This window comes from Streptomyces sp. NPDC006691, assembly GCF_042869955.1.
GTDB lineage: Bacteria > Actinomycetota > Actinomycetes > Streptomycetales > Streptomycetaceae > Streptomyces.
The window spans coordinates 1-112,247 of sequence record NZ_JBIAGW010000020.1 but is presented as its reverse complement, the minus strand read 5'-3'; the positions used below and the strand labels follow the sequence as shown (position 1 = coordinate 112,247).

The 112,247-nt window shown below is 72.0% G+C and carries 109 protein-coding genes (1 of these 109 running past the window's edge); 75 read left to right on the top strand and 34 right to left on the bottom strand.

Features of this window, described 5'->3' with window-relative positions; all coding sequences use genetic code 11:
• From ACFYNP_RS31970 to ACFYNP_RS31960, 3 genes are all read left to right on the top strand, one after another.
• Positions 1-263, top strand: partial view of an SAV_6107 family HEPN domain-containing protein gene (locus ACFYNP_RS31970; RefSeq protein WP_388415094.1) — the 3' portion only. Its footprint begins 301 nt before the window's first position; only the last 263 of its 564 coding nucleotides appear in the window; its start codon lies off the left edge, out of view; the stop codon is at positions 261-263.
• 141 nt (positions 264-404) lie between these two features.
• Positions 405-1,163 (top strand): methyltransferase, encoded by a 759-nt coding sequence (locus ACFYNP_RS31965; protein ID WP_345255397.1) that lies wholly within the window; start codon positions 405-407, stop codon positions 1,161-1,163.
• Positions 1,164-1,439: 276 nt separating this feature from the next.
• A complete protein-coding gene (locus ACFYNP_RS31960) occupies positions 1,440-1,826 on the top strand; it encodes a DUF3040 domain-containing protein (protein ID WP_100574598.1) in 387 nt (128 codons plus the stop codon).
• A gap of 412 nt (positions 1,827-2,238) precedes the next feature.
• Here ACFYNP_RS31960 and ACFYNP_RS31955 read toward each other — a convergent pair whose 3' ends face one another.
• The 4 genes from ACFYNP_RS31955 to ACFYNP_RS31940 form a co-directional block, all read right to left on the bottom strand.
• A complete protein-coding gene (locus ACFYNP_RS31955) occupies positions 2,239-4,674 on the bottom strand; it encodes a DUF3488 and DUF4129 domain-containing transglutaminase family protein (protein WP_388790417.1) in 2,436 nt (811 codons plus the stop codon).
• The gene (locus tag ACFYNP_RS31950; protein WP_388790415.1) at positions 4,671-6,041 is read right to left on the bottom strand and encodes a DUF58 domain-containing protein; all 1,371 of its coding nucleotides are present in this window, start codon (positions 6,039-6,041) and stop codon (positions 4,671-4,673) included. Before ACFYNP_RS31950 ends, ACFYNP_RS31955 begins: the two co-directional genes overlap by 4 nt.
• Positions 6,041-7,051: a MoxR family ATPase gene (locus tag ACFYNP_RS31945; RefSeq protein ID WP_100574596.1), complete on the bottom strand. Its 1,011-nt coding sequence runs from the start codon at positions 7,049-7,051 to the stop codon at positions 6,041-6,043. Before ACFYNP_RS31945 ends, ACFYNP_RS31950 begins: the two co-directional genes overlap by 1 nt.
• A 201-nt stretch (positions 7,052-7,252) precedes the next feature.
• Complete coding sequence (locus ACFYNP_RS31940; protein ID WP_388415103.1) at positions 7,253-7,819, bottom strand: beta-class carbonic anhydrase; 567 nt, start codon at positions 7,817-7,819, stop codon at positions 7,253-7,255.
• 419 nt (positions 7,820-8,238) lie between these two features.
• Between ACFYNP_RS31940 and rsmH the strand changes: the two genes are divergently transcribed.
• From rsmH to ACFYNP_RS31860, 16 genes are all read left to right on the top strand, one after another.
• Complete coding sequence (rsmH, locus tag ACFYNP_RS31935; protein WP_388790412.1) at positions 8,239-9,189, top strand: 16S rRNA (cytosine(1402)-N(4))-methyltransferase RsmH; 951 nt, start codon at positions 8,239-8,241, stop codon at positions 9,187-9,189.
• Positions 9,186-9,701, top strand: coding sequence for a hypothetical protein (locus ACFYNP_RS31930; protein WP_388415109.1), 516 nt, complete (start codon positions 9,186-9,188; stop codon positions 9,699-9,701). Before rsmH ends, ACFYNP_RS31930 begins: the two co-directional genes overlap by 4 nt.
• A 4-nt stretch (positions 9,702-9,705) precedes the next feature.
• Positions 9,706-11,625 (top strand): peptidoglycan D,D-transpeptidase FtsI family protein, encoded by a 1,920-nt coding sequence (locus ACFYNP_RS31925; protein ID WP_388415112.1) that lies wholly within the window; start codon positions 9,706-9,708, stop codon positions 11,623-11,625.
• 14 nt (positions 11,626-11,639) lie between these two features.
• Positions 11,640-13,307, top strand: a complete 1,668-nt coding sequence (locus ACFYNP_RS31920; protein WP_388415115.1) for a UDP-N-acetylmuramoyl-L-alanyl-D-glutamate--2,6-diaminopimelate ligase — start codon at positions 11,640-11,642, stop codon at positions 13,305-13,307.
• Between the two features lie 4 nt (positions 13,308-13,311).
• Positions 13,312-14,733 carry a UDP-N-acetylmuramoyl-tripeptide--D-alanyl-D-alanine ligase gene (murF, locus tag ACFYNP_RS31915; RefSeq protein WP_388790409.1) on the top strand — a complete coding sequence of 474 codons (1,422 nt, stop codon included), beginning with the start codon at positions 13,312-13,314 and terminating at the stop codon, positions 14,731-14,733.
• A complete protein-coding gene (gene mraY / locus ACFYNP_RS31910; RefSeq protein ID WP_100574590.1) occupies positions 14,730-15,800 on the top strand; it encodes a phospho-N-acetylmuramoyl-pentapeptide-transferase in 1,071 nt (356 codons plus the stop codon). The genes murF and mraY overlap by 4 nt, the downstream gene beginning before the upstream one ends.
• Positions 15,782-17,221 (top strand): UDP-N-acetylmuramoyl-L-alanine--D-glutamate ligase, encoded by a 1,440-nt coding sequence (murD, locus tag ACFYNP_RS31905; RefSeq protein WP_388790406.1) that lies wholly within the window; start codon positions 15,782-15,784, stop codon positions 17,219-17,221. Before mraY ends, murD begins: the two co-directional genes overlap by 19 nt.
• Before the next feature lie 59 nt (positions 17,222-17,280).
• On the top strand, positions 17,281-18,663 hold the full coding sequence (gene ftsW / locus ACFYNP_RS31900; protein ID WP_388415125.1) for a putative lipid II flippase FtsW: 1,383 nt from the start codon (positions 17,281-17,283) through the stop codon (positions 18,661-18,663).
• 6 nt (positions 18,664-18,669) lie between these two features.
• Positions 18,670-19,755 (top strand): undecaprenyldiphospho-muramoylpentapeptide beta-N-acetylglucosaminyltransferase, encoded by a 1,086-nt coding sequence (gene murG / locus ACFYNP_RS31895; RefSeq protein ID WP_100574587.1) that lies wholly within the window; start codon positions 18,670-18,672, stop codon positions 19,753-19,755.
• A 23-nt stretch (positions 19,756-19,778) separates the two neighbouring features.
• Complete coding sequence (locus ACFYNP_RS31890; RefSeq protein WP_388415129.1) at positions 19,779-20,585, top strand: cell division protein FtsQ/DivIB; 807 nt, start codon at positions 19,779-19,781, stop codon at positions 20,583-20,585.
• A 277-nt stretch (positions 20,586-20,862) separates the two neighbouring features.
• Positions 20,863-22,074 (top strand): cell division protein FtsZ, encoded by a 1,212-nt coding sequence (gene ftsZ, locus ACFYNP_RS31885; protein WP_382600411.1) that lies wholly within the window; start codon positions 20,863-20,865, stop codon positions 22,072-22,074.
• Positions 22,075-22,123: 49 nt separating this feature from the next.
• The gene (gene pgeF, locus ACFYNP_RS31880; protein ID WP_388415579.1) at positions 22,124-22,831 is read left to right on the top strand and encodes a peptidoglycan editing factor PgeF; all 708 of its coding nucleotides are present in this window, start codon (positions 22,124-22,126) and stop codon (positions 22,829-22,831) included.
• A gap of 6 nt (positions 22,832-22,837) precedes the next feature.
• Positions 22,838-23,557, top strand: coding sequence for a YggS family pyridoxal phosphate-dependent enzyme (locus ACFYNP_RS31875; RefSeq protein ID WP_388790403.1), 720 nt, complete (start codon positions 22,838-22,840; stop codon positions 23,555-23,557).
• 140 nt (positions 23,558-23,697) lie between these two features.
• Positions 23,698-24,315, top strand: coding sequence for a cell division protein SepF (locus tag ACFYNP_RS31870; RefSeq protein ID WP_161254125.1), 618 nt, complete (start codon positions 23,698-23,700; stop codon positions 24,313-24,315).
• Positions 24,316-24,387: 72 nt separating this feature from the next.
• Positions 24,388-24,672: a YggT family protein gene (locus tag ACFYNP_RS31865; RefSeq protein ID WP_114035728.1), complete on the top strand. Its 285-nt coding sequence runs from the start codon at positions 24,388-24,390 to the stop codon at positions 24,670-24,672.
• 49 nt (positions 24,673-24,721) lie between these two features.
• Positions 24,722-25,897, top strand: a complete 1,176-nt coding sequence (locus ACFYNP_RS31860; protein WP_388790399.1) for a DivIVA domain-containing protein — start codon at positions 24,722-24,724, stop codon at positions 25,895-25,897.
• Between the two features lie 356 nt (positions 25,898-26,253).
• Here the strand turns inward: ACFYNP_RS31860 and ileS are convergent, their stop codons facing one another.
• Positions 26,254-29,427 carry an isoleucine--tRNA ligase gene (gene ileS / locus ACFYNP_RS31855; RefSeq protein ID WP_388790396.1) on the bottom strand — a complete coding sequence of 1,058 codons (3,174 nt, stop codon included), beginning with the start codon at positions 29,425-29,427 and terminating at the stop codon, positions 26,254-26,256.
• Positions 29,428-29,992: 565 nt separating this feature from the next.
• Here ileS and ACFYNP_RS31850 point away from each other — a divergent pair.
• The 5 genes from ACFYNP_RS31850 (at position 29,993) to ACFYNP_RS31830 (ending at position 34,976) form a co-directional block, all read left to right on the top strand.
• Positions 29,993-31,096, top strand: a complete 1,104-nt coding sequence (locus ACFYNP_RS31850; protein WP_388790393.1) for a TraR/DksA family transcriptional regulator — start codon at positions 29,993-29,995, stop codon at positions 31,094-31,096.
• A 62-nt stretch (positions 31,097-31,158) separates the two neighbouring features.
• Positions 31,159-31,725 (top strand): signal peptidase II, encoded by a 567-nt coding sequence (lspA, locus tag ACFYNP_RS31845; RefSeq protein WP_100574578.1) that lies wholly within the window; start codon positions 31,159-31,161, stop codon positions 31,723-31,725.
• Positions 31,726-31,852: 127 nt separating this feature from the next.
• Positions 31,853-32,794 carry an RluA family pseudouridine synthase gene (locus tag ACFYNP_RS31840; RefSeq protein WP_100574577.1) on the top strand — a complete coding sequence of 314 codons (942 nt, stop codon included), beginning with the start codon at positions 31,853-31,855 and terminating at the stop codon, positions 32,792-32,794.
• The gene (locus tag ACFYNP_RS31835; RefSeq protein ID WP_388790391.1) at positions 32,791-33,339 is read left to right on the top strand and encodes a GNAT family N-acetyltransferase; all 549 of its coding nucleotides are present in this window, start codon (positions 32,791-32,793) and stop codon (positions 33,337-33,339) included. The genes ACFYNP_RS31840 and ACFYNP_RS31835 overlap by 4 nt, the downstream gene beginning before the upstream one ends.
• Positions 33,340-33,389: 50 nt before the next feature.
• Positions 33,390-34,976, top strand: a complete 1,587-nt coding sequence (locus tag ACFYNP_RS31830; protein WP_388415149.1) for a Na+/H+ antiporter — start codon at positions 33,390-33,392, stop codon at positions 34,974-34,976.
• 99 nt (positions 34,977-35,075) lie between these two features.
• Here ACFYNP_RS31830 and ACFYNP_RS31825 read toward each other — a convergent pair whose 3' ends face one another.
• Complete coding sequence (locus ACFYNP_RS31825; protein ID WP_388415152.1) at positions 35,076-36,173, bottom strand: mechanosensitive ion channel family protein; 1,098 nt, start codon at positions 36,171-36,173, stop codon at positions 35,076-35,078.
• 30 nt (positions 36,174-36,203) lie between these two features.
• Here ACFYNP_RS31825 and ACFYNP_RS31820 point away from each other — a divergent pair, with 30 nt between their 5' ends.
• Both ACFYNP_RS31820 and ACFYNP_RS31815 read left to right on the top strand, forming a co-directional pair.
• On the top strand, positions 36,204-36,779 hold the full coding sequence (locus ACFYNP_RS31820) for a dienelactone hydrolase family protein (protein WP_388790388.1): 576 nt from the start codon (positions 36,204-36,206) through the stop codon (positions 36,777-36,779).
• 256 nt (positions 36,780-37,035) lie between these two features.
• Positions 37,036-37,230 (top strand): hypothetical protein, encoded by a 195-nt coding sequence (locus ACFYNP_RS31815; protein WP_388790385.1) that lies wholly within the window; start codon positions 37,036-37,038, stop codon positions 37,228-37,230.
• Between the two features lie 213 nt (positions 37,231-37,443).
• Here ACFYNP_RS31815 and ACFYNP_RS31810 read toward each other — a convergent pair whose 3' ends face one another.
• From ACFYNP_RS31810 to ACFYNP_RS31800, 3 genes are all read right to left on the bottom strand, one after another.
• A complete protein-coding gene (locus ACFYNP_RS31810) occupies positions 37,444-38,253 on the bottom strand; it encodes a thioredoxin domain-containing protein (RefSeq protein WP_388790382.1) in 810 nt (269 codons plus the stop codon).
• Between the two features lie 57 nt (positions 38,254-38,310).
• Positions 38,311-38,985 carry a hypothetical protein gene (locus tag ACFYNP_RS31805; protein ID WP_388790380.1) on the bottom strand — a complete coding sequence of 225 codons (675 nt, stop codon included), beginning with the start codon at positions 38,983-38,985 and terminating at the stop codon, positions 38,311-38,313.
• Between the two features lie 113 nt (positions 38,986-39,098).
• On the bottom strand, positions 39,099-40,427 hold the full coding sequence (locus ACFYNP_RS31800; RefSeq protein WP_388415164.1) for a DUF2252 domain-containing protein: 1,329 nt from the start codon (positions 40,425-40,427) through the stop codon (positions 39,099-39,101).
• 224 nt (positions 40,428-40,651) lie between these two features.
• Between ACFYNP_RS31800 and dnaE the strand changes: the two genes are divergently transcribed.
• A complete protein-coding gene (gene dnaE, locus ACFYNP_RS31795) occupies positions 40,652-44,197 on the top strand; it encodes a DNA polymerase III subunit alpha (protein WP_388415167.1) in 3,546 nt (1,181 codons plus the stop codon).
• Positions 44,198-44,277: 80 nt separating this feature from the next.
• On the opposite strand, the gene ACFYNP_RS31790 is transcribed toward dnaE, so the two are convergent.
• Entirely contained in the window at positions 44,278-44,457 is a 180-nt protein-coding gene (locus ACFYNP_RS31790) for a hypothetical protein (protein ID WP_100574554.1), read from the bottom strand.
• Between the two features lie 265 nt (positions 44,458-44,722).
• Here ACFYNP_RS31790 and ACFYNP_RS31785 point away from each other — a divergent pair, with 265 nt between their 5' ends.
• From ACFYNP_RS31785 to ACFYNP_RS31770, 4 genes are all read left to right on the top strand, one after another.
• Positions 44,723-45,973, top strand: coding sequence for an NYN domain-containing protein (locus ACFYNP_RS31785; protein ID WP_100574553.1), 1,251 nt, complete (start codon positions 44,723-44,725; stop codon positions 45,971-45,973).
• Between the two features lie 84 nt (positions 45,974-46,057).
• On the top strand, positions 46,058-47,065 hold the full coding sequence (locus ACFYNP_RS31780; protein ID WP_388790377.1) for an ABC transporter ATP-binding protein: 1,008 nt from the start codon (positions 46,058-46,060) through the stop codon (positions 47,063-47,065).
• Between the two features lie 32 nt (positions 47,066-47,097).
• Positions 47,098-47,907 carry an ABC transporter permease gene (locus ACFYNP_RS31775; RefSeq protein WP_388790477.1) on the top strand — a complete coding sequence of 270 codons (810 nt, stop codon included), beginning with the start codon at positions 47,098-47,100 and terminating at the stop codon, positions 47,905-47,907.
• A 34-nt stretch (positions 47,908-47,941) separates the two neighbouring features.
• Positions 47,942-48,595, top strand: a complete 654-nt coding sequence (locus ACFYNP_RS31770) for a hypothetical protein (RefSeq protein WP_388415175.1) — start codon at positions 47,942-47,944, stop codon at positions 48,593-48,595.
• Positions 48,596-48,776: 181 nt separating this feature from the next.
• Here ACFYNP_RS31770 and ybaK read toward each other — a convergent pair whose 3' ends face one another.
• The 4 genes from ybaK to ACFYNP_RS31750 all read right to left on the bottom strand — a co-directional run bounded on the left by ybaK (position 48,777) and on the right by ACFYNP_RS31750 (position 53,014).
• Positions 48,777-49,301 carry a Cys-tRNA(Pro) deacylase gene (gene ybaK / locus ACFYNP_RS31765; RefSeq protein WP_388415177.1) on the bottom strand — a complete coding sequence of 175 codons (525 nt, stop codon included), beginning with the start codon at positions 49,299-49,301 and terminating at the stop codon, positions 48,777-48,779.
• 17 nt (positions 49,302-49,318) lie between these two features.
• Positions 49,319-50,092, bottom strand: coding sequence for an LON peptidase substrate-binding domain-containing protein (locus ACFYNP_RS31760; protein ID WP_388790374.1), 774 nt, complete (start codon positions 50,090-50,092; stop codon positions 49,319-49,321).
• Between the two features lie 5 nt (positions 50,093-50,097).
• Positions 50,098-51,123: a hypothetical protein gene (locus ACFYNP_RS31755; RefSeq protein ID WP_388415182.1), complete on the bottom strand. Its 1,026-nt coding sequence runs from the start codon at positions 51,121-51,123 to the stop codon at positions 50,098-50,100.
• Between the two features lie 286 nt (positions 51,124-51,409).
• The gene (locus tag ACFYNP_RS31750; protein WP_388415185.1) at positions 51,410-53,014 is read right to left on the bottom strand and encodes an oxidoreductase; all 1,605 of its coding nucleotides are present in this window, start codon (positions 53,012-53,014) and stop codon (positions 51,410-51,412) included.
• Between the two features lie 146 nt (positions 53,015-53,160).
• On the opposite strand from ACFYNP_RS31750, the gene hisD reads away from it, so the two are divergent.
• The 9 genes from hisD to ACFYNP_RS31705 are packed head-to-tail and all read left to right on the top strand — an operon-like array spanning position 53,161 to position 59,349.
• Positions 53,161-54,492 (top strand): histidinol dehydrogenase, encoded by a 1,332-nt coding sequence (gene hisD, locus ACFYNP_RS31745; RefSeq protein WP_388790372.1) that lies wholly within the window; start codon positions 53,161-53,163, stop codon positions 54,490-54,492.
• Positions 54,489-55,667, top strand: a complete 1,179-nt coding sequence (locus ACFYNP_RS31740) for a histidinol-phosphate transaminase (RefSeq protein WP_388790369.1) — start codon at positions 54,489-54,491, stop codon at positions 55,665-55,667. Before hisD ends, ACFYNP_RS31740 begins: the two co-directional genes overlap by 4 nt.
• Positions 55,664-56,257 (top strand): imidazoleglycerol-phosphate dehydratase HisB, encoded by a 594-nt coding sequence (gene hisB, locus ACFYNP_RS31735; protein WP_388790367.1) that lies wholly within the window; start codon positions 55,664-55,666, stop codon positions 56,255-56,257. Before ACFYNP_RS31740 ends, hisB begins: the two co-directional genes overlap by 4 nt.
• A 3-nt stretch (positions 56,258-56,260) precedes the next feature.
• Positions 56,261-56,425, top strand: a complete 165-nt coding sequence (locus ACFYNP_RS31730) for a hypothetical protein (RefSeq protein WP_167153854.1) — start codon at positions 56,261-56,263, stop codon at positions 56,423-56,425.
• Positions 56,422-57,066: an imidazole glycerol phosphate synthase subunit HisH gene (hisH, locus tag ACFYNP_RS31725; protein WP_388415196.1), complete on the top strand. Its 645-nt coding sequence runs from the start codon at positions 56,422-56,424 to the stop codon at positions 57,064-57,066. The genes ACFYNP_RS31730 and hisH overlap by 4 nt, the downstream gene beginning before the upstream one ends.
• A complete protein-coding gene (priA, locus tag ACFYNP_RS31720) occupies positions 57,066-57,794 on the top strand; it encodes a bifunctional 1-(5-phosphoribosyl)-5-((5-phosphoribosylamino)methylideneamino)imidazole-4-carboxamide isomerase/phosphoribosylanthranilate isomerase PriA (RefSeq protein ID WP_388415199.1) in 729 nt (242 codons plus the stop codon). Before hisH ends, priA begins: the two co-directional genes overlap by 1 nt.
• Entirely contained in the window at positions 57,791-58,195 is a 405-nt protein-coding gene (locus tag ACFYNP_RS31715) for a RidA family protein (protein ID WP_388415202.1), read from the top strand. Before priA ends, ACFYNP_RS31715 begins: the two co-directional genes overlap by 4 nt.
• Positions 58,192-58,947 carry an imidazole glycerol phosphate synthase subunit HisF gene (gene hisF / locus ACFYNP_RS31710; protein ID WP_388415205.1) on the top strand — a complete coding sequence of 252 codons (756 nt, stop codon included), beginning with the start codon at positions 58,192-58,194 and terminating at the stop codon, positions 58,945-58,947. Before ACFYNP_RS31715 ends, hisF begins: the two co-directional genes overlap by 4 nt.
• Positions 58,948-59,001: 54 nt before the next feature.
• Positions 59,002-59,349 (top strand): hypothetical protein, encoded by a 348-nt coding sequence (locus tag ACFYNP_RS31705; protein ID WP_388790365.1) that lies wholly within the window; start codon positions 59,002-59,004, stop codon positions 59,347-59,349.
• Positions 59,350-59,422: 73 nt separating this feature from the next.
• Here ACFYNP_RS31705 and ACFYNP_RS31700 read toward each other — a convergent pair whose 3' ends face one another.
• A complete protein-coding gene (locus tag ACFYNP_RS31700) occupies positions 59,423-60,055 on the bottom strand; it encodes a TIGR03085 family metal-binding protein (RefSeq protein ID WP_100574535.1) in 633 nt (210 codons plus the stop codon).
• Positions 60,056-60,138: 83 nt separating this feature from the next.
• On the opposite strand from ACFYNP_RS31700, the gene hisI reads away from it, so the two are divergent.
• Entirely contained in the window at positions 60,139-60,489 is a 351-nt protein-coding gene (gene hisI / locus ACFYNP_RS31695) for a phosphoribosyl-AMP cyclohydrolase (protein WP_100574534.1), read from the top strand.
• Between the two features lie 2 nt (positions 60,490-60,491).
• Positions 60,492-61,976, top strand: coding sequence for an anthranilate synthase component I (locus tag ACFYNP_RS31690; protein ID WP_388415215.1), 1,485 nt, complete (start codon positions 60,492-60,494; stop codon positions 61,974-61,976).
• Here the strand turns inward: ACFYNP_RS31690 and ACFYNP_RS31685 are convergent.
• Complete coding sequence (locus tag ACFYNP_RS31685; protein WP_388415217.1) at positions 61,966-63,183, bottom strand: peptidase S8; 1,218 nt, start codon at positions 63,181-63,183, stop codon at positions 61,966-61,968. The two genes, ACFYNP_RS31690 and ACFYNP_RS31685, sit on opposite strands and share 11 nt — an antisense overlap.
• Before the next feature lie 351 nt (positions 63,184-63,534).
• On the opposite strand from ACFYNP_RS31685, the gene ACFYNP_RS31680 reads away from it, so the two are divergent.
• The 9 genes from ACFYNP_RS31680 (at position 63,535) to lgt (ending at position 70,669) form a co-directional block, all read left to right on the top strand.
• Positions 63,535-64,194, top strand: coding sequence for a TIGR02234 family membrane protein (locus tag ACFYNP_RS31680; RefSeq protein ID WP_388790474.1), 660 nt, complete (start codon positions 63,535-63,537; stop codon positions 64,192-64,194).
• Positions 64,195-64,360: 166 nt separating this feature from the next.
• On the top strand, positions 64,361-64,630 hold the full coding sequence (locus ACFYNP_RS31675; protein WP_100574530.1) for an HGxxPAAW family protein: 270 nt from the start codon (positions 64,361-64,363) through the stop codon (positions 64,628-64,630).
• Positions 64,631-64,702: 72 nt separating this feature from the next.
• Positions 64,703-65,311 carry a DUF2752 domain-containing protein gene (locus ACFYNP_RS31670; protein WP_388790362.1) on the top strand — a complete coding sequence of 203 codons (609 nt, stop codon included), beginning with the start codon at positions 64,703-64,705 and terminating at the stop codon, positions 65,309-65,311.
• Positions 65,312-65,476: 165 nt separating this feature from the next.
• Complete coding sequence (trpC, locus tag ACFYNP_RS31665) at positions 65,477-66,286, top strand: indole-3-glycerol phosphate synthase TrpC (RefSeq protein WP_388415226.1); 810 nt, start codon at positions 65,477-65,479, stop codon at positions 66,284-66,286.
• A gap of 3 nt (positions 66,287-66,289) precedes the next feature.
• The gene (gene trpM / locus ACFYNP_RS31660; RefSeq protein WP_384496735.1) at positions 66,290-66,445 is read left to right on the top strand and encodes a tryptophan biosynthesis modulator TrpM; all 156 of its coding nucleotides are present in this window, start codon (positions 66,290-66,292) and stop codon (positions 66,443-66,445) included.
• A 176-nt stretch (positions 66,446-66,621) separates the two neighbouring features.
• Positions 66,622-67,917 (top strand): tryptophan synthase subunit beta, encoded by a 1,296-nt coding sequence (gene trpB / locus ACFYNP_RS31655; RefSeq protein ID WP_388415230.1) that lies wholly within the window; start codon positions 66,622-66,624, stop codon positions 67,915-67,917.
• Positions 67,914-68,729 (top strand): tryptophan synthase subunit alpha, encoded by an 816-nt coding sequence (trpA, locus tag ACFYNP_RS31650; RefSeq protein ID WP_388790359.1) that lies wholly within the window; start codon positions 67,914-67,916, stop codon positions 68,727-68,729. Before trpB ends, trpA begins: the two co-directional genes overlap by 4 nt.
• An 84-nt stretch (positions 68,730-68,813) precedes the next feature.
• Positions 68,814-69,638, top strand: coding sequence for a DsbA family protein (locus ACFYNP_RS31645; protein ID WP_388415236.1), 825 nt, complete (start codon positions 68,814-68,816; stop codon positions 69,636-69,638).
• Positions 69,639-69,718: 80 nt separating this feature from the next.
• Positions 69,719-70,669 (top strand): prolipoprotein diacylglyceryl transferase, encoded by a 951-nt coding sequence (gene lgt / locus ACFYNP_RS31640; RefSeq protein ID WP_388790356.1) that lies wholly within the window; start codon positions 69,719-69,721, stop codon positions 70,667-70,669.
• A gap of 129 nt (positions 70,670-70,798) precedes the next feature.
• On the opposite strand, the gene rbsK is transcribed toward lgt, so the two are convergent.
• Positions 70,799-71,686, bottom strand: coding sequence for a ribokinase (rbsK, locus tag ACFYNP_RS31635; protein ID WP_388415242.1), 888 nt, complete (start codon positions 71,684-71,686; stop codon positions 70,799-70,801).
• A gap of 238 nt (positions 71,687-71,924) precedes the next feature.
• Here rbsK and ACFYNP_RS31630 point away from each other — a divergent pair, with 238 nt between their 5' ends.
• The 5 genes from ACFYNP_RS31630 to ACFYNP_RS31610 all read left to right on the top strand — a co-directional run bounded on the left by ACFYNP_RS31630 (position 71,925) and on the right by ACFYNP_RS31610 (position 80,630).
• Entirely contained in the window at positions 71,925-72,656 is a 732-nt protein-coding gene (locus ACFYNP_RS31630) for a VIT1/CCC1 transporter family protein (protein WP_100574523.1), read from the top strand.
• 411 nt (positions 72,657-73,067) lie between these two features.
• Positions 73,068-77,633 carry a glutamate synthase large subunit gene (gene gltB / locus ACFYNP_RS31625; protein WP_388790353.1) on the top strand — a complete coding sequence of 1,522 codons (4,566 nt, stop codon included), beginning with the start codon at positions 73,068-73,070 and terminating at the stop codon, positions 77,631-77,633.
• On the top strand, positions 77,626-79,086 hold the full coding sequence (locus ACFYNP_RS31620) for a glutamate synthase subunit beta (RefSeq protein WP_388415249.1): 1,461 nt from the start codon (positions 77,626-77,628) through the stop codon (positions 79,084-79,086). Before gltB ends, ACFYNP_RS31620 begins: the two co-directional genes overlap by 8 nt.
• A gap of 198 nt (positions 79,087-79,284) precedes the next feature.
• Positions 79,285-79,503 carry a hypothetical protein gene (locus ACFYNP_RS31615; protein ID WP_388790350.1) on the top strand — a complete coding sequence of 73 codons (219 nt, stop codon included), beginning with the start codon at positions 79,285-79,287 and terminating at the stop codon, positions 79,501-79,503.
• A 14-nt stretch (positions 79,504-79,517) separates the two neighbouring features.
• Positions 79,518-80,630: a hypothetical protein gene (locus ACFYNP_RS31610; RefSeq protein ID WP_388790348.1), complete on the top strand. Its 1,113-nt coding sequence runs from the start codon at positions 79,518-79,520 to the stop codon at positions 80,628-80,630.
• 15 nt (positions 80,631-80,645) lie between these two features.
• Here ACFYNP_RS31610 and ACFYNP_RS31605 read toward each other — a convergent pair whose 3' ends face one another.
• On the bottom strand, positions 80,646-81,071 hold the full coding sequence (locus ACFYNP_RS31605; protein WP_388790345.1) for a tautomerase family protein: 426 nt from the start codon (positions 81,069-81,071) through the stop codon (positions 80,646-80,648).
• A 164-nt stretch (positions 81,072-81,235) separates the two neighbouring features.
• On the opposite strand from ACFYNP_RS31605, the gene ACFYNP_RS31600 reads away from it, so the two are divergent.
• The 5 genes from ACFYNP_RS31600 (at position 81,236) to ACFYNP_RS31580 (ending at position 85,093) form a co-directional block, all read left to right on the top strand.
• Entirely contained in the window at positions 81,236-82,141 is a 906-nt protein-coding gene (locus tag ACFYNP_RS31600) for a LysR family transcriptional regulator (RefSeq protein ID WP_388790342.1), read from the top strand.
• A gap of 274 nt (positions 82,142-82,415) precedes the next feature.
• A complete protein-coding gene (locus tag ACFYNP_RS31595; protein WP_388415262.1) occupies positions 82,416-83,135 on the top strand; it encodes a vWA domain-containing protein in 720 nt (239 codons plus the stop codon).
• A complete protein-coding gene (locus ACFYNP_RS31590; RefSeq protein WP_388790340.1) occupies positions 83,132-83,668 on the top strand; it encodes a HutD family protein in 537 nt (178 codons plus the stop codon). The genes ACFYNP_RS31595 and ACFYNP_RS31590 overlap by 4 nt, the downstream gene beginning before the upstream one ends.
• A gap of 41 nt (positions 83,669-83,709) precedes the next feature.
• The gene (locus ACFYNP_RS31585; protein WP_388790337.1) at positions 83,710-84,249 is read left to right on the top strand and encodes a pyridoxamine 5'-phosphate oxidase family protein; all 540 of its coding nucleotides are present in this window, start codon (positions 83,710-83,712) and stop codon (positions 84,247-84,249) included.
• Between the two features lie 124 nt (positions 84,250-84,373).
• The gene (locus ACFYNP_RS31580) at positions 84,374-85,093 is read left to right on the top strand and encodes an SDR family oxidoreductase (protein WP_388790335.1); all 720 of its coding nucleotides are present in this window, start codon (positions 84,374-84,376) and stop codon (positions 85,091-85,093) included.
• An 8-nt stretch (positions 85,094-85,101) separates the two neighbouring features.
• Here ACFYNP_RS31580 and ACFYNP_RS31575 read toward each other — a convergent pair whose 3' ends face one another.
• Both ACFYNP_RS31575 and ACFYNP_RS31570 read right to left on the bottom strand, forming a co-directional pair.
• Entirely contained in the window at positions 85,102-86,082 is a 981-nt protein-coding gene (locus ACFYNP_RS31575; RefSeq protein WP_388790332.1) for an acyl-CoA dehydrogenase family protein, read from the bottom strand.
• A complete protein-coding gene (locus ACFYNP_RS31570) occupies positions 86,079-87,248 on the bottom strand; it encodes an acyl-CoA dehydrogenase family protein (protein ID WP_388790330.1) in 1,170 nt (389 codons plus the stop codon). The genes ACFYNP_RS31575 and ACFYNP_RS31570 overlap by 4 nt, the downstream gene beginning before the upstream one ends.
• Positions 87,249-87,302: 54 nt before the next feature.
• Here ACFYNP_RS31570 and ACFYNP_RS31565 point away from each other — a divergent pair, with 54 nt between their 5' ends.
• The 5 genes from ACFYNP_RS31565 (at position 87,303) to ACFYNP_RS31545 (ending at position 92,307) form a co-directional block, all read left to right on the top strand.
• Positions 87,303-88,133 (top strand): SDR family oxidoreductase, encoded by an 831-nt coding sequence (locus ACFYNP_RS31565; protein ID WP_388790327.1) that lies wholly within the window; start codon positions 87,303-87,305, stop codon positions 88,131-88,133.
• A gap of 21 nt (positions 88,134-88,154) precedes the next feature.
• Positions 88,155-88,769, top strand: coding sequence for a TetR/AcrR family transcriptional regulator (locus tag ACFYNP_RS31560; RefSeq protein ID WP_388415281.1), 615 nt, complete (start codon positions 88,155-88,157; stop codon positions 88,767-88,769).
• A gap of 109 nt (positions 88,770-88,878) precedes the next feature.
• Positions 88,879-90,036 carry an acetyl-CoA C-acetyltransferase gene (locus tag ACFYNP_RS31555; RefSeq protein WP_388790324.1) on the top strand — a complete coding sequence of 386 codons (1,158 nt, stop codon included), beginning with the start codon at positions 88,879-88,881 and terminating at the stop codon, positions 90,034-90,036.
• Positions 90,037-90,262: 226 nt separating this feature from the next.
• Positions 90,263-90,466: a cold-shock protein gene (locus ACFYNP_RS31550; RefSeq protein WP_030362889.1), complete on the top strand. Its 204-nt coding sequence runs from the start codon at positions 90,263-90,265 to the stop codon at positions 90,464-90,466.
• Positions 90,467-90,597: 131 nt separating this feature from the next.
• On the top strand, positions 90,598-92,307 hold the full coding sequence (locus ACFYNP_RS31545; RefSeq protein ID WP_388790472.1) for a DEAD/DEAH box helicase: 1,710 nt from the start codon (positions 90,598-90,600) through the stop codon (positions 92,305-92,307).
• Between the two features lie 74 nt (positions 92,308-92,381).
• Here the strand turns inward: ACFYNP_RS31545 and ACFYNP_RS31540 are convergent, their stop codons facing one another.
• Positions 92,382-92,591 carry a DUF397 domain-containing protein gene (locus ACFYNP_RS31540; protein ID WP_388415289.1) on the bottom strand — a complete coding sequence of 70 codons (210 nt, stop codon included), beginning with the start codon at positions 92,589-92,591 and terminating at the stop codon, positions 92,382-92,384.
• Positions 92,588-93,424, bottom strand: coding sequence for a Scr1 family TA system antitoxin-like transcriptional regulator (locus ACFYNP_RS31535; protein WP_388790321.1), 837 nt, complete (start codon positions 93,422-93,424; stop codon positions 92,588-92,590). Before ACFYNP_RS31535 ends, ACFYNP_RS31540 begins: the two co-directional genes overlap by 4 nt.
• A 392-nt stretch (positions 93,425-93,816) precedes the next feature.
• Between ACFYNP_RS31535 and ACFYNP_RS31530 the strand changes: the two genes are divergently transcribed.
• Both ACFYNP_RS31530 and ACFYNP_RS31525 read left to right on the top strand, forming a co-directional pair.
• Positions 93,817-94,134, top strand: coding sequence for a hypothetical protein (locus tag ACFYNP_RS31530; RefSeq protein ID WP_388790318.1), 318 nt, complete (start codon positions 93,817-93,819; stop codon positions 94,132-94,134).
• Positions 94,131-94,391, top strand: a complete 261-nt coding sequence (locus tag ACFYNP_RS31525) for a hypothetical protein (protein ID WP_388415300.1) — start codon at positions 94,131-94,133, stop codon at positions 94,389-94,391. The genes ACFYNP_RS31530 and ACFYNP_RS31525 overlap by 4 nt, the downstream gene beginning before the upstream one ends.
• Here ACFYNP_RS31525 and ACFYNP_RS31520 read toward each other — a convergent pair.
• Genes ACFYNP_RS31520 through ACFYNP_RS31500 form a run of 5 tightly spaced genes read right to left on the bottom strand, consistent with a single transcriptional unit; the run spans position 94,388 to position 98,888 of the window.
• Positions 94,388-95,314 (bottom strand): tyrosine-protein phosphatase, encoded by a 927-nt coding sequence (locus ACFYNP_RS31520; RefSeq protein ID WP_388790316.1) that lies wholly within the window; start codon positions 95,312-95,314, stop codon positions 94,388-94,390. The two genes, ACFYNP_RS31525 and ACFYNP_RS31520, sit on opposite strands and share 4 nt — an antisense overlap.
• A gap of 34 nt (positions 95,315-95,348) precedes the next feature.
• Positions 95,349-96,425 (bottom strand): NAD(P)H-dependent flavin oxidoreductase, encoded by a 1,077-nt coding sequence (locus ACFYNP_RS31515; protein ID WP_388790313.1) that lies wholly within the window; start codon positions 96,423-96,425, stop codon positions 95,349-95,351.
• Positions 96,422-97,168 carry a CoA-transferase subunit beta gene (locus tag ACFYNP_RS31510; protein ID WP_388415309.1) on the bottom strand — a complete coding sequence of 249 codons (747 nt, stop codon included), beginning with the start codon at positions 97,166-97,168 and terminating at the stop codon, positions 96,422-96,424. The genes ACFYNP_RS31515 and ACFYNP_RS31510 overlap by 4 nt, the downstream gene beginning before the upstream one ends.
• Positions 97,165-98,031, bottom strand: coding sequence for a CoA transferase subunit A (locus ACFYNP_RS31505; RefSeq protein ID WP_388790311.1), 867 nt, complete (start codon positions 98,029-98,031; stop codon positions 97,165-97,167). Before ACFYNP_RS31505 ends, ACFYNP_RS31510 begins: the two co-directional genes overlap by 4 nt.
• Positions 98,028-98,888 (bottom strand): enoyl-CoA hydratase family protein, encoded by an 861-nt coding sequence (locus ACFYNP_RS31500; protein WP_388790308.1) that lies wholly within the window; start codon positions 98,886-98,888, stop codon positions 98,028-98,030. Before ACFYNP_RS31500 ends, ACFYNP_RS31505 begins: the two co-directional genes overlap by 4 nt.
• Before the next feature lie 56 nt (positions 98,889-98,944).
• Between ACFYNP_RS31500 and ACFYNP_RS31495 the strand changes: the two genes are divergently transcribed.
• The 5 genes from ACFYNP_RS31495 (at position 98,945) to ACFYNP_RS31475 (ending at position 103,034) form a co-directional block, all read left to right on the top strand.
• Positions 98,945-99,718 carry an SDR family oxidoreductase gene (locus ACFYNP_RS31495; protein WP_388415315.1) on the top strand — a complete coding sequence of 258 codons (774 nt, stop codon included), beginning with the start codon at positions 98,945-98,947 and terminating at the stop codon, positions 99,716-99,718.
• A 12-nt stretch (positions 99,719-99,730) separates the two neighbouring features.
• Positions 99,731-100,645, top strand: coding sequence for an SDR family oxidoreductase (locus tag ACFYNP_RS31490; RefSeq protein ID WP_388790306.1), 915 nt, complete (start codon positions 99,731-99,733; stop codon positions 100,643-100,645).
• Between the two features lie 174 nt (positions 100,646-100,819).
• The gene (locus ACFYNP_RS31485; protein WP_388790303.1) at positions 100,820-101,245 is read left to right on the top strand and encodes a ribonuclease domain-containing protein; all 426 of its coding nucleotides are present in this window, start codon (positions 100,820-100,822) and stop codon (positions 101,243-101,245) included.
• 158 nt (positions 101,246-101,403) lie between these two features.
• Positions 101,404-102,474: a TauD/TfdA family dioxygenase gene (locus ACFYNP_RS31480; protein ID WP_388790299.1), complete on the top strand. Its 1,071-nt coding sequence runs from the start codon at positions 101,404-101,406 to the stop codon at positions 102,472-102,474.
• Positions 102,471-103,034: a phosphonate degradation HD-domain oxygenase gene (locus ACFYNP_RS31475; protein WP_388415327.1), complete on the top strand. Its 564-nt coding sequence runs from the start codon at positions 102,471-102,473 to the stop codon at positions 103,032-103,034. The genes ACFYNP_RS31480 and ACFYNP_RS31475 overlap by 4 nt, the downstream gene beginning before the upstream one ends.
• 92 nt (positions 103,035-103,126) lie before the next feature.
• On the opposite strand, the gene ACFYNP_RS31470 is transcribed toward ACFYNP_RS31475, so the two are convergent.
• From ACFYNP_RS31470 to ACFYNP_RS31440, 7 genes are all read right to left on the bottom strand, one after another.
• A complete protein-coding gene (locus tag ACFYNP_RS31470; protein ID WP_388790296.1) occupies positions 103,127-103,879 on the bottom strand; it encodes a GntR family transcriptional regulator in 753 nt (250 codons plus the stop codon).
• 10 nt (positions 103,880-103,889) lie between these two features.
• A complete protein-coding gene (locus ACFYNP_RS31465) occupies positions 103,890-104,537 on the bottom strand; it encodes an HAD family hydrolase (RefSeq protein ID WP_388415331.1) in 648 nt (215 codons plus the stop codon).
• Entirely contained in the window at positions 104,534-105,583 is a 1,050-nt protein-coding gene (locus tag ACFYNP_RS31460; protein WP_388790293.1) for an ABC transporter ATP-binding protein, read from the bottom strand. Before ACFYNP_RS31460 ends, ACFYNP_RS31465 begins: the two co-directional genes overlap by 4 nt.
• Positions 105,583-106,458 carry an ABC transporter permease gene (locus ACFYNP_RS31455; RefSeq protein ID WP_388790290.1) on the bottom strand — a complete coding sequence of 292 codons (876 nt, stop codon included), beginning with the start codon at positions 106,456-106,458 and terminating at the stop codon, positions 105,583-105,585. Before ACFYNP_RS31455 ends, ACFYNP_RS31460 begins: the two co-directional genes overlap by 1 nt.
• On the bottom strand, positions 106,446-107,342 hold the full coding sequence (locus ACFYNP_RS31450; RefSeq protein WP_388790287.1) for an ABC transporter permease: 897 nt from the start codon (positions 107,340-107,342) through the stop codon (positions 106,446-106,448). Before ACFYNP_RS31450 ends, ACFYNP_RS31455 begins: the two co-directional genes overlap by 13 nt.
• A 10-nt stretch (positions 107,343-107,352) precedes the next feature.
• Positions 107,353-108,573, bottom strand: coding sequence for an ABC transporter substrate-binding protein (locus tag ACFYNP_RS31445; RefSeq protein WP_388790285.1), 1,221 nt, complete (start codon positions 108,571-108,573; stop codon positions 107,353-107,355).
• A 437-nt stretch (positions 108,574-109,010) separates the two neighbouring features.
• Positions 109,011-109,886, bottom strand: coding sequence for a hypothetical protein (locus ACFYNP_RS31440; protein WP_388790469.1), 876 nt, complete (start codon positions 109,884-109,886; stop codon positions 109,011-109,013).
• A 177-nt stretch (positions 109,887-110,063) separates the two neighbouring features.
• Here ACFYNP_RS31440 and ACFYNP_RS31435 point away from each other — a divergent pair, with 177 nt between their 5' ends.
• Together ACFYNP_RS31435 and ACFYNP_RS31430 are read left to right on the top strand one after the other, a co-directional pair.
• Entirely contained in the window at positions 110,064-110,717 is a 654-nt protein-coding gene (locus ACFYNP_RS31435) for a response regulator (protein ID WP_388415347.1), read from the top strand.
• Between the two features lie 66 nt (positions 110,718-110,783).
• Entirely contained in the window at positions 110,784-111,932 is a 1,149-nt protein-coding gene (locus ACFYNP_RS31430; protein ID WP_388790282.1) for a sensor histidine kinase, read from the top strand.
• Positions 111,933-112,247: the final 315 nt, after the last annotated feature.

Below are 112,247 nucleotides of genomic sequence, written 5' to 3'. Positions count from 1 at the left end.
GCAGCGCCTGGGAGGTGCTGCCGGAGATAGCGCCCGAACTGACGGAGTGGAGCGCCCTGTTCGCCTCGGGGGCGGACCGGCGGGCCCGCGCCGAAGCCGGCATCCAGGGCGCCGCCTCCACCCGGGACGCGGACGACCTGCTCCGCGACGCGGCGATGTTCCTGCGCCTGGTCGAGCGACTGCTCGTCCTCCAGCCCGTACTGCCCCAGCCCAGGCCGCGCGAGCCGGAGGCGGAGCGGGGCGAGGAGCGGGGGGTGGGCTGACCGGGACGGCGGGGCCCGGACACCGCCGGGCACGGCGCCCCGCGGCTGATCCGGCGCGGGCCGGGGAGGCAATAGGGTGGACGGGTCTTCACCCTTCCCACGCCGCGTCCGCGGCGGCACCGCGCCAAGGAGTCAACTGCCGTGTCGGACCCCATGCGCCCCCGCGCCTCCCTTCGTACCGCCGTGGTCTGGGAGGTTCTCAAGGAAGCGCTCGACCGCCGGGTCAAGGTGACCGGACGCGAGGCCCTGGACGTCCTGGACACCGGCGGCGGTTCCGGCAACTTCGCGGTCCCGCTCGCCGCGCTCGGCCACCGGGTCACCGTGGTCGACCCCAGCCCCAACGCGCTGTTCGCGCTGGAGCGCAGGGCCGCCGAGGCCGGGGCGGCCGAGCGGGTGCAGGGCGTCCAGGGCGATGTGCTCGGCCTCTTCGACGTGGTCGAGCGCGGCGGCTACGACGCGGTGCTGTGCCACGGAGTCCTGGAGTACGTCGAGGACCCGGCGGAAGGCGTACGCAACGCGGTGGACGCGCTGCGGCCCGAAGGCGCGCTCAGCCTGCTCGCGGCGGGCCTCGGCGGCGCGGTGCTCTCCCGTGCGCTCGCCGGGCACTTCACCGAGGCCCGGCACGCGCTCTCCGACCCGGCGGGGCGCTGGGGCGACGGCGACCCGGTGCCGCACCGGTTCACCGCCGAGCAGCTCATCGAGCTCGTCGGCGCCGCCGGTGCCACCGCCGGCGCGGTGCACGGCGTCCGGGTCTTCGCCGACCTGGTGCCCGGTGTCCTGGTGGACACCGAGCCGGGCGCCCTGGACGCGCTCCTGAAGCTGGAGGCCGCGGCGGCCGAGCTGCCCGCCTTCCACGCCGTCGCCACCCAGCTGCACGTACTGGGCGAGAAGCGCGGCTGACTCCGCTCCGACGGCCCCCGGCGGGCTGATCAGCGACGCTGTGCCGCATGGAGTACGCCACAGGCCCCCCGATCGGCGGCTTCGCCCCGTATGATCGGGGGACACCGTCCGGCATGACGGATCGGCTCTTGGGGAATTGAATCTCCACAGCCGAGCCGCCGTGGCGGCCCGGCTGGCGATTTGGCGTAGAGGGCGGGTTTCACGGGGGCGATTCCCTGCCTATCCTGAAGGGGCCGCATCCGGTCGCCCCCCGCGACCGACGAGTAGGAGGACTCCGTGCCGCTCTCGGAGCACGAGCAGCGCATGCTCGAGCAGATGGAGCGAGCGCTGTACGCCGAAGATCCCAAGTTCGCGACAGCGCTTGAGGGAAGCGGGCTGCGTACGTACACCCGGCGACGGGTCTACCAGGCGGTCGCCGGCTTCCTGGTGGGTATCGCGCTCCTCATGGCAGGAATGGTCGCGCAGCAGATCTGGATCAGTGTGGTGGGGTTCCTCGTCATGCTCGGATGTGCGGTGCTCGCGGTCACCGGGTGGCGCAAGGCGCCGCGTCCCGGTGAGGTGCGTTCCGGTGGTTCCGCCGCGCCGCGGCAGGCTCGTCAGCGGCGCTCGATGATGGACCGGATCGAGCAGCGGTGGCAGCGGCGCCGCGATGAGGGGCGCTAGCCCCGCCCTTTTCTGACCTGAACCCCAGGGGCGGTCACCTTCTTGAGGTGGCCGCCCCTGGGGCATTCCCGCTGGGGCTTCGCCCCGGTCCCCTTGGGCTTCGCCCGATCCGCCTGGGCTTCGCCCCGGTCCCCTTGGGCTTCGCCCCGGTCCCAGTCTTGTCTGCGGCCCGGTGGGGGCTGGTCGCGCAGTTCCCCGCGCCCCTGTAGGTGGCCCGGAGCCGGATGTTCGCGCCTGTTGTGGCGGGGCCGCGTGAGTGTCGCAGCCCCGTGCCCCTGTAGGTGGCCCGGAGCCGGAGGTTCGTGCACGTTGTGGCGAGGCCTCGGTGGTGGGCCGCGCGGGCATCTTCAGCCCGTCCGGCGTTTGAGGACGAGCGCCGTTCAGGCGCGAACGGGGGGGCGGCCCCCAGGGGTCAGGTGCCAGGTGCTGACTCCGGTGGGGGGACCTCGCGGCGGCGAGGCCGCAGGCGCTCCGCCAGGATGCGCGTGCGGGTCGTCACCGCCTCCCTCAGCAGGGTCCAGCGCAGCGACACCGCCCAGATCACCCGGACAGCTGAGCGGGGCACGAAAATCGCCCGCCAGGCCTGGCGGCGGCCCGCCGCGGCGTGCAGGCCGGCCGTCACGCGGGCCACATCGTCCACCAGACCGGGGGTCGGCCGGGGTTCGGGGGCGTACAGGACCTGCTCCACCGCGCTCGCCGCGCGGTGGACGGACTCGGCCGCCGGGCCGTCGAGGCGGCCCAGCGCGACCACTCGTGCCGCCGCCTTGCGGGGCGTCTGCGACTCGTCGGGCGCAATGCCGTGGTCCCAGGCGGTGTCGGTGATCTCCCGCCAGGCGGCGAGCGTACGGGCCACCGCGTCCGCCGGGGTGCGTCCGCCGGAGCCGAGCCGCCGGGCCCGGACCCGCCTGCGCCACAGCAGCGGAAGCAGCGGCAGCACGAGCAGCGCCGCCACCCCCAGGACCGTACCGATCAGGGCCGGGGCCGAGGGACCGCGGTCCGTCGGCCCCGCGACACCCGCCGCGGCCGAGGGCCCGCAGTCGCCCAGACGCCGGTCGGCGGGCGGGCAGGAGTCGCTCGCGGAGGGCGCGGCCGACGGCTCGGCCGAGGCGCGCTTCGACGGTTCGGCCGGGCTGCTCGGGCTGCCCACCGGAGTCTGCTGCCGGGTGTAGTCGGGGGCCGAACCCCGCGTCGGCGTCGGCTCGAAGCGGGTCCAGCCCACGCCCTCGAAGTACAGCTCGGGCCAGGCGTGCGCGTCGCGCAGGCCCACCGACATCGTGCCGTCCGGCCGAGGGGTGCCGGGGGTGAAGCCCACCGCGACCCGGGCGGGGATGCCCAGGGTGCGGGCCATCGCGGCCATCGAGAAGGAGAAGTGGACGCAGAAGCCCTCCTTCTCCTTGAGGAAGTTGGCGATCGCCTCGGTGCCGCTGCCCGACTGGACGTGGGTGTTGTAGCTGAAGCCGCCGCTGATGGAGAACCAGTCCTGGAGCTTGACGGCCTTCTCGTAGCTGTTCGCGGCGCCGCCGGTGACCTGCCGAGCGGTGGCGCTCACCACGGAGGGGAGCGAGTCGGGGACGCGCGTGTACTCCTTCAGGAGCGCCGCCGGCGGGGCCGGCGCGTCCGCCAACTGGGCCGCCGTCGGCCGCACCAGGAGGCTGGAGACGGTGTACTGCGCGCCCCGGGTCGTCTGCTTGCGGTCGCCGACCAGGGTCCGTCCGACCGGCTCGAACCGCCAGTCGCCCTTGATGTTCACCCGGGTCGCGGGGAACGGCATCGGCAGCCAGCTCTGCGCGTACCAGCCGGCCGCCGAGACGCTGGTCTGGACATCGCTGGTGGCGACCGCCGGGCTGAGCCCGTCGGGCCGGGGCAGGGGATCGGGCACGTCCTTGATGTGCCGCTCCGAGGACTTCCAGGACGCCCCGTCGAACTCGTCGAGCGCGACGATCCGCAGATACATCTCCTTGGTGTCCTGGGTGTTGGTGTTGTACCGCATCACCTCGCGGTCCTCGGGCTGGTTCAGGCTGTTCTGGAGCGACACCAGGGGGTTGACCGCCGAGATGGTCCCGCCCGTGCCGTCGCCGCCCCCGCCGGTACCGGCGGTGCCGAGCAGCCCGCTGTCCAGGGCCGGCAGCATCGCCGGGATCACCAGCGCGATGCCGAGCGCCAGCGCCCCGATCCGCCGTCCGGTCCGCACCGGCGCGAGCGGCGCCGAGTGCTCGAACACGCCCTGCTGGGCCCGCCCGGGCGCCCGCGCCGAGCCGCCGAAGACCCGCCCCCACTGCGAGAGCCGGTCGCGGCCCTCGGCGAGCAGAAGGAGCAGATAGCCGGCCGCGGCGAGCACGAACCACAGCCAGCTCGCGCCCCCCGAGGAGAGCCCCGCGGCCACCGAGTACAGCGCGAGCAGCGGCAGTCCCGCCGGGGCCGCGCTGCGGAACGTCACCGCGAGCGCGTCCACCGCGAGGCCGATGACGAGCACCCCGCCGACCATCATCAGGCGGATGCCCGAGGTCGCGGGTGCCGGTATCGCGTACTGCCCCACGTCCGTCGCGCCCTGCTGGAGCAGCGAGTTGAGCTGAACGAACGCGTCGGGCCCCGGCAGCACCCCGCCGAGCGCCTGGTGGCGCGCGAAGACCAGGGTCAGCAGCAGAAGGGCCACCACGGCCTGGGCGAGCACGGTCAACGGCCGGGCCAGCGGCACCCGCCGGGCCAGCGCGCCGACCCCGGTCAGGATCGCGAGCAGGAAGGCGGCCTGGAGGAGCCAGCTCGCCGGGGCGACCAGCGGCAGCATCGAGCACGCCGCCATCACCGTGGCCAGATAGGCGCACAGCGCCAGCCGTCCGCGCCCGCTCATGACCATCCCCCTGCCGTGCCGGCCGCGCCACCGGACGCCGCCCCCGCGTTCGTACGTTCCCGGCCCGCCTGGCGCCACAGGTCGGGCAGCGCGTCACCGGGCCGCACCGCGAGTGCCGTCCAGCCCGCCTCGCGCAGCAGCCGCAGCCGCTCCTCGACCGGGCCGCGTTCGGGGCCGCCCCGCGTCCACAGCACGCTGTCGAGCACGAAGGCCACCGCGGCCCCGCTGCGCCGCCGCATCTTCGCCGCGACCGCGGCCTGTTCCTCGTCGAGGTCGCCGAAGAACCCGATGAGCAGCCCCTCGTTGCCGCCGCGCAGCACGTCGTGGGCGCGCGAGAGGCCGCCGCCGTCGGAGTGGTCGACGACCGCGAGGGTGTCCATCATCAGGCCCGCCGAGTCCGAGGAGTCCTGGGTGGAGCCGGCGAACCCGCCCGCGCCCTCGCCGGGCACCGAGCTGCCGGTGTCGGTCAACAGGCGTACGGAGAAGCCCCGTTCCAGCATGTGCGTCAGGGCGGAGGCAGCCCCCGACACCGCCCACTCGAAGGCCGAGTCGGGGCCCGCGCCCGCGTACGCGAGGTCCCGGGTGTCGAGCAGGACCGTGCACCTGGCCCGCTGCGGCTGCTCCTCGCGGCGCACCATCAGCTCGCCGTAGCGCGCGGTGGAGCGCCAGTGCACCCGGCGCAGGTCGTCGCCGTGCCGGTAGCCGCGCGGGATGACGTCGTCCTCGCCGGCGAGGGCGAGCGAGCGGTGCCGCCCGTCGCCGTATCCGGCGGCCTCGCCGGAGAGCCGTACCGGCGGCAGCGGCTCGGTCCTCGGGATCACGGTCAGGGTGTCGTACGCGCTGAAGGCCCGGGTCAGCTCGCACATCCCGAACGGATCGGTGAGGCGCAGCTGGAGCGGGCCGAGCGGATAGCGCCCGCGCAGATCGGAGCGGACCCGGTAGGACACCTCGCGCCTGCCGCCCGCCTCGACCCGGTCCAGGACGAAGCGGGGGCGCGGGCCGAGCACGTACGGCACCCGGTCCTGGAGCATGAGCAGGCCGGTGTGCAGCCGCGAGACGTTGTCGATCCGCAGGTGGACCCGGGCCTCGGAGCCGGCCGGGACCCGGCCTGGATCGAGGCGGCGGCTGCCGGCGACGCGGTAGCGGGTGCGGTAGAGCACCACCGTGCAGACCAGGGGCAGCACGGCGAGGAGCAGCCCGACCCGCAGGAGGTCCTCCTGGCCGAGGACGAAGGCGCAGATCGCCGCTGCGACGCCGGCCGCGAGGAAGGACCGGCCGCGGGTGGTCAGGCCGGCCAGGGCGGCCCAGAGGCCGCCCCGGCCCTGCTCGTCGGCGGATTCGGCGGGGAGACCCCCGGCCGCCGCCATCACAGCCGCCGGGCGCCGGGCGGCTGCTGGCCGTACAGCGGGTTCCCGGCCTGCGGAACGGGGGTGCGCTGGAGGATCTCCAGGACGACCTGCTCGGCGGTGCGCCGGTTGAGCTGGGCCTGTGCGGTGGGCAGCAGCCGGTGGGCGAGGACGGCGACGGCCAGGGCCTGCACGTCGTCGGGCAGCGCGTAGTCCCGGCCGCTGAGGGCGGCGGACGCCTTCGCCGCGCGCAGCAGATGGAGCGTGGCACGCGGCGAGGCGCCGAGTCTGAGGTCGGGGTGGTTGCGCGTGGCGCCGACCAGCTGCACCGCGTAGCGCCGTACCGCGTCGGCGACGTGCACCCCGCGGACCGCGTCGATCAGCTTGACGATGTCGTGGGCGTGCGCCACCGGCTGGAGGTCGTCGAGCGGGGAGACCGCGCCGTGCACGTCGAGCATCTGGAGCTCGGCCTCCGGCGTCGGGTAGCCCATCGACACCCGGGCCATGAAGCGGTCGCGCTGGGCTTCGGGCAGCGGGTAGGTGCCCTCCATCTCCACCGGGTTCTGGGTGGCGACGACCATGAAGGGGCTGGGCAGTTCGTAGGTCTGCCCGTCGATGGTGACCTGCCGCTCCTCCATGGACTCCAGGAGCGCGGACTGGGTCTTGGGCGAAGCGCGGTTGATCTCGTCGCCGATCACGATCTGGGCGAAGATCGCGCCGGGCTTGAACTCGAAGTCCCGCCGCTGCTGGTCGTAGATCGACACCCCGGTGATGTCCGAGGGCAGCAGGTCCGGCGTGAACTGGATGCGCCGCACCGAGCAGTCGATGGACCTGGCCAGGGTCTTGGCCAGCATGGTCTTGCCCACGCCCGGCACGTCCTCGATCAGGAGGTGCCCTTCGGCGAGCAGTACGGTCAGCGAAAGCCGTACGACCTCGGGCTTGCCCTCGATCACGCTTTCCACCGACCCGCGGACTCGCTCCGCTGTGGCGGTCAGATCGCTGAGGCTCGCTCGATCGTCATAGGTCGTCACCCGGCCCTCCTCGGCCCTTTCATCCGGGCCGATGCACTGCCAGCGGCCCGGCCCACCCCGGAATACGGACAGCGCGGCCGAACGGTTCGACCCGGTGTCACATCCGCATTCTTGTTGCCGTTGCCAGGTCGTGTCACTCGCCTGTGGACAACTGAGGGGGATTCATTGTGAGTTGTCCCCCTATTTCCGTTCCCGTCGTGGTCAGCCGGCCGGATCGATCTCCCGCAGCAGACCCGTCGTGACGTCGAAGACGAAGCCGCGGACGTCCTCGGTGTGCGGCAGGAACGGCGAGGTCCGCACCCGCTGCATCGACTGCCGTACGTCCTGGTCGGCGTCCCGGAACGCCTCGACGGCCCAGGCCGGGCGCTGGCCCACCTCGTCCTCCAGGGTGTGCCGGAAGTCCTCGGTGAGCGTCTCCATGCCGCAGCCCGTGTGGTGCACCAGCATGACGCTGGTGGTGCCGAGCGCGCGCTGGCTGATGGTGAGCGAGCGGATCACGTCGTCGGTGACCACCCCGCCCGCGTTGCGGATGGTGTGGCAGTCGCCGAGTTCGAGGCCGAGCGCCGCGTGCAGGTCGAGCCGGGCGTCCATGCAGGCCACCACGGCCACGTGCAGCACCGGACGGGCGTCCATGCCGGGATCGCGGAAGGCGTCGGCGTACCGGCGGTTCGCCTCCACCAGGCGGTCGGTCACCGTGCCGCCGCTCCTCACGGTCAGGTGCGGACGGGAGGCGGGGGGCTCTGCGGGTATGTGCGCAGGAGTCGACATGTATACGACGGTAGCCGCCGCTGATCGTCCGGTCGCGTCGTGCGGGTGGAAAAAGACCGTCAACTCGGGCGCCTGTGAGCTAACCCACAGGCCTGAGCGGGGCTCACCCGAACGGGTGAAAAAAGTGCCCGGCGGCGCGCTGGAGGGTTGATTGACCCGAAGGGCGAGTGGACTAAAGTGGCGCGAAGCGGGAGGCGTGACCCATGGTCTCCCCCTTGACGGAACCCCAGCTTCCGGGAAGCGCGACCTCCCGGACCTACGTTTACCCGCGTGCGCGGCGCACGTACGGCTCGGCCTCCTCCCGCCCTCCGGTCGGCTGACGCCCCTTCCCCGGCGCCAGCCGTTCGCCCCCCACCCCAGGGGGAGCGGGGACCGGGTACGTATGCGTGGCGGTGCGCCGGATCCTTGAGAGGGCGGCTTTGAGCCAGCGACACGTCCCGGTGATGCTCCAGCGATGCTTGGACATGCTGGCCCCGGCCCTGACCGAGCCCGGAGCGGTCGTCGTCGACTGCACCCTCGGCCTCGGCGGCCACAGCGAGGCCCTGCTCACCCGGTTCCCCGAGGTGCGCCTGATCGCCCTCGACCGCGACAAGGAGGCGCTGCGCCTGTCCGGCGAGCGCCTCGCCCCCTTCGGGGAGCGCGCCACCCTGGTGCACGCCGTCTACGACGAGCTCCCCGACGTGCTCGCCCGGCTCGGCACCCCGCGCGTCCAGGGCGTCCTGTTCGACCTCGGCGTCTCCTCCATGCAGCTCGACGAGGCCGACCGCGGCTTCGCCTACGCCCAGGACGCGCCCCTGGACATGCGCATGGACCAGTCGACCGGGATGAGCGCCGCCGAGGTGCTCAACACCTACCCGCCCGGCGAACTCGTCCGGATCCTGCGGGCGTACGGCGAGGAGAAGCAGGCCAAGCGGATCGTCTCGGCGATCGTGCGCGAGCGCGAGAAGGAGCCCTTCACCAACAGCGCCCGCCTCGTCGAACTGATCCGCGACTCGCTGCCGCAGGCCGCCAAGCGCACCGGCGGCAACCCCTCCAAGCGCACCTTCCAGGCCCTGCGCATCGAGGTCAACGGCGAACTCGCCAGCGTGGAGCGGGCGATCCCCGCGGCCGTCGAGGCCATCGCGGTCGGCGGCCGGGTCGCGGTGCTCTCCTACCAGTCCCTGGAGGACCGCATCGTCAAGCAGGTGTTCGCGGCCGGCGCCGCCAACACCGCGCCGCCCGGGCTCCCCGTGGTGCCCGAGCGCTACCAGCCGCGGCTCAAGCTCCTCACCCGCGGTGCCGAACTCCCCACGGAGGAGGAGGTCGCCGAGAACCGGCGCGCGGCCCCCGCCCGGCTCCGAGGGGCCCAGCGGATCAGGGAGGACGTGTGAGCAAACCGGCCAGGCAGCTGCGCGGCACGGCCGCGCGGCTCGGCAGGCTGATGCCTTCGCAGGGGGCCAACAGTGCCGCCCGCACCCCGTTCGTGCTCCTCGTCGTGGCCCTCCTCGGCGGCGGGCTCATCGCGCTCCTGGTGCTCAACTCGGCGCTCAACGCGGGCTCGTTCAAGCTCAGCGAGTACCGCAGGCAGACCACCGAACTCACCGACGAGCAGCAGGCACTGCAACGCGACGTGGACGATCTGTCCGCGCCCGACGCGCTGTCCCGCCGGGCCGGCGACCTCGGCATGGTCCCCGGCGGCAACCCCGTCTTCCTCGGCCCCGACGGCACCGTCAAGGGCGTCCCCGCCACGGCCGGCGACCCTTCGCCCGCCGAGGCCGCCGAGCCCTCGCCGCTGCCCGCGGCGCAGAGCCAGGCTCCCGCGCCGCACCCCAGGCAGCACCACACCGCGGCCCCCAAGCAGCCCCGCCCGCCCGCGAAGACCTCCCCGAACCCCGGCAGGTGACGCAGTGAGCCCCAAGGAACCCCCGCGCCGCCGGGTGCCCCCGCCCGCGCGCTCCCGGCCGCCGGCCCGCCGCCCCGCGGCCGCCAAGAAGCTCAAGCTCGGCAGCCACCGGCCCCGGCTGCGCCTGGTCAGCCTCGGACTCACCCTGGTCATGCTGGCCTTCGTCGTACGGCTGCTCCAGGTGCAGGCGGTCGACGCCAGCGCGTACGCCGCCAAGGCCGACAAGAACCGGTACGCCAGCTACGCGCTGCCCGCCGAGCGCGGCCGGATCACCGACCGGGCCGGCATCGCGCTCGCCACCAGCGTCGACGCGTACGACATCACCGCCGACCCGACGCTGTTCACCCCCGAGTCCACCAGGATCCCCGACGCCGCGGAGCAGGCGGCCGCGCTGCTCGCGCCGCTCATCGGCAAGGACCAGGCGGAGCTCACCAAGAAGCTCAAGACGCCCAAGACCCGGTACGTGGTGCTCGCGCGCCGGCAGACCCCGCAGGTGTGGAACCAGATCAAGGACCTCAAGAAGGTCCTCGGCGAGAAGGCGTCCGCCGACCGCGCCAAGGGCGGCCCCGGCGCCAATGTGCTGGCCGGCGTCCTCAACGAGTCCAGCACCAAGCGGGTGTACCCCAACGGGGACCTCGCCGCCGGGATACTGGGCTACGTCAACGCCGAGGGCAAGGGCGGCGGCGGCCTGGAGTCCTCCCTGAACAAGGAGTTGGCCGGCACCGACGGCAAGATCTCCTACGCCCAGTCCGGCGGCCGCCGGGTGCCCACGGCCGGCACCCACGAGACCCCGGCCGTACCGGGCTCCGACGTCGAGCTGACCATCGACCGGGACATCCAGTGGATGGCCCAGAAGGCGATCTCCGACCAGGTCGCCGAGTCCCACGCCGACCGCGGGTACGTCATAGTGCAGCGGTCCGACACCGGCGAGGTCCTGGCCATGGCGAACGCGCCGGGCTTCGACCCCAACAACATCGCCCAGGCCAACTCCGCCGCCATGGGCAACGCGGCGCTCCAGGACGCCTTCGAACCCGGCTCCACCGCCAAGGTCATGTCCATGGCCGCGGTGTTGGAGGAGGGGGTCGCCACGCCCGACACCCATGTGGTGGTGCCCAACCGGCTCCAGCGCGGCGACCGGCTCTTCAAGGACGACGTCGACCACGCGACCTGGAACCTGACGCTCAACGGCGTGCTCGCCAAGTCCAGCAACATCGGCACCATCCTCGCCGTCGAACAGCTCGGCAAGACCGACGCCCAGGCCGACAACGTCCTGTACTCCTACCTGCGCAAGTTCGGCATCGGCAAGCCCAGCGGGCTCGACTTCCCCGGTGAGACGCCGGGCATCCTCGCGCCCGCGAACAAGTGGTCCACCTCGCAGCAGTACACGGTCCGGTTCGGCCAGGGCCTCTCGCTCAACGCCATGCAGGCCGCCTCGGTGTACTCGACGATCGCCAACGGCGGCGTCCGCATCCAGCCGACGCTGGTACGCGGCACCAAGGGCCCGGACGGGCGCTTCACCCCGGCGCCCGCGCCCCAGCAGACCCGCGTGGTCAGCGAGAAGACCGCCAAGACGCTGGCCCAGATGCTCGAATCGGTCGTCGGCGACGCCGAGGGCACCGGAACCAAGGCCGCCATCCCCGGCTACCGCGTCGCGGGCAAGACCGGCACCGCCAACCGGGTCGACCCCAAGACCGGCACCTACAAGGGCTACACCGCCTCCTTCGCCGGGTTCGCCCCCGCGGACAACCCCAAGATCACCGTCTACTGCGCCATCCAGAACCCGACGAAGGGCAGCTATTTCGGCGGCCAGATCTGCGGACCCATCTACAAGCAGGTCATGGAGTTCGCCCTCAAGACCCTCCAGATCCCGCCGAGCGGAGCCCAGCCGCCCAACCTGCCCGTCACCTTCGGCGGCAACGACTGAATCCGGAAGCCTCAGTGACAACCATCACCCAGGGTCCTGGGAACCAGGACGGGACCCAGGACGACGTGCCCCCCTCTTTTGGCGACCCGGCCGGTACGCCCGGTACGCTCACCGCCGTGCCACACGCTGATCAGTACCGAACCGCCCAGCAGGACGCCCCCGTGAAACAGCCGGGAGCGCCCCGACCGGAACAGGCCCGTCCGACCCCGCTCGGCGAACTGGCCGCGCGACTGGGGACGAACAGCCCCGGACCGGGAGAGGTCACCGGCATCACGCACGACTCCCGGGCGGTGCGCCCAGGAGACCTGTACGCCGCGCTGCCGGGCGCCAACACCCACGGCGCCGACTTCGCCGCCCAGGCCGCGAGCCTCGGCGCGGTCGCCGTCCTCACCGACCCGGCGGGCCGCGAACGCGCCGCCGCGACCGGCCTGCCGGTCTTGGTCGCCGGGGACCCGCGGGGCCGGATGGGCGAGCTCGCCGCCGAGATCTACGGCCACCCCGGCCGCGATCTGCTCCAGCTCGGCATCACCGGAACCTCCGGCAAGACCACGACCGCCTACCTGGTCGAGGGCGGCCTGCGCGGCGCCGGACACGCGACCGGCCTGATCGGCACGGTCGAGATGCGCATCGGTGACGAGCGCATCAAGTCCGAGCGCACCACCCCCGAAGCCACCGACCTCCAGGCCCTGTTCGCGGTCATGCGCGAGCGCGGGGTCGACTCGGTCGCCATGGAGGTCTCCAGCCACGCCCTGGTGCTCGGCCGCGTCGACGGCTGCGTCTTCGACGTCGCCGTCTTCAACAACCTCAGCCCGGAGCACATGGAGTTCCACTCCGGCATGGAGGACTACTTCCAGGCCAAGGCGCAGCTGTTCACGCCGCAGCGGGCCAAGCGCGGCGTGGTGAACTTCGACGACGAGTACGGCCGGCGCCTGGTGAAGGAGGCCGGCATCGAGATCACCACCTTCTCGGCCGAGGGCCACCCCGAGGCCGACTGGCGGGCCGAGGACGTCCAGGTGCGCCAGGACAGCAGCACCTTCACCGTGGTCGCCCCGGGCGGCGAGCGGATCTCCGCCACCGCCCCGCTGCCCGGCCCCTTCAACGTGGCGAACACCCTTGCCGCCATCGTCACGCTCGCCGTCGCGGGCATCGACCCGCAGACCGCAGCCGACGGAGTGGCCGCCGTACCCGGCGTGCCCGGCCGCCTGGAGCGGGTGGACGCCGGCCAGCCCTATCTGGCGGTCGTCGACTACGCCCACAAGACGGACGCCGTCGAGTCGGTGCTGCGCTCGCTGCGCAAGGTCACCGAGGGCAGGCTGCACATCGTGCTCGGCTGCGGCGGCGACCGCGACAAGACCAAGCGGGGCCCGATGGGCGCCGCGGCGGCCCGGCTCGCCGACACCGCCGTACTGACCTCCGACAACCCCCGTTCCGAGGACCCGCTCGGGATCCTCGCCGCGATGCTGGCGGGCGCCGCCGAGGTGCCGGCCCACGAGCGCGGTCAGGTCCAGGTCTTCGAGGACCGTGCCGCCGCCATCGCGTCGGCCGTCGCCCTCGCGGAGCCCGGCGACACCGTGCTCGTCGCGGGCAAGGGTCATGAACAGGGCCAGGACATCCACGGAGTGGTCCGTCCCTTCGACGACCGCCTGGTCCTCCGCGCCGCCATCCAGAAAAGTCAGGGATGAAGTAGTGATCGCCCTCTCCCTCGCCGAGATCGCCGAAATCGTCGGCGGGCAGCCGCACGACATACCGGATCCGTCCGTCCAGGTCAGCGGCCCCGTCGTCATCGACTCCCGCCAGGTGGCGGCCGGTTCGCTCTTCGCGGCCTTCGCCGGTGAGAACGTCGACGGCCACGACTACGCGCAACGCGCCTTCGAGGCGGGCGCGGTGGCGGTCCTGGCGGCCCGCCCGGTCGGCGTGCCCGCGATCGTCGTGGACGACGTGCAGGCCGCCCTCGGGGCGCTCGCCCGTGACGTCGTGCGCCGGCTCGGCACCGAAGTCGTCGCCCTGACCGGCTCGTCCGGCAAGACGTCCACCAAGGACCTGATCGCGCAGGTGCTCCAGCGCCACGCGCCGACGGTGTTCACGCCGGGCTCCCTCAACAACGAGATCGGCCTGCCGCTGACCGCACTCACCGCGACCGCGGAGACCAGACACCTGGTCCTGGAGATGGGCGCGCGCGGCGTCGGCCACATCCGCTACCTCACCGGCCTGACCCCGCCCACCATCGGTCTCGTCCTGAACGTCGGGTCCGCCCACATCGGCGAGTTCGGCGGCAAGGAGCAGATCGCCCTGGCCAAGGGCGAGTTGGTGGAGGCGCTGCCCGAGTCGGGCTGCGCCGTGCTGAACGCGGACGACCCGCTGGTACGGGCCATGGCGTCCCGCACCAAGGCGCCCGTGCTGCTCTTCGGAGAAGCCGCGGACGCGGACGTACGGGCCGAGAACGTCCGGCTCACAGACGCCGGACAGCCCTCCTTCAGCCTTCACACACCCTCCGGGTGCGGCGATGTGACCTTGCGCCTGTACGGTGAGCACCACGTGTCGAACGCGCTCGCCGCGGCCGCCGTCGCCCATGAGCTGGGCATGTCCGCAGACGAGATCGCCCGCGCGCTCTCGGAGGCGGGCTCCCTCTCCCGCTGGCGTATGGAGGTCACCGAGCGTCCGGACGGTGTGACCGTCGTCAACGACGCCTACAACGCGAACCCCGAATCCATGCGAGCCGCTCTCCGCGCGCTCGCGGCAATGGGCGAGGCCTCACGGGCACGGGGGGGACGTACGTGGGCGGTGCTCGGTCCGATGGCCGAGCTCGGCGACGATGCGCTGGCCGAGCACGACGCGGTCGGACGGCTCGCCGTCCGGCTCAACGTCAGCAAGCTCGTGGCAGTCGGGGGCCGGGAGGCGTCCTGGCTGCAACTGGGCGCATATAACGAGGGTTCGTGGGGTGAGGAGTCGGTGCACGTGTCCGACGCACAGGCGGCCGTCGACCTGCTGCGCAGTGAACTGCGGCCGGGAGACGTCGTGCTGGTGAAGGCGTCCAGGTCGATCGGCCTGGAGCGGGTGGCACTGGCGCTGCTCGAAGGCGCTGCCGAGGGTGAGGTCGCCGCCCGATGAGGCAGATCCTCTTCGCGGGAGCCATCGGTCTCTTCCTGACCCTGGTCGGCACCCCGCTGCTCATCAAGCTGCTCGCCCGCAAGGGCTACGGCCAGTTCATCCGTGACGACGGCCCGCGCGGCCACGCCGGGAAGAAGGGCACACCCACCATGGGTGGCATCGCCTTCATCCTGGCCACGCTGATCGCGTACGCGCTGACCAAGGTGATCACCAGCGAGGACCCGACCTTCTCGGGCCTGCTGGTGCTCTTCCTGACGGCCGGCATGGGCATGGTCGGCTTCCTCGACGACTACATCAAGATCGTCAAGCAGCGTTCGCTCGGCCTGCGGGCCAAGGCGAAGATGGCCGGACAGCTGATCGTCGGCATCGCCTTCGCGGTGCTCGCCCTCCAGTTCGCCGACGCCCGCGGCAACACCCCGGCCTCCACCAAGCTGTCGTTCATCAACGACTTCGGCTGGTCCGTCGGCCCGGTCATCTTCGTGGTGTGGGCGCTGTTCATGATCCTCGCCATGTCGAACGGCGTGAACCTGACGGACGGTCTGGACGGCCTGGCCACCGGCGCGTCGGTGATGGTCTTCGGCGCGTACACCTTCATCGGCCTGTGGCAGTTCCAGGAGTCCTGCGCCAACGCGCAGACCCTGACCAACCCCAACGCCTGTTTCGAGGTGCGCGATCCGCTCGACCTCGCGGTCGTCGCCTCCGCCCTGATGGGCTCCTGCTTCGGCTTCCTGTGGTGGAACACCTCGCCCGCCAAGATCTTCATGGGCGACACCGGCTCGCTCGCCCTCGGCGGCGCGCTCGCGGGCCTGGCGATCTGCTCCCGCACGGAGTTCCTGATCGCCCTGCTCGGCGGCCTGTTCGTACTGATCACGATGTCCGTGGTCATCCAGGTCGGCTCGTTCAAGATGACCGGCAAGCGGGTCTTCCGGATGGCGCCGCTCCAGCACCACTTCGAACTCAAGGGGTGGTCCGAAGTCCTTGTCGTGGTCCGCTTCTGGATCATCCAGGGCATGTGCGTGATCGTGGGACTCGGACTCTTCTACGCGGGATGGGCAGCCGACAAGTGAGCACCACCTGGCAGGGCAAGCGCGTGACGGTGGCCGGTCTCGGCGTCTCCGGCATGCCGGTGGCCCGGGTCCTGAACGGACTCGGCGCCGTCGTCACGGCCGTCAGCGAGGGCGCCGACGAGCGCTCGCGCGCCCAGGCCGCGGAGCTGGAGGCGCAGGGCGTCACCGTGCGCCTCGGCGACGGCGCCACCCTGCCGGAGGGCACCGAGCTCGTCGTCACCACGCCCGGCTGGCGGCCCGACAAGCCGCTGTTCGCGGCCGCCGCCGAGGCGGGCGTGCCGGTGTGGGGAGACGTCGAGCTGGCCTGGCGCCTGCGCGACCTGGACGGCCGCACGCCGGCTCCCTGGCTCGCGGTCACCGGCACCAACGGCAAGACCACCACCACCCGGATGCTCGCCTCGATCCTTCAGGCGGCGGGCCTGCGCACCGCCGCCGTCGGCAACATCGGCGTCTCGCTGCTCGACGTCGTCCTCGGCGAGACGGAGTACGACGTCCTGGCCGTCGAGCTCTCCAGCTACCAGCTGCACTGGGCGCCCTCGCTGCGCGCCCACTCGGCCGCCGTGCTCAACCTGGCGCCGGACCACCTCGACTGGCACGGCACCATGGAGGCGTACGCAGCCGACAAGGGCCGCGTCTACGAGGGCAACCACATCGCCTGCGTCTACAACGCGCAGGACAAGGCCACCGAGGACCTGGTGCGCGAGGCCGACGTGGAGGAGGGCTGCCGGGCGATCGGCTTCACCCTCGCCACCCCGGGCCCCTCCCAGCTCGGCGTGGTCGACGGCATCCTCGTCGACCGGGCCTTCGTACAGAACCGGCAGAAGAACGCCCAAGAGCTCGCCGAGGTCGCCGACGTCGACCCGCCGGCCCCGCACAACATCGCCAACGCGCTCGCCGCCGCGGCCCTCGCGCGCGCCTTCGGCGTCGAACCCAAGGCGGTCCGCGACGGACTGCGCGCCTTCCGGCCCGACGCCCACCGCATCGAGCACGTCGCCGACGTCGCCGAGGTCGCCTACGTCGACGACTCCAAGGCCACCAACACCCATGCCACCGAGGCCTCCTTGGCGGCGTACGACCCGATCGTCTGGATCGCCGGGGGACTGGCCAAGGGTGCCTCCTTCGACGAGCTCGTCCAGCGCTCGGCCAAGCGGCTGCGCGGCGTCGTCCTCATCGGTGCCGAGCGCCACCTCATCGCCGAAGCCCTGGCGCGACACGCCCCCGAGGTCCCGGTGGTGGACCTCGACCGGACCGACACTGGGGCGATGTCGGCGGCGGTCCGCGAGGCGGCGGGGCTCGCCCGGCCGGGGGACACCGTCCTGTTGGCCCCGGCCTGCGCCTCGATGGACATGTTCGCGAACTACAACAAGCGCGGCGAGGCCTTCGCGGAAGCGGTCCGCGAACTCGCCGCAGGGCGCGCCTAGCCGGACCACCCGTTCCACGGACCGGCCGGCGCCGGGCACGACTGGAGGGGACAGCACACATGGCGGCCGATGTTCTTGGCGGCTCCGGGGACGGCCCGCGCGGGGTGCCCGCACTCGCCGGTCTCCTCCTGCGCAGCCGCACCGCCGGAGCCGTGCGCGGCCCGGCCGTCCGCGGTGGCGGCACCGGATCGCCCCGGCGGCCCGGTCCGCGCGGCCCCCGGCGCCTGCTGGAGCAGGCCAGGAGGGCCTGGGACCGGCCGCTGACGGCGTACTACCTGATCCTCGGCAGCGCCCTGCTCATCACCGTGCTCGGCCTCGTGATGGTCTACTCCGCCTCGATGATCAAGGCGCTCGAACTGTCGCTGCCGGGCTCGTACTTCTTCCGCAAGCAGTTCCTCGCGGCCCTCATCGGCGGCGGCCTGATGGTCGCCGCCGCCCGGATGCCCGCCAAGCTCCACCGGGCGCTCGCCTACCCGATACTGGCCGGCACGGTCTTCCTGCTGATCCTGGTGCAGGTCCCCGGGATAGGGAAATCCGTCAACGGCAACCAGAACTGGATCTATCTCGGCGGCCCCTTCCAGCTCCAGCCCAGCGAGTTCGCCAAGCTGGCGCTGCTCCTGTGGGGCGCCGACCTGCTCGCGCGCAAGCAGGACAAACGGCTCCTGAGCGAGTGGAAGCACATGCTGGTGCCGCTCGTGCCGGTCGCCTTCGTGCTGCTCGGGCTGATCATGCTCGGCGGCGACATGGGCACGACGATCATCCTGACCGCCATCCTGTTCGGCCTGCTCTGGCTGGCCGGCGCCCCGACCCGGCTCTTCGCGGGAGTGCTCGCGGTCGCGGGCACGCTCGCCGCGCTCTTCATCAAGATCAGCCCGCACCGGATGGGCCGGCTCAACTGCATCGGCGCCACCGACCCGGGTCCGCAGGACCAGTGCTGGCAGGCCGTGCACGGAATCTACGCGCTCGCCTCGGGCGGCTGGTTCGGATCCGGCCTGGGTGCGAGTGTGGAGAAATGGGGTCAACTCCCGGAGCCCCACACCGACTTCATCTTCGCCGTGACCGGCGAGGAACTGGGTCTGGCGGGGACGCTGTCGGTCGTCGCCCTCTTCGCGGCTCTAGGCTATGCGGGTATCCGCGTGGCCGGACGCACGGAGGACCCCTTCGTGAGGTACGCCGCGGGAGGTGTGACCACCTGGATCGTGGCGCAGGCCGTGATCAACATCGGTGCGGTGCTCGGCCTGCTGCCGATCGCCGGAGTCCCGCTCCCGCTGTTCTCCTACGGAGGGTCCGCGCTGCTGCCGACCATGTTCGCCGTGGGGCTCCTGATCGCGTTCGCGCGGGACGACCCCGCTGCGCGGGCGGCCCTTGCCATGCGGCAGCCTCGGGTGAGTTGGAAGTCGATGAGACGGCGCGTCAAGAAGCGTCCGTCCGGAGAGCGGTGAATTTCGGTGCATGTCGTACTCGCCGGTGGGGGGACCGCCGGCCACATCGAGCCCGCGCTCGCCCTCGCGGATGCCCTGCGCAGGCAGGACCCCACCGTGGGGATCACGGCACTCGGCACGGAGAAGGGTCTGGAGACCCGGCTCGTGCCCGAGCGCGGCTATGAGCTCGCGCTCATCCCGGCCGTCCCGCTGCCCCGCAGGCCCACCCCCGAACTGATCACCGTCCCCGGGCGGCTGCGCGGCACCATCAAGGCCGCCGAGCAGATCCTGGAGCGCACCAAGGCCGACTGCGTCGTCGGCTTCGGCGGCTATGTGGCGCTGCCCGGCTATCTGGCCGCCAAGCGGCTCGGGGTGCCGATCGTGGTCCACGAGGCCAACGCCCGGCCCGGCCTGGCCAACAAGATCGGCTCGCGGTACGCGGCCGGCGTGGCCGTCGCGACCCCGGACAGCAAGCTGCGCAACTCCCGCTACATCGGCATCCCGCTGCGCTACTCGATCGCGACCCTCGACCGGGCCCGGGTCCGCCCCGAGGCGCGCGCCGCGTTCGGGCTCGACCCCGGCCTGCCGACGCTGCTCGTCTCCGGCGGCTCGCAGGGCGCCCGCCGCCTGAACGAGGTGATCCAGCAGGTCGCCCCGGTGCTCCAGCGCTCCGGCATCCAGATCCTGCACGCCGTCGGCCCGAAGAACGAATTGCCGCGTGTCGACAACATGCCCGGGATGCCGCCGTACGTCCCGGTACCGTACGTGGACCGGATGGATCTCGCGTACGCCGCGGCCGACATGATGCTCTGCCGCGCGGGCGCGATGACCGTCGCCGAACTCTCCGCCGTCGGGCTGCCCGCCGCCTACGTACCGCTGCCGATCGGCAACGGCGAACAGCGGCTGAACGCCCAGCCGGTGGTCAAGGCCGGCGGCGGCCTCCTCGTCGACGACGCCGAACTCACCCCGGAATGGGTGCAGGGCAACGTCCTCCCGGTACTCGCCGACCCGCACCGGCTGTACGAGATGTCGCGCTCCGCAGCCGAGTTCGGCCGGCGCGACGCCGACCAACTCCTCGTACAGATGGTGTACGAGGCCATCGCAGGACGCTGATCAACTGACGGAAGGCAGGGACCGTGGCCGGACAGGCGACCGCCCAGCGCGGTGGCAGAGGGACCGACAAGTCCGCGAAGTCCGGCCGGTCCGGCCCCCGTCCCGCCCGCGGGCGCCGCTTCCGGCTGCCCCGCCGGCGCGGGCTCCTCGTGCTCGCCGTCGCCGCCGTGCTGCTCGGGTCGGGCGTCATCTGGCTGTTGTACGGCTCGACCTGGCTGCGCGTGGAGCACGTGAAGACCACGGGGACACAGGTTCTGACGCCCGGTGAGGTCGAAGCGGTCGCCGCCGTGCCGATCGGATCGCCGCTGATTTCCGTCGACACGGACGCGATGGGCGAGCGATTGCGACAGAAGCTGCCGCGCATCGACTCGGTCGAAGTCGTTCGTTCGTGGCCGCACGGGATCGGTCTGAAAGTGACCGAACGCAAGCCCGCCCTGGTCATGAAGAACGGTGCGAAGTTCGACGAAGTGGACGCGAAGGGTGTGCGTTTCGCCACGGTCGCACAGCCCCTGAAGGGCATCCCCCAGCTGGAATTGACGGTCTCGCAGTCCCCGAGTCTGCGTCGCTTCGGCGCCGACCGGCTGGTCCTCGAAGCGGTGCGCATCACGGGCGAACTCCCGCCCGCCGTGGCCAAGGAGACGCGGTCGGTCAAGATTTCCTCGTACGACTCCGTGACCCTTGAGCTGACCGGCGGCCGCAGCGTTCGATGGGGAAGCGACGAGGAAGGTGAGCTGAAGGGACGTACCCTCAGTGCACTGATGAAAGCGCGGCCGAAGTCGGTCCGCTTCGATGTGAGTGCCCCCACCGCCCCTGCGGTGTCGGGCAGTTGACGGACATACGCCCTGGCCAGCACCCTGGTTGGTCAGCGACACGGGTGATCACATAGGGTGAAAAGAAAAACGGGAGGTTCGGCGTGTTCGTTGAACGCGCGCCACTTGTCGACTTAGTGTCCTGTTCGGAAGAGTCCAGCGAACAGACACACTGGTAACCCTAAACTTCAACGTTAGGGTTCGGGTCGGCGATACGGACCGTCCCAATCGGCATTCGTCGTCACCTTGCGGCAACCGCGAAGTGACGACCCGTAACTCGAGGCGAGAGGCCTTCGACGTGGCAGCACCGCAGAACTACCTCGCAGTCATCAAGGTCATCGGTGTCGGCGGCGGTGGTGTCAATGCCATCAACCGAATGATCGAGGTCGGTCTCAAGGGCGTCGAGTTCATCGCGATCAACACTGACGCACAAGCACTGTTGATGAGCGACGCCGACGTCAAGCTCGACGTCGGCCGTGAACTCACCCGCGGCCTCGGGGCCGGAGCCAACCCGGCAGTCGGACGCAAGGCGGCAGAGGACCACCGTGAGGAGATCGAGGAGGTCCTCAAGGGGGCCGACATGGTCTTCGTCACCGCCGGCGAAGGCGGCGGCACCGGCACCGGTGGCGCCCCCGTCGTGGCCAACATCGCGCGTTCGCTCGGCGCCCTGACGATCGGCGTGGTCACCCGCCCGTTCACCTTCGAGGGCCGGCGCCGCGCCAACCAGGCGGAGGACGGCATCGCCGAGCTCCGCGAAGAGGTCGACACCCTCATCGTCATCCCCAACGACCGGCTGCTCTCCATCTCCGACCGCCAGGTCAGCGTCCTGGACGCGTTCAAGTCCGCGGACCAGGTGCTGCTCAGCGGTGTCCAGGGCATCACGGACCTGATCACCACGCCGGGCCTCATCAACCTCGACTTCGCCGACGTCAAGTCGGTCATGTCGGAAGCCGGTTCGGCCCTCATGGGCATCGGTTCGGCCCGCGGCGACGACCGCGCGGTGGCCGCCGCCGAGATGGCGATCTCCTCGCCGCTCCTTGAGGCGTCCATCGACGGCGCCCGCGGTGTGCTGCTCTCCATCTCCGGTGGCTCGGACCTCGGCCTGTTCGAGATCAACGAGGCCGCCCAGCTGGTCAGCGAGGCCGCCCACCCCGAGGCGAACATCATCTTCGGCGCGGTCATCGACGACGCCCTCGGCGACGAGGTGCGCGTCACCGTCATCGCCGCCGGATTCGACGGCGGCCAGCCGCCGGCCCGCCGGGACACCGTGCTCGGCAGCGCCTCCAACAAGCGCGACGAGCCCGCCCCTTCGCGCCCGTCCGAGGCATCCCGCCCGCTCGGCGGACTCGGCACCGTCGGCAGCCGCGAGGAGACCCCGGCCCCGGCGCCGGCTCCGGTCGAGCCCGCCCCGGTCAACGAGGCCCCCGCGGCTCCGCCGCACGTTCCGACGGCCCGTCCCTACCCGGACAGCCAGGCCGAGGAGCTGGACGTTCCGGACTTCCTCAAGTGAGCGAAGCGTTTCGAAGCGGCCTCTTGAAGTGATACGAGAGCAGGGCAATGTGAGCGGCGCGCACTTCGCCTTCACCGACCGGTGGGGTGGGGTGAGCGCCGTTCCGTACGAGGAGCTCAACCTCGGCGGTGCGGTCGGCGACGACCCCGCCTCGGTACGTGCCAACCGTGGGCTCGCCGCCGGGAAGCTCGGGCTCGACCCGGCCCGGGTGGTCTGGATGAACCAGGTGCACGGGCGCGATGTGGCCGTCGTCGACGGCCCCTTCGCGCCGGGCGACCCGGCCGCCGTGGACGCGGTGGTGACGGGCCGCCGGGGAACCGCGCTCGCCGTGCTCACCGCCGACTGCACCCCGGTACTGCTCGCCGATCCGGTGGCGGGGATCGCCGGCGCGGCCCACGCGGGCCGGCCCGGAATGGTGGCGGGCGTGGTGCCCGCCGCGGTCGGGGCGATGGTCTCGCTCGGCGCGGACCCGGCCCGGATCGTCGCCCGTACCGGGCCCGCCGTCTGCGGCCGCTGCTACGAAGTGCCCGAGGCCATGCGGGCCGAGGTCGCCGAGGCCGAGCCCGCCGCCTGGTCCGAGACCAGCTGGGGAACGCCCGCCGTGGACGTCACCGCGGGGGTGCGCGCACAGCTCGCCGCCCTCGGCGTCGGCGACATCGAGACCTCGCCGGTCTGCACGCTCGAATCGCTCGACCACTTCTCGTACCGCCGCGACCGCACCACTGGGCGGCTCGCCGGATATGTCTGGCTGGACTGACGACTCATGACGGATCGCAAGACCGAACTCGCCGAGAACCTGGCCCGGGTGGAGGAACGAATCGCCTCCGCCTGCGCCGCGGCCGGGCGCGCACGGGCGGACGTGACCCTCATCGTGGTCACCAAGACCTATCCCGCGAGCGACGTGCGGCTGCTCCACGGACTGGGCGTGCGCGAAGTCGCGGAGAACCGCGACCAGGATGCCGCCCCCAAGGCCGCCGCCTGCGCCGACCTCGATCTGACCTGGCACTTCGTGGGCCAGCTCCAGACGAACAAGGTGCGTTCGGTGGCCGGTTACGCCGACACCGTGCAGTCGGTCGACCGGGTCCGGCTCATCACCTCGCTCTCCACCGCGGCCGTCCGGGCCGAGCGTGAACTGGGCTGTCTGATCCAGGTCGCGCTCGACGCGGAGTCGGGCGAGCGGGGCGAGCGCGGAGGCGTTGCCCCGGACGGGATCGGGGAGTTGGCCGAGCTGATCGCCGGGGCGCCGGGGCTGCGGCTCGACGGTCTGATGACCGTGGCACCGCTGGCCGGTGAGTACGCCGGACGGCAACGGGCGGCTTTCGAGCGGCTGCTGGAATTCTCATCCCGCCTGCGCGCGGACCATCCGGCTGCGAACATGGTGTCAGCAGGGATGAGTGCGGACCTCGAAGAGGCCGTCGCGGCCGGAGCGACACATGTACGCGTCGGAACGGCGGTGCTCGGAGACCGACCCCGGCTCGGGTAACGTCGCGAAGCAAGTCGGACCACAGCAGAAAATATGGTCATTCCCACTCTTCGGTGGGCAGACCGCGTGGATCGTGGGCCCTTGGTGACGCTGCCAGTTGGCGACAGGAGCGATCCACCACAGAGCGGAGGAATCTGAGCATGGCCGGCGCGATGCGCAAGATGGCGGTCTACCTCGGCCTCGTGGAGGACGATGGGTACGACGGCCGGGGGTTCGACCCCGACGACGATTTCGAACCCGAGCCCGAACCGGAGCGCGACCGTCGGCGGCACCAGCCCCCGCACCAGTCCCCGCTCCAGGACGAACGGGACGAACCGGTACGAGTAACTCAGCCTCCAGCGCCGAGAGAACCGGTTCAGCTATCGGTAGAAAGCGGACGTCCGGCGCGAATTGCACCCGTGGCGTCCATCACACCTGAACGTCCGAGCCTGGAGAAGAACGCGCCGGTGATCATGCCCAAGGTTGTGTCCGAGCGGGAGCCGTACCGCATCACCACGCTGCACCCGCGGACCTACAACGAGGCCCGTACCATCGGGGAACACTTCCGCGAGGGCACTCCGGTGATCATGAATCTCACCGAGATGGACGACACCGACGCGAAGCGACTTGTCGACTTTGCCGCCGGTCTGGTCTTCGGTCTGCATGGCAGCATTGAACGGGTGACGCAGAAGGTGTTCCTGCTGTCTCCTGCTAACGTCGATGTCACGGCGGAGGACAAGGCCCGCATCGCAGAGGGCGGATTCTTCAACCAGAGCTGAGAACACGACACCGGGAACGAACCGGCCGACAACAGGCCGGAGCTTTGATGCAAGGGGAGAGGGAAGCGCGAGATGGGCGTCGCACTACAGGTGGTCTACATCGCGCTGATGTGCTTCCTCATCGTGCTGATCTTCCGGCTCGTCATGGACTACGTCTTCCAGTTCGCCCGTTCATGGCAACCCGGCAAGGCGATGGTGGTCGTTCTTGAGGCCACCTACACTGTCACCGATCCACCGCTCAAGCTTCTGCGGCGGTTCATTCCGCCGCTGCGTCTCGGGGGCGTGGCACTCGACCTGTCCTTCTTCGTTCTGATGATCATCGTCTACATCCTGATCAGCATCGTGGTCAGGTTGTGAACGATTCGGTCCTGCCGACTGCCGACGACTACGTAGAGGTGAAGAAGAGATGCCGCTGACCCCCGAGGACGTGCGGAACAAGCAGTTCACGACCGTCCGCCTCCGAGAAGGCTATGACGAGGACGAGGTCGATGCCTTCCTCGACGAGGTCGAGTCGGAGCTGACGCGACTGCTGCGCGAGAACGAGGATCTGCGCGCCAAGCTGGCCGCCGCGACCCGTGCCGCCGCGCAGAACCAGCAGCAGCAGGGCATGCGCAAGCAGGAGCCGCAGGACGGCCGAGGCCCGGGCGCGCCCGTACCCGCGGCCATATCCGGTCCGCCGCAGGTTCAGCAGCAGCAGCCGCAGATGGGCCCGCCCCAGCTGCCCAGCGGCGCTCCGCAGCTGCCCGCGGGACCCGGCGGCCACGGCCCCCAGGGCCAGCACGGCCAGGGTCCGATGGGTCAGGGCCCCATGGGTCAGGGTCCGATGGGCCAGCAGAACCACCCCCAGAACCAGCTGGGTCAGGGCCCCATGGGTCAGAACCAGCTCGGCCAGGGCCCCATGGGCCAGCCGATGGGCGGCCCCATGGGCGGTCACGGTCCGCAGATGGGACAGCCGGCCCAGGCGCCCGGTGGCGACAGCGCCGCCCGTGTGCTCTCCCTCGCGCAGCAGACCGCCGACCAGGCGATCGCGGAGGCCCGTTCCGAGGCCAACAAGATCGTCGGCGAGGCCCGGTCCCGCGCCGAGGGCCTGGAGCGCGACGCCCGTGCCAAGGCCGACGCCCTGGAGCGGGACGCGCAGGAGAAGCACCGCGTCGCGATGGGCTCCCTGGAGTCCGCCCGCGCCACCCTGGAGCGCAAGGTCGAGGACCTGCGGGGCTTCGAGCGCGAGTACCGTACGCGTCTGAAGTCCTACCTGGAGTCGCAGCTGCGCCAGCTGGAGACCCAGGCCGACGACTCGCTCGCGCCGCCGCGCACCCCGGCGACCGCGTCGCTGCCGCCGGCTCCGCAGATGAGCGGTTCCATGGCGTCGGCCGGTGCCGGCGCGATGGGGCACCCGATGGGTGGCCAGCCGTCCATGGGCGGGCAGCCGTCCATGCCGAGCGCGCCGTCCTACGGTGGCCAGCAGCAGATGTCGCCGGCCATGACCCAGCCGATGGCGCCGGTGCGGCCGCAGGGGCCCTCGCCCATGCAGCAGGCGCCTTCGCCGATGCGCGGGTTCCTGATCGACGAGGACGACAACTGACGGGCTCTACGCGCGTGCCCCGCGCGTAGCCGTCGGCAGGCTGCAAGGGCCGGTACCGGGTTTCCCCCGGTACCGGCCCTTCGCCGTACCCGGGCGGGTGGTCGCCTGCGACGGGCGGCGTCCCCACCCCGCCCCTTCCCGAGCCCTCCGGGGGTGTGGGTGGCTGACGGTTGACTGCTGGGGCTCCGTGCCCGACCCCGTTCGCGCCTTGAGGGCGGTCGTCCTCGAACTCCCCAAGGCCTTGAGGGCCAGGTGACCCCCATGACGGGCTGAAGCGCCCCAGCACCGGTACGGCCGAACCACGACGGCCCGCCCCCAGAACCGCGGGGGCGGGCCGTTCGGGCCGTTCGGTGGGGTTACACCTTGCGGAGGCGGAACGTCAGGGACAGGGGCTCGTCCGTGAACGGGGCGCCGTAGGAGTCGTCCGCGGAGCCCGACGCGTAATCCGTGGCCAGGACCTCGTCCGCGATCAGGGCGGCGTGGGCCGACAGGGCCGAGGAGACCTCCGGGTCGGCGGACTCCCAGCGGACCGCGATCCGGTCCGCCACATCGAGCCCGCTGTTCTTGCGCGCCTCCTGGATCAGCCGGATCGCGTCCCGGGCCAGGCCCGCGAGCCGCAGCTCCGGGGTGATCTCCAGGTCGAGGGCGACCGTCGCACCGGAGTCGGAGGCCACCGACCAGCCCTCGCGCGGGGTCTCGGTGATGATGACCTCGTCGGGGGCCAGCGACACGGGCTCGCCATGGACCTCGACCGACGCCGAGCCGGTGTCGCGCAGCGACGCCGAAAGGGCCGCCGCGTCCGCCGCGGCCACGGCCTTCGCCACGTCCTGGACGCCCTTGCCGAACCGCTTGCCGAGCGCCCGGAAGTTGGCCTTCGCCGTGGTGTCGACCAGCGAGCCGCCCACCTCGGAGAGCGAGGCGAGCGACGACACGTTCAGCTCCTCCGTGATCTGCGCGTGCAGCTCGGGGGAGAGCGCCTCGAAGCCCGCCACCGCGACCAGCGCCCGGGACAGCGGCTGACGCGTCTTGACGCCCGACTCGGCACGGGTCGCCCGGCCCAGCTCCACCAGACGGCGGACCAGCGCCATCTGCTGCGAGAGCGCGGGGTCGATCGCGGAGGCGTCCGCGGCCGGCCAGGTGGAGAGGTGCACCGACTCCGGGGCGTCCGGGGTCACCGGCACGACCATGTCCTGCCAGACCCGCTCGGCGATGAACGGCGTCAGCGGCGCCATCAGGCGCGTGATCGTCTCGACCACGTCGTGCAGCGTGCGCAGGGCCGCCTTGTCGCCCTGCCAGAAGCGGCGGCGCGAGCGGCGCACGTACCAGTTGGAGAGGTCGTCGACGAAGGAGGACAGGGCCTTTCCGGCCCGCTGGGTGTCGTAGGACTCCAGGGCCGAAGTCACCTGCCCCACCAGCGAGTTGAGCTCGCTGAGCAGCCAGCGGTCCAGGACCGTGCGGTCGGCCGGGGCCGGGTCGGCCGCGCTCGGCGCCCAGTCGGACGTACGGGCGTACAGGGCCTGGAAGGCGACGGTGTTCCAGTAGGTGAGCAGCGTCTTGCGCACCACCTCCTGGATGGTGCCGTGGCCGACCCGGCGGGCCGCCCACGGGGAGCCGCCGGCCGCCATGAACCAGCGCACCGCGTCGGCGCCGTGCTGGTCCATCAGCGGGATGGGGTCCAGGGTGTTGCCCAGGTGCTTGGACATCTTGCGGCCGTCCTCGGCGAGGATGTGGCCGAGGCAGACCACGTTCTCGTAACTGGACTTGTCGAAGACCAGGGTGCCGACCGCCATCAGCGTGTAGAACCAGCCGCGGGTCTGGTCGATGGCCTCGGAGATGAACTGGGCCGGGTAGCGGCTCTCGAACAGCTCCTTGCTCTGGTGCGGGTAGCCGTACTGCGCGAACGGCATCGAGCCCGAGTCGTACCAGGCGTCGATGACCTCGGGCACGCGCACCGCTTCGAGCGAGCAGCCCTCGGCGGTGCAGGTGAAGGTCACCTCGTCGATGTACGGCCGGTGCGGGTCGAGTGCGGACTGGTCGGTGCCGGTCAGCTCGGTCAGCTCGGCGCGCGAGCCGACGCAGGTCAGGTGGCCCTCCTCGCAGCGCCAGATGGGCAGCGGGGTGCCCCAGTAGCGGTTGCGGGACAGCGCCCAGTCGATGTTGTTCTTCAGCCAGTCGCCGAAGCGGCCCTCCTTGACCGACTCCGGGAACCAGTTGGTCTTCTCGTTCTCCCGCAGCATCGCGTCCTTGACGGCGGTGGTGCGGATGTACCAGGACGGCTGCGCGTAGTAGAGCAGCGCGGTGTGGCAGCGCCAGCAGTGCGGGTAGCTGTGCTCGTACGGGACGTGGCGGAAGAGGAGGCCGCGCTCCTTGAGGTCCTCCGTGAGCTTCTCGTCGGCCTTCTTGAAGAAGACGCCGCCGACCAGCGGGACGTCCTCCTCGAAGGTGCCGTCGGGGCGGACCGGGTTCACGACCGGAAGCCCGTACGCCTTGCAGACCAGGAGGTCGTCGGCGCCGAAGGCGGGGGACTGGTGGACCAGACCCGTACCGTCCTCGGTCGTGACGTACTCGGCGTTCACCACGTAGTGCGCGGGCACGGGGCTGAGTCCGTTGGTTCCCTCGCCCGCGCTCGGGAACTCGACCAGCTCGAAGGGGCGCTGATAGGTCCAGCGCTCCATCTCGGCGCCGGTGAACGACTGGCCGGTGGCCTCCCAGCCCTCGCCGAGGGCCTTCTCCAGGAGGGGCTCGGCGACGACGAGCTTCTCCTCGCCGTTCGTCGCCACGACGTAGGTGACCTCGGGGTGGGCCGCGACCGCCGTGTTGGACACTAGCGTCCAGGGGGTCGTCGTCCACACCAGGAGGGCCGCCTCGCCGGCGAGCGGGCCGCCGGTGAGCGGGAAGCGCACGAAGACCGAGGGGTCGACGACCGTCTCGTAGCCCTGCGCCAGCTCGTGGTCCGAGAGGCCGGTGCCGCAGCGCGGGCACCAGGGGGCGACGCGGTGGTCCTGGGTGAGCAGGCCCTTGTTGAAGATCTCCTTCAGGGACCACCACACGGACTCGACGTACTGCGGGTCCATCGTGCGGTAGGCGTCGTCCAGGTCGACCCAGTAGCCCATGCGGGTCGTGAGGTCGGCGAAGGCGTCGGTGTGCCGGGTCACGGACTCGCGGCACTTGGCGTTGAACTCGGCGATGCCGTACGCCTCGATGTCCTTCTTGCCGTTGAAGCCCAGCTCCTTCTCGACCGCGAGCTCGACGGGCAGGCCGTGGCAGTCCCAGCCGGCCTTGCGGGCCACGTGGTAGCCCTGCATCGTGCGGAAGCGGGGGAAGACGTCCTTGAAGACGCGGGCCTCGATGTGGTGGGCGCCCGGCATGCCGTTGGCGGTGGGCGGGCCCTCGTAGAAGACCCACTCCGGGCGGCCCTCGGACTGTTCGAGGCTCTTGGCGAAGACCTTGGACCGCTCCCAGAAGTCGAGCACGGCGTGCTCAAGGGCGGGCAGGTCTACCTGGGCGGGCACCTGGCGGTACTGCGACATCCGGTCATCCTCCGGCGGATCGTCGTGCGGTTCCGTCGGAGGGACGAGAGGCGGCCCTCGTGGGGCGCTTCCCGCGGTACCACCCTCCTTGGCGGTGTGCGGAACACCGCCCCCTCATTGGGGTCGCGAAGCCGGTTCTACGGACCCCGGTAACCCGGGGTCTTTCTTCCGGCGGCTCGGGGGTGATCTTCACCGCGCGCTCGCCTCCGGGCTCACACCGTCCCCGGATCGCTCTTGGCCGCGTACGCCGTTACTCGTCCCGTCCACGCCTCTCGCTGCGGCCAGTGTACGGGGCCCGGGGAAGCACGGCCGACCGGTTTACGGGGGGCCTGCGGCAGAGCGTGTCCATGACCCGAATGGCCATACGGGCCCCGGCGGGCTCCGGCGCCGCCCGTCCGGCGGATTCACCGGGGCGGGAGCTGGGCACAACCGATGCAGGTTCGCCGTGCCGCCGGTCCGGGGCGGGGCGAACCGGCGGCGTGCCCCGTTGCCGCGGGCCTGGGGTCGATTTATCGTCCCAGCACGATTCGCGAGCAAGATCACAATATGTGAAGGGGCCGCGGCCATGGTGGCGAAGAAGACCGCCGTAGAGACCACAACGGCGTCCGCGAGAGCCGACGCCACGAGTGCCGCCGCGGGTGCCGACACGGGCTCTGCGGACCAGGCGACGACCGGTACGAAGAGTGCCGCGGCCGGCGCCGCGGCCGGGAAGGCGGCCCCCGCCGAGCCCGCCGCGAAGACCGCGTCGGCCGAGGTGGGAGGAGCCGAAAAGGCATCGGCCGAGCATGCCGGGGCCGCCAAGAAGACCGCACGAGCCAAGAAGGCGGCTCCTGCCAAGAAGGCCACCGCGGCCAAGACGGCGGCCAAGACGGCGGCCAAGACGGCGGCCAAGACCGCGGCCAAGAAGGCCACCGCAGCCAAGACCGCAGCCAAGACCGCGACCAAGACCGTGGCCAAGACCGTGGCCAAGAAGGCTGTCGTGAAGAAGGCGGCCGCCGAGAAGACCGGGGCCGCGAAGGCAACCGGGACGGCGCGGACCGCGTCCGACAAGGCGACCGGCAAGGACAGGGCGACCGGCACGACGGCTTCGGCGGCATCCGCCGGGGCGCGCGCCAAGAAGGCCGCGACCGCGGCCCAGGGGGCGGCTGAGGCCGCGGAAGAGACGGGAGCCAACAAGGTGGTTGCGAAGAAGACCGCGGCAAGGACGACGGCGGCCGGGGCCGCCGCCGCGTCGGCGGTGCCGGCGGCCCGTGCCGTCGCCACGACCGCCCCGGGCGAGCTTCCGGTCCGTCCGGGCGAGGATCCCTGGACCCCGGAGGAGGTCGCCGAGGCCCGCAACGAGCTGTCCAGCGAGGTGCTGCGGCTGCGCAGCGAGATCGAGGCGTCGGAGGCGGCGCTGACCGGCCTGATGCGCGACTCCGGCGACGGCGCGGGTGACGACGACGCCGACACCGGCACCAAGAACATCACCCGCGAGCACGAGATGTCGCTGGCCGCCAACGCCCGCGAGACCCTGGAGCAGACCGAGCACGCCCTGGAGCGGCTCGACGCCGGGACGTACGGGTACTGCGAGATCTGCGGCAACCCGATCGGCAAAGCCCGGATGCAGGCGTTCCCGCGCGCCACCCTCTGCGTGGAGGACAAGCAGAAGCAGGAACGGCGGGGCTGAGTCCGCACAGGTGTGCCGTACTCTCGTGCTCAGTCAGGAACCTAGACGGTCGAGGGACTCACGTGGCAGAGGCGGAGAGCGTCATCGGTACGCCGGATGTGGAAGGGGCCGACGAGCAGGCGGCCCCTGCCGAGCAGCCGAAGGGCAAGCGGAAGATCGCCGTGCTGTTCACGGTGGCGGTCGTCGCCTACCTTCTCGACCTCGGCAGCAAGATGCTCGTGGTGGCCAGGCTGGAGCACCACGAGCCGATCGCGGTCATCGGTGACCTGCTCCAGTTGAACGCGATCCGCAACGCGGGCGCCGCCTTCGGGATCGGCGAGGCCTTCACGGTGATCTTCACGATCATCGCGGCGACCGTGATCGTGGTGATCGCGCGGCTCGCGCGCAAGCTCTACAGCCTGCCGTGGGCCATCGCGCTCGGCCTGCTGCTCGGTGGCGCGCTCGGCAACCTGACCGACCGGATCTTCCGCTCGCCCGGGATCTTCGAGGGCGCGGTCGTCGACTTCATCGCCCCCAAGGACTTCGCGGTCTTCAACCTCGCGGACTCGGCGATCGTCTGCGGCGGCATCCTGATCGTGATCCTGTCCTTCCGCGGCCTCGACCCGGACGGCAGCGTCCACAAGGACTGAGCGGGCACCGAGCCTGCCCACGGGTCCGGCCGCGAGCCTGCCCACGGGTCCGGCACCGAGGCCGGCCACGGGTCCGACCGCCGGACGCGCGGCGGGCGATGTCGGTGGGGCAAGGCATACTCGACGGGTGAGCACGATTCCCGAGATCCGCACCCTGCCCGTTCCCGACGGCCTCGAAGGCGAGCGCGTCGACGCCGCCATCTCCCGCATGTTCGGGTTTTCCCGTACCAAGGCGGCCGAGCTCGCCGCGGCGGGGAAGGTCCAGGTCGACGGCGCCGTGGTCGGCAAGTCCGAGCGGGTGCACGGCGGGGCCTGGCTGGAGGTCGAGATGCCGCAGGCGCCGGCCCCGGTGCAGATCGTGGCCGAGCCCGTCGACGGCATGGAGATCGTGCACGACGACGACGACATCGTCGTGATCATGAAGCCGGTGGGCGTCGCCGCCCACCCGAGCCCCGGCTGGACCGGTACCACCGTCATCGGCGGCCTCGCCGCGGCCGGCTACCGCATCTCCACCTCGGGCGCCGCCGAGCGCCAGGGCATCGTGCACCGCCTCGACGTCGGCACCTCGGGCCTGATGGTCGTCGCCAAGTCCGAGCGGGCCTACACCTCGCTCAAGCAGCAGTTCCGCGAGCGCGTCGTCGACAAGCGCTACCACGCCCTGGTCCAGGGCCACCCGGACCCGATGAGCGGCACCATCGACGCCCCGATCGGGCGCCACCCCAACCACGACTACAAGTGGGCCGTGACCGCCGAAGGCAAGCCGTCCGTCACGCACTACGACCTGATCGAGGCGTTCCGCGCCGCCTCGCTGCTCGACATCAAGCTGGAGACCGGGCGCACGCACCAGATCCGCGTCCACATGTCGGCCCACCGCCACCCCTGCGTCGGCGACATCACCTACGGCGCCGACCCCACCATCGCCAAGCGCCTGGGCCTGACCCGCCAGTGGCTGCACGCGGTGAAGCTCGGCTTCGAGCACCCCTCGGACGGCCAGTGGGTCGAGTTCGAGAGCACCTACCCGGCCGACCTCCAGCACGCCCTCGACGTCATCCGGGCCGAGAGCGAATGACGGGGTACCGGGTCCGGGTCGCCGAGGGCGAGGCCGACCTGGAGGCCTGCTTCGCCGTGCGCAAGCAGGTGTTCGTGGTCGAGCAGCGGGTGCCCGAGGAGATCGAGTACGACGCGTACGACGCCGGCGCCCTGCACGTGCTGGCCGTCGGCGCCGGGGGCCCGCTCGGCACCGGGCGGCTCCTGTACGGCCCCGCGGTGCTGGCCAGGACCGGCGGCGAGGACACCGGCTCGCTCGGCCGGCTCGCGGTCACCGCGGCGGCCCGGGGGCTCGGCGTCGGCGCGGCCCTGGTGCGCGCGATCGAGGACGCCGCCCGTGCGCGCGGCCTGAGCGCGGTCGACCTGCACGCGCAGACGCATGCGCTGGGTTTCTACCAGCGGCTCGGATACGAGGCGTACGGCCCGGAGTTCCCGGACGCCGGGATCCCGCACCGGGCGATGCGGCGGGCCCTGGACCGCAGTTCCGTAGCCGGGTACCCCGAAGGTTCGAACCGAACCCTTTTGCCCCCCAGTGGGCGGTTGGTGCGGGTTGCGTGGCACGCTTGAGGTCTTGATCCTCAAGGCCGTCCAGGCCCGCACCGCCCGGAGGGCATCCCGTGGACCAGCTCGCCCTGTTGCTCGTGCTCCTGCTCGGGGCGGTGGTGACGGTCCCGTTGGGGGAGCGGCTCGGGCTTCCCGCGCCGGTGCTCATGACGCTCGGCGGGATCGTGATGGCGCTGCTGCCGTTCGTGCCCAACGTGGACATCGAGCCGGAGCTCATCCTGCCGCTGGTGCTGCCCCCGCTGCTCTACGCCTCCGTGCAGCGCACCTCCTGGCGGCAGTTCACGGCCAATGTGCGGCCGATCTTCCTGCTCGCGGTCGCGCTCGTCTTCGTGACCACGGCCGCCGTCGCGGCCATCGCGAACTCGCTGGTGCCGGGCCTGCCGCTCGCCGCCGCCGTCGCGCTCGGCGCGCTCGTCGCCCCGCCCGACCCGGTCGCGGCCACCGCCGTGGCGGGCTCGCTCGGTCTGCCGCGCCGCCTGGTGTCGATCCTGGAGGGCGAGGGCCTGTTCAACGACGTCACCGCGATCGTGCTCTACCACGTGGCGATCGCCGCGGCCGTGAGCGGCACCTTCTCCTGGGCCGAGGCGGCAGGCCAGCTGGTGCTCTCGGCCGTGGTCGCCGTCGCGGTCGGCCTCGCGCTCGGCTGGGCCGCGAACAAGCTGATGAGCCTGCTCGGCGACCCCACCCTCCAGATCGGCCTCACCCTCCTCGTGCCGTTCGTGGGCTACGTCCTGGCCGAGGAGTTCCACGGCTCGGGCGTCCTCGCCGTACTGACCGTGGCGCTGTTCCTGGCCGAGCACACGATGGACGCCGACGACGTCCAGGGCCGCCTTGCGGGGGCCACGTTCTGGCAGATCGTCGACACCCTGGTCACCGGCGTCGCGTTCGGCCTCATCGGGCTCGAACTCCACAACGTCTTCGGCACCGCGACCGGCCGCGAAGCGCACATGTTCGGCTGGGCGGCGGCCGTGGTGGGCGTCGTCGTGGGCGTACGGCTGCTGTGGCTGCTCCCGGCGACGTGGCTCGCCAAGCGGCTGCACACCCTGCGCGACTACGACGAGGAGATCCCGACCACGTGGCGGGAGACCATCGTCATGTGGTGGGCCGGGATGCGCGGCGTGGCCTCCGTGGCCCTCGCCCTCGCCATCCCGCTCAAGACGGAGGACGGGGCGCCCTTCCCCGGCCGGGACGAGGTCATCTTCATCGCCTTCGCCGTGATCATGACCACCCTGGTCTTCCAGGGGCTCACGCTGCCCTGGCTGGTCAGGAAGCTGGGCGTACGGGCCGACACGGACGCCGAGCGCACCCTGGAGCGGGACCTCGCGATCCGGGCCGCCAAGGCCGCCAAGCGGCGCCTGAAGGAGATCGAGGACGTCGAGGAGCTGCCCGAGGAGGTCATGGAGCAGCTGCACCGCCGGGCCTACGACGTGGGCGCGCGGATCAGCCCCGACATGGTCGACGAGGAGCGCCGGGAGTCCTACGCGAAGCGGGTGGAGCGGATCAGGGCCGTGCAGCGCATCCAGCGGGAGATGATGTCGGCCGCCCGGCACGAGGTGCTCTCGGCGCGCAGCGAGCCCGGGGCCGATCCCGAGATCGTCGACCGGGTGCTGCGCCAGCTGGACGTCCGCAGCCTGCGCTGACCTCGCACCCCTGGCCTCGCGCCCCCCGATCCTGCGCGCCCCGCCCGGCACACCCCGGCCCCGCACACCCCGGCCCCGCGCACCCCGGCCCCGCGCGGCTCAGCGGCGCCCGTCCTCGATGCGGCGCTCGTCCTCAAGTGCCGTACCCGTACCGGGAGCCGGCGGCTGGATCGCATCGGTGACGATCCTCGGCAGGGCGTAGGGATGCTCCGCGTACAGCCAGGCCACCAGCTGTTCGCGGACCGTCACCCGGACCGTCCAGATGTCGTCCGCGTCCTTGGCCGTGACGACCGCCCGCACCTGGATCGTGGACGGGGTCGTGTCGGTGACCGCGAGCGAGAAGTCGCGGCCGTCCCAGGCCGGGCACTCCTTGAGGATCATGGCGAGCCGTTCGCGCATCAGCGGGAGCGGCGCCGAGTGGTCCAGGTGGAAGAAGACCGTGCCGGTCATCTGGGCGCCGCCGCGCGACCAGTTCTGGAACGGCTTGCTGGTGAAGTACGACACCGGCATGGTCAGGCGGCGCTCGTCCCAGGTGCGGACCGCGAGAAAGGTGAGCGTGATCTCCTCGACGACGCCCCACTCGCCGTCCACCACCACCGTGTCACCGATCCGGACCATGTCGCCGAAGGCGATCTGGAGCCCGGCGAACAGGTTCCCGAGGGTGGACTGGGCCGCCACACCGGCGACGACGCCCACGATGCCCGCCGAGGCCAGCAGGGAGGCGCCGGCCGCCCGCATGGCCGGGAAGGTGAGCAGCATCGCGGCGACCGCCACCACGATGACGATCGCGCTCACCACCCGCTGGATGAGCGTGACCTGGGTGCGGACCCGGCGCACCCGGGCGGGATCGCGCGTCGAGGTGGCGTAGCGGGTGTACGAGGACTCCACGACGGCCGTGGCGATCCGCACCACCAGCCAGGAGCTCGCGCCGATCAGGACCAGGGTCAGGATCTGGGCCAGGCCCGCCTGGTGCTCCTGGACCGGCTTCCACTTGATGCTGTTGAACGAGCCGCGCAGTATCGCGGTGAGCAGGACGAGGTTCAGCGGAACGCGGCACCGGCGCAGCAGTCCCCACAGTGGCGTCTCGCGATGACGCGAGTCCTCCCTGAGCAGCAGTCGGTCGGCCAGCCACCCCACAACCAGTGTGAGCACGACCGAGCCGCCGATGACGATCAACGGACGCAGTACGTTCTCCATGCCCTCGACCGTAACTGGCACGATGGCCCCATGAACATCATGCTTTTCCATTCGGTCTACGGTCTGCGCCCCGCCGTACAGGAGGCGGCCGAGCGGCTGCGGGCCGCAGGACACCAGGTGCACGTCCCCGACCTGTACGAGGGCCGCACCGCGGAGACCGTCGAGGAGGGCAGCGACATCAAGGACGAGATCGGCGCCGACGAACTCCTGAAACGAGCCGTCCTGGCCGCCGCCCCGTACTCGGAGAGCGGTCTCGTCTACGCCGGGTTCTCGCTCGGCGGCTCCATCGCGCAGAACCTCGCGCTCGGCGACAGCAGGGCCCGCGGCCTGCTGCTGCTCCACGGCACCTCGGACATGGCGGAGCACGCCTCCGTGGACGAGCTCCCGGTCCAGCTGCACATCGCCGACCCGGACCCGTTCGAGACGGGGGACTGGCTCAACTCCTGGTACCTGCGGATGCAGCGGTCCGGCGCGGACGTGGAGATCTACCGCTACCCGGGCGCCGGCCACCTCTACACCGACCCGGGCCTGCCGGACTACGACGAGGCGGCGGCGGAACTGACCTGGCGCACCGCCCTCGGCTTCCTCGAAGGGCTCGACGCCTAGGAGCGGGCCTGCGCCCAGGCGTCCCGGGCCGTCAGGCGTACGCCCGCCCGGGAGCACCCTCCGGCGTACAGCGGTCCGGCCGCCGCGGGCGGGCATCGTCACCTGATTCGCCCTGGTGGGCAGCGGAGTCGACGACGCTTCGGCCGATGGCCGAGTGAACTCTCACAGCGGGGCCCCGATGGCTGAAGCTTGCCGCCACCGGGCGATCCGTGTCCGGGTGACCGGGCCTCACACCACCATCAGCGAAGGAATGTCCATGTCCAGCGGACGCCAGAACCGCACCGCCATTCTGATACCCGTCTTCATCGCCGCACCGGTCGTCGTGTTGCTCGCGGTCGTCAATCTGACCATGTCGGGTCCCGCGCAGGCGGCACTCATGGCGGTTCTGCTGGCTGCCGTGCTGGTGTGTGCCGTACTCATCTGCAAGGGAATCGCCCGGAGCCGCAGCTGAGTGAGAACACCGCGGCCCGCCTCCGCCGCGCGACCGTACGGTTCGCTTCGTCCTCCGCCGTGATGCGGCCCCGCGGCACGGACGACGGCGGCCACCTCCTGCACGGCGTCTGTCCCCCGCGGTACACACACCGGCCCTGAAGCCGAACGGGCGGCCCGGACCCGGAGGTCCGGACCGCCCGTTCACAGGCGTGGGGGATCGACCCGCCGGGGATCAGCCCTTGAGCGCCTTGTCGATCGCGGCCGTGAAGGAGGCCGGGTCCGAGGGGGCGTTGTCCGAGCCGTCCGCGGTGATCTTCTTGCCGTCCATCTTCAGGGTGGGCGTGCCCTGGACGCCGCTCTTGTCGAACTTGTCCGACATGACGAGCGCCCACTTGTCGTAGGTGCCGTCCTTGACCGCCTTGTCGAAGGCCGCGTTGCCCTTGAGCGCCGGGACGGTGTCCGCGATCTCGATCAGGTAGTCGCGGTCCTTGAACTTGTCGGTCGTCTCCTCGGGGTGGTACTTCGCCGAGTAGAGCGCCGACTTGTACTCAAGGAAGGCCTCGGGGCTGACGTTCAGGGCCGCGCCGAGCGCGCTCAGGGCGGTCTTCGAGCCCGTGCCCGGGCTGCCCTTGTCGATGAACGTGGCGCCGATGAACTGGATCTTGTACTTGCCCGCGTCGACGTCCTTCTTGATCGTCGGGCCGACGGCCTGCTCGAACTGCGAGCAGATCGGGCAGCGCGGGTCCTCGTACATTTCGAGGGTCTTCTTCGCGTCCGCCTTGCCGATGACGACGGTCGTGCCGTCGCTGCCCGAGTTGGCGGGCTTCACCAGGGCCTTGTCCTTGGCGGCGTCCCACGCGCTGGGCTTCATGGCCTGCATGATCCCGTAGCTCGCTCCGCCGGCCACGGCGAGGACGGCGACGATGGACCCGGCCACGATGAGCTGGCGGCGGGTCTTGGCCTTCTTGGCCTCGCGCTCGCGCTCCGCTCGCAGCCGCTCGCGGGCGGCAGCCTTGTTGGCCTGGCTGTTGCGGGAACTCATGATCTTTTTCTCCGGATGGCAGGTGGGGAAAGTGAGGGGGACCGTGGTGCTCGGAGCTCAGAGGAGACCGAGCGCCGGGCTGGGCGGTCCCCTTCGTGCCACGGAGTGCACCAGGAGGCGGGTGCGCGAGCCGCCGGGCCCGGCGTGCGCCGGGCGCGCGAGCGGGCGGCCGTGGCCGTCGGCGGTCCGCACCACGGCGACCGCGATCAGCAGCGGCCGGAACGCGAACGCGCCGACCGCGCGCAGCAGCCGGGCCAGCGCCGCCTCGCCGCGCCGCAGCCACAGGGCCGCGAGCAGCCCGACGGCCAGGTGTGCGCCGAGCAGCAGCCAGGGCACGGCCGGCCCCGGGTGGGTCAGGAGCGTCGCCGCTCCGGCCGGGGTGTGCACGGCCCCCAGCGTGCCGCCGCCGCACAGCAGGTCGAAGCCGACCGCGCGCAGGGCGCCCGCGACGGGACCGCCCGCCGGGCCGTAGCAGACGTGCTGACCCGTGGTGAACAGGGTGTCGGCGGCCAGCTCCAGCGGGACGAGGGTCCCCGCGATCGCCCAGTAGCCGCGCTCGCGCCCGGCCAGGGCGTACGCGATGACGAACACCGCGCCGGCCGCGCCGGCCACCAGCGAGAGGGGCAGCGGGACCTGCGAGAGCAGCACATGGGACGCGGCCGAGAGCGTCACGACGAGCGCTGTGAAAAGCGCCGCGCGTGCCGCCCTGAGCTGCGTCCTCGATATGTCCATCGCGGGTGAGTGTGCCATGTCCCGCTGTCAGCCGTGCCTAAAGGTTCCGTGAGACCGGGACCGGCCCGGCCGGTCGTGGCCGGAACACCTGGCCCCGGCCCGCCGGCGGACGCCTACAGGCCCGGAATGCGGCCGTTGCGGAACAGGTCGACGAAGATCTGGTGGTCGGCCCGGGCCCGCGACCCGTAGGAGTGCGCGAAGTCCACGAGCAGGGCGGCGAAGCCCTCCTCGTCGGCGGCGATCGCCGCGTCGATGGCCCGCTCGGTGGAGAACGGGACCAGCTCCGAGTGGCCGCTCTCGTCGTCCGCCGCCGCGTGCATCGCCGCGGTGGCCCGGCCGAGGTCGGCGACGACCGCCGTGATCTCGTCCGGGTCGTCGAGGTCCGACCAGTCCAGGTCCACCGCGTACGGCGAGACCTCGGCGACCAGCTGGCCCGCGCCGTCCAGCTCCGTCCAGCCCAGCCACGGGTCGGCGGCAGCCTGGAGCGCGCGCTGCGAGATCACCGTGCGGTGCCCCTCGTGCTCGAAGTAGCCGCGCACCGCCGGGTCCGTGATGTGCCGGGAGACGGCCGGGGTCTGTGCCTGCTTGATGTAGATCACCACATCGTTCTCCAGGGCGTCGCTGTGCCCTTCGAGCAGGATGTTGTACGAGGGCAGACCCGCCGAGCCGATCCCGATGCCGCGCCGCCCGACCACGTCCTTCACGCGGTAGGAGTCCGGGCGCACCAGGCTCTCCTCGGGCAGCGTCTCCAGATAGCCGTCGAAGGCCGCGAGCACCTTGTAGCGCGTCGCCGCGTCCAGCTCGATCGAGCCGTCGCCCTCGGTGAACCGGCGCTCGTAGTCACGGATCTCGGTCATGGAGTCGAGCAGCGCGAACCGCGTGCGGGCGCGCGCGTCGCGCAGCGCGCCGAGCAGCGGGCCCTCGGCCGTGTCCAGGGTGAAGGGCGGCACCTCGTCGTCCTTGGCGCCGGAGGCCAGCGCGTGGATGCGCTCGCGGTAGGCGGCCGCGTAGGTGCGCACCAGGTCGCTGATCTGCTCGTCGCTGAACGCCTTGGTGTAGCCGATCAGCGCGAGCGAGGCGGCGAGCCGCTTCAGGTCCCAGGTGAAGGGGCCCACGTACGCCTCGTCGAAGTCGTTGACGTTGAAGATCAGCCGGCCGTTGGCGTCCATGTACGTGCCGAAGTTCTCGGCGTGCAGGTCGCCGTGGATCCAGACCCGGCCGGTGCGCTCGTCCAGGTAGGGACCGCCGTGCCGCTCCTTCTCCAGGTCCGCGTAGAACAGGCAGGCCGTGCCCCGGTAGAAGGCGAACGCGGAGGCCGCCATCTTGCGGAACTTGACCCGGAAGGCCGCCGGGTCGGCGGCCAGGAGCCGGCCGAACGCCGTCTCGAATACGGCGAGTATCTCTTCGCCGCGCGCCTGGGCGCTGGGCTGCGGGGCCGACATCGCTGGGTGCCTCCTGGTGCGTACTGCCTGCGTCACGATCGGGGCAGGGTATGCCCCTACCAACGCGCGACCGTACCCCGGAGTGCCCGCCGCGACGACCGGCCGGCGCTGCTCGCCGATGCGCCCCGCGCCGAGGTTCACCGTCGGCTGTCAGTGGGGCGACGTAGACTCCGAGGCTGTCCCCCTCGCTCTGCGAACCCCCCTTGCCGCTGGAGGCCACAGCCGTGACTGGCACGTCCAAGACACCGTTCACGCACCTTCACGTCCACACCCAGTACTCGCTGCTGGACGGTGCCGCGCGGCTCAAGGACATGTTCGACGCCTGCAATGAGATGGGCATGACGCACATCGCCATGTCCGACCACGGCAACCTCCACGGTGCCTACGACTTCTTCCATTCGGCGAAGAAGGCGGGCGTCACGCCGATCATCGGCATCGAGGCGTACGTGGCCCCCGAGTCGCGGCGCAACAAGCGCAAGATCCAGTGGGGCCAGCCGCACCAGAAGCGCGACGACGTGTCCGGTTCGGGTGGTTATACGCACAAGACGATCTGGGCGGCGAACAAGACCGGTCTGCACAACCTCTTCCGGCTCTCCTCGGACGCGTACGCCGAGGGCTGGCTGCAGAAGTGGCCCCGGATGGACAAGGAGACGATCTCGCAGTGGTCGGAGGGGCTCATCGCCTCCACCGGCTGCCCCTCCGGCGAGGTGCAGACCCGGCTGCGGCTCGGCCAGTTCGACGAGGCGGTGCAGGCCGCCTCCGACTACAAGGACATCTTCGGCGAGGGCCGGTACTTCCTGGAGCTGATGGACCACGGCATCGAGATCGAACGCCGGGTCCGCGACGGCCTGTTGGAGATCGGCAAGAAGCTCGGCATCCCGCCGCTGGTCACCAACGACTCGCACTACACCTACGCCCACGAGGCGACCGCGCACGACGCGCTGCTGTGCATCCAGACCGGCAAGAACCTCTCGGACCCGGACCGCTTCCGCTTCGACGGCACCGGCTACTACCTGAAGTCGACCGACGAGATGTACGCGGTGGACTCCTCGGACGCCTGGCAGGAGGGCTGCCGCAACACCCTGCTGGTCGCCGAGCAGATCGACACGAGCGGCATGTTCGAGGCCAAGAACCTCATGCCGAAGTTCGAGATCCCCGAGGGCTACACCGAGGTCACCTGGTTCCAGGAGGAAGTCCGGGTCGGCATGGAGCGCCGCTATCCGGGAGGCGTCCCCGACGACCGCCAGAAGCAGGCGGAGTACGAGATGGACATCATCATCCAGATGGGGTTCCCGGGATACTTCCTGGTCGTCGCCGACTTCATCATGTGGGCCAAGAACAACGGCATCGCGGTCGGCCCCGGCCGTGGTTCGGCGGCCGGCTCGATCGTCGCGTACGCCATGGGCATCACCGACCTCGACCCCATCACGCACGGCCTGATCTTCGAGCGGTTCCTCAACCCCGAGCGCGTCTCCATGCCGGATGTCGACATCGACTTCGACGAGCGCAGGCGCGTCGAGGTGATCCGGTACGTGACGGAGAAGTACGGCTCCGACAAGGTCGCCATGATCGGCACCTACGGAAAGATCAAGGCGAAGAACGCCATCAAGGACTCCGCGCGCGTCCTCGGCTACCCGTACGCGATGGGCGACCGCCTCACCAAGGCGATGCCCGCCGACGTCCTCGGCAAGGGCATCGACCTCTCCGGCATCACCGACCCCAAGCACCCGCGCTACAGCGAGGCGGGCGAGATCCGGGGGATGTACGAGAACGAGCCGGACGTGAAGAAGGTCATCGACACCGCCAAGGGCGTCGAGGGCCTGGTCCGGCAGATGGGCGTGCACGCGGCCGGCGTCATCATGTCCAGCGAGCCGATCGTCGACCACGCGCCGATCTGGGTGCGGCACACCGACGGCGTCACCATCACGCAGTGGGACTACCCGCAGTGCGAGTCGCTCGGCCTGCTGAAGATGGACTTCCTGGGTCTGCGAAACCTGACCATCATGGACGACGCCGTCAAGATGGTGAAGGCCAACAAGGGCATCGACCTGGAGATGCTCTCGCTCCCGCTCGACGACCCGAAGACCTTCGAACTGCTCTGCCGCGGCGACACCCTCGGCGTCTTCCAGTTCGACGGCGGCCCGATGCGTTCGCTGCTGCGCCAGATGCAGCCCGACAACTTCGAGGACATTTCCGCCGTCTCGGCCCTGTACCGGCCGGGCCCGATGGGCATGAACTCGCACACGAACTACGCCGAGCGCAAGAACGGCCGCCAGGAGATCACCCCGATCCACCCGGAGCTGGAGGAGCCGCTCAAGGAGACCCTGGGCCTCACCTACGGCCTCATCGTGTACCAGGAGCAGGTGCAGAAGGCCGCCCAGATCGTGGCCGGCTACTCGCTGGGCGAGGCCGACATCCTGCGCCGCGTGATGGGCAAGAAGAAGCCCGAGGAGCTGGCGAAGAACTTCGTCCTCTTCCAGGCCGGCGCCAAGGAGAAGGGCTACTCCGACGCGGCGATCCAGGCCCTGTGGGACGTTCTGGTCCCGTTCGCCGGATACGCCTTCAACAAGGCGCACTCCTCGGCGTACGGCCTGGTCACCTACTGGACCGCGTACCTCAAGGCCAACTACCCCGCCGAGTACATGGCGGCGCTGCTCACCTCGGTGAAGGACGACAAGGACAAGTCGGCCATCTACCTCAACGAGTGCCGGCGCATGCGCATCAAGGTGCTGCCGCCGAACGTCAACGAGTCGGTGCACAACTTCGCCGCCCAGGGCGACGACGTGATCCTGTTCGGCCTGGAGGCCGTCCGCAACGTCGGCACCAACGTGGTCGACTCGATCATCCGCTCCCGCAAGGCCAAGGGGAAGTTCGCCTCCTTCCCCGACTACCTCGACAAGGTCGAGGCCGCCGCCTGCAACAAGCGCACCACGGAATCGCTGATCAAGGCGGGCGCCTTCGACACCATGGGCCACACCCGCAAGGGCCTGACCGCCCAGTTCGAGCCCATGATCGACAACGTGGTGCAGGTCAAGCGCAAGGAGGCCGAGGGCCAGTTCGACCTCTTCGGCGGCATGGACGAGGACAGCAGCGAGCCGGGCTTCGGCCTCGACGTCGAGTTCGGCGACGTGGAGTGGGAGAAGTCCTATCTGCTCGCCCAGGAACGCGAGATGCTCGGCCTGTACGTCTCCGACCATCCGCTGTTCGGCCTGGAGCACGTCCTGTCCGACAAGGCGGACGCGGGCATCGGCCAGCTCACCGGCGGGGACTACTCGGACGGCTCGATCGTCACCATCGGCGGCATCATCTCGGGCCTCCAGCGCAAGATGACCAAGCAGGGCAACGCCTGGGCGATCGCCACCGTCGAGGACCTGGCCGGCTCCATCGAGTGCATGTTCTTCCCGGCGACGTACCAGCTGGTGTCGACCCAGCTCGTCGAGGACGCCGTGGTGTTCGTCAAGGGCCGTCTCGACAAGCGCGAGGACATCCCGCGTCTGGTCGCGATGGAGCTGATGGTCCCCGACCTCTCCTCGGCGGGCACCAACGCGCCCGTCGTCCTGACCATCCCCACCGTGAAGGTCACCCCGCCGATGGTCAGCCGGCTCGGCGAGATCCTGGGGCACCACCGGGGCAACACCGAGGTGCGGATCAAGCTCCAGGGCCCGCGCTCGACCACCGTGCTGCGGCTCGACCGGCACCGGGTCCAGCCGGATCCGGCCCTCTTCGGCGACCTGAAGGTGCTGCTCGGCCCGTCCTGCCTGGCCGGCTGAGCCGCGCGGAGCCCTTTCCGGTACGGCACCGCACGAAAAGGGGCGCACCCATCGGGTGCGCCCCTTTTTCTCAATGACGGCTAGTTATGACCGAAGCGACGCTGGTGCTTACGGGCAACATCCGCCGGGCTGCCCTGGGCCTGCGACTGGGGCATGGCCTGGGACTCGAAGGCGGTCGACTTCGACTGCTCCTGGCCGCGCTCGGCGGCCTCGGAGCGCTCCTGCTGACTGCCGGACTTGCGGTTCTTGTTCTTGGCCATGGTGCTGCCTCCTGTGGGGAACTCGGGGCCAGGGCCGCTGTCAGACTCACACAGGTGGGCAAAGGTCGCATTTCGGATCATTACCGTGCGTGAGCGGGCTGTGACGCGCCAATCCGCCACGCCGATGATCGAGTTCCGGTGCTCAACCCTTGCGCGGTCGGGCAGACTCGAAGGAAACCCGAAGTTCATTCGGTGATCTCCCGAACCCCCGTTCCTGATTTCTTTATTTCTTCGGCTTTTCCGTTCCCGAAAGAGGGTGGAACGCATGGACCGCTGCGTCGTCCTGGTGGATGCCGGCTACCTGCTCGGTGCCGCCGCGAGTCTGCTGGCCGGAGAACCGGCCCGTTCCCGCATCACGGTCGATCACGCCGCCCTGATCCAGGGGCTCCGCGAGCGGGCTGAGGCCGATACCCAGCAGCCGCTCCTGCGCATCTACTGGTTCGACGGCGCTCCCGACCGGGTGCCGCAGCCAGAACACCGGCGGCTGCGCGTGATGCCCAGGGTCACCGTTCGCCTGGGCGCCCTGACCCGCAGCGACGGCCGCTGGGCGCAGAAGGGCGTGGACGCGGCCATGCACGCCGAGCTGACCGAACTCGCCCGCAACCGCGCCTGCTCGGACGTCGTCCTGGTGACCGGCGACGGCGATCTGCTGCCGGGCCTGATGTCCGCCAAGGAACACGGCGTGGCCGTCCACCTGTGGGCCGTCCAGGCCGCCGACGGCGACTACAACCAGTCCGAGGACCTGGTCGCCGAGGCCGACGAGCGCCGGGTGCTCGACCGGGCCTGGATCACCCAGGCCGTCCGCGCCCGCGACCTCACCGGCATCTGCGCCCCCGCGCCCGCGCCCCGGCCCGAGATCGCCGCGATCCTCTCCGCGCCGCTGCCCGAGTCCGCGCTGGCCGCATCCGCCGAGCGGGCCGCCGAGGCCCAGGCCGCCGCGGTCCGCAACGGCACCGCGCCCCCGGAGGCCCCCAGCGAGAACGGCGCCTCCGTGCCCGCGCCGACCGGCGCCAAGGGCGTACCCACCCCGAAGGACCTGGCCTCCCTGCGCGGCCCCGGCACCACCCCGGCCGCCCCCGCGCCGCCGGCCTCGGCGACCCTGCGCTGGTCGTCCGACAAGGGCTGGGTGGAGCGGCCCGGCTCCGCGCTCGGCGAGTCGCCCGAGACCGCCTCGCTGCCGACACTGGCCCAGCTCACCAGTGCGGAGCAGCGCTGGGCCGACCGTGAGGAGGACATCACCACGGTCGGCGGCGACCCCTACGAGGTGGGCCAGGTCTTCGCGCGGCGCTGGATGGAACGCCTCCCCGAGCCCTCGCACGTCCAGAAGCTGTCCACCATGTACCCGCGCATCCCGCACCGCATCGACGGTGAACTCCTGCGCTACGCCGCCCGGTTCGGCCTCCTCGCGCACAAGGACGACCAGATCGACGAGCACGACCGGTACGCGATCCGGGCCGGCTTCTGGCGCGAGATCGATGTCCGGGCCGCCGCCGAACGCCAGCCGGCCGGCGAGTAGCACGGCGGCCCGGGGCGGCTCGGCGGGTCCGCTAAGCCGCCCCCGGGGCCGGGTGGGTCCTTCGACCCCTTAGGCTCGTTCCCCGTGAGTACCGGCACAGCAGCGGCGCGGGCCGGCACCGTTTGCGCGGTGCGGGGCCTGGTCAAGACGTACCCCGCGACCCGGGGCCGGCGCGGTGCGCCCGGTACGCCCGAGGTGCGGGCCACCGACGGGATCAGCCTCGAAGTGCACCGCGGCGAGGTCTTCGGGCTGCTCGGGCCCAACGGCGCCGGGAAGTCCACCCTGGTGCGCCAGCTGACCGGGCTCATGCGGCCCGACGCCGGCTCGGTCGACGTCCTCGGCCACGACCTGGTGCGCCACCCCGAACGCGCGGCCCGGCTCATCGCCTACCTCGGCCAGGAGTCCACCGCGCTGGACGAACTCACCGTCTCGCTCGCCGTCGAGACCACCGGCCGGCTGCGCGGGCTCCCCCTGCGCGAGGCCCGTGCCGAACGCGACGCCGTCCTCGCCGAACTGGGTCTCGACGAGTTCGCGGGGCGCCCGCTCAAGAAGCTCTCCGGCGGTCAGCGGCGGCTGGCCTGCTTCGCCACCGCCCTGGCCGGCGAGCGCCCCGTCCTCGTCCTGGACGAGCCCACCACCGGCATGGACCCGGTGGCCCGGCGCGCGGTCTGGGCCGCCGTCGACCGAAGGCGGGCCGAGCGCGGCGCGACCGTCCTGCTCGTCACCCACAACGTCATCGAGGCCGAGACCGTCCTCGACCGGGTCGCCGTCATCGAGCGCGGCCGGGTGATCGCCTGCGACACCCCCGCGGGGCTCAAGGCCCGCGTCGCCGACGAGGTGCGGGTCGAGCTCGTGTGGCGCGACCGTGCCCCCATCGAGGTCCCCGAGGTCGCCGCACTGCGCGCCGAGGCCCAGGAGGCCGGCCGGCGCTGGACGCTGCGGCTCAGCCCCGAGCGGGCCCGGGCCGCCGTCGCCACCGTCACCGGCGGTCCCGCCTTCGCCGCGCTCGACGACTTCACCCTGGCCACGCCGAGCCTGGAAGACGTCTACCTCGCCCTCGGCGGCCGTACGGAAGGGCTGGTGAAGGCGTGAGCGCCATTCCGCTGGAGAGCAGCGTGGAGACCGTGGCCGGCCGGGCCCCGGCGAGCGGCGCCACCCCGCGCCCGGGCGCCTCGCACGCGGCCCCGCTCGCCCCCCGCGCCCGTCTGCTGCCCGCCCTCGCCGCGGTCTACCGCGCCCAGCTCTCCCGCGCCCGGGTGGCCCGGATCCCGCTCCTGTTCGTCGCGACCTTCCAGTCCGTCGGCATCATGATCCTGATGCGGGGCGTGGTGGACGGCGGCAGCGAGGCCCGTTCGGTGGTGGCCGGCTCCAGCGTGCTCGTCGTCGCCTTCGTCGCGCTCAACCTGCTCGCCCAGTACTTCGGCCGGCTGCGGGCCGACGGCGGCCTCGACCACTATGCGACGCTGCCCGTGCCGCCCGCCTCGGTGGTCCTCGGCACCGCCGCCGCGTACGCCTCCTTCACCGTGCCCGGCACGTTCGTCACCGCCGTCTTCGGCTGCGTCCTGTTCGGGCTCCCGATGGCGCATCTGTGGATCCTGGCCGCGGTGGTCCCGCTCGCCGGCGCCGCGCTCTCCGGACTCGGCGCGGCCCTCGGACTGCTCGCGCCCCGGCAGGAACTCGCCACGCTGTTCGGTCAGTTGGGGATGTCGGCGGCGCTGCTGCTGGGCGTGCTCCCGGCGTCCCGGATGCCGGGGCCGATCGCGTACGCACGTGATCTGCTGCCGTCCACCTACGGTGTGGAGGCCTTCGCGCACAGCTTCGACGCGCACCCCGACTGGGCTCTGATCGGGCTCGACCTCGGCGTGTGCGCGGCCGTGGGGGTCGTCTCGCTCGCCGTGGCGGCCTGGGCCTACCGCCGGGCGGCGGTCCGGTGAGGCAGCCCACAGACACGCCTGGCACGATGTCAGGGTGACCGCACCTCTGACACCGCCCCATGAGCAGCCCCCGGGAAACGACCCGTGGCAGACGCACGCCGGGGGCGCACACCCCGAACCCAGTGAGGGGGCGTTGGCCATGCGGAAGGACCTGCGGGACGCGGCGATCGTCGCCGTCGCGGTGACGGTGGCCGGAGTGGCGCTCGGACTGCTGTGGCTGTGGCTCGCCCCGCGCGTGCCGCTGATCGCCGACGACAAGGCCGTCTTCCTCAAGGACACCGAGGGGGAGGAGGCGATCGGCGGTGACGGAACGTTCATCTTGCTGGCGCTCGGGCTCGGCGCGCTGAGCGCCGCCGCGGTCTTCCTGTTCCGCCGCAAGGGCGGCATCGCCCTGGTCGCCGGGCTCGCGGTCGGCAGCCTGCTCGGCTCGGTCCTCGCCTGGCGCCTGGGCATCTGGCTCGGGCCGAACCAGGACGTGGTGGCCGCCGCGAAGGCGGCCGGGCCGGGCGTCACCTTCGACGCCCCGCTGAAGCTCGACGCCAAGGGCGCGCTGCTCGCCTGGCCGGTCGCCGCCATGGCCGTCCACCTGGGCCTCACGGCCCTGTTCGGGCCCCGGGACCCGGATCCCGTGTGGCAGGTGCCGCCGCTGGACCCGGGACCGGGAAAGCCGGACTCCTCCGGCCTCTAGAGGCCCCGGACCACACTCGTCCGGCCTCCGGAACGGGCTCGGGCCGGTCCCCGGAAGGACGGGCCCGGCCGCTCGAACGGGCTCAGGCCGGGCGCCTTCCGTGGTTGGCCCGGCCCTTCTTGACGCGCCACTTCCGCTTACGGGTCCGCTTCGACATGGGCGTACCTCCCGCCCTCGGTGTCTAGTCGAGTACGCGAGGTACGTCGAGGTGCTGAACGCGCCCGATCGGGGCCATCAGCGCCCCGGTGAGGGCCGCCAGGTCGGCGGGGGACAGCTCGACCTCCAGGCCCCGGCGGCCGGCCGAGACGCAGATCGTCGCGTGCCCGGACGCCGAGTCGTCCAGGACCGTGCGCAGCTTCTTGCGCTGGCCCAGCGGTGAGATGCCGCCCCGCACGTAGCCGGTGGTGCGCTCGGCGGCCGCCGGGTCGGCCATCGCGGCCCGCTTGCCGCCGACCGCGGAGGCCAGCGCCTTGAGGTCGAGCGATCCGGCCACCGGAACCACGGCCACCGTCAGCTCGCCGTCCACGTCGGCCACCAACGTCTTGAACACCCGCTCCGCGCTCACCCCGAGTGCCTGCGCCGCCTCCTCGCCGTAGGAGGCGGCGGCCGGGTCGTGCTCGTAGGCGTGCACGGTGAAGGCGGTGCCCGCCGCCGTCAGGGCCACCGTCGCCGGGGTGCCCCCGCTCTGCTGCTTCTTCTTGGCCAAGGCGGCCCTCCGGTCGGTCAGTTGGGGCTGGTCGGGGAGCGCGTCAGATCCACCGCGGGCAGCGAGGGCAGATGGCGGATGACCGCGGTCTCCTTGCGCAGCAGTTGCAGTTCCTCGCGCAGCCGGGTCGCCGTGTCCGGTGCCTGGAGCAGCCGCTGCTTGGCCGGGACGTCCAGGACGGCGGCCGCGGCGACGAGGTAGGACACCACCGAGGGCTCGTCGGGGAGGTCCGCGGTGCCGGCGAGCGAGCGCTCCCGGGCGCCCGCGAGGCGCTTCTGGTACGAGCGGAACGCGCGGAGCACGCCCTCGGCGAGCGCGCCCGCCTCCTCGCCCGGCTCCTCCGGGATCTCCTCGACCTCGGCCGTCAGATACGGCCCGCTCGCGTCCACCGACAGGATGCGGATCCGGGTCGTGCCGGTCGCGAGCACCTCGAAGCTGCCGTCCGGGCGCTCCCGGATCGTGGCCGCGTCCGCGACACAGCCCACCCGGTGGAACGCCTGGGCGGGGTCGGCGCCGAAGCCCGCGGCGGGGCCCTTCTCGGCCGTCGCGGTCGGGTCCGGCAGGCCGGGCGAGGTCGGTGCGACCTCGCGGCCGTCCCGGATCGCCACGACGGCGAAGCGGCGCGGCTCGTCGCCGTCCTCGCCCTCGGAGGGGCCTGATGCGTCGGTGCCGGTCTTCAGCAGATCGCGCATCATGGCGCGATAGCGCTCCTCGAAGATGTTCAGCGGCAGGACGAGGCCGGGGAACAGGACCGAGTTGAGCGGGAAGAGCGGGAGGCGTGCGGTGGTCACAACGCTCAAGCGTAATGGCCGCCGGAGCGGGCTCGTCCGGGCTTGGGGCGCTCGCGCCCCCACGGCGTGCCCGCGGCGGCCTCGGTGCGGACGAACTCGCGGAGTTCCAGGTACTGGCCCAGGGGATCGGCGGCCAGATGCAGCCAGGGGAAGGAGGTGGCATACGGCCCGATGCGCCGGAATTCCTCCAGCGTCTCCGGCCAGCGCCGGCGCATGACGAGGACGTAGGCGAGCAGATTGCGGACCTCGGCCGGCCACGGGTCGCCCGGCTCGTAGGCGGCGGACAGCTCGATGCCGAGATCGGCCGCCGCGTCGATCCGCTCGTACGGGATGGCGTGGCCGCCGCCGCCCACCAGATAGGCGAAGGCCGCGCGGGCCGGGAGTGCCCGGATCAGGGAGCCCGGCAGGGAGTCCTCGGCGGCCCGCTCGGCGAAGTCGAAGCACTCGCGGTGCGAGCCGTACCACTGGGCGGACAGGTATTGGAGCGCCGCCACATGGCAGCCGTAGTGGTGCGAGGAGCGGCGTATGGCCTCGCCCCACAACTCCTCGAAAACGGTGTGCGGCGCATGTGTGCCCCGGGCATGGTCCAGGGCGATCCGCCACGGCACCGGGTCGGCGGGGTCGCCCTCGGCCGCCGAGTGGATCAGCGGGGCCACCTCGCGCAGCTGCTCGGCCCGGGCGGGCGAGCCCCAGGCCCGCACGATCGCCAGCTCGGCCTTGACGAGCAGGGCGTCCGGGTCCCGGGGGCATGCGGCCAGCCAGTTGGCGAGCCACTCCGGCCGGCTCACCGCGAAGGCGGCGAGCCGGACCGTGTAGCGGTCGCGGTTCTCCCACTCGGCCAGTTCGCGGGTGGTGGCGAGGAGCTTGGCCGCCTGCTCGTACTCGCCGAGCGCGGCCGAGACCAGCGCGGGGGCGAGCCGGGCGTCGGGGGCGTCCAACAGCACTTCCCGGCCATCGGGCAGACCCGTGGCGAGAAGTGGTGTGTGCCTGGCCCGCCGTGCGGTGCGGATCAGCGCGGATACGAATGTCATGGTGCGGACCATTGAAATCCGCAGGTGGGGGCGGCGCCAGGGGGTCCACTGTGAAGCTTTCGTATCGGTGGTGAGGGTTGTACGACCCGGGGTCAAGGACCGGCAAATTCAGCCGCGGACGGCCGCGCGGGGAGCCCGTGAAGACTTCGCGCGGAGCTCGCGAAAACGCCCCGGCCGGCCCCGCGCCGGGACCTCGGGGCAGGCCCCCGGGCGCGCTCTGCGCAGGCGTGCCACCCGGGTGCCTCCCGGACACGTCCCGGAGCCCTCCCGAGCGCCTTCCGGCAGGTCAGCCCCGGCGCAGCAGCCGGGAGGCGCCCGCCGCCACGGTCGTCGCCAGGATCCAGCCGAGCATGATCAGCAGCGCCGCCGCCCACTGCCAGGCGCCGGACAGCCTCCAGTAGCCGTCCTGGCCCAGGTTGACCACCGGGATGAGGAGGTCGAGCGCGTAGAGCGCCGCGTTCCAGTCCGGGTGCTCGTCGGCCTTGATCGGCCGCGGGTCGTAGTGCGAGAAGGCGAGGGTGCCCGCCGCCCACAGCACCGCCATCCACAGCGCGGCCCGGCCCGGCCGGTACCCGTACGCCACCGTCAGGTCCTGGAGCACGCCCCACGCCTTCGCGGCCAGCGGCAGCGTCTCGCGGCGTCTGCGCTGCTTGGCGAGGAGCACCTCACGGGCGTCCGCGTCCTCACCGCAGCCCCGCAGCACCGTGGCGAGGCGCTCGTACGGCTCGGGCGCGTACTCGGGGGTCGCCGCGGTCACCCAGCCGAGCCGCTGGGCGAGCGTGAAGGTGCCGATCGGGATGAGGTTCTCGTAGGCGAATCCGTTCATCGTCAGATGCCCGGGGCCGGGCCAACTGGCCGCCATGTCGACCAGGTTGACCACTCGGGCCCCGGACAGGACGACCTTGCCGCGCTCGGGGCGCTGGCCGGTGAAGCGCAGCTCCGGGGTCTGGATGCGGCGCAGCGACAGTTCCTGGGTGTCGGTCATCACCACCCGGGACTGCGCCAGGTCCACCGCGTCCCCGAACCTCCCGTCGTCCAGGCGCAGCCCGCCCCGGCATTCGAACGGCTGGATCAGGGTCCCCCGGACGGGCGTGTTGGTGTAGTTCGTCCCGTACGGGGGAGTGGTGCCCGCCTGGTTGCCGCTCGGGTAGACGGCCGCCGAGGTCAGGTACAGGGTGCGCTCCACGGTCAGCTGCGGTGCGTTGAGCGCGCGCTGGCCGTCCGGGTTGATCAGGCGGCTGCCGCGCAGGCTCAGGGTCACCCCGATCTTCGCGGCCCGCAGGCTCAGCTCCCCGTACGACTCGATGAGGTCGGCCTGGAGGTCCTGCGCGACCGCGAGCCCGTCGGCCGCGATCGAGCGGCCGTTGCGGTCGGCGTGCACCACGACCTGGCTGAGCAGGAGGTCGGTGCCGATGTGCGCGTCGGTCAGGCGGATGCCGCCCGCGACCCGGCAGCGCGGCAGGTGCAGATCGCCCTCGGTGGTCAGCCGGGCCGCCTCCAGGCGCGGAATCGCGCAGCTCACCATGCGTACGGTCGTGAAGTGGGCCTCGGGGAGCAGGACTTCGTTCTCGAACCGGCAGTTGTTCAGTTCGACGTACGGAGTGACCGTGCCGCCGGACAGGTTGAGCGTGCCGGTGATCTGCACGCCGTTCAGCTTCAGGGCCGCGACCCGGCCCGGCAGCGCGGGCGGCCCGCTCAGCAGGAGCAGCGCCACCACCCGGGCCCGCACGCTGCGCTCGGGGCCCCAGGGCCGGGCCGCGAACGGATCGTCGCGCACCGGATTGCGGGTGCGCAGATCGTAGGTGCTGCCGTTGCGGAAGGCCTGCCACATGCCCAGCTCCGCCGGACTGAGCCAGTCCGGTGCCTCACCCGGATCGGGCGCCTCGGTCAATGCCGTCCCCCTCGCGGTCCACCCTGAGTCCACCCTGACAGGAGGAACGCTAGTGGCCACGGGTGACAGGGCGTGACCCCCGGGTTGCGTATCAGCCACTGATACAGGCGTCCAGTGCTCCGGGGGCGTCTGAGAGAATTGGTCACGTGATCTCCCGAATCGATCTGCGCGGCAACACCCTCCCCGAGGGTGGCGCCCTGCGCGACCTGCTGCCCCGTGCCGAGTTCGACGTGGAAGCCGCCCTGGAGAAGGTGCGGCCCATCTGCGAGGACGTGCATCATCGCGGCACGGCGGCGCTGATCGAGTACGCGGAGAAGTTCGACGGCGTGACGCTGGAGCGGGTGCGGGTGCCCGCCAAGGCGCTCAAGGACGCCCTCGACCAGCTCGACCCGCAGGTCAGGGCCGCTCTGGAGGAGTCGATCCGGCGGGCCAGGATCGTCCACCGCGCCCAGCGCCGCACCACCCGCACCACCCAGGTCGTGCGCGGCGGCTCGGTCACCGAGAAGTGGGTGCCGGTCGAGCGCGTGGGTCTGTACGCGCCCGGCGGACGCTCGGTCTACCCGTCCTCCGTGATCATGAACGTGGTCCCGGCGCAGGAGGCCGGCGTCGGCTCCATCGCGCTCGCCTCGCCGCCGCAGAAGGAGTTCGACGGCCTTCCGCACCCCACGATCCTGGCGGCCTGCGCGCTGCTCGGCATCGACGAGGTGTACGCGGCCGGCGGCGCCCAGGCCGTCGCGATGTTCGCCTACGGGACCTCGGGCCCGGACGGGTGCCCGCCCGCCAACATGGTGACCGGCCCCGGCAACATCTGGGTCGCCGCCGCCAAGCGCTACTTCACCGGCCGCATCGGCATCGACACCGAGGCCGGCCCCACCGAGATCGCCGTCCTCGCGGACGACACCGCCGACCCGGTGCACGTCGCGGCCGACCTGATCAGCCAGGCGGAGCACGACCCGCTGGCCGCCGCCGTCCTGGTCACCGACTCGCCCGCGCTTGCCGAGGCGGTCGAGAAGGAGCTGGAGCCGCAGGTCGCGGCCACCAAGCACATCGAGGACCGGATCAAGCCGGCGCTGGCCGGACGGCAGTCCGCGATCGTCCTGGTCGACTCCCTGGAGGACGGCCTCAAGGTCGTCGACGCCTACGGCGCCGAGCACCTGGAGATCCAGACCGCCGACGCCGCCGCCGTGGCCGACCGGGTCCGCAACGCGGGCGCGATCTTCGTCGGCCCCTGGGCGCCGGTCTCGCTCGGCGACTACTGCGCGGGCTCCAACCACGTGCTGCCCACCGGCGGCTGCGCCTGCCACTCCTCGGGCCTGTCCGTGCAGTCCTTCCTGCGCGGCATCCACATCGTGGACTACACCCGCGACGCGCTCGCCGAGGTGGCCCACCACGTGGTGACCCTGGCCGAGGCCGAGGACCTGCCCGCGCACGGTGCGGCTCTCAAGGCACGCTTCGAGTGGAAGGTGCCGAACGCATGACGAACGCCGAAAGCACGACGGACGCACAGCGCCTGACGCACGCCGGGCACACGCCGGACGCCGACCGTCCGACGACCCTCGACGACCTCCCCGTACGGGACGAGCTGCGCGGCAAGTCCCCTTACGGGGCGCCCCAGTTGGACACCCCCGTCCAGCTGAACACCAACGAGAACCCCTACCCGCTGCCCGAGCCGCTGGTCGAGCGGATCGCCGAGCGGGTCGCCGAGGCGGCCCGCGGCCTCAACCGCTACCCGGACCGGGACGCGGTGGAGCTGCGCACCGAGCTGGCCAGGTACCTCACCCGCACCGGCAAGCACCCGGTCGCGGTGGAGAACGTGTGGGCGGCCAACGGGTCCAACGAGGTCATCCAGCAGCTGCTCCAGACCTTCGGCGGCCCCGGCCGCACCGCGATCGGCTTCGAGCCCTCGTACTCGATGCACGCGCTGATCGCCCGCGGCACCGGTACCGGCTGGATCTCCGGGCCCCGCAACGAGGACTTCACCATCGACCTCGACGCGGCCGAGCGGGCCGTCGCCGAGCACACGCCGGACGTCGTCTTCATCACCTCGCCCAACAACCCGACGGGCACCGCGGTCGCCGCCGAGACGGTCCTCGCGCTGTACGAGGCGGCCCAGGCCGCCGGGCCCTCGATGGTGATCGTGGACGAGGCGTACGTCGAGTTCAGCCACCGCGACTCGCTGCTCCCGCTCATCGAGGGCCGCCCGAACCTGGTCGTCTCGCGGACCATGTCGAAGGCCTTCGGCGCGGCCGGACTGCGCCTGGGCTACCTCGCGGCGCACCCCGCGGTGGTCGACGCGGTGCAGCTGGTCCGCCTTCCCTACCACCTGTCCGCCGTCACCCAGGCGACCGCGCTCGCGGCCCTGGAGCACACGGACACCCTGCTCGGCTATGTCGAGCAGCTCAAGGACGAGCGGGACCGCCTGGTCACCGAGCTGCGGGCGATCGGCTACGAGGTGACCGAATCGGACGCCAACTTCGTCCAGTTCGGCCGCTTCGACGACAGCCACGCCATGTGGCAGCGGATCCTCGACCGGGGCGTCCTGGTCCGGGACAACGGGGTACCGAGCTGGCTGCGGGTCACCGCGGGCACCCCGGCCGAGAACGACGCGTTCCTCGACGCGGTCCGTCAACTCAAGAAGGAGCAGAGCGCATGAGCCGCGTTGGCAGGGTGGAACGCACCACCAAGGAGACGTCCGTCCTCGTCGAGATCGACCTCGACGGCAGCGGAAAGGTCGATGTGTCGACGGGTGTCGGCTTCTACGACCACATGCTCGACCAGCTCGGCCGGCACGGCCTGTTCGACCTCACGGTCAAGACCGACGGCGATCTGCACATCGACACCCACCACACCATCGAGGACACCGCGCTCGCGCTCGGCGCCGCCTTCAAGCAGGCCCTCGGCGACAAGATCGGCATCTACCGCTTCGGCAACTGCACCGTCCCGCTGGACGAGTCGCTCGCCCAGGTGACCGTCGACCTGTCGGGCCGCCCCTACCTCGTGCACACCGAGCCCGAGAACATGGCGCCGATGATCGGCGCGTACGACACGACGATGACCCGGCACATCTTCGAGTCCTTCGTGGCCCAGGCGCAGGTCGCGCTGCACATCCACGTACCGTACGGACGCAACGCGCACCACATCGTGGAGTGCCAGTTCAAGGCGCTCGCCCGGGCTCTGCGCTATGCCTCCGAGCGTGACCCGCGCGCTGCCGGAATCCTTCCTTCCACCAAGGGTGCCCTGTAAAGCATGAACGGTCTCAACACCATCCTGATCGTGCTCGGCCTCTTCCTGATCGGCGGAATCATCTCCTTCGTCAAGCAGGGGATGCCGAAGAGCCTGATCGTCCTCCTGTCGTTCGGCGCCGTGATGTGCCTGGCCGCCGGCATTCTGCGACTGGACGTCTGGTCATGAGCGCACCCGCCAAGAAGGTCGTCGTCTTCGACTACGGGTTCGGCAACGTCCGCTCTGCCGAACGGGCCCTGGCCCATGTCGGGGCCGACGTGGAGATCACCCGCGACTACGACCGGGCCATGAACGCCGACGGGCTGCTCGTCCCCGGTGTCGGCGCGTTCTCCGCCTGCATGAAGGGGCTGCGCGACGCCCGCGGCGACTGGATCGTGGGGCGCCGGCTCTCCGGCGGCCGCCCGGTCATGGGCATCTGCGTCGGCATGCAGATCCTCTTCGAGCGCGGCATCGAGCACGGCGTGGAGACCGAGGGCCTCGACGAGTGGCCCGGTGTCGTCGCCCCGCTCAAGGCCCCCGTCGTGCCCCACATGGGCTGGAACACCGTGGAGGCGCCCGAGGACAGCGAGCTGTTCGCGGGCCTGGACGCCGAGGCCCGCTTCTACTTCGTGCACTCCTACGCCGTGCACGACTGGAGCCTCGAAGTCACCAACGCCAAGATCCGTGCCCCCAGGGTCAGTTGGGCCACCCACGGCGAGCCGTTCGTCGCCGCGGTGGAGAACGGTGCCCTGTGGGCCACCCAGTTCCACCCCGAGAAGTCCGGCGACGCCGGAGCCCAGCTGCTCACCAACTGGATCGGAACCCTGTGATGGCCCCCAAGCTCGAACTCCTCCCCGCCGTCGACGTCCGCGACGGCCAGGCCGTGCGCCTGGTCCACGGCGAGTCCGGCTCCGAGACCTCCTACGGCTCGCCCCTGGAGGCGGCCCTGGCCTGGCAGCGCTCGGGCGCCGAGTGGCTGCACCTGGTCGACCTGGACGCGGCCTTCGGCACCGGCGACAACCGCGCCCTGATCGCCGAGGTCGCGGGCGCCATGGACATCAAGGTCGAGCTGTCCGGCGGCATCCGCGACGACGCCTCGCTCGCGGCCGCCCTCGCCACCGGCTGCACCCGCGTCAACCTCGGCACCGCGGCCCTGGAGACCCCCGAGTGGGTCGCCAAGGTCATCGCCGAGCACGGCGACCAGATCGCGGTCGGCCTCGACGTGCGCGGCACCACGCTGCGCGGCCGCGGCTGGACCCGCGACGGCGGCGACCTGTACGAGACGCTCGCCCGCCTCGACACCGAGGGCTGCGCGCGGTACGTCGTCACCGACATCGCCAAGGACGGCACGCTCCAGGGCCCCAACCTGGAGCTCCTGAAGAACGTCTGCGCGGCCACGGACAAGCCGGTCGTCGCCTCGGGCGGCGTCTCCTCGCTCGACGACCTGCGGGCCATCTCCGAGCTCGTCCCGCAGGGCGTCGAGGGCGCGATCGTCGGCAAGGCCCTCTACGCGAAGGCCTTCACGCTCGAAGAGGCGTTGAAGGCGGTCTCGGCATGAGCGACGAGGTCCGCAAGATCTCCTCCGGCGCCCCCTGGGAGGAGCGCTTCGGCTACTCCCGCGCGGTGGAGCTCCCGAACGGCCTCGTCCTGGTGGCCGGTTGTACGTCGACGGTCAACGGCCGCATCGACGAGGGCGGCCCCTACGAGCAGACCGTCACCGCCTTCGGCGTCGCCGTCCAGGCCCTGGAGTCCCTGGGCCTCGGCCGCGAGGACGTGGTCCGCACCCGTATGTACATCACCCATGCCCGGGACGTCGACGATGTGGGCCGCGCCCACAAGGAGCTGTTCGACGACGTACGCCCGGCGGCCACGATGCTGATCGTGTCCGGCTTCGTCGACCCGAGCCTGGTCGTCGAGGTCGAGGTGGAGGCCTACCGGCGGACGGCGGGCGCGTCATGACCCTCGCGGTACGCGTGATCCCCTGCCTGGACGTGGACAACGGCCGGGTCGTCAAGGGCGTCAACTTCCAGAACCTGCGCGACGCCGGCGACCCGGTCGAGATGGCCAAGCTGTACGACGCCGAGGGCGCCGACGAGCTGACGTTCCTCGACATCACGGCGTCCTCCGGCAACCGCGAGACCACGTACGACGTGGTGCGCCGCACGGCGGAGCAGGTCTTCATCCCGCTCACCGTCGGCGGCGGCGTACGCAGCGCGGACGACGTGGACAAGCTGCTGCGGGCGGGCGCGGACAAGGTGGGCGTGAACACGGCCGCCATCGCGCGGCCCGACCTGATCCGCGAGATCGCGGAGCGCTTCGGCCGCCAGGTGCTGGTCCTCTCGGTCGACGCCCGGCGTACGGAGTCCGGCTCCTTCGAGGTGACGACGCACGGCGGCCGCAAGGGCACGGGCATCGACGCGGTCGAATGGGCGCACCGGGCCGCGGAGTTGGGGGCCGGGGAGATCCTGCTCAACTCGATGGACGCGGACGGCACGAAGGACGGCTACGACACGGAGATGATCGCGGCGGTCCGCCGCCATGTCACCGTGCCGGTGATCGCCTCGGGCGGCGCGGGCCGTCTGGAGCACTTCCCGCCGGCGATCGCGGCGGGCGCGGACGCGGTCCTGGCCGCCTCCGTCTTCCACTTCGGCGACCTGCGCATCGCGGAGGTCAAGGAAGCCCTGGCGAAGGCGGGCCACCCGGTCCGCTGACCCCGGCCTCCCCGAAGGGCCCGGCACGCATGAGCGTGCCGGGCCCTTCGACGTGTGCGGCTGCTCGGCGGTACGACGGCCATCGCGGGCCTCGCGTACGCCCCCTCGGTGGCGCTCGCCGCCGGCGCCGGGGTCCTCATCGGACTGCTCGCCGGACTGAGCGGGGCCCTGTGCGGGGCCCTGTTGCAGACCGCCACGGACCCCGCCTACCTGGGCCGGGTCACCGCGGTGGCCTCCCTGTTCACCATGGGTATCGCACCGCTGGGCTATCCCCTGGCGGGCGCGGCCATCGGCCTCTGGGGCACCACGCCGGTGTTCCTGGCCGGCGCGGGCGTGTGCGCGACGGGTGCGGTGACCGGCCTTGCCTCCGGCCACCTGCGCAGGGCAGAGCTCCCGCGCTGAGCCCCGGCCCCGGCCCATCCCCTCCGCGCCGAGCCCCGCCGGACCCCCCCGCGCGCCGAGCCCCCGTCCGGCCCTAGAGCCCGAGCTTCGCCTCAAGCGCCCGGGTCGAGGCCTCCTTCTCGCCCTCGATCTCGACCTGCGCCGCCTCCTGACGCCCGTACGCGAACAGCGTCAGCTCGCCCGGCGCGCCGGTGACCGTGACCACCGGGGTGCCCTTGTGCGCCACCACCGTCTGGCCGTCCGGGCGGCGCAGCACGATGCCCACCGGCGACTTGCGGCCCATCAGCCGGGCCGCCTTCTCCAGCCGGGACCACAGCGCGTCCGAGAACACCGGGTCGAGTTCGCGGGGCGTCCAGTCGGGCTGGGCCCGGCGGACGTCCTCGGCGTGCACATAGAACTCCACCGCGTTGGCGCCCTCGTCGACCTGCTTGAGGCTGTACGGGGAGAACTTCGGGGGGCCGGTGCGGATCAGCTGGATCAGTTCCTCGTACGGCTTGGCGGCGAATTCCGCCTGGACCCGGTCGAGGCGGTTCTTGAGCGCGCCGATCAGGATCCCGCCCGCCGCGTCCAGGCGGCGCTCGCGCACCACGACATGGGCCGCCAGTTCGCGGGCCGTCCAGCCCTCGCAGAGGGTCGGTGCCTCGGGGCCCGCCGCCTCCAACAGGTCGGCGAGCAGAAGCCGTTCACGCTTTGCATGGGTCGACATGTCCGCCAGCGTACGGCCGCCGGGGTCGTCCGGACAGTGGACGCACCGCTCGGAAGCCCTCGCGGCCACGGCAGAATGGGGGCATGACCAGCAATCTCGACCCCGCCATCGCCGCCCGCCTCAAGCGCGGCGCGGATGGTCTGGTCCCGGCCATCGCCCAGCAGTACGACACCGGCGAGGTGCTCATGCTCGGCTGGATGGACGACGAGGCCCTGCACCGCACCCTGACCACCGGACGCTGCACGTACTGGTCGCGCAGCCGTCAGGAGTACTGGGTCAAGGGGGACACCTCGGGCCATGTCCAGCACGTGAAGTCGGTCGCCCTGGACTGCGACGCGGACACCGTCCTGGTCAAGGTGGACCAGGTGGGCGCGGCCTGCCACACCGGGGACCGCACCTGCTTCGACGCCGACGTGCTCGACCTCGGGAAGTAGTCATGGACCTCGACACCTTCCGCAAGCTCGCCGTCGACCGCCGCGTGATCCCGGTCCACCGCCGCCTCCTCGCGGACGGCGACACTCCGGTCGGCCTGTACCGCAAGCTCGCGGCGGAGCGCCCCGGCACCTTCCTCCTCGAATCGGCCGAGAACGGCCGTTCCTGGTCGCGGTACTCCTTCGTCGGCGTACGGTCGGACGCCACCCTCACCGTGCGCGACGGGGAGGCCCACTGGCTCGGCACACCGCCGGTCGGGGTCCCCACTTCGGGTGATCCTCTGGCGGCCCTGAAGGCCACCGTCGAGGCCCTGCACACCCCGCGCGACCTGGTCGCCGGAATGCCGCCCTTCACCGGCGGGATGGTCGGCTACCTCGGCTACGACATCGTGCGGCGCCTGGAGAAGATCGGCGAGCACGGGGGCGACGACCTCCGGCTGCCCGAGCTGACCATGCTGCTGACCTCGGACCTCGCGGTGCTCGACCACTGGGACGGCTCGGTCCTGCTGATCGCCAACGCGATCAACCACAACGACCTCGACACCGGCGTGGACGAGGCCTACGAGGACGCCGTGGCCCGGCTGGACGCGATGGCGGCCGACCTCGCGAAGCCCGCCGAGTACGCGCCGGTCGCCCTGCCCGCCTCGGAGCTGCCCGAGTACACCGCGCTGTGGGGCGGGGCGGCCTACCAGGACGCCGTCGAGGACATCAAGGAGCGCATCCGGGCCGGCGAGGCCTTCCAGGTCGTGCCCTCGCAGCGCTTCGAAACCCCGTGCCGCGCAAGCGCGTTGGACGTCTACCGGGTGCTGCGGGCCACCAATCCGTCGCCGTACATGTACCTGTTCCGGTTCGACGGCTTCGACGTCGTCGGCTCCAGCCCCGAGGCCCTCGTCAAGGTGGAGGACGGGCGGGCGATGCTGCATCCGATCGCCGGGACCCGGCCGCGCGGCGCCACCCCGCAGCGCGACCAGGCGCTCGCCGACGAGCTCCTGGCCGATCCCAAGGAGCGCGCCGAGCACCTCATGCTCGTCGACCTCGGCCGCAACGACCTGGGCCGCGTGTGCGAGCCGGGTTCGGTGGAGGTCGTGGACTTCATGTCGATCGAGCGGTACTCCCATGTGATGCACATCGTGTCGACGGTGACCGGCCGGGTCGCCGAGGGACGCACCGCGTTCGACGTCCTGACGGCCTGCTTCCCGGCCGGCACGCTCTCCGGTGCCCCCAAGCCCCGCGCGATGCAGATCATCGAGGAGCTGGAGCCCGGCCGCCGCGGGCTCTACGGCGGCTGCGTCGGCTACCTCGACTTCGCCGGTGACTCCGACACCGCGATCGCGATCCGTACCGCGCTGCTGCGGGACGGCACCGCGTACGTGCAGGCCGGAGCCGGCGTGGTCGCCGACTCCGACCCGGTGGCGGAGGACGACGAGTGCCGCAACAAGGCGGCCGCCGTCCTGCGCGCGGTCAACACGGCCAACCGGCTCAGCCGGTGAACGCGGCGGTCCCGTTCGGGGTGCCGAGCCCCGACGGGCCGTCGTAGCCGCTGCCTCCCTTGCACAGGTAGGCCGGCGAGCAGCTGCCGTTCGAGCCGCTCGTCACGTCGTTGAGCGAACCGGTGTGGGCGTACGGGAACGAGGCCGGGGTGGAGCCCGAGGACGGGACGCCCGCCAGCGCGTACACCGCGGCGATCAGCGGCGAGGACGCGCTGGTGCCGCCGAACACCTCCCAGCCCGGGTCGCCGCCGTAGGTGTCGTACACCGCGACACCCGTGTTCGGGTCGGCGACCGCCGAGACGTCCGCGACGGTCCGCTTCGAGCAGCCGGTGTCCTTCTGCCAGCTCGGCTTCGCGTCGTACGCCGAGCAGCCGGAACCGGCGCCGCTCCACACGCTCTCGGTCCAACCCCGGCTGTTCGAGGCCGAGTTGAGCGACGTGCCGCCGACCGCGGTGACATAGCGGGAGGCCGCCGGGTACTCGGTGCCGTAGCCGCCGTCACCGGAGCTCACGGTGATGGCGACGCCCGGGTGGTTGAAGTACTGGCTGTCGTAGGACGTGTCGGAGGACGACTCGCCGCCGCCGTAGCTGTTGGAGACGTACTTGGCGCCGAGCGAGACCGCCGTGTTGACGGCCGTGCCCAGGTTCGCCATCGAGGCGGACTTGGCCTCGACGAGCAGGATCTTGCAGTTCGGGCAGGCCGCGCTGACCATGTCGAGGTCGAGGGATATCTCCTCGGCCCAGCCCGCGTCCGCGCCCGGCAGTGTCGACGTGCCGGTCTGACCGACCTTCTTGAAGCAGCCGTTGGCCACGGTGCAGGCCGGAAGTCCGTACTGGGAGCGGTACTTGGCGAGGTCGGCCGCCGCGTTGGGGTCGTCGTAGGCGTCGACGATCGCCACCGTGCGGCCCGAACCGGCCGTCGAGGAAGGCAACTTGTAGGCGGACTGGAGCGAGGACGGGCCGTAGCCGGACGGCGCGGCCGCGCCGGTCAGGGCGCGTTCGGCGCCGGCCGACTGCACCGTGCCGCCGGTCACCTTCAGCGCCTTGCAGGCCATGACGTCCTTCTGCGTCGGGGCCGCACAGGAGCGCACGGTGGTGACGTGTGCGCCGGTGGAAGGGGTCGCTGCCTGGGCGAGGGGAGTGGCCAGGGCGAGCGCTGCCGCGGCCAAGGTGGCGGCCAGGGCGGTGGGGGAGAGGGATCTGCGCAACTTACTGCCTCCGTGTGGTGGGTGAACCAGGAGTCGTGCGGGTGCGCTGGGCCGGCCGCGCCGCGTGGTGCGCGACCCGGACCGGCGGTGAACCTAGGCTGACTGGGCCATGCCAACAAGGAGCGCGCCGGAATCTCTATCGCCGCTTTGCCTTCGCGGCCCGTTCGGGAGCAGTTCGCGGGCGGTTCGAGGGGGCCCGATGGTTGTTCGATGGCCGAGCGCTTGCCCGCTCTTGGTGCCTCGCACGGCGCGGCCCGGGTGCCGGCGTGGCGTGCTCGGCCCGCCTCCCGGCCCCCGCCGGGCGCCGCGAGGCGGGCCCCGGGTGAGGGTTCGGGGCGCGCGCAGGTGATAGTGGAGTACGTGAGTGCCGCATCCGTACCCCAGCCCCGTGCCGAAGCCGCCGCGCCGTCCGCCCGCGGCGGCGGCCGCCGCAGCCTGGCCGTCGCACTGCTCGCCGGAGCCGTCGGCGCCGCCGTCGTCCTCCTGGCCTCCAGCCAGGTCTGGACGCGCGGCAACGCCTCCGTCGGCGGAGGCGGCGTGCTGTCGCTGGAGGCAACCGGCGGCGCCACCACCGGGGTGCCCTCCGCCCTCGCGATCGTCGGGCTCGCCGCCCTGGTCGCGGTCTTCGCGGTACGCGGCGCCGGCCGGATCATCGTCTCCGCGCTGCTCACCCTCAGCGGCGCCGGCGCCGCCGCGACCGCCTGGCTCGGCGTCGGCGACAGCACGGCCCTGGACGAGAAGGCGGCCAAGGTCAGCGGCGACGCGGCCGCCACCGCCGGCGCGCTCACCCACACCGGCTGGCCCTACGTCGCCGTCGTCGGCGGCGCCCTGCTGCTGCTCGCCGGGCTCCTCGCGCTCCGCTGCGGCGCGGCCTGGCCCGCGATGGGCGGCCGTTACGAGCGCGACGGCACCCCCCGCCCGCGCAAGGCGCGCACCGCGCCCGACCCCGAGCGCCCCGAGGAACTCTGGAAGGCGCTCGACCGCGGCGAGGACCCGACGCGCGAGAGCTGACCCCCGCACTCACCCACCCGCCCCGGTGCGGGACAATGGCAGCGAGCGTCGGGTTCGACGACAGCGGCCGAAGCGACACGTCGCCGAAACCGGGCCGGTGACATCGCCGGCAGCGCCGACGACGACAACGCCGACAACACGGAAACACCTACGAGGAGCAACCCCCATGGCGAAGAGCGGCCACGGCCACACCCCGGCAGCATGGACCGGTGTCATCATTGCCTTCATCGGATTCTGCGTGACCTGCGTCTTCATAGTGGCCGCCAACCCGGTGGGCTTCTGGGCCGGCATCGCACTCCTCGGCATCGCCGCCGTCGTCGGCGGGATCATGAAGATGGCCGGCCTCGGCACCCCGAAGGACACGCCCGAGATCCAGCGCATGCGCGAGGACGCGGCCGCCAAGGTGCGCGCCCGCCTTGAGGCCCAGGTCGGCTGACCCCGTAGGCCACCGTGTGAGGCGCAGCCCCCAGGGGCTGCGCCTTTCCCCGTGAACGGCGACAATCGCCCCGTGGACGCACCCCGCCCGAACCGGACCGCCCCGCCGAACCCGGCGTACCCGACCGCCCCGCCGAACCCGCCCGCACACCCGGCGTATCCGGCGTACCCGACCGCCCCGCCGAACCCGGCCGCGCCCGCACACCCGGCGTATCCGGCGTACCCGACCGCCCCGCCGAACCCGGCCGCGCCCGCACACCCGGCGTACCCGGCCGCCCCGGTCGGCACCCCGCTGCGCAGGCTCCTGGTGCCGCTCGGCACGCTCGGCGCGGTGGCCTCGGCGTTCGCGTACGTGGGCCTGGTGGACCCGAACGAGCCGGGCCACTACCCGGTCTGCCCGCTGTACCGGTTCACCGGCCTCTACTGCCCGGGCTGCGGCGGGCTGCGCAGCGCCCACGACTTCATCACGGGGCACTTCGCGGCGGCGCTGCACTCCAACGCGATGGCCGTCGCCGGCTATCTGCTCTTCGGCGTGTGCTGGGTGCTGTGGGCCGTCCGCTCGGCCCGCGGTCTGCCGCTGCGGATCGCGCCGAGCGACCGCCAGTGGTGGCTCGTCGGGGCCGCCGTACTGCTCTTCTCGGTGGTCCGGAATCTGCCGTTCGGCTCCGTACTCGCGCCATGACGGACCGATAAACCCGCAGGTGACGTCCCAATTATTGGGACGCCGCGCAACCGGATGCGATCCCTTGGGCCCGGTGCGGATACCATCGTCATGGCTGATCGTGACCGCTACTGGGGGTCACCCTCGTTCTGACCGACATCACCGTCCCGGAAGGGGGCCGCTCGCGTGAGTGTGCTCGACGAGATCATCGAAGGCGTCCGCGCCGACCTCGCAGAGCGGCAGGCACGGGTCAGCCTCGACGAGCTCAAGGAGCGCGCCGCCAAGGCGCCCGCGGCCCGTGACGGCGTCGCGGCCCTGCGCGGCGAAGGCGTCAAGGTCATCTGCGAGGTCAAGCGCTCCAGCCCCTCCAAGGGTGCGCTCGCCGCCATCGCCGACCCGGCCGCCCTCGCCGCCGACTACGAGGCGGGCGGGGCGTCCGTCATCTCCGTGCTGACCGAACAGCGCCGCTTCGGGGGCTCGCTCGCCGACCTGGAGGCCGTCCGCGCCAAGGTCGACATCCCGGTCCTGCGCAAGGACTTCATCGTCACCGCCTACCAGCTGTGGGAGGCCCGTGCGTACGGCGCCGACCTGGCGCTGCTCATCGTCGCCGCCCTGGACCAGCCGGCCCTGGAGTCGCTGATCGAGCGCGCCGAGTCGATCGGGCTCACGCCGCTGGTCGAGGTGCACGACGAGGACGAGGTCGACCGGGCCGTCGAGGCCGGCGCCAAGATCATCGGCGTCAACGCGCGCAATCTGAAGGACCTCAAGGTCGACCGCACCACGTTCGACCGGGTCGCCCCGGAGATCCCGGACCACATCGTGAAGATCGCCGAGTCCGGCGTCCGCGGCCCGCACGACCTCATCGCCTACGCCAACGCGGGCGCCGACGCGGTGCTGGTCGGCGAGTCCCTGGTCACCGGCAAGGACCCCCGCGCGGCCGTCGCCGATCTGGTTGCCGCCGGCGCCCACCCCGCTCTGCGCCACGGCCGGAGCTGACCCATGGCCCTCTCCGTCCGCCTCGCACCCGGCTGCCGCCCCCGCGGCTGCCGCGCTCCGGCGCGCCGGGTGCACGGACGGCGCGTGCGCTATGTGATCGGCTCGGAGCCGGGCCAGGTCAACGGCATGCGATGGCGCGGCGGCCCGAGCGCCGCGTGAGCCGCGCCCCGGACGGGGCGCGGGGAAGTGACCCGTGCGACTCCGTCGCGTGGGCGCTACCGGCCCCCCACGGCTGGTAGTCGCACACTTCCGTGATCACCTGCGGCGCTTGGGCGCATCCACATCCCAGGCCAACCCAGGACCGGGGGCCCCAACGCCCCCCGCGAGGAATCCGCATGCCCAACGAGACCGACTTCTTCGTACCCGACCCCGAGGGTCAAGTCCCCAGCGCCGAAGGGTACTTCGGCGCGTACGGCGGCAAATTCATCCCCGAGGCGCTGGTCGCCGCGGTGGACGAGGTGGCCGTCGAGTACGACAAGGCCAAGCACGACCCGGCCTTCGCCGCCGAGCTCAACGACCTGATGGTCAACTACACCGGCCGGCCCAGCGCCCTGACCGAGGTGCCGCGCTTCGCCGAACACGCGGGCGGCGCCCGGGTGTTCCTCAAGCGCGAGGACCTCAACCACACCGGCTCGCACAAGATCAACAACGTGCTCGGCCAGGCGCTGCTCACCAAGCGCATGGGCAAGACCCGCGTCATCGCCGAGACCGGCGCCGGCCAGCACGGTGTCGCCACCGCCACCGCCTGCGCCCTGTTCGGCCTCGAATGCACCATCTACATGGGCGAGATCGACACCCAGCGCCAGGCCCTGAACGTGGCCCGGATGCGGATGCTCGGCGCCGAGGTCATCCCGGTCGCCTCCGGCAGCCGCACCCTCAAGGACGCCATCAACGAGGCGTTCCGCGACTGGGTCGCCAACGTCGACCGCACCCACTACCTCTTCGGCACGGTCGCGGGCCCCCACCCCTTCCCCGCGATGGTCCGCGACTTCCACCGCGTGATCGGCGTCGAGGCCCGCCGTCAGATCCTGGAGCGCGCCGGACGCCTGCCCGACGCGGCCGTGGCCTGCGTCGGCGGCGGCTCCAACGCGATCGGCCTCTTCCACGCCTTCATCCCGGACGCCTCCGTACGCCTCGTCGGCTGTGAGCCCGCGGGCCACGGCGTCGAGACCGGCGAGCACGCGGCGACCCTGACCGCGGGCGAGCCCGGCATCCTGCACGGCTCGCGCAGTTACGTCCTCCAGGACGAGGAGGGCCAGATCACCGAGCCCTACTCGATCTCGGCGGGTCTGGACTACCCGGGCATCGGCCCCGAGCACTCCTACCTCAAGGACACCGGCCGCGGCGAGTACCGCGCGGTCACCGACGACGCGGCGATGCAGGCCCTGCGGCTGCTCTCGCGCACCGAGGGCATCATCCCGGCGATCGAGTCGGCGCACGCGCTCGCGGGCGCGCTCGACGTCGGCAGGGAGCTCGGCAAGGACGGCCTGATCCTGATCAACCTGTCCGGCCGCGGCGACAAGGACATGGACACGGCCGCGCGCTACTTCGGCCTGTACGGAAGCGACGCCGACACCGAGGTCGCCCCCGACGCGGCCGGCTTCGCCGAGATCGAGGGAGACGCCAAGTGAGCGGGAACGTACAGCTGTTGAGCGACACCCTCGCCAAGGCGAAGGCCGAGGACCGGGCCGCGCTCGTCGCCTATCTGCCGGCCGGCTTCCCGACCGTCGACGGCGGCATCGAGGCGGCCAAGGCCGTCTTCGACGGCGGCGCCGACATCGTCGAGGTGGGTCTGCCGCACAGTGACCCGGTCCTGGACGGACCGGTCATCCAGACCGCCGACGACATCGCCCTCAAGGGCGGCGTGAAGATCGCCGACGTGCTGCGCACGGTCCGCGAGGCCCACGCGGCCAGCGGCAAGCCGGTCCTGGTCATGACGTACTGGAACCCCATCGACCGCTACGGCGTGGAGCGCTTCACCACCGAGCTCGCCGAGGCGGGCGGCGCCGGCTGCATCCTGCCCGACCTGCCGGTCCAGGAGTCCGCGGTGTGGCGCGAGCACGCCGAGAAGCACGGCCTCGGCACGGTCTTCGTGGTCGCCCCCAGCAGCCGTGACGAGCGCCTCGCCACGATCACGGCGGCCGGCTCCGGCTTCGTGTACGCGGCCTCGCTGATGGGAGTCACGGGCACTCGGGAGTCGGTCGGCGCCTCGGCCGAGGACCTGGTGGCCCGGACCCGGGCCACCACCGAACTCCCGGTCTGCGTCGGCCTCGGCGTCTCCAACGCCGTCCAGGCCAAGGAGGTCGCGGCCTTCGCCGACGGCGTGATCGTCGGCTCGGCCTTCGTCAAGCGCATGCTGGACGCCCCCGACCACGCGGCGGGCCTCGCCGCCGTACGGGAACTGGCGGCCGAGCTGGCCGAAGGCGTTCGCAGGGCGCCGTAACGCGCGCTTCGCACAGCTCACCCGTACGGGTGGAAGTGGGACCGGGGAGGCACGAGCGTGCCTCCCCGGTTCGTTGCTGCGGGTGTGAGTGACAAGAACCCCGATGCGAAAAGGGCCGCGCGCGACCGGCTCGTCCAAGAACGTGAGCAGCACAAGGCGGGCGAGCGCCGCCGACGGCAGCTGATCGTGGCCGGCGCCGTGGTGGGCGTGCTGGCCCTGGCCGCGGTGATCGGCGTGATCGCCGCCAACGCGGGCGGCGGCGACAGCGCCAAGAACGCCGCCACCAACGGCCCGGTCGTGGCGCCCACCGGAGCCGAGGGCAAGGACAAGCTGGCCATCCCGGTCGGCGCCGCCGACGCGCCGTCCACCCTCACGGTGTGGGAGGACTTCCGCTGCCCGGCCTGCGCCGCGTTCGAGAACGGCTTCCGCTCGACGATCCACGAGCTGGAGAACAAGGGCCAGATCCGCGTCCAGTACCACCTGGCCACCCTCATCGACGACAAGACCCGTGGCGGCGGCTCGCTCCACGCGGCCAACGCGGCGGGCTGCGCGCAGGACCAGGGGAAGTTCTCCGCGTACCACGACGTGCTCTACACCAACCAGCCCGACGAGATGGACGACGCGTACGCGGACAACGCCAAGCTGCTCGATCTGGCCAAGAAGGTGCCGGGCCTGGACACGGCCGGTTTCCGCTCCTGCGTCGAGAACGGCACGCACAACAGCTGGGTCGTGAAGTCCAACGAGGCGTTCCAGGCGGGCAAGTTCAACGGCACGCCGACCGTGCAGCTCAACGGCGAGGCGATCTTCCCGGCCAAGGGCACCGAGCAGATCACTCCGGCCAACCTGAAGAAGTGGGTGGCCGCGGCGAACAAGGGCAAGCCGGCCGGAAAGGCGAGTCCGGCCTCCTGAGGTCCGGGGCCTCTCGTTACTCATAAGTTGCCGGGCGGGTTGCCGCTGCGCCCGCCCGGCACGGTAGCGTCGTCCCTGCCATGGAACTTGCCTTCATCCCCAGCCCGTCGACCGGCGTGATCCACCTCGGACCGATCCCGCTGCGCGGCTACGCCTTCTGCATCATCATCGGTGTCTTCGTCGCCGTCTGGTACGGCAACAAGCGATGGGTCGCGCGCGGCGGCCGCTCCGGCACCGTCGCCGACATCGCCGTCTGGGCGGTGCCCTTCGGGCTCGTCGGCGGCCGGCTCTACCACGTCATCACCGACTACCAGCTGTACTTCAGCGACGGTGCGGACTGGGTCGGCGCCTTCAAGATCTGGGAGGGCGGCCTCGGCATCTGGGGGGCGGTCGCGCTCGGCGCGGTCGGCGCCTGGATCGGCTGCCGCCGCCGGGGCATCCCCCTGCCCGCCTGGGCCGACGCGCTGGCCCCCGGCCTCGCCTTCGCCCAGGCGATCGGCCGCTGGGGCAACTGGTTCAACCAGGAGCTGTACGGCCGGCCGACCGACGTGCCCTGGGCGCTGAAGATCAGCGAGGGGCCCAACCGGATCGCGGGCACCTACCACCCGACGTTCCTGTACGAGTCGCTGTGGTGCCTCGCCGCCGGCTTCCTGGTCATCTGGGCCGACCGCCGCTTCAAGCTGGGCCACGGCCGGGCGTTCGCGCTGTACGTCGCGGTGTACTGCGTGGGCCGGTTCTGGACCGAGCGCCTGCGCATCGACGAGGCGCACCACGTGCTCGGGCTGCGCCTGAACGAATGGACCGCGCTCGGGGTCTTCGTCCTCGCGGTCGCCTACATCGTCATCTCGGCGAAGCTGCGCCCCGGCCGCGAGGAGATCGTCGAGCCCGGCGCACAGGACGACGCGCCGGTGTCCCTGGACAAGAAGGACGTGAAGGACGCGGGGGAGCCTGCGGAGCCGACCGACGAACCCAAGGCGGAGTCGGTGACTTCGGGGCCGGATTCGGTGAGGTCGGAACCCGAGAAGGCATGAGGGGCCGGGAAGGGGCCTGATCGGCCCCTTCGGCTTGAGCGGCGGGGGTGCGGGGGCAAGAGCCCCCGCACCCCCGTTCTGCTGGGCGCATGATGACCCTGGCCGGCCCCCGAGAACCCCCTCGGAGGCCTACCCGTCGATCTCCGTCCGGTACGGCATCGACGTGGCCGCCCCCGGCCGCTGGACGGAGAGCGCGGCCGCGCTGGACGCCCAGGTGAGCGCGTCGGTCATCGGGCGGCCCTCGGCCAGGGCCACCGCGAGGGCGCCCACGAAGACGTCCCCGGCGCCGGTCGTGTCCACCGCCGTGACCGGCGGGGCGAGGACCGCGACCGGCTCCCGCTGCGCGCGGGACGCGTACAGACAGCCCCGCGCGCCGAGGGTGATCACGACCTCGGGCACCTGCCTGAGCAGCGCCCCGGCGGCGCGCTCCGGGTCGCCCGAGATGCCGGTGAGGGTGGCGGCCTCGTGCTCGTTGGGCACCAACAGATCGGTGGCGGCCAGGAGTTCGGGCGGCAGCGTCTGGGCGGGCGCGGGCGTCAGGATCGTGCGCACGCCGTTGCGACGAGCCGCTTCGGCGCCCTCGACGACCGCGCTCATCGGGAGTTCCAGCTGGAGCAGCAGGGACCGGGCCTCGGCGATCACCGCGCGGTCCGCGTGGCTGAGCGAGGTGACGGAGGCGTTGGCGCCGGGGATGACGACGATCGAGTTGGCCCCGTCGCCGTCGACCACGATGTGGGCGGTGCCGGAGGGACCCTCGGTGGTGCGCAGCAGATCGATGTCGACGCCCGACGCTTCGAGCGTGGCCCGCAGTCGGCCGCCGAACTCGTCGGTGCCGACCGCGCCGATCATCGCGACCTCCGCGCCCGCCCGGGCGGCGGCGACGGCCTGATTGGCGCCCTTGCCGCCGGGGACGGTACGGAACTCGTGCCCGGTGACGGTCTCGCCGCTGCGCGGGGCGGTCGTGACGTAGGCGACGAGGTCCATGTTGGTGCTGCCGAGCACGGTGATCCGGGTCATGCCGGGATTGTCTCCCGGGGGCGGCCGGTTCGGTGACCGCGCAGGGCCCGGCGCGTTCGGTGCAGAACGGGCGAAACGGCCCCTGACCTGCTATTCAGCAAGGCCTGGCTTACTGAGCACACCCTCACTGAGTAAGGCCTTACTTGCTGGCGGGGCCCTTACATCGAGCGTATGTTCAACGGTGTTGAGGGGGAGCGGGACGTGATTGCTGCCCGCTGCTGAACGTAAGGGGACCACCGTGGCCATCATCGAGACCGAAGCGACGCTGCACGAGGCGCACCGCGACAACCACACCCACCGTGACGTCAACGGCGGCTGGCTGCGCCCGGCCGTGTTCGGTGCGATGGACGGCCTGGTCTCCAACCTCGCCCTGATGACCGGCGTCGCCGGCGGCGAGGTCTCGCACCGCACGATCATCATCACCGGACTCGCCGGTCTCGCGGCCGGCGCCTTCTCGATGGCGGCCGGCGAGTACACCTCGGTGGCCTCGCAGCGCGAGCTCGTCGAGGCGGAGCTCGACATCGAGCGGCGGGAGCTGCGCAAGCACCCGGCCGACGAGGAGCGCGAGCTCGCCGAGCTCTACATGTCGCGGGGCGTCGAGCCGGCGCTGGCCCGCGAGGTCGCCCGGCAGCTGTCGCAGGACCCCGAGCAGGCCCTGGAGATCCACGCCCGCGAAGAACTCGGCATCGACCCCTCGGACCTGCCCTCGCCCACCGTGGCCGCGGTGTCCTCCTTCGCCTCCTTCGCGCTCGGTGCGCTCCTTCCCCTGCTGCCCTATCTGCTCGGCGCGACCGCGCTGTGGCCGGCCGTGCTGCTCGCCCTCGTGGGCCTCTTCGGCTGCGGCGCGGTGGTCGCCCGGGTGACGGCCCGCTCGTGGTGGTTCAGCGGCCTGCGCCAGCTGGCCCTCGGCGGTCTGGCGGCTGCCCTCACCTTCGGCATCGGTTCGTTCTTCGGTACGGCCATCGGCTGACGCGACACCCTCGGGCGGTGAAACGCCGAGGTCACCACACGGGGCGGTGCCGATCGGCACCGCCCCGTGTGACATACGTCCCGCGCACTCGGCGGCCCCAAGCCGTAGAATGGCGGAGTATGCATCGGCCCGAATAACTAATCGTTACTCAGCGGTTTCGGATCTTTTACCGCCGGGCATAGGCCGTACACACCCATAACCGCACTCCTGTGCGCCCCCGTGGGCAACGAAGCTCACGTCGGGGTGTCCGCATGTTGGAATGCGCTATCCGGTTCCCGAGATACGTTCCATCATGTAACCTGCACGAAATTTCAAGAGGGCCAGCGTCGTCCCTCGGTAAAACGCCCCCCAGGCTCTCGAATCCGATCGAGCGGGGGAGCCCCCAATGCCACAACGACGACGGGAGAGCCGATGCGTTCCGACGCCTGGTCGCCCATGGACGGTCGCCCCGCCCAGCAGGGGATGTACGACCCCCGTAACGAGCACGACGCCTGCGGCGTCGGGTTCGTGGCCACCCTCACCGGGGTTGCCAGCCATGAGCTGGTCGAGCAGGCCCTGACCGTGCTGCGCAATCTGGAACACCGCGGTGCCACCGGCTCCGAGCCGGACTCCGGTGACGGTGCCGGCATCCTGCTCCAGGTTCCGGACGCGTTCCTGCGCGAGGTCAGTGACTTCGAGCTGCCCGAGGCCGGCTCGTACGCCGTCGGTATCGCCTTCCTGCCCCTGGAGGAGACCGAGGAGGCCGTCTCGCGGATCGAGACGATCGCCGGTGAGGAGGGGCTCACCGTGCTCGGCTGGCGCGAGGTCCCCGTCACCCCCGCACTGCTCGGCAACGGCGCCCGCGCCACCATGCCCGCCTTCCGCCAGCTCTTCGTCGGCGACGGCGAATCGGCCGGCATCGCGCTCGACCGCAAGGCCTTCGTGCTGCGCAAGCGCGCCGAGCGGGAGGCCGGTGTCTACTTCCCGTCGCTCTCCGCCCGGACCATCGTCTACAAGGGCATGCTGACCACCGGCCAGCTGGAGCCGTTCTTCCCGGACCTCTCCGACCGCCGCTGCGCCACCGCCGTGGCCCTCGTGCACTCGCGGTTCTCCACCAACACGTTCCCGAGCTGGCCGCTGGCCCACCCGTACCGCTTCGTCGCGCACAACGGCGAGATCAACACGGTCAAGGGCAACCGCAACTGGATGGTGGCCCGCGAGTCCCAGCTGGCGTCCAACCTGTTCAACTCCGGCGCCGGGAAGATCGACCGCATCTTCCCCGTCTGTACGCCGGACGCCTCCGACTCCGCGTCCTTCGACGAGGTGCTCGAACTCCTCCACCTCGGCGGGCGCTCGCTGCCGCACTCGGTCCTGATGATGGTCCCCGAGGCGTGGGAGAACCACGAGTCGATGGACCCGGCCCGCCGTGCCTTCTACCAGTTCCACGCCACGATGATGGAGCCCTGGGACGGCCCGGCCTGCATCACCTTCACCGACGGCGTCCAGGTCGGCGCGGTCCTCGACCGCAACGGTCTGCGTCCGGGCCGCTACTGGGTGACCGACGACGGCCTCGTGGTGCTCTCCTCCGAGGTCGGCGTGCTCGACATCGACCCGGCCAAGGTCGTCCGCAAGGGCCGCCTCCAGCCCGGCCGGATGTTCCTCGTCGACACCGCCGAGCACCGGATCATCGAGGACGAGGAGATCAAGGCCTCCCTCGCCACGGAGAACCCGTACAAGGAGTGGCTGGAAGCCGGCGAGATCGAGCTGGAGGACCTGCCCGAGCGTGAGCACATCGTGCACACCCACGCCTCGGTCACCCGCCGCCAGCAGACCTTCGGCTACACCGAGGAAGAGCTACGCGTCATCCTCGCGCCGATGGCCCGCACCGCCGGCGAGCCGCTCGGCTCGATGGGCACCGACTCGCCGATCGCCGCGCTCTCGGCCCGTCCCCGGCTGCTCTTCGACTACTTCACCCAGCTGTTCGCGCAGGTCACCAACCCGCCGCTGGACGCGATCCGCGAAGAGCTGGTCACCAGCCTGCGCTCCACGCTCGGCCCGCAGGGCAACCTCCTGGAGCCCACCGCCGCCTCGTGCCGCAGTGTCACGCTGCCCTTCCCGGTCATCGACAACGACGAGCTGGCGAAGCTGATACACATCAATGCCGACGGCGACATGCCGGGCATGAAGGCCGCCACGCTCTCCGGTCTGTACCGGGTCTCCGGCGGCGGCGACGCGCTCGCCGCCCGCATCGAGGCCATCTGCAACGAGACGGACGCCGCGATCGAGGGCGGCGCCCGCCTGATCGTCCTGTCCGACCGGCACTCCGATGCCGAGCACGCGCCGATCCCGTCGCTGCTGCTCACCGCCGCCGTCCACCACCACCTCATCCGCACCAAGCAGCGCACCCAGGTGGGCCTGCTCGTCGAGGCCGGTGACGTGCGCGAGGTGCACCACGTCGCGCTGCTCATCGGTTACGGTGCCGCGGCCGTCAACCCGTACCTCGCGATGGAGTCCGTCGAGGACCTCGTGCGGGCCGGCACCTTCATCGAGGGCCTGGAGCCCGAGCAGGCCATCCGCAACCTGATCTACGCGCTCGGCAAGGGCGTCCTCAAGGTCATGTCCAAGATGGGCATCTCGACGGTCGCCTCCTACCGCGGCGCCCAGGTCTTCGAGGCCGTCGGTCTCGACGAGGCCTTCGTGCAGAAGTACTTCATCGGCACCGCCACCAAGATCGGCGGCGCCGGCCTGGACGTCGTCGCCAAGGAGGTCGCCGCCCGGCACGCCAAGGCCTATCCCGCCTCCGGCGTCCCCTCGGCGCACCGCGCCCTGGAGATCGGCGGCGAGTACCAGTGGCGCCGCGAGGGCGAGCCCCACCTGTTCGACCCGGAGACGGTCTTCCGCCTCCAGCACGCCACCCGCAACAAGCGCTACGACATCTTCAAGCAGTACACGGACCGCGTGAACGAGCAGTCCGAGCGCCTCATGACGCTGCGCGGCCTGTTCGGCTTCACCTCGGAGCGCGAGCCGATCTCCATCGACGAGGTCGAGCCCGTCTCCGAGATCGTCAAGCGCTTCTCCACCGGCGCCATGTCGTACGGCTCCATCTCGCGCGAGGCGCACGAGACGCTCGCCATCGCCATGAACCAGCTGGGCGGCAAGTCCAACACCGGCGAGGGCGGCGAGGACGCGGACCGCCTGTACGACCCGGCGCGCCGCTCCTCCATCAAGCAGGTTGCCTCCGGCCGCTTCGGTGTGACCAGCGAGTACCTGGTCAACGCGGACGACATCCAGATCAAGATGGCGCAGGGCGCCAAGCCCGGCGAGGGCGGCCAGCTGCCCGGCCACAAGGTCTACCCGTGGGTCGCCAAGACCCGGCACTCCACCCCGGGCGTCGGCCTCATCTCGCCGCCGCCGCACCACGACATCTACTCCATCGAGGACCTGGCTCAGCTGATCCACGACCTCAAGAACGCCAACCCGGCCGCGCGCATCCACGTGAAGCTCGTGTCCGAGGTCGGCGTCGGAACGGTCGCCGCGGGTGTCTCCAAGGCGCACGCGGACGTCGTCCTCATCTCCGGCCACGACGGCGGAACGGGCGCGTCCCCGCTGACCTCGCTCAAGCACGCGGGCGGCCCCTGGGAGCTCGGCCTCGCCGAGACCCAGCAGACCCTGCTGCTCAACGGCCTGCGCGACCGGATCGTGGTGCAGACCGACGGCCAGCTCAAGACCGGCCGTGACGTGATCATCGCCGCGCTGCTCGGCGCCGAGGAGTTCGGTTTCGCGACCGCGCCGCTCGTCGTGTCCGGCTGCGTCATGATGCGCGTCTGCCACCTGGACACCTGCCCGGTCGGCATCGCCACCCAGAACCCGACGCTGCGCGACCGCTTCTCGGGCAAGCCCGAATTCGTCGTGAACTTCTTCGAGTTCATCGCCGAAGAGGTCCGCGAGATCCTCGCCGAGCTCGGCTTCCGCACCATCGAGGAGGCCGTCGGCCACGCCGAACTCCTCGACACCGACCGGGCCGTGACGCACTGGAAGGCCCAGGGCCTCGACCTGGAGCCGCTGTTCTACGTGCCCGAGCTGCCCGAGGGCGCCGTGCGCCACGCGCTGGTCCCGCAGGACCACGGCCTCGCGAAGGCGCTGGACAACGAGCTCATCAAGCTCGCCGCGGACGCCCTGGAGGCCGACTCCGCGGAGGCCGCCCAGCCGGTCCGCGCGCAGATCGCGATCCGCAACATCAACCGGACCGTGGGCACCATGCTCGGCCACGAGGTGACGAAGAAGTTCGGCGGTGCGGGCCTGCCCGACGACACCATCGACATCACCTTCACCGGCTCGGCCGGCCAGTCCTTCGGTGCCTTCCTGCCCAGCGGTGTGACCCTGCGCCTGGAGGGCGACGCCAACGACTACGTCGGCAAGGGCCTGTCCGGCGGCCGTGTCATCGTCCGCCCGGACCGGGGCGCCGACCACCTCGCCGAGTACTCGACGATCGCCGGCAACACCATCGCGTACGGTGCGACCGGCGGCGAGCTGTTCCTGCGCGGCCGCACCGGCGAGCGCTTCTGCGTCCGCAACTCGGGTGCCACGGTGGTCTCGGAGGGCGTGGGCGACCACGGCTGCGAGTACATGACCGGCGGGCACGCGGTCGTCCTCGGCGAGACCGGGCGCAACTTCGCGGCCGGCATGTCCGGCGGCATCGCCTACGTCATCGACCTGGACCGCGACAACGTCAACTCCGGGAACCTGGGCGCCGTCGAGGCGCTCGACGACACCGACAGGCAGTGGCTGCACGACGTCGTGCGCCGCCACTTCGAGGAGACCGGTTCCACGGTCGCCGAGAAGCTGCTCGCCGACTGGTCCGAGAACGTGGACCGCTTCAGCAAGATCATCCCGACCACGTACAAGGCAGTGCTCGCCGCCAAGGACGCCGCTGAGCTCGCCGGTCTCTCCGAGCAGGAGACCACCGAGAAGATGATGGAGGCGGCGACCAATGGCTGACCCCAAGGGCTTCCTGACCACCGGGCGCGAGGTCGCCAAGACCCGCCCGGTGGACGAGCGAGTCAAGGACTGGAACGAGGTCTACGTTCCCGGTTCGCTGCTGCCGATCATCAGCAAGCAGGCCGGCCGCTGCATGGACTGCGGCATCCCGTTCTGCCACAACGGCTGTCCGCTCGGGAACCTGATCCCGGAGTGGAACGACTACGCCTACCGCGAGGACTGGCAGGCCGCCTCCGAGCGCCTGCACGCCACCAACAACTTCCCGGAGTTCACCGGGCGGCTGTGCCCGGCGCCCTGCGAGTCGGCGTGCGTGCTCGGCATCAACCAGCCGGCCGTCACCATCAAGAACGTCGAAGTGTCCATCATCGACAAGGCGTGGGACACCGGTGACGTCAAGCCGCAGGCGCCCGAGCGCCTGTCCGGCAAGACCGTCGCGGTCATCGGCTCGGGCCCGGCCGGCCTCGCCGCCGCCCAGCAGCTGACCCGGGCCGGGCACACGGTCGCCGTGTACGAGCGCGCCGACCGCATCGGCGGCCTGCTGCGCTACGGCATCCCCGAGTTCAAGATGGAGAAGGTGCACATCAACCGCCGCATCGAGCAGATGCGCGCGGAGGGCACCAAGTTCCGCACCGAGGTCGAGATCGGCCGCGACATCGACGCCGCCAAGCTGCGCAAGCGCTACGACGCGGTCGTCATCGCGGCCGGTGCCACCGTCTCGCGCGACCTGCCGGTCCCGGGCCGCGAGCTGAACGGCATCCACTTCGCGATGGAGTACCTGCCGCTCTCGAACAAGGTGCAGGAGGGCGACTTCGTCACCCCGCCGATCACCGCCGAGGGCAAGCACGTCGTGGTCATCGGCGGCGGCGACACCGGCGCGGACTGCGTGGGCACCGCCCACCGCCAGGGCGCGGCCTCCGTCACCCAGCTGGAGATCATGCCGAGGCCGGGCGACGAGCGGAACCCGGGCCAGCCCTGGCCGACGTTCCCCATGCTCTACAAGGTGACCTCCGCGCACGAGGAGGGCGGCGAGCGCGTCTACTCCGTCTCGACCACCCACTTCGAGGGCGACGAGGACGGCAACGTGCAGTCGCTGCACCTGACCGAGGTCGAGTTCATCGACGGCAAGCTGACCCCGAAGCCCGGCACGGAGCGCGCGATCCCCGCCCAGCTGGTCACCCTCGCCATGGGCTTCACCGGCACCGACCAGGCCAACGGCCTGGTGGCCCAGTTCGGCCTGGACCTGGACGAGCGGGGTAATGTGGCGCGTGACGCCGACTTCGCGACCAACGTCGACGGTGTGTTCGTCGCCGGTGACGCGGGCCGCGGCCAGTCCCTGATCGTCTGGGCGATCGCCGAGGGCCGCTCCGCGGCACGCGGCGTCGACCGCTACCTGACCGGTGCGAGCGACCTGCCCGCCCCGATCCGCCCCACGGACCGTGCCCTGACGGTCTGACCCCTCTACGTCCCGTACAACGACGTACGGAACTGACCGGCGCCCGCCCCACTGTCCCCGACCGGACGACTGGGCGGGCGCCGCGGCATGTCCGGGGCCCGGGCTGCGTGCTTCGGGTCCGGTCCGCGCCACGTATTGACTATTAGTCAATTGCGCCTCAGTCTCGGGACGAGCCGCCGTCCGTCACCGGGAGGTCCCGTGAGCAACGAAGCGCTGTCCCACCTGAGTACGGAGCTGGGGGCGCCGCCCCCAGCCTCCCTCGCCGACCTGACAGAGGATCAACTCACCTACCTGGCAGGCGCGTTGAGCGCGGAACGCGAAAGCCGCGCGGCCGGTCTCGGTGAGGCCGCCGAAGCCGCCCTCGGGCTCGTGCCCGCCCTGGCCCGCGGCCCCGTCCGCCGCATCCTCTTCAAGTGAGGCCGGTGACTGCCATGGACACTCGCGACACGCTCCGGGTCCGGGCCGAGATCGAGAAGCTCGCCGCCCTGCTGGACGAGCGCCCCGAACGGCTCGCCTTCCTCGCCGAGCTGCCCGCCGACGATCTGCGCACCCTGCGCCAACAGACCGTGGCCGCCCTGTTCGACGGCATGCCCGACATGCTCGACCGCATCGCCAGGGCCACCAAACTCGTCCCGGCCGGGGTCGCCGCCGCCATCTCGCAGAAGGCACTCGGCCCCCGCCTCGCCGCCGCCGTCGCGGGCCGCCTCGAACCCGCCCGGGCCGCCGACATCATCGAGAAGCTGCCCGTCGCCTTCACCGCCGCGTCCTGCGCGCACCTCGACCCCCGGCGCATCGAGGGCATCGTCGACCGCCTCGACGAGAACCTGCTGGTCCGGATCTCGGTCGCCCTGGCCGAACGCGGCGACCACCTCACGATGGGCCGCTTCGTCGGCCACCTGCGCGACTCCGCGCTCACCCGCATCCTGCCGCAGGTGGACGACGCGGTGGTGCTGCGCACCGGGTTCGCCGTGGACCAGCCCCAACGCCTCGGCAGGATCGTCGAGTTGATGGGTGACGAGCGCCTCGCCCAGGTCATCGCCTCGGCCGCCGACGGGCTGTGGCCGCAGGCCCTCGCGGTCGCCGGCATGGTGACGGGAGAACAGCGCGCCCGCATCGCCACCCTCGCCGCCCGCCAGCCCCAGGACCGCCTCGACACCCTGGTCCGCACGACGGCGGAGCAGGACCTGTGGGAGTCCCTGCTCCCGCTGGTGGCCCTCCTGTCCGAGGAGGACCGCCGGGCGGTGGCCCTCCTCCCGTCCCTCACCGACCCCGAGGTGCTGTCCGGAGTGGTCCCGGCGGTGGTGGCCACGGCTCTGTGGGCGGAATTCCTCCCCCTGGTGGAACTGCTGCCCGAGCCCTCCCGCACCGTGGTGGCCGAGGCGGCGGGAGACCTCTCGGACGCGGACCTGGACGCCCTGGCCCGCGAGGTCGACAAGCAGAACCTCTGGGACCTGGTCCTGCCCCTGGTGGAGCTGATGCCGGACCCCGCCAAGGAACGCGTCTTCGCCCTGCCCGCCTTCCAGGACCAGGCGGAGACCCCCTGACCCGCGGCGATGGGGTCAGTCCGTGCCGACGGCTTCGACGGGGGTCATGCGCACGTCGAAGCCGGTCTCGGGGTTGACCACACGGCCGGCGGCCCACCAGTTCTCGCGGGCCGTCTCCACGGCCATCAGCAGGACGTCCTCCTCGGGGACGCCGGCGCGCAGCCGGAGCTGATCGACGATCGCCCGGAACAGGGCGCTCTTCTCTTCGGCCGTGCGGTGGTTGAAGGACAGCTGGATGAGCATGGTGCGCTCACCGCGCGGCAGGCCGAACACGACCGGCTGCATGTGGAAGTTGTCGGGCGTGACCTCGTGGAAGACATGGAACTGGTCGTCGTGCGGGATCTTCAGAACGTCCATCATCGCCTGGTGGAGCGCGGCGGAGACGTCCCGGCGGTACTCGGGGGTGGTGCCCTGGCGGAGGTGGATGGTGATCAGTGGCATGCTCGTTCACTTTCCTTCGTGGCAATGAGTGGCACTTGGCGGCAATTCGTGACCAGGGGAGTCGAAGTGGGCCGAACTGCCGGAGGGGCCGTCGATCCCCACGCTAGGAACCCGAGGTCCATTCGGCCAGCGAATGGCTGGCATGCTGGATATGCTCATCGCTCATGGACATCACGGTGGTCGGCCTGCGGGTGCTGCGCGAGGTGGCCGAGCGGGGCACCTTCACGGCGGCGGCCCAGGCGCTCGGTTACACGCAGTCGGCCGTCTCCCGGCAGGTGGCCGGCCTGGAACAGGCCACCGGGTCCCGGCTGTTCGACCGGTATCCGGGCGGCGTCCGGCTGACCACCGCGGGCCGGGTCCTGCTGCGCCACGCCGTGACCGCGCTGGACGCGCTGGCGGCGGCCGACCGGGAACTGAGCGGCGCCCAGGACGACGGCGGCCACGTGCGGCTCGGCTTCATCCCCGCCGCCGGAGCGGTGCTCGTGGCCCGCGCCCTCGCGACCCTGGGCCGGGAAAGCCCGCGGGTACGCGTCACCACCCGGGAGGGGACCACTCCTGCGCTGCTGCGGGCGCTGCGCGCCGGCGCCCTCGACCTCGCCCTGCTCTCCTCCCGGCCACCGCACCGCGCTCCCGACGCCGACGATCCGCCCCTGCGCACCGAGCCGCTCCTGGAGGACCGCCTCGTCCTGGCGGTGCCGGCCGACCGCTTCGCCGACCGGGCCGGCGTCACCGCGCGCGAGCTGGCCGACGAGACGTGGATCGCCGGCCAGGCAGTCACCGACGAGCCCCTGCTCGGCATCTGGCCGGGCCTGCCCGGACGCCCCCGGGTCCACCACGCCGCCCGCGACTGGCTCACCAAGCTGCACCTGGTCGCAGCCGGCGCGGGCATCACGACCGTCCCCTCCCTGCTGCTGTCCGCGATCCCACCCGGCGTCCGCCTCATCACCCCGGACGACCTCCCCGAGGAACGCCGCCGCATCAGCCTGGTGCGCCGCCCCGGCCCCACGCCCCCCGCGACGGCCGCCCTGACCCGCGCCCTCCGCGACCACGCGTCCATGCTGGCCGACTGACCCGGAAGCGAACGGAAGCCGCAACACGTGCGGCTCCGCCGCGAGGGCGCGACGGAGCCTGGTGGCCCGGTGCCGGGTACGGGCACCCTGCTGAGGGGCGCGGGGAACCGCGCGACCAGCCACAGACGGCCCGCACCCAACATCCCACCCCCGAGCGGAGCTTGAAGCCCCCGGCGCGGGGCGGCACCGCACACCTCTGACCGGGCGGAGCCGCCCCGCAGTGACGAACCGGCGTAACCTCGTCACCCGCACCCCGGCGAGTGAACGGAGACGCATGCCCGCCCTGTCCCTCCAGAAGGTGGAGGAGCGTGCCCCCGCGCTCGTCTCCCTCTACAAACACGCCGCCGCGTCCCTGGAGAAGTACGGCCTCGACGACGAGACCGCGGCCGTCTACCTCGTCGTCGACCACTCCGGCTCGATGCGCCCGTACTTCAGGGACGGCAGTGTGCAGGCACTCGCCGACCGCGTGCTCGGGCTCTCCGCACACCTCGACGACGACGGCCGCGTCCCGGTCGTGTTCTTCTCCACGGACATCGACGCCGAGACGGAGATCGCCCTGCACAACCACCGGGGCCGCATCGAGCGGATCGTGGCCAACCTCGGCCACATGGGCCGCACCAACTACCACGTGGCGATGGACGCGGTCATCGACCACTACCTGGAGAGCGGCGCGAGTGCCCCCGCGCTCGTCGTGTTCCAGACCGACGGCGGCCCGAGCAGCAGGCTCGCCGCCGAGCGCTACATCTGCAAGGCGGCGACGCTGCCGATGTTCTGGCAGTTCATCGGGTTCGGCGACCCCCGCAGCCACCAGTTCGACTTCCTGCGCAGGCTCGACGAGTTGGCCGTCCCCGAGCGCCGCCGCGTCGACAACGCGGGCTTCTTCGCGGCCGGCACCGACCCGCGCCGGGTGACGGACGCCCAGCTCTACGACCGGCTGCTCGGCGAGTTCCCGCACTGGCTGCGCGCCGCCCGGGCGGAAGGGATCGTACGGTGAGGACACTGCGAGCCGCCGACAGGCAGGCCGTGCCGTGGCGCAACGGCGGCGGGGTGACCCGGAACATCGTGGCCCACCCCGAGGGCGCGGGCACCGCCGACTTCGTGTGGCGGGTCAGCCTCGCCGACGTCGGGGCGGACGGACCGTTCTCCGGATTCCCGGGGGTGGACCGGATCCTCACCGTCGTCGAGGGCGCCGGCATGGACCTCCTGGTGGGCGGCCGACGCCGTCTCGTGGACGAGCGGTTCGTGCCCCAGCACTTCCCCGGCGACGCCCCCACGGACTGCCGCCTCCTGGCCGGCCCGGTCGTCAACTTCAACGTGATGTTCCGCCGGGGCACCCCCGCGCCGACGGTCGCCGTGGTGCGGGGCGACCTGACGATCGCCGGTCCCGCCCTGGTCGTCGCTCTGGACGCGCCCGCCCGCGTCGACGGCGTACGCCTGGACCCGTACGACGCCCAGCTCACCGCGCCGGGCACGGCGGCGGTACGGGCCGAGGGGCACACGGCCGTCGTCACCCTTCCGGCCCGGTAATCCGGACAGAGGTTGTCGGGTATCCGAGGTTTCCTGGGGCCATGGAAAACCAAGACACGGCGACCACGCCGACAGCACCCCCGGCGCGGGCCTGGAGCGCGTTCCACCAGGCCGAGCCGCGGTTCGCCGCCCTCACCGAGGCCCGCTTCAAGAAGTACCGGCACCAGGTCCTCGGCACCCTGCGCAAGGACGGCTCGCCCCGGGTGACCGGCCTGGAGGTGGAGTTCCGGGACGGTGAGCTGCTGCTCGGCATGATGCCCGGCTCGATGAAGGCCCTCGACCTGCTGCGCGACCCGCGCTGCTCGCTCCAGGCCAACCCGGGCCCGGACGCCGAGATGGCCGACGGTGACGTACGGGTCAGCGGGCGCGCCGTGCGGGTCACCGATCCGTCGGCGCTGGCGTCCTTCGTCGAGCAGGTGACCCCGCCCGAGCCGTTCCTCCTCTTCCGCGTCGAGCCGACCGAGGTCGTGTACACCGGCATCGAGAACGAGGAGATGGTCCTGCGCGTCTGGCGGCCCGGCACCGCGCTGCGCACCCTCAGGCGCGGCAGCGGCGAGGGGTCGGTGCGCGAGGACGCCTGAACCGCGAGCGCTGTGAGCTGTGAGTCGTGAGTCGTGAGCCGTGAGCCCTGTGTCGTGAGACGCCGGCCGTCGCGCGTTACAGTCGCCCGGGCATGCGACGGGTTCGAGAGACCGAGGAGAGTCCATGAGCGGCGAGCACGACGGCGGCACGGTCACACTCATCACCGGCGGGGCGAGCGGGATCGGCGCCGCGACCGTCCGACGGCTCCTGGCCGCCGGGAACCGGGTCGCGGTCACCGGCCGAGATCAGGGAAGGCTGGACGCCTTCGCGGCCGAACTGGACGCGGGGGAGCGGGTGTTGGCGGTCGCCGCCGACACCACCGACCTCGCGTCCATCGGCGCCGCGGTCGAGGCGACGCTGAAGACGTTCGGACGGCTCGACCACGTCGTGGCGAACGCCGGGTTCTCCACCCACGACACCCTCGCCGACGGCGACCCCGACCACTGGCGCGAGATGCTGATGGTCAACGTGCTGGGCCCCGCCGTCCTGGTGAAGGCCGCGCTGCCCGCGCTCACCGAGAGCGGCGGCCGCATCGTGATGGTCGGCAGCACCGCGGGCATCAAGAACACCCCGGGCAACATGTACTCGGTGACCAAGGGCGCGCTCACCTCGCTCGCCGAGAACACCCGTGTCCTGGTCACCGGATCGGGCGTCGGCGTGACCCTGGTCGCACCCGGCCGGGTGGACAGCCCGTTCTGGGAGAGCCACCCCGCGGGCGTGGTCCCGGACGGACCGGCGATGGCCCCGGACCAGGTGGCCGAGGCCGTCGTCTGGACGCTCGCCCAGCCTTCGGGGGTCGAGGTCAACCAGGTGGTGGTCCGCCCCACCGGCCAGATCCACTGACCCCCCGCTCAGCCCGCGAGGACCTGTGCCCGGCACTCCCCGGGTGAGCCCCACGCGTCCCTGAGCGGCCGTGCCTTGCGCAGCCACAGCGACAGGTCGAGCTCCTGGGTGTAGCCGACCGCGCCGTGCAGGTGCAGCGCGGTGCGGGCGGCCCCGTACGCGGCCTCCCCGGCCGTCACCTTCGCCGCGGCCACCTCGCCCGGCGCGAGCGACAGCGCGGCCCCGTACAGCAGCGGCCGCGCGAACTCGATCGCGACCAGGGTGTCCGCGAGGCGGTGCTTGACCGCCTGGAACGAGCCGATCGGCGCCCCGAACTGGGTGCGCTGCTTGACGTACGCCACCGTCCGGGCGAGCAGCGCCTCGGCGACTCCGAGACACTGCCCGGCCACCGCGAGCCGCGCCCACCCGGTGGCGTACGCGACGGCATCCTCCAACTGTGGCCCCGCGTACAGCAGTTCGCCACCCGGCAGCGGTCGCGCGAGGCGCCTGGCCGGGTCGGCCGACGGCTGGACGGGGCCGTGCCCCGGGGCGAGCCGCAGCTCCTGGTCCGCGACGGTGAGCACCACGTCCGCCGCGTCCGCGTCGAGTGCGTACGGGCCCCCGCCCGGCCGCGGCACGCTCGCCGCGCACGCGCCCGAGGCGATACCGGGCAGCAGCCGTTTGGCCGGGCCCTCCTCGCCGAGCTCCGCGAGCCGGGCCAGCAGTGCGGCGGCGGCCACCGTCTCCACGACCGGACCCGGCAGCGCGTGCCTGCCCAACTCCACGCATGCCAGGGCGAGTTCGACCGAGAGCATCCCGAGCCCCTCGTACTCCTCGGGCACCCCGAGCGCGAACACCCCCGCGCCAGCGAGCCGCGACCAGAGGGCCCGGCCGGGTCCCGCGTCCCCCGCGGACCAGGCCCGGATCGCGGCGGGCGTGTCGGCGGCGCTCAGCATCGCGTCCAGGGAGCGGGTGAAGTCGAGCTGTTGCGAGGTGAGCAGAAACCTCATCGGCGCCCCTTCGGCAGGCCGAGCAGCCGCTCGGCGATGATGTCGCACTGGATCTCGTTCGTCCCGGCGTAGATCGGACCGGCCAGCGAGAAGACATGGCCCTCGGCCCAACTCCCGTGCGCGGGGGCCTCGTCGGCGTCGTCCGACAGTTCCCCGTACGGGCCGAGCAGATCGAGCGCGCATTCGTGCAGGGCGATGTCGTACCGCGACCAGAACACCTTGTTGAGGCTCGACTCGGCGCCGATCGCACCGCCCTCGGCGAAGCGGGAGGCGCCCGCGCAGGTGAAGAGCTGATAGGCGCGCGCCCCGATCACCGCGTCCGCGACCCGGTCGCGCAGTGCGGTGTCCGCCGGGTCGCCCGCCGTGCGCCACAGCTCCACGAGCCGCGCGGCCGAGGCCAGGAAGCGGCCGGGGGAGCGCAGCATCAGGCCGCGCTCGTTGCCGGTCGTCGCCATGGCGATCCGCCAGCCCGCGCCCACCTCGCCGATCACGTCCCCGTCCGGCACGAAGACGTGGTCGAGGAAGAGTTCGGCGAAGGCGGGCTTGCCGTCGAGGCGGCCGATGGGGCGCACGCCCACCCCCGGCGCCCGCAGGTCGAACATCAGACAGGTCAGGCCCTGGTGGGGCCTGGCGGCCTCGGGGTCGGTACGGAAGATGCCGAAGGCGCGGTCGGCGAACGCGGCCCGTGACGACCAGGTCTTCTGTCCCGAGAGCAGCCAACCCCCGTCCGTACGGACGGCCTTGGACCGCAGGGAAGCGAGGTCGGAGCCCGCCTCCGGCTCGGACCAGGCCTGCGCCCAGATCGTCGCGCCGCTCGCCATGTCCGGCAGGATCCGTGCCCGCTGCTCGGGCGTCCCGTGGTCGAACAAGGTGGGCGCGAGCAGGTTGATGCCGTTCTGCGAGACGCGCCCGGGGCCGCCCGCCGCGAAGTACTCCTCCTCGAAGGCCAGCCACCGGAAGATGTCGACGTCCCGGCCCCCGTACTCCTTCGGCCAGGACACCACCGACCAGCGGTCCGCGAACAGCCGCGCCTCCCAGTCCCGGTGGGCGGCGAAGCCGGCTTCGGTCTCCAGCGAGGGAAGCGGTGCGGGCGGCACGTGCGCGGCGAGCCAGTCGCGCGCCTCGGCCCGGAAGGCCTCCTGGTCGGGCGTGGGGTCCAGGTCCATGGGTACGGCACACCATCCTTCCCTAACAAGTGTTTGGTAGGTTAACGTGGCGCCGTGACGGACAACAAGGCTCAGGCGGCGGCCGGCGAAGCTCGGACGGCGGCCAACACGGCTCAGTACGTGCCCGGCCATGCCCTGCTCGACGGCCGTACCGCCGTCGTCACCGCGGCGGCCGGCGCCGGGATCGGCGGGGCCACCGCCCGCAGGTTCCTCGAAGAGGGCGCCCGCGTCGTCATCGGCGACGCCCACGCCCGCCGCCTGAAGGAGACCGAGGAGGCGCTGGCCGCGGAGTTCGGCGCGGACCGCGTCGCCTCCGTCCCCTGCGACGTGACCGACGAACAGCAGGTCGCCGCCCTCCTCGCGCTCGCCGAACACGAACACGGCGGGCTCGACATCGTGGTCAACAACGCGGGCCTGGGCGGCACTTGCTCCCTCGTCGACATGTCGGACGAGGCCTGGTCCAAGGTCCTCGACGTCACCCTGAACGGCACCTTCCGCTGCACCCGGGCCGCCCTGCGCGCCTTCAGGGACAGCGGCCGGGGCGGCGTGATCGTCAACAACGCCTCCGTCGTCGGCTGGCGCGCCCAGGCCGGCCAGGCCCACTACGCCGCCGCCAAGGCCGGCGTCATGGCGCTCACCCGGTGCGCCGCCATCGAGGCCGCCGAGTACGGCGTGCGCGTCAACGCCGTCGCACCCAGCCTCGCCATGCACCCGCACCTGGTGAAGGTCACCTCCGCCGAACTGCTCGAAGAGCTCACCGCCCGCGAGGCGTTCGGCCGCCACGCCGAACCGTGGGAGGTCGCCAACGTCATCGTGTTCCTGGCCGGCGACTACTCCTCCTACCTCACCGGCGAGGTCGTCTCCGTCAGCAGCCAGCACGCCTAGCCGGGGCAGCACAATGGTCAGGTGCCGACGAACAAGAAGAAGACGCAGGTGACCGCCTCGCCCGAGCGGCGGCGCGAACTCCTGGCCACCGCGGCCGAGGTGTTCGCCGCCCAGGGCTACAACGCGACCACCGTGCGCCGGATCGCCGACGAGGCGGGCCTGCTCGCGGGCAGCCTCTACTACCACTTCGACTCCAAGGAGTCGATGCTCGACGAGATCCTCTCGACCTTCCTGAACGAACTCTGGGAGGGCTACGACGCCGTACTCGCCGCCGGACTCGGCCCCCGCGAGACCATCGAGGCCCTGGTCACCGAGTCCTTCCGGGAGATCGACCGGCACCGCGCCGCCGTCGCGATCTACCAGAAGGAGTCCCGGCACCTGGCCGCGCTGCCCCGCTTCGGCTATCTCACCGAATCCCAGCAGAAGTTCGAGAAGGCCTGGCTGGGAACGCTGGAGCGGGGCGTCGCGGCGGGCGCCTTCCGCACCGACCTCGACATCCGCCTCACCTACCGCTTCGTGCGCGACACCGTGTGGGTCGCCGCGTCCTGGTACCGGCCCGGCGGCGGACACAGCCCGGAGGAGATCGCCCGCCAGTACCTCTCGATGGTCCTGGACGGAATCGCCGTACGCACCTGACCCGCATCCGCACCTCACCCACCCGCCCCATACCCGCCCGCGCACCTGAACCGCATCCGCACATGACTCGCATACGCACGCAACTCGTATACGCATCTGGGGAGTTGACATGGCCGAGGCCTATATCGTCGAAGCGGTACGCACTCCGGTGGGCCGGCGTGGCGGAGGGCTCTCGGCGGTCCACCCCGCCGACCTCGGCGCCCACGTACTGAAGGCGCTCGTCGAACGCTCCGGCGTCGACCCGGCCGCCGTCGAGGACGTCGTCTTCGGCTGCCTGGACACCGTGGGCCCGCAGGCCGGCGACATCGCCCGCACGTCCTGGCTGGCGGCCGGCCTGCCCGAAGAAGTGCCCGGCGTCACCATCGACCGCCAGTGCGGCTCGTCCCAGCAGGCCGTCCACTTCGCCGCCCAGGGCGTCCTTTCCGGCACCCAGGACCTGGTGGTGGCGGGCGGCACCCAGAACATGTCGATGATCCCGATCGCGTTCGCCTCGCGCCAGGCCGCCGAACCGCTCGGCCTGACCGACGGCCCCTACCTCGGCAGCGAGGGCTGGCGGGCCCGCTACGGCGACGTACCCGTCAACCAGTTCCACGGTGCGCAGCTCATCGCCGAGAAGTGGGGCATCACGCGCCGCGCCATGGAGGAGTTCGCCCTCCGCTCGCACCAACGGGCCCTGCGAGCCATCGACGAGGGCCGCTTCGCGCGCGAATGCGTCGCGTACGGCGACGTCGCCACGGACGAGGGGCCGCGCCGGGACACCACCCTGGAGAAGATGGCGGCGCTGCGGCCCGTCCTGGAGGGCGGCACCATCACCGCGGCCTGCTCGTCCCAGGTCTCCGACGGCGCGGCCGCCCTCCTGATCGCCTCCGACCGCGCCGTCGCCGAACACGGCCTGACCCCGCGCGCCCGCGTCCACCACCTCTCGGTACGCGGGGAGGACCCCATCCGCATGCTGTCCGCGCCCATCCCCGCCACCGCCCACGCCTTGAGGAAGACCGGGATGAAGATCGGCGACATCGACCTCGTCGAGATCAACGAGGCCTTCGCCCCGGTCGCGCTCGCCTGGCTCAAGGAGACCGGAGCCGACCCGGACCGCGTCAACGTCAACGGCGGCGCGATCGCGCTCGGCCATCCGCTGGGCGCGACCGGCGTGAAACTGATGACGACCCTGCTGCACGAACTGGAGCGCACCGGCGGCCGCTACGGCCTCCAGACGATGTGCGAGGGCGGCGGCCAGGCCAACGTGACCATCATCGAACGCCTCTGACGCGACCTCCCCGTCCGTGACGTGGCCCACGGACGGGCCGCGGGGGGCCGTGCTATCGTGGTGCCTGTTGCAGTTTTGGTACCCATATACTTTATGTGCGCCTGACGGGAATGATCCTCAGGCGCATTATTTGTTTCCGGGGTTTCTCCGGATGGGCTCAATGCGGCGACGAGGAATCCGTAAATCCGCGGATTTCCGGAACTGCCCCTGTCTTAGGAGAAATGACATGGCTACTGGCACCGTGAAGTGGTTCAACTCGGAAAAGGGCTTCGGCTTCATCGAGCAGGACGGCGGCGGCCCCGACGTCTTCGCCCACTACTCCAACATCGCCTCCTCCGGCTTCCGTGAGCTCCTTGAGGGCCAGAAGGTCTCCTTCGAGGTCACCCAGGGCCAGAAGGGCCTCCAGGCGGAGAACATCGTTCCCGCCTAATCGCCGACGAGGCGTATTTTGCAGCCGCTGATTCAGCGGCTCGCGAATTTCGCAGCCGGGGCCCGCACCCTCAGGTGCGGGTCCCGGCTTGTGCTGTCTTGTCCCAGGAAGGCAAATTCCGTATGACGCGCATGACCAGCAAGCGCCCCGGTGCCGGTTCCGGTGCCGGTACCGGCTCCCGTTCCGGTTCCGGTTCCAGTTCCGGTGCCCGCAGGAGCTCCGGCCGCCCCGCCGCCAAGTCCGCCAAGTCCGCCAAGGGCCGCACGATGGCGCCGCAGGGCGAGTTCCAGCTCCCGGAGACCCTCACCCCCGCGCTGCCGGCCGTCGAGGCCTTCGCCGACCTGGACATGCCCGCGGCGCTGCTCAAGACGCTCGACGCGCAAGGCGTGACCGAGCCCTTCCCGATCCAGGGCGCCACCCTGCCGAACTCGCTCGCGGGCCGCGACATCCTCGGCCGCGGGCGCACCGGCTCCGGCAAGACCCTCGCCTTCGGCCTCGCCCTGCTCGCCCGCACCGCGGGCCGGCGCGCCGAGCCCAGGGCGCCGCTCGCCATGGTCCTGGTACCGACGCGCGAGCTCGCCCAGCAGGTCACCGACGCGCTCACGCCGTACGCCACGGCCGTGAACCTGCGCCTGACCACCGTCGTCGGCGGCCTCTCCATCACCAAGCAGGCCAACGCGCTGCGCCGCGGCGCCGAGGTCATGGTGGCCACCCCGGGCCGGCTCAAGGACCTCATAGAGCGGGGTGACTGCTCGCTGGAGAACGTGGGCATCACCGTCCTCGACGAGGCCGACCAGATGGCCGACATGGGCTTCATGCCGCAGGTCGTGGCGCTGCTCAAGCAGGTCGAGCCGGACGGTCAGCGCATGCTGTTCTCGGCGACCCTGGACGCCAACATCGACCGCCTGGTCCGGATGTTCCTCACCGACCCGGTCGTGCACTCCGTCGACCCGTCGGCCGGCGCGGTCACCACGATGGAACACCACGTCCTGTACGTCATGGACGAGACCGACAAGAAGGCCGTCACCACGCGGATCGCGGCCCGCGACGGCCGCGTGATCATGTTCCTGGACACCAAGCGTTCGGTGGACCGGCTGGTCAAGCGGCTCCTCGCGAGCGGGGTCCGGGCGGCCGGTCTGCACGGTGGACGCTCCCAGCCGCAGCGCAACCGCACCCTTGACCAGTTCAAGAACGGCCAGGTCACCGCGCTGGTCGCGACCAACGTCGCCGCGCGCGGCATCCACGTCGACGACCTCGACCTGGTCGTGAACGTCGACCCGCCGACCGACCACAAGGACTACCTCCACCGCGGTGGGCGCACCGCTCGGGCGGGCGAGTCGGGCAGCGTCGTCACGCTGGTCCTGCCGGACGAGAAGCGCGAGATGACCAAGCTCATGTCGTTCGCGGGGATCAGGCCGCGCACGGCCGAGATCAAGTCGAGCTCCGAGGAGCTCGTCCGGGTCACGGGCGCGCGCGAGCCGTCCGGCGTCCCGGTCGTCATCGAGGTCCCGGCCCAGCCGGAACCGAAGAAGGCCTCCGGTGGCCGCAGCCGGGGCGCGCGCGGCGGCCGCGCCCAGGGCTCGGGCCGCGCCCAGGGCTCGGCCCAGGGTGGTGCCGCCTCCCGCGGCCAGGGCGGCCGGGGTCAGGGTGCGGCTTCCCGTACCCAGGGCGGCTCAGCCTCCCGTGCCCAGGGTGGTTCAGCCTCCCGTGCCCAGGGTGGTTCAGCCTCCCGTGCCCAGGGTGGCGGCGCACCCCGCACCCAGGGCGGGTCGGCGGCTCGCTCCGCGGGCGGGCGTGGGCGCGGACAGGGCGGCGCGGGCCGGGGCCGGGCCGGAGCCTGATCTCCTTCGACAGCCGCAAGCCCCGCCCCTTCGAAAAGCGAAAGGGCGGGGCTTGCTGGTGGCGCTCGCGACGTTCAGCTGACGCCGAGCTCTCCGGCCTTGATGCTTCCTACGAAGGAAGAGAAGGCATGCGTACGGAGGCTCAGGGCAGGGCCGTTGGGTGCCTTGGAGTCACGGACGGGGACCAGGCCACGCGTGGCGGCGAGGTTCGTGGCGACCTCGATGCACTGGCCGCCGTTGCCGCTGTACGAACTCGTGAACCAGCGGGGGGATTCGGTCGTCACTTGAAACCCTTTCCTACTTGCTCGATCAGGGCCAAGGACGCCGCTTGAGGCAGCGCCTCGGCTTGAAGCTGATGGTACGCCTTCAATATGGGCACGACAGCGGCATTGTCCCGCTCCAGGTTGCTCCGCTGCGCCGACTCGGCGTAGGACATGATCGAGCGGTCCGGCATGGTCAACAGGGTCACCGGCAGGCTGAACGGTCTGCGTGCTCCCATCGTGAACGGGGCGACCTGGAGCAGCGTGTGCGGCATCTCCGCGAACTCCAGCAGACGGGCGAACTGAGCCTCCATGACTGAAGAGTCCCCCATCGGCCTGCGGATGCAACTCTCATCCAGTACAGCGTGGATCAAGGGGGACGGGGTGCGAGCCAGGATGGCTTGACGCCGGATCGCCAACTCGACGCGTTCCTCCGCCTGTTCGGGCGTACTTGCCTCTCGCCGTACTGCGTCTGCCTCCAATGTCGCCGCGTACTCCCTGGTTTGCAGCAGGCCGGGGATGACACCCACTTCGTACAGCCGCAGCTCTACGGCCCGCGCTTCGTGCGTGACGTACTCCGGGAATCCCTCCAGCAGGGAGCCCTGACGCATTTTCCGGAACTCGTGCTCGAACGCGTCCGCGCTGCCGGTGAGGCGGAACACCCGGTCCGCGCTACGCGAGAAGCGAAGAGTCGCAGGCTTCCGACCAGTTTCGACCGCCGAGATATGCACGCTGGAGTAGTCCATGAGATCGCCGAGGTGGTCCTGCGTCCAGACCCGACCCTCCCGCAGGCTGCGCAGACGCGCCCCGTAAGCCTCCTGTGGTGAGCCGTCCGGCGTCAACTCCTTCCGGTTCAAGGGCTGTTCACCGACCTTTCGTTCCGATCCAACAGATTGAATGGTTCCCTCGTCTGGGCCACGCTGACTCCCCCTGGTAGTGATTTCGCTACGGAGAGGAGTTGTCGTGTCTGGTGAGGATAGGGCCGTCGGGGGTCCGCCGGCGCCGACTTGTCGTCAATGCCCGGCCGAGGAAGCCGTCGAGTACGCGGTGGATACGGCGAACGGCGACAGGATCGGCGTCGTGCAGGAGCGCTTCACGGGGAGCGTGTACCTGCGCCCGCCGGGTGGCGGCGTCGAGTGGGCCACCCGGCCCGAGGCTCTGCGGCCCCTGTCGGCCGCCGAGCCCGGCCGTGCGCAAGTGCTCAACTCACCCGTGAAAAGGGGTTGTTGATGCGCCGGACGTGGTTCCGATGAGCACCCGGGCGACGGCTCGGTACGTTCGCTACCGGGTCAGCTCCCACCCGGACGGCGGGCTGAGCGTCTCGGTGTACTGCCTGGCCGACCGCTGCTCCTGGAGCGTGCTGCCGACGGCCGAGCACGAGAAGGCGAGTCAGGAGATGCTCCACCACACGGCCGACTCGGGGCACGCGCTGTTCTCGCGCACGGTCCAGGACATGGCGGTGGTGACCTTGGCCGATCCGGCCGAGCAGGAGCGGCGGGCCGAGGCGAACGTGCTGGAGTACCAGCACCTGGGCGGGGCGGCCGAGGACGCGGGGACCGGATCATGATGCTGGACCTCGACGCCCTGCGGACCACGGACTTCCGCAGACCACGACCCGGCCCCGCCGGCCCCGGGCGCTGCCCCGCGTGCGCGATGGTCGTCGAGATCATCAAGGAGGTGTGCGCATCCCGGGACCCGGCGCTCCTGGAGGTCTGCGTCGAACTCGGCTTTGTGCACGCGGTGGTCGGGCACCCGTGGGACCGGAGCGAAGAGCGCCGCTACTTCCTCGCTCGGCTGCGGGGCGAGGAACCCGATCCGGACTAGGCCACCATCCGGGCCCGCAGTCCCGCCAAGTCGGGCAGGGTCAGTCCCAGCCCCCGCGTCAGGTACCCGTACAAGTCCCCGTACTGCGTGGTGAGTTGGGACAGCGCCGCGTCGAGGTAGTCGACCCGTACCTCCTGGAGCGGGATGAGCAGATCCGGGTTCTGCATCACCCCGGACTGCTTCAGGCCGGCCCGGAGTGCCGCGTCCGCCGCCGCCCGGAAGGTGTTGGACGCAAGGTAGTCCGTCTGGGCCGTCGCGGCGGGTACGCCCACCGCGCGCAGCAGCAGGTAACTCAGCCACCCCGTACGGTCCTTGCCCGAGGTGCAGTGGAGGAGCAGGGGGCCGTGGCCCGCGGCCAGGTCCTTGAGGGTCGCCCCGAACTGGGCGCGGGCGGCGGGGTCGGAGACGAAGGCCCCGTACACCGTGCGCATCAGTGCCTCCGCCTTGCCGTGGCCCAGCATCGCGTCCTGCGTCGCCGGATCCCGCGACCCGATCGCGGTCAGCATCTGTGCGTACAGACCGCTGTCGGTGACCGGACGCGAGGTCGGGGTGAGCCCGGAGGGCAGCCGGTCGGGGCCGTCGTACTGGAGCTCGAACGGTGTGCGGAAGTCGACCACTTCGCGCAGCCCGAGCCGTCCGAGCGTCGCCAGGTCCGCGTCCGTCACCTTGTTCAGCGCGTCGGCCCGGTAGGCGACCCCGTACCGGACCCGCGCGCCGTCGTACGTCCCGTAGCCGCCCAGGTCGCGGACGTTCACCGCGCCCTGGAGTACGACCTGGTGGACCGGTGAGGCGGTGCGGTGCTGCGCGGCGGCCGCCGCCGGCGTGGGTGCGGGCAGCGCACCCAGTGCCAGTGCCAGGGCCGTGGCGAACGCGGCGACCGCGCCTCTGGCGACTCGTGTCACCCTTCGGGTGGAATGGTTCATGGCGATCCATCAACTCCCTTGTGCGATCGGGTCGTTACTGCACGCTTCGCAACGCGCCCAGCGTGCGCGCCGCCTCGTCCATCACCCGGCCGACCAGCTCCGCACAGCTCGGCAGGTCCTCGATCAGCCCGGCCACCTGACCCGAGGCCATCACCCCGAGGTCCGTGCGGCCCTCGACCATGGACGCCCGCAGCAGCATCGGCGTATTCGCCGCGAGCAGTATCTGACTCCACGTCAGTTCCTTGCCGTGTCTCATCGCCAGGCCGTCGCGCACCAGTTGGGGCCAGGACAGGCCGGAGATCCTGCGGAATCCGCGTGCCCGCCGTACCGCCTGCACGAGGGCGCGAGTGCGGCCCGCGGTCTCCAGGGACCTGACGAGCTCCGTGCGGAGCATGCGGTGCGGCAGGCCGTCCACGGCCGTGGTCACCGTGACGTCCTTCACCGTCGCCTCCAGGTACTTCGCCTTCACCGCGTCCGGCACCGTCGAGTCGGAGGTCAGCAGGAAGCGGGTGCCCATCGCCACGCCCGCCGCGCCGTAGGCGAGCGCCGCCACCAGACCCCGGCCGTCGTGGAAGCCGCCCGCGGCGATCACCGGAATGTCCACGGCGTCCACGACCTGCGGCAGCAGCACGGTCGTCGCCACCTCGCCGGTGTGCCCGCCGCCCTCGCCGCCCTGCACGATCACCGCGTCCGCCCCCCACGCCGCGACCTTCTCGGCGTGCCGGCGGGCGCCGATGGAGGGGATCACCACGACCCCCGCGTCCTTCAGCTCGGCGATGAGTTCGCGGGAGGGGGCGAGCGCGAAGGACGCCACGCGCACGCCCTCCTCGATGATGATCCGCACCCGCTCGCGGGCGTCGGCGGCATCGGCCCGCAGATTGACCCCGAACGCCTCTCCGGTACGGGACTTGACCTCGCGGACCGCCCCCCGCAGCTCCGCCGTCGTCATCGTCGCGGAGGCGAGAATGCCGAGGGCGCCCGCGTTCGCGGTGGCCGAGACCAGGCGGGGGCCCGCGACCCAGCCCATGCCGGTCTGCACGATCGGATGCCGCACGCCCACCAGTTTGGTCAGGGCCGTCCCGATACGGGGGTCCCCGGGCGCGGCGGTCACGGCCGCACCTCGCGTTCGCGCAGCCCGTCCGGGTCGATGACCTCGCGGATCAGGCGGAGCTCCGCGGCGGTGGGCTCCCGGGTGTACGCCGGCCCGTCCGCCACCGCGAGCTCGAACCCCGTCGCCTCGCGGACCTCGTCCAGGGTGACCCCGGGGTGCAGCGAGGCCAGCCGCATCGAGTGGTCCGGGGTCGCGAAGTCGAAGACGCCCAGGTTGCTCACCACCCGCGGGATGCGGTGGTAGCGGGTCGCGGAGGGTCCCGCGGCCGCCGCGCTGTCGTATCCCACGCCGCTGATCATGTCGACCTTCGGCACGAACACCCGCGTCGAATGCTTGGGCACCCAGTAACTCACCGGATTGTTCAGGGTGTTGACCGGCGCGCCGCGCACCCCCAGGAGCTGTCGGGCGGGCCGCTCCCAGGGGCCGATGCAGGAGATGTTCTGGTTGCCGAACCGGTCGATCTGGCTCGCGCCCATCATGACGTGCCGCCGCCCGCCGGTCACCATCGTCAGGTGCCGGCGGTAGGGCAGCCAGCCCTCCGGCCTCCCGTCGAGTCCGATCAGCATCGCCTCGCCGTCGGTGAGCAGCAGGTCGGGGGAGAAGGTGCGCCGCGCGAGCCGGGCCCCGACCGAGGGGATCAGGCCCATGGGGCTGGCAAGCACCTCCCCGTTGTCGCGCCAGGCCTCGGCGCAGGCGATCACGCAGTACTCGGCGCGGGTCACCCGCACGGCGCTCGTCGTCACTTCTGCTCCTCGTGCCAGCTCTGCACCGCGGACTGGTAGGACTTCTCGTCGGGCCCGGACAGGAAGCGTTCGGCGAACTCGGCCCAGGGGGTGCTCGCGTAGAGCTTCTGGAACGGCTCGTCGCGCCCGTAGTCGGGAACGCAGGACGTGAAGTGCGCGCCGTTCGGGCACTCCACGACCCCGGTGACCGCGTACCTCCCCACCAGCAGGGACTGCGGCACCACGGCCCCCGGGCCGCCTCCGTCGCCGGCCCCGAAGCCGTCCACGATCCGCTCGCAGGAGACGTACGCGCTGTCGGCGGCCTCGCAGAACAGGTCGTCGAAGTACGGGTCGGGCCCCAGGTACTGGCCGTTGCCGAGCCGGTCGGCACGGTTGAGGTGGACGAGTGCCGCGTCCATGCGCAGGGCGGGCATCGCGACGAGGGTCTCGCCGTCCTCGTACGGTGAAGTGACCGTCCGCAGCCCGGGGTTGACCCGCATCACGTCCGATCCGATGCCCGCCCGGACCGGCAGGAACGGCAGCCGGTTCGCGGCCGCGTGCAGCCCCCACATGAACATCGCCTCGTCGACCTCCGTCAGCTCGAAGGCGCCCGCCTGGCGCGCGGCGCGGAAGTGCGGCTCCAGGGGGATCGAGTCGAGCGTGGCGAACGGCGCGACCAGTCTGCGGATGCGCCCGGCGGCCGCGAGCAGGCCGACGTCCGGCCCTCCGTACGAGATCACCGTGAGGTCGGTGACGGGGGAGCGGAGCAGGGCGCGCACCAGCGCCATCGGCTTGCGGCGCGAGCCCCAGCCGCCGATGCCGAGCGTCATGCCGCTGCTCAGCCGGGCGACGACGTCCTCCGGCGTCATGGTCTTGTCCGTCACGAAGAGGCCTCCTCAGTGGCCGCCGCTGTCGTCGTGTGGCGTGTTCCGGGTGTCCCGGCTGTCCCGGGTGTCCCGGGTGTTTCGGGCGGCCCGCTCGGGCCGGGGGTGCCGGACGGGCCGCCCGTGCCGAACGTGTCGCGGACCCGGTCCGCGACGCCGCTGAGGCCCGCCTCGAAGGTGAAGCCCTGCTCGAAGCGGTAGCTGCGGCGTACGTCCACCGGGTCGATGCCGTTGATCGCGGCCTTCGCGAGGCGGATCAGCGTGCCGTCCTTGCGGGCGATCTCGGCCGCCAACTCCAGCGCTTCAGCGGCCAGTTGTCCGCGGGGGACGACCTTCCACACCGAGCCGTGGGCGTGCAGCTCCCGGGCGGTGACGGTCCGCGAGGTGTAGTAGAGCGCCCGCATCAGATGCTGCGGGACCAGGCGCGCGAGGTGGGTGGCGGCGCCGAGCGCGCCCCGGTCCAGCTCGGGCAGGCCGAAGACGGCGTCCTCGCTCGCCACGATCGCGTCCGCGTTGCCGACCAGGCCGATGCCACCGCCGAGGCAGAACCCGCCGACCGCCGCGACGACCGGCACCTCGCACTCGTACACCGCGGCGAAGGCCTCGTAACAGCCCCGGTTCGCGCCGATGAGGGCGGCGTGGCCCCGGTCGCGCTGCATCTCCTTGATGTCGACCCCGGCGTTGAAGCCGCGGCCCTCGGCGGCGAGCACCACGCACCGGTTCTCGGGGTCGCGGCCGGCCGCGCGCACCGCGTCGGCCAGCTCGTACCAGCCGTGCACCGGCAGGGCGTTGACGGGCGGGAAGTCGACCGTGACGAGGCAAATGCCTTTCGCGGGGCTTGCGGTGGAGACACCCATGGGCGGATCAGCTACCTTTCCACCAAACATTTGTTAGGTCAGGAAGGTAGCAGCGGATGGAGCTGGCCGGGAAGGCAGTCGTCGTGACCGGTGGCACCCGGGGCGTGGGCGCGGGAATCGCGAGGGCCTTCCTCGCGGCGGGCGCCGACGTCGTGGTGTGCGCCCGCAGGCCGCCCGACGAACCGGTCGAACTGGGCGGCCGGCAGGCCGAGTTCCGCCCGCTCGACCTGCGCGAGGGCGCCGCCGTGCGGGACTTCTTCGCCGGTGTCGCGGCGGACCGCGGACGTCTGGACGTCCTGGTCAACAACGCGGGCGGCACGCCCTACCGGCTGCTCGACGAGGGCGAGGCCGAGCGGCACGCACGGGTCGTCGAGCTGAACCTGGTGGCCCCGCTCACCGCGTCCCTGGCCGCCCGGCCGTTCCTGCGGGCAGCGCACGGCTCGGTCGTGATGATCGGCAGCGTCAGCGGGGGGCGTCCCTCGCCGGGGACGGCCGCGTACGGCGCGGCGAAGGCGGGCCTGGAGGGCCTCGCCCGCTCGATGGCGGTCGAGTGGGCGCCCGAGGTGCGCGTCAACACGCTGGTGCTCGGAATGGTCCGCACCGAACTGAGCGCGCTGCACTACGGCGACGCGGCAGGCGTCGCGCGGGTCGGCGCGACCGTGCCGCTGGGGCGGCTGGCCGAGCCCGAGGAGGTCGGCGCGGCCGCCGTCTTCCTCGCGTCGCCCGGCGCGGCCTACATCAGCGGCGCCTCCCTGCTCGTCCACGGCGGCGGCGAACGCCCCGCCTTCCTGGACGCCGCCACGGTCAACCGACGTGATCAACAAGGCTGAGGAGAACGGAAGATGAGCGGACTGTGCGAGGGGCGGGTCGTGGTCGTGACCGGTGCGGGGCGGGGGCTCGGCCGGGCGCACGCGCTGGCGTTCGCGGAGCAGGGCGCGCGGGTCGTCGTCAACGACCTGGGGGTGTCCCTGGACGGCGGGGGCAGCAGTGCCGGCCCCGCGCAGGCGGTGGTGGACGAGATCCGCGCGGCGGGCGGCGAGGCGGTGGCGCACGGGGGAGACATCGCCACGACCGAAGGCGCGGCCTCGCTGGTCCGCGCGGCGGTCGAGGAGTTCGGCGCGCTGCACACCCTGGTCAACAACGCCGGGTTCCTGCGCGACCGGACGCTGGTCAACCTCGACGAGGACGACTGGGACGCGGTGATGCGCGTCCACCTCAAGGGACACTTCCTGCCCCTGAAGCACGCCGCCTCGTACTGGCGCGCCGAGGCGAAGGCGGGGCGCGAGATCGCGGCGCGGGTGGTCAACACCAGTTCCGGAGCGGGTCTGCTGGGCTCGGTCGGGCAGGGCAACTACAGCGCCGCGAAGGCCGGGATCGTGGGACTCACCCTGGTGGCCGCGGCCGAGATGGGCCGCTACGGCGTCCAGGTCAACGCGATCGCTCCGGCGGCCCGCACCCGGATGACCGAGGGGACCTTCGCCGAGACCATGGCCGCACCGGACGACGCGGACGCCTTCGACGCGATGGCCCCGGAGAACGTCTCGCCCCTCGTGGTCTGGCTGGGCTCGGCCGCGAGCGAGGGCGTCACCGGCCGGGTCTTCGAGGCGGAGGCGGGCCGCATCACCGTGATGGAGGGCTGGCGGCCGGGTCCGGCCAGCGACAAGGGCTCCCGCTGGACCCCGCGCGAGGCGGGTGAGGCGGCCCTGAAGCTCCTCGCGCGGTCGCGGACTCCGGGGGTGGTGTACGGGACCCGTTAGGCATCCGCCCGCGGTCCCGGCGCGTCCCGACGGGGAGCGGACGATCTTGGGTTGCGGGCGCCTTAACCGCCCGTGGCCCCTTCGTTACGCGTCCGCCGGATCGGGTTAACAGGTGGGAAAATCAGCCGAGTTGGCGTTGACGCGTCCTGCTCTACGCGCGTCATCATGGCGGACATGACGATCCCCCCACGCTTCAAAGCCCTCGGCGGAGCCCTCGCCGTCGCCGCCGCCCTCCTCGCCGGCCCCGTCGCCGGCACCGCGTCGGCCACCCCCACGGCCGTCACCGCCGACGCCGCCTCCCAGTCCGTGACCTCGGTCGGCAGCGTCTGCTACTCCGCACTGCCCTCACAGGCGCACGACACCCTGCACCTCATCGACCAGGGCGGCCCGTTCCCGTACTCCCAGGACGGCGTCGTCTTCCAGAACCGCGAGGGCGTACTGCCCCAGCAGAGCAGCGGCTACTACCACGAGTACACCGTGATCACCCCGGGCGCGCCGACGCGCGGCACCCGCCGGATCATCACGGGCGAGAAGTCCCAGGAGGACTACTACACCGCCGACCACTACGCCACGTTCCGACTGGTCGACTTCGGCTGCTGACACGGCACTTCACCGCACCGGAAACCCGCGCTCCCCTCCCCGGGGGCGCGGGTTTTCGGCTGTCCACCTCTCGGCCACCGCCGCGTCACCCCCGGCTGCCAGGCTCGACCCGTCCGAAGTTGTCTGTACAACTTTGCCGAATCCGGCAGGAGACCACCATGCGCCACCCCGTCTGGCTGCGCGACAACTGCCCCTGCACCCGGTGCAGGGACCCGCGCAACGGCCAGAAGCTCTTCCAGATCACCGAGCTCCCGGCGGCACTCGCCATCGCCGCCGAGCGCGCGGTGCACACCCCCGACGGAACCCCGGCACGCGAGATCGTCTGGGCCCCGGACGGGCACGTCTCGGTCTACGAGCAGGCCTGGCTCGACGAACCCGCCGGGCCGGGCGGCGACGGCCGCACCGAGGACACCAAGGACCTGTGGGCCGCCTCCGACCTGCACGGCCGGCTCCCCGAGGCCGACTGGGACGCCTACACGGCCGACCCCCGCGTGCGGGCCCGCGCCCTGGAACAGGTCGTGCGGCTCGGCTTCGTGCTGCTGCGTGACGTACCGCGGCGCGACCGCCAAGTCCTCACCGTGGCACGGACGTTCGGCTACGTCCGCGAGACGAACTACGGCGAACTCTTCGAGGTCCGGGTCGCGGCCGACCCCAACAACCTCGCCTTCACCGGCGCCCGCATCACCCCGCACACCGACAACCCCTACCGCGACCCGGTGCCCACCCTCCAGCTCCTGCACTGCCTGGCCAACGACGCCCGCGGCGGCGACTCGGGGCTCGTCGACGGCTTCCGGGCCGCGGCCCTGCTGCGCGAGGAGTCACCCGCCGACTTCGACGTGCTGACCGGCACCCCGGTCCCGTTCGCGTTCGCGGACGCGCACACCGAGCTGCGCGCCGACCGGCCGCTGATCGCCACCGACCCGCTCGGCCGGATCCGCGAGATCCGCTTCAACAACCGGTCCATCGCGACGCTCCGCTACGCGCCCGAGCGGCTCGACGCGTTCTACGCCGCCTATCGCCGGTTCGGCGAGATCCTGCTGCGGCCGGAGCTCCAGCTCGACTTCCGCCTCGCGCCCGGCGACTGCCTCGTCTTCGACAACACCCGGCTGCTGCACGCCCGTACGGCCTTCGAGGAGTCCGGGCAACGCCACCTCCAGGGCACCTACGCCGACCTCGACGGCCTCGCCTCGACGCTCGCCGTGCTGCGCCGCGAGGAGGCCGCCGCGTGAACCCGCTCGACCGGCTCGCGGACCTCTTCGACGGCGAGGGCAGCGCCGAATACCTCGGCGAGGCCGTCACCCAGGCCCAGCACATGCTCCAGGCCGGGGCGCTCGCCGAGGAGGCGGGCGCACCCGCCCACCTGGTGGCGGCGGCCCTGCTGCACGACATCGGACACTTCCACGGCGCCGTCACCGGACGCGACCTGATGGAGGGCGGCCACGACAACCGGCACAGCCACACCGGCGCGGACTGGCTGGCGCGGTTCTTCGGGCCCGAGGTCACCGAACCCGTACGGCTGCACGTCGCCGCCAAGCGCTATCTGTGCACCGTGGAACCCGGCTACTTCGCCCTGCTGTCCGAGGCGTCCGTGCACACCCTCCAGGTGCAGGGCGGCCCCATGTCTCCCGAGCAGGCCCACGAGTTCGCGGCGCACCCGGGTGCCAGGGACGCCGTCGCCGTGCGGCGCTGGGACGAACAGGCCAAGGACCCGGACCGCGAGACCCCCGGCTTCGAGCACTTCAGGCCGCTGCTCGCAGGCCTCCTGAAGCCGGACCACGCGGCGGCCTGAACGGGCCGGACGCGCCCGGCCCGGTGAGGAGTGAGCCCCCGCCGGCCCAGCAGCCGCCGCCGGTCCGGCAGCCCCGGCCCGGAAGCGCCGGCTCAGTCCTCGCCGAGCCGGCGCCCGAGCGCACTGGTCGCCGTCGAGTTGTGCACCGTGAACGCCACCGTCCCCGGCAGATAGCGGTCCTCGGACCACTCCACCGGCGTGCCCGCCGGGTCCGTGGAGCGGCGGCGTTCGCGCAGCAGCGCCTGCCCGGCCGGGCAGCCGAGCAGCTCGGCGTCGTCCGGGTCCGCCGGCGTCACGTCGATGGTGTGATGGGCGTCGGTGAACAGGACGCCGTGCAGCTCCAGTTGCTCGGAGTGCGACACCGCGTCCACCGGCAGCGCGGCGACCAGCGCACCGATCCGCTCCGGGTACGCGGTGCGCTCCACCATCACCGGAGCACCGGAGAGCGTACGCACCCGGCGCACCCTGAACACACGTGCTCCCAGCGGCACTTGGAGGTGGTGCGCCTCCTCCTCGGTGGCCCGCGCCGGATCGACGGCCACGGTGCGCCCACCGGGCTCCTCACCCAGCGAACGGGCCCAGCGCGAGAACGACCTGAGCTCCGCGAAGCTCTGCAGCCGGGCCGCCCCGCCCAGAACCACCCGCCGGGCGCCGCGCCGCGAGGTCACCAGGCCGTCCGCGCGCAGCGCCGCGAGCGCTTGGCGGACCGTGCCCCGGGACACGCCGTAGCGGCGGGCGAGTTCGTCCTCGGCGGGCAGCCGCGCGCCCGAACCGTACTCGCCCGCCGCTATGGCGGTCCGCAGATCCCCGGCCACTTTCCGGTAGAGCGGCGACTTGCTGGACACTCCGTCCCCCTCAACTGGCAATCAGCGAGCGGAGCAAGGAGAGGTCCGCCTCCTCCAGACTAGTCACCACCGTCCGTCCCCGGGCGGGCGCGATGGGCTCCACCGACGGCACCGCGAGCACCGCGCAGCCCGCCGCCTCCGCCGAGGCGACGCCCGTCGCGGTGTCCTCCACCGCCACACAGCGCGCCGGATCCGCGCCGAGCGCCGCGGCCGCCGCCAGATACGGGTCCGGCGCGGGCTTGGTGCGCTCGGTGTCCTCGGCCCCGTACACCGCGTCGAAGCGGTGGCCGTCGAGCGAGGTCGCCACCCGGCGCACGATCGCCCGCGGCGACGCCGACACCAGGGCGGTCCGCACCCCCGACTCCCGCAGCGCGCGCAGGAGTTGGAGAGCGCCGGGCCGCGGCTCGGCGCCGTCCGCGAGACGCGCGGTGAAGTCCGCGCCCAGCTCGTCGGCCAGGTGCTCGCGCGAGGCGCCGAGGAAGGCGTGCAGCAGCTCGGCGGTGTCCTCCACCGAGCGCCCGTACACCGACCGGCGCCGCTCGCCGGCCAGGGTGCGTCCGTGGCGGGCCGCGACCCGCTCGACCACCTCGACCCAGGCCTCCTCGGTGTCGACGAGGGTGCCGTCCATGTCGAACAGGACGGCGCGCAGCCCGCTCATGCCGCCTCACCGGCCGCGAGCACGGGCCGCCGCTGCGGTGCGACGGTGACGCGGGCGCCCGCGCCGAAGGAACCGGCGGCGTGCGAGGGCAGATCGGCCTTGACCTCGGTACCGTCCGCGAGGCGCACCGACAGGCGGGTGCTCGCGCCGTGGAAGGCGCTGCTGAGCACCGTGTCCGGGCCGCCCTCCGTCACCTCCAGGGCCTCCGGGCGCAGCAGGAACACCGTGCCGGTCGCCGGGCCGTCCACCGGCAGGCGTACGCCGAGCACCTCGGCCAGGCCGTCGGAGGTGACCGTGCCCGGGATCCGGTTCATCGTCCCGATGAAGGACGCCACGAACGCGGTCGCCGGACGGTCGTACAACTCGGCCGGGGCGGCGCACTGTTCGAGGCGTCCGCCGCGCATCACCGCGACCCTGTCGGCCATCGACAGGGCCTCCTCCTGGTCGTGGGTGACGAATACCGTCGTGATGCCGAGTTCCAGCTGGAGCCGTCGGATCTCCTCGCGCAGCTGGACGCGGACCTTGGCGTCCAGCGCCGAGAGCGGCTCGTCCAGGAGCAGCAGCCTCGGCCGGAGGGCGAGCGCGCGGGCCAGCGCGACGCGCTGCTGCTGGCCGCCGGACAGCTGGTGCGGGAAGCGGCCGCCGTGCTCGGGCAGACCGACGAGCTCCAGCAACTCGGCCGCCCGGGAGCGCCGTTGGGCTGCGGGCACTTTGCGCATCCGCATCCCGAACGCCACGTTGTCGGCCGCGCTCAGGTGCGGGAAGAGGCTGTAGGACTGGAACACCATCCCGGTGTCGCGCCGGTTGGCCGGCACCGGCACGATGTCCTCCCCGTCGAGCAGCACCTCGCCCGCCTCGGGCCGCTCGAAGCCCGCGAGGACGCGGAGCGCGGTGGTCTTGCCGCAGCCGGACGGGCCGAGCAGCGCCAGGAGTTCACCGGGCGCGACGTCGAGGTCGAGCCCGTCGAGGGCCACGGTCGGCCCGAACGTGCGGCGCAGGCCACGGATCGTGAGGGCGGTGCCGGTGCGCGGCGGTGCGGTGGTCATCAGACGGCTTCCTTCTTACGAGTCGTGCGGGTGCCGCGGAGGATGCGGATGCGGCCGGTGCGGCCGTCCCGGGTGCGGGCGAGGCCGGTCAGGACCAGCAGCAGCCCCCAGGTCAGCAGCAGGCTGAGCAGCGAAACCGCCACCGACAGCTGGGCGTTGGCGCCGGAGGCCTGCACGATCCACACCGCGAACGGCTGGAACCCGAGCAGCGAGGCCACCGTGAACTCGCCGAGCACCAGGGCGAGCGCCAGGAACGAGGCGTTGAGCAGCGCGGTGCGCAGATTGGGCAGCACGACCGCGAACAGCGCCCGCGGCCAGGAAGCCCCCAGATCGCGGGCCGCCTCCACCAGGGTGCGCACATCCACCGCTCGCAAACCCGCGTCAAGGGAGCGGTACACGAACGGCAGGGCCATCACCACGTACGCGAAGACCAGGACCAGCGGGAACGCCGGGTTCTGGATCGCCACGAACGTCTCGTACAGCGGCGTCGTCGCCAAATGGTCCGGTCCCCACTTCAGGACCGTGCCCAGACCCGCGACCAGGGCGACCGGCGGCACCACCAGCGGCAGCGTGCACACCACGTCGAGTACCGCCCGCAGCCGCCCCGAGCCGGACAGCCGCACCGCGAGCGCGGCGGGCAGTGTCAGGAGCAGGGCGAGCGCCACCGTGGCCAGCGCGAGCCCCAGCGACCTGAGCAGGGCCGCGGTGAACCCGTCGGCGCCGAAGATCTGCGTGTACGAGTCCAGCGTGAAGCCCTGCCCGGGCACGTCCACCGTGAACACCAGGGAGGCGAGCAGCGGCACCGCGAAGTAGGCCCCGGCGATCAGCAGGACCGCGCCGCGCCACGGGCGCAGGGGATGCGTCAGGCGAGCCATCGGGCGCTCCTTCGCTGGAGGGGCAGATGGACGGCCATCACCAGGAGCGCGACGATCACCATGTCGAGGCTGAGCGCCAGCGCCACGTTCTCCTGGCCCACCAGCACGTTGCCGGACAGCGCGTCCGCGATCTGCAGGGTGACCAGCGGCACCGAACTGCCCACCATCGAGGCGGCCGTGGCGTACGCGGCGAACGCGCTGCCGAACAGCAGCACGAAGCCGCCGAGCAGCGTGGGCAGCAGCACCGGGATGCCGACGTGGCGCCAGTACTGCCAGGCGTTCGCCCCGCTGTTCTGGGCGGTCTCGCGCCACTGCGGGCGCAGCCCGTCCAGGGCCGGCGCCACGGTGAGCACCATCAGCGGGATGAGGAAGTACAGATAGGTCAGGGCGAGCCCCCAGAAGCTGTAGAGGCTCCAGCCGTGGTCGGCCAGACCCAGCTTGGTGGTCAGGACGCCCGCGTTGCCGAGCGTGGCGACGAACGCGAAGGCGAGCGGCACCCCGCCGAAGTTGGCGAGCACGCCCGATGCGGTGAGCACGGCCTCGCGCAGCGCCCTGCCGCGCGAGGTGACGACGGCCTGCGCGAGCAGCAGCCCGAGCACGGCCGCGATGGCGGCCGTGGTGGCCGCGAGCTTCACACTGCCGAGCAGGGCCGTCCAGTAGGCGCCGTGCACGGTCTGGCTGAGATTGCCGAGCCCGTACGAGCCGTCGACGGACAGCGCGCCGTTCAGCATGGCGAGGGCCGGCAGCCCGAAGGCGAGCGCGACGAAGGCGAGCAGCGGCAGCGCGGCGAGCCAGGCGCCGGGGCCCCTGCGGCCCCGGCGTTCCTTCGGCCGCTCAACTGCCTTGGTCGCAGCGGGCGTTGAGGTGGTGGTGGCGACAGTCATGATGGAGTGATCAGCCCGAGATCGCCTTGGCCCAGCCGCCGGCGAGGGCGGTCTTCGCCTTGGAGTTCTGCGCCTCGGTGGGGAAGGCGGGGGTGCCGGAGACCTGCGGGAGCTTGGCGGCGGCGGCCTTGTCGAGCGTGCCGTCCTTGTCCAGGGCGGCCATGAGCGCCGGGCGGGCGTAGCCCTTCAGCCACAGGTTCTGGCCCTCGGCCGAGTACAGGTACTCCTGCCACAGGCGGGCGGCCGCCGGATGCGGGGCGTCCTTGTTGATGGCCTGCGAGTAGTACTGGGCGTAGACGCCGTCGGAGGGCACCGCGGTCTTCCAGTCCAGGCCCTTGCTCTTGAACTGGTCGGCGTAGCCGGCGTTCAGATAGTCCCAGTCGATGCTGATCGGGGTCTCGCCCTTCTCGACCGTGGCCGGAGTGGACTCCACCGGGTTGTAGTTCCCGGCCTTCTTCAGCTTGGCGAAGAAGTCGAGGCCGGGCTGGATGTCGTCCAGCGAGCCGCCGTTGGCGAGGGAGGCCGCGTACACCCCGGCGAAGGCCGAACCGGACTTGGTGGGGTTGCCGTTGAGCGCGACCTGGCCCTTGTACTCGGGCTTGAGCAGATCGGCGAAGGTCGTCGGGCAGACCTTGACGCGGCCCGCGTCGCAGCCGATGGAGACATAGCCGCCGTAGTCGTTGAACCAGCGGCCCTGCGGGTCCTTCTGGGCCGCGGGGATCTTGTCGAAGCCCGCGACCTTGTACGGGGCGGTCAGGCCCTGCTCGCCCGCGGACTGCGCGAAGGAGGCGCCGAGGTCGAGGACGTCGGGGGCGCGGTCCTGGCCCTTGCGGGTCTTGACGGCGTTGATCTCGTCGGCGCTGGCCCCGTCCGGGTTCTCGACGGACACCTTCACGCCGTACTTCTTCTGGAAGCCGTCGATGATCGCGCCGTAGTTGGCCCAGTCGCGGGGGATGGCGATCGCGTTCAGCGTGCCCTCCTTCTTCGCGGCGGCGACCAGGGCGTCCATGCCGCCCGCGTCCTGGAGGGAAGTGGCGGCCGCGAGGCTCCTGCCGCCCTTGCCGCCCTTGCCGGCGTCGGCCGCGGCGCTGGACGCCCCGGACTTGGCGCCGCAGGCGGCGAGGGCGAACGCGGAGGCGGCCAGGGTCACGGCGAGGCCTGCGGTGCGTATGCGGGGGGCGATCACGGGAGCTCCAAGTTGTACGGACAACTGTTGTACAGACAACTCCATTACGAAGGGGGTGGGTGTCTGGCCGGTTAACGCCGGGCGGCCGGGGCGATGCGGTTGGCGGGCGGGGCGTTCTCCCACCCTCCCGTCCGTTGCCCGGCGTTGCCTGGCTCCGGCCCCCTGGGGGCTGCCGGACGGGCTGAAATGCCCCGATGCGGGCCGGCAGCGGTACGGAGAGGGGCGCGGGGAACTGCGCGAACGGCCCCGCACGGTCCGCAGTCGACGCACTGTCCCCCGGAGGGTCTCGGGAAGGGGCGGGGTGGGGGAAAACCCGGGGGCGCGGGGAACTGCGCGACCAGAGGGACACGGCCTCGCACGCCGCGGGGGCCCGCAAGCGCCCAGGACGCCGCACGGCCCCGCACGGGCCCCGCCTCCGCAGGGGCCCCGCCTCCGCACGGGCCCTGCACCCCGCAAGCGCCCCCGCCCCCCCCCGCGAGGGACTACGTGTCGCACTCCAGGACCGTGCGGCACAAGCCGCAGCGGGCCCGGACCCGGCCCCGGACCGGCACCCGGATCCGCTGGCAGCAGGTCGGGCAGGGGAAGCGGACCCGCAGCCCGTCCGAGCCGGGCTCGAAGGCGTAGGGGGAGCCGGGGTCCGCCCAGGCTCCGCCGTGCTCCTGGGCGTGGCGGCGGTCCTTGGCGTAGCGCCGCCGGCCCGACCAGCCCGCCGCGGTCAGCGGGGGCTGCTGCCCGTCCCGGCGGGCCAGGGCCGCACCCGCCGTGTACGCGGGACAGGCCTGCGGGCTGGTGAACCAGGGCGAGGGGTCCTCGCCGAACAGCTCCGCCCGCTTCGCCAGGACGTACCCGAACTCCTCCGGGGTGAGGTAACCCAGCTTCTGGCTGGTCAACGCGTCCTCACGGAACGCGTCGAGCAGCAGCCAGCCCGCCCCCAGATACGTCGTCACGGTGTCGGTGAGGATCTCGTTGTCACGCGTCCCCGGGAACGACAGGTCCAGGCGGTGCAGCAGCACATGCGTGATCTCGTGCGCCAGCGCGGCCCCGATGTCACGGCGATGCCCGCGGAACCGGTCGTTCAGCTCGATGAAGTACTCGGGCCCGGCGGCCAGTTCGACGCTCGCCGCGTGCTCCATCTCGCGAAAGCCCACGACCATCCGGGCATCCGGCAGACGCAGGTGCTGGACCAGTGCACGGGCCACCCGCTGAGCGCCCAGATGCAGGTCGTCGTGGTCGGCGAAGGCCACATCGACGGGCAGCACGCTCGTCGCGTACCCGTGCAGCCCGTCGTAGGAGAGCCGCCGGTGCAGTGCGGTGATGGCCGCGCGCACGGTGGCCAGGTGCGGATAGCCGTGCACCACCGGGCTCGACGCGACGCCCACGCTGCCACCCCCGTTCCGGACCACGGACCGGATTCCACTGTAAGGGGGCTGCCCGCGCGGGGGACCGTCCGTGCAAAGGGACCCCCGGCACTCGCCCCGTCCCGGCCGGGCGCCCCGCATTTGCGGGCCTCCGGCCGAACCTGGTCATATAGGGGCATGTCGATCACAGTGGTCATCGCGGACGACCAGGAAATGGTCCGGACAGGGTTCCGCATGATCCTGGAGAGCAGGTCCGACATCGAGGTCCTCGCCGACGTCGTCGACGGGCACGCCGCCCTCGAAGCCGTCGAGCGCCTCCAGCCCGACGTGCTGCTCCTCGACATCCGCATGCCCGGCCTCGACGGTCTCGAAGTCACCCGCCGCCTGGCCGGCCGCGAGCGCCCCCGCATCGTCATCTGCACCACCTTCGACCTCGACGAATACGTCCACGCGGCCCTGCACGGCGGTGCCTCCGGATTCCTCCTCAAGGACGCCAGCCCCGAAATGCTCGTCGAAGCGGTGCGCGCCGCGGCCGCCGGGGACTCCCTCGTCTCGCCCGCCATCACCGTGCGGCTCCTGAAGGAACTCGCCACCGCCCGCCCCGCCGACGGCGTACGCCAACCCACCGAGCCGCTCACCGAACGCGAGCGCGACGTCGTACGCTGCCTCGCCCGCGGCGCCACCAACGCGGAGATCGCCGCCGAGCTGTACGTCTCCCTGTCCACCGTGAAGACCCACCTCGCCAACGTCCAGGGCAAGCTCGGCGCCCGCAACCGCGTCGAGATCGCCGCCTGGGCCTGGGAGAGCGGACTGGCCACGAGCGCCGCGTGAGGCAGACATGAGCCCCCTGCGCGGCTGGTTGCGCCGCGATCCCTGGGCCGCGCGCGTGAGGCAGACGTGAGCCCCCTGCGCGGCTGGTTGCGCCGCCACCCTCGGGCCGCCGCCTGCGCCCGCCCGCTGCTCGCCGCCCTCCTCGTCGCCCTCGTCACCTACGAAGGCGTGGCGCTGGCCCGCCAGCCCACCCGGCCGCACGCCATCGTGTGGTGCGCCGGGATCGTGGTGTGCCTGTGCGCGGTGCCATGGGCCAGGGTCCCGCTGGTCCCGCGTGCCTGGACCGCGGCCGCCGTCAGCTGGACCGCGACCGCGCTGCTCCTCGCCGACCGCCCCCAGGCTGTCTGGGGCATGGGCGAGGCGATCGCCCTGTTGGTGCTGCTTTCCTCCGTCCTGCTGTACGCACCCGCCCGCACAGCCGCCGTCCTCGGCCCGGTCCTCGGCCTCGGCTGCGTGGCCGCCCCGGTACGCGACGCCGATCCCGGCCGGTTCACCCTGCTGTTCGCGGTCCTCGCCGTGGTGGTCAGCGCGTTCTCGCTCCTGATGCGCGCCCAGTCGGGCCAGCGCGTGCGCGACCTGGAGGCCGTACGCACCGCCGAACGCCTCGAACTCGCCCGAGAACTCCACGACTTGATCGCCCACCATGTCACCGGCATCGTCGTGCAGGCCCAGGCCGCCCGCTTCACCGCTCTCTCCGGCGACCGCGCCGCCGAGTCCTTCGCCCGCATCGAGGAGGCCGGCGGCGAGGCGCTCGGCGCGATGCGGCGCCTCGTGCGGGTGCTGCGCGAGGGCGACCCCGAGACCGAGCCGGTCGCCGGGATCGCCCAGGTCCGCGAACTCGCCGCCCGCTTCTCCCGGGCCGGGCCCCCGGCCGTCCTGTACGTCGAGGCGGGCCTGGAGGAGCGGCTGCCCGGGGACGCGGCGGCCCTCGCGCACCGCGTGGTGCGCGAAGCGCTGACCAACGTCCGCAAGCACGCGGCCGACGCGACGGCCGTACGCATCGGCATCCGCACCATGGGCGACGGCCTCGAAGTGCGGGTCTCCGACGACGGCTCCAGCGCGGCCGCCCTCGCGGAGCAGGCCCGCGGCGGCGGCTTCGGCCTGGCGGGCCTGACGGAACGCGTCACCGCGATGGGCGGCGCCCTCGCCACCGGTCCCGCGCCCGAGGGCGGCTGGCAGGTCACGGCGACCCTCCCCTTGGACGCCGCCCAATAGCCCGGCCTGCCGCGAGGGCCGTGCGCGGCGTTTCCCCGCGCCCCTGTAGGTGCTCCTGAATGTCTTGGTGCTGGCCGGCGTGGGGTACTTCAGCCCGTCTGGCGGATCGGTACGGGCCGGTGGAGGCATCTCCAGCCCGTTCGGCTGATCGGTACGGGCCCGCATCGGGCATCTTCAGCCCGTCATGGGGGTCCCCCCTGGCCCTTAAGGCCTTGGGGGAGATTGAGGACGAGCGCCCTTAAGGCGCGATACGGGGTCCGGGGCGGAGCCCCGAACCGGGGTGCAGGGGGCGCAGCCCCCTGCGGGGGTCCGAGG

What these genes read in the sequence shown, in the direction of transcription:
- ACFYNP_RS31790 (WP_100574554.1), bottom strand. Translation starts at nt 44,457, where the DNA reads ATGGCCAAGAACAAGAACCGCAAGTCCGGCAGTCAGCAGGAGCGCTCC.
- ACFYNP_RS31870 (WP_161254125.1), top strand. Translation starts at nt 23,698, where the DNA reads ATGGCCGGCGCGATGCGCAAGATGGCGGTCTACCTCGGCCTCGTGGAG.
- ACFYNP_RS31580 (WP_388790335.1), top strand. Translation starts at nt 84,374, where the DNA reads ATGAGCGGCGAGCACGACGGCGGCACGGTCACACTCATCACCGGCGGG.
- ACFYNP_RS31690 (WP_388415215.1), top strand. Translation starts at nt 60,492, where the DNA reads ATGGACCTCGACACCTTCCGCAAGCTCGCCGTCGACCGCCGCGTGATC.
- ACFYNP_RS31805 (WP_388790380.1), bottom strand. Translation starts at nt 38,985, where the DNA reads ATGGACATATCGAGGACGCAGCTCAGGGCGGCACGCGCGGCGCTTTTC.
- trpB (WP_388415230.1), top strand. Translation starts at nt 66,622, where the DNA reads ATGCCCAACGAGACCGACTTCTTCGTACCCGACCCCGAGGGTCAAGTC.
- ACFYNP_RS31715 (WP_388415202.1), top strand. Translation starts at nt 57,791, where the DNA reads ATGAGCGACGAGGTCCGCAAGATCTCCTCCGGCGCCCCCTGGGAGGAG.
- ACFYNP_RS31675 (WP_100574530.1), top strand. Translation starts at nt 64,361, where the DNA reads ATGGCGAAGAGCGGCCACGGCCACACCCCGGCAGCATGGACCGGTGTC.
- ACFYNP_RS31570 (WP_388790330.1), bottom strand. Translation starts at nt 87,248, where the DNA reads ATGGACCTGGACCCCACGCCCGACCAGGAGGCCTTCCGGGCCGAGGCG.
- ACFYNP_RS31445 (WP_388790285.1), bottom strand. Translation starts at nt 108,573, where the DNA reads ATGGAGTTGTCTGTACAACAGTTGTCCGTACAACTTGGAGCTCCCGTG.
- ACFYNP_RS31435 (WP_388415347.1), top strand. Translation starts at nt 110,064, where the DNA reads ATGTCGATCACAGTGGTCATCGCGGACGACCAGGAAATGGTCCGGACA.
- lgt (WP_388790356.1), top strand. Translation starts at nt 69,719, where the DNA reads ATGGAACTTGCCTTCATCCCCAGCCCGTCGACCGGCGTGATCCACCTC.
- ACFYNP_RS31620 (WP_388415249.1), top strand. Translation starts at nt 77,626, where the DNA reads ATGGCTGACCCCAAGGGCTTCCTGACCACCGGGCGCGAGGTCGCCAAG.
- hisF (WP_388415205.1), top strand. Translation starts at nt 58,192, where the DNA reads ATGACCCTCGCGGTACGCGTGATCCCCTGCCTGGACGTGGACAACGGC.
- ACFYNP_RS31490 (WP_388790306.1), top strand. Translation starts at nt 99,731, where the DNA reads ATGAGCGGACTGTGCGAGGGGCGGGTCGTGGTCGTGACCGGTGCGGGG.
- ACFYNP_RS31485 (WP_388790303.1), top strand. Translation starts at nt 100,820, where the DNA reads ATGACGATCCCCCCACGCTTCAAAGCCCTCGGCGGAGCCCTCGCCGTC.
- priA (WP_388415199.1), top strand. Translation starts at nt 57,066, where the DNA reads ATGGCCCCCAAGCTCGAACTCCTCCCCGCCGTCGACGTCCGCGACGGC.
- ACFYNP_RS31835 (WP_388790391.1), top strand. Translation starts at nt 32,791, where the DNA reads ATGACGGGGTACCGGGTCCGGGTCGCCGAGGGCGAGGCCGACCTGGAG.
- ACFYNP_RS31480 (WP_388790299.1), top strand. Translation starts at nt 101,404, where the DNA reads ATGCGCCACCCCGTCTGGCTGCGCGACAACTGCCCCTGCACCCGGTGC.
- ACFYNP_RS31860 (WP_388790399.1), top strand. Translation starts at nt 24,722, where the DNA reads ATGCCGCTGACCCCCGAGGACGTGCGGAACAAGCAGTTCACGACCGTC.
- trpM (WP_384496735.1), top strand. Translation starts at nt 66,290, where the DNA reads ATGGCCCTCTCCGTCCGCCTCGCACCCGGCTGCCGCCCCCGCGGCTGC.
- ACFYNP_RS31585 (WP_388790337.1), top strand. Translation starts at nt 83,710, where the DNA reads ATGGAAAACCAAGACACGGCGACCACGCCGACAGCACCCCCGGCGCGG.
- ileS (WP_388790396.1), bottom strand. Translation starts at nt 29,427, where the DNA reads ATGTCGCAGTACCGCCAGGTGCCCGCCCAGGTAGACCTGCCCGCCCTT.
- ACFYNP_RS31950 (WP_388790415.1), bottom strand. Translation starts at nt 6,041, where the DNA reads ATGGCGGCGGCCGGGGGTCTCCCCGCCGAATCCGCCGACGAGCAGGGC.
- ACFYNP_RS31605 (WP_388790345.1), bottom strand. Translation starts at nt 81,071, where the DNA reads ATGCCACTGATCACCATCCACCTCCGCCAGGGCACCACCCCCGAGTAC.
- ACFYNP_RS31600 (WP_388790342.1), top strand. Translation starts at nt 81,236, where the DNA reads ATGGACATCACGGTGGTCGGCCTGCGGGTGCTGCGCGAGGTGGCCGAG.
- ACFYNP_RS31525 (WP_388415300.1), top strand. Translation starts at nt 94,131, where the DNA reads ATGATGCTGGACCTCGACGCCCTGCGGACCACGGACTTCCGCAGACCA.
- rbsK (WP_388415242.1), bottom strand. Translation starts at nt 71,686, where the DNA reads ATGACCCGGATCACCGTGCTCGGCAGCACCAACATGGACCTCGTCGCC.
- ACFYNP_RS31455 (WP_388790290.1), bottom strand. Translation starts at nt 106,458, where the DNA reads ATGGCTCGCCTGACGCATCCCCTGCGCCCGTGGCGCGGCGCGGTCCTG.
- ACFYNP_RS31825 (WP_388415152.1), bottom strand. Translation starts at nt 36,173, where the DNA reads ATGGAGAACGTACTGCGTCCGTTGATCGTCATCGGCGGCTCGGTCGTG.
- ACFYNP_RS31545 (WP_388790472.1), top strand. Translation starts at nt 90,598, where the DNA reads ATGACCAGCAAGCGCCCCGGTGCCGGTTCCGGTGCCGGTACCGGCTCC.
- hisI (WP_100574534.1), top strand. Translation starts at nt 60,139, where the DNA reads ATGACCAGCAATCTCGACCCCGCCATCGCCGCCCGCCTCAAGCGCGGC.
- ACFYNP_RS31460 (WP_388790293.1), bottom strand. Translation starts at nt 105,583, where the DNA reads ATGACCACCGCACCGCCGCGCACCGGCACCGCCCTCACGATCCGTGGC.
- ACFYNP_RS31730 (WP_167153854.1), top strand. Translation starts at nt 56,261, where the DNA reads ATGAACGGTCTCAACACCATCCTGATCGTGCTCGGCCTCTTCCTGATC.
- ACFYNP_RS31700 (WP_100574535.1), bottom strand. Translation starts at nt 60,055, where the DNA reads ATGTCGACCCATGCAAAGCGTGAACGGCTTCTGCTCGCCGACCTGTTG.
- ACFYNP_RS31865 (WP_114035728.1), top strand. Translation starts at nt 24,388, where the DNA reads ATGGGCGTCGCACTACAGGTGGTCTACATCGCGCTGATGTGCTTCCTC.
- ACFYNP_RS31875 (WP_388790403.1), top strand. Translation starts at nt 22,838, where the DNA reads ATGACGGATCGCAAGACCGAACTCGCCGAGAACCTGGCCCGGGTGGAG.
- ACFYNP_RS31820 (WP_388790388.1), top strand. Translation starts at nt 36,204, where the DNA reads ATGAACATCATGCTTTTCCATTCGGTCTACGGTCTGCGCCCCGCCGTA.
- ACFYNP_RS31610 (WP_388790348.1), top strand. Translation starts at nt 79,518, where the DNA reads ATGGACACTCGCGACACGCTCCGGGTCCGGGCCGAGATCGAGAAGCTC.
- ACFYNP_RS31940 (WP_388415103.1), bottom strand. Translation starts at nt 7,819, where the DNA reads ATGTCGACTCCTGCGCACATACCCGCAGAGCCCCCCGCCTCCCGTCCG.
- ftsW (WP_388415125.1), top strand. Translation starts at nt 17,281, where the DNA reads ATGGCGGCCGATGTTCTTGGCGGCTCCGGGGACGGCCCGCGCGGGGTG.
- ACFYNP_RS31555 (WP_388790324.1), top strand. Translation starts at nt 88,879, where the DNA reads ATGGCCGAGGCCTATATCGTCGAAGCGGTACGCACTCCGGTGGGCCGG.
- hisB (WP_388790367.1), top strand. Translation starts at nt 55,664, where the DNA reads ATGAGCCGCGTTGGCAGGGTGGAACGCACCACCAAGGAGACGTCCGTC.
- ACFYNP_RS31530 (WP_388790318.1), top strand. Translation starts at nt 93,817, where the DNA reads ATGAGCACCCGGGCGACGGCTCGGTACGTTCGCTACCGGGTCAGCTCC.
- ACFYNP_RS31495 (WP_388415315.1), top strand. Translation starts at nt 98,945, where the DNA reads ATGGAGCTGGCCGGGAAGGCAGTCGTCGTGACCGGTGGCACCCGGGGC.
- gltB (WP_388790353.1), top strand. Translation starts at nt 73,068, where the DNA reads ATGCGTTCCGACGCCTGGTCGCCCATGGACGGTCGCCCCGCCCAGCAG.
- ACFYNP_RS31955 (WP_388790417.1), bottom strand. Translation starts at nt 4,674, where the DNA reads ATGAGCGGGCGCGGACGGCTGGCGCTGTGCGCCTATCTGGCCACGGTG.
- ACFYNP_RS31465 (WP_388415331.1), bottom strand. Translation starts at nt 104,537, where the DNA reads ATGAGCGGGCTGCGCGCCGTCCTGTTCGACATGGACGGCACCCTCGTC.
- murD (WP_388790406.1), top strand. Translation starts at nt 15,782, where the DNA reads ATGGGCAGCCGACAAGTGAGCACCACCTGGCAGGGCAAGCGCGTGACG.
- mraY (WP_100574590.1), top strand. Translation starts at nt 14,730, where the DNA reads ATGAGGCAGATCCTCTTCGCGGGAGCCATCGGTCTCTTCCTGACCCTG.
- ACFYNP_RS31500 (WP_388790308.1), bottom strand. Translation starts at nt 98,888, where the DNA reads ATGGGTGTCTCCACCGCAAGCCCCGCGAAAGGCATTTGCCTCGTCACG.
- ACFYNP_RS31520 (WP_388790316.1), bottom strand. Translation starts at nt 95,314, where the DNA reads ATGAACCATTCCACCCGAAGGGTGACACGAGTCGCCAGAGGCGCGGTC.
- ACFYNP_RS31575 (WP_388790332.1), bottom strand. Translation starts at nt 86,082, where the DNA reads ATGAGGTTTCTGCTCACCTCGCAACAGCTCGACTTCACCCGCTCCCTG.
- hisH (WP_388415196.1), top strand. Translation starts at nt 56,422, where the DNA reads ATGAGCGCACCCGCCAAGAAGGTCGTCGTCTTCGACTACGGGTTCGGC.
- ACFYNP_RS31810 (WP_388790382.1), bottom strand. Translation starts at nt 38,253, where the DNA reads ATGAGTTCCCGCAACAGCCAGGCCAACAAGGCTGCCGCCCGCGAGCGG.
- ACFYNP_RS31800 (WP_388415164.1), bottom strand. Translation starts at nt 40,427, where the DNA reads ATGTCGGCCCCGCAGCCCAGCGCCCAGGCGCGCGGCGAAGAGATACTC.
- ACFYNP_RS31785 (WP_100574553.1), top strand. Translation starts at nt 44,723, where the DNA reads ATGGACCGCTGCGTCGTCCTGGTGGATGCCGGCTACCTGCTCGGTGCC.
- ACFYNP_RS31550 (WP_030362889.1), top strand. Translation starts at nt 90,263, where the DNA reads ATGGCTACTGGCACCGTGAAGTGGTTCAACTCGGAAAAGGGCTTCGGC.
- ACFYNP_RS31740 (WP_388790369.1), top strand. Translation starts at nt 54,489, where the DNA reads ATGACGAACGCCGAAAGCACGACGGACGCACAGCGCCTGACGCACGCC.
- ACFYNP_RS31755 (WP_388415182.1), bottom strand. Translation starts at nt 51,123, where the DNA reads ATGACATTCGTATCCGCGCTGATCCGCACCGCACGGCGGGCCAGGCAC.
- ACFYNP_RS31595 (WP_388415262.1), top strand. Translation starts at nt 82,416, where the DNA reads ATGCCCGCCCTGTCCCTCCAGAAGGTGGAGGAGCGTGCCCCCGCGCTC.
- ACFYNP_RS31815 (WP_388790385.1), top strand. Translation starts at nt 37,036, where the DNA reads ATGTCCAGCGGACGCCAGAACCGCACCGCCATTCTGATACCCGTCTTC.
- ACFYNP_RS31450 (WP_388790287.1), bottom strand. Translation starts at nt 107,342, where the DNA reads ATGACTGTCGCCACCACCACCTCAACGCCCGCTGCGACCAAGGCAGTT.
- ACFYNP_RS31850 (WP_388790393.1), top strand. Translation starts at nt 29,993, where the DNA reads ATGGTGGCGAAGAAGACCGCCGTAGAGACCACAACGGCGTCCGCGAGA.